The organism is Pseudomonas sp. B2M1-30 (genome assembly GCF_025447575.1).
GTDB lineage: Bacteria > Pseudomonadota > Gammaproteobacteria > Pseudomonadales > Pseudomonadaceae > Aquipseudomonas > Aquipseudomonas botevensis.
The window spans coordinates 572,476-664,581 of the sequence record NZ_JAOEJT010000003.1 but is presented as its reverse complement, the minus strand read 5'-3'; the positions used below and the strand labels follow the sequence as shown (position 1 = coordinate 664,581).

The 92,106-nt window shown below is 62.5% G+C and carries 69 protein-coding genes and 1 tRNA gene (1 of these 70 only partly in view); 57 read left to right on the top strand and 13 right to left on the bottom strand.

Translation table 11 applies throughout. From position 1 onward, the window contains the following. On the bottom strand, positions 1 to 10,202 hold a 10,202-nt coding region (locus N8H74_RS09505), incomplete at its 3' end, for a retention module-containing protein (protein WP_262147096.1). Positions 10,203 to 10,559: 357 nt separating this feature from the next. Here N8H74_RS09505 and N8H74_RS09500 point away from each other — a divergent pair. The 11 genes from N8H74_RS09500 (at position 10,560) to N8H74_RS09450 (ending at position 24,760) form a co-directional block, all read left to right on the top strand. Further along, entirely contained in the window at positions 10,560 to 11,912 is a 1,353-nt protein-coding gene (locus tag N8H74_RS09500; RefSeq protein WP_217833072.1) for a TolC family outer membrane protein, read from the top strand. A 34-nt stretch (positions 11,913 to 11,946) separates the two neighbouring features. Continuing rightward, positions 11,947 to 14,103 (top strand): type I secretion system permease/ATPase, encoded by a 2,157-nt coding sequence (locus N8H74_RS09495; protein ID WP_217833071.1) that lies wholly within the window; start codon positions 11,947 to 11,949, stop codon positions 14,101 to 14,103. Further along, a complete protein-coding gene (locus N8H74_RS09490) occupies positions 14,093 to 15,460 on the top strand; it encodes an HlyD family type I secretion periplasmic adaptor subunit (protein ID WP_217833070.1) in 1,368 nt (455 codons plus the stop codon). Before N8H74_RS09495 ends, N8H74_RS09490 begins: the two co-directional genes overlap by 11 nt. Before the next feature lie 299 nt (positions 15,461 to 15,759). Beyond that, positions 15,760 to 16,656, top strand: a complete 897-nt coding sequence (locus N8H74_RS09485; RefSeq protein WP_262147091.1) for a TauD/TfdA family dioxygenase — start codon at positions 15,760 to 15,762, stop codon at positions 16,654 to 16,656. A gap of 18 nt (positions 16,657 to 16,674) precedes the next feature. Further along, the gene (locus N8H74_RS09480) at positions 16,675 to 17,700 is read left to right on the top strand and encodes an ABC transporter substrate-binding protein (RefSeq protein ID WP_262147089.1); all 1,026 of its coding nucleotides are present in this window, start codon (positions 16,675 to 16,677) and stop codon (positions 17,698 to 17,700) included. A 5-nt stretch (positions 17,701 to 17,705) separates the two neighbouring features. Next, entirely contained in the window at positions 17,706 to 18,566 is an 861-nt protein-coding gene (locus N8H74_RS09475) for an ABC transporter ATP-binding protein (RefSeq protein WP_262147087.1), read from the top strand. 20 nt (positions 18,567 to 18,586) lie between these two features. Then, positions 18,587 to 19,453, top strand: coding sequence for an ABC transporter permease (locus N8H74_RS09470; RefSeq protein ID WP_262147085.1), 867 nt, complete (start codon positions 18,587 to 18,589; stop codon positions 19,451 to 19,453). 93 nt (positions 19,454 to 19,546) lie between these two features. Continuing rightward, the gene (locus N8H74_RS09465; protein ID WP_217833063.1) at positions 19,547 to 20,464 is read left to right on the top strand and encodes a LysR family transcriptional regulator; all 918 of its coding nucleotides are present in this window, start codon (positions 19,547 to 19,549) and stop codon (positions 20,462 to 20,464) included. A gap of 134 nt (positions 20,465 to 20,598) precedes the next feature. After that, the gene (locus tag N8H74_RS09460; protein WP_217833062.1) at positions 20,599 to 22,134 is read left to right on the top strand and encodes an MFS transporter; all 1,536 of its coding nucleotides are present in this window, start codon (positions 20,599 to 20,601) and stop codon (positions 22,132 to 22,134) included. A 26-nt stretch (positions 22,135 to 22,160) separates the two neighbouring features. Continuing rightward, positions 22,161 to 23,231, top strand: a complete 1,071-nt coding sequence (locus N8H74_RS09455) for an HlyD family secretion protein (RefSeq protein WP_262147082.1) — start codon at positions 22,161 to 22,163, stop codon at positions 23,229 to 23,231. After that, positions 23,228 to 24,760 carry an efflux transporter outer membrane subunit gene (locus tag N8H74_RS09450; protein WP_262147081.1) on the top strand — a complete coding sequence of 511 codons (1,533 nt, stop codon included), beginning with the start codon at positions 23,228 to 23,230 and terminating at the stop codon, positions 24,758 to 24,760. Before N8H74_RS09455 ends, N8H74_RS09450 begins: the two co-directional genes overlap by 4 nt. On the opposite strand, the gene N8H74_RS09445 is transcribed toward N8H74_RS09450, so the two are convergent. Then, positions 24,741 to 25,430, bottom strand: coding sequence for an NYN domain-containing protein (locus N8H74_RS09445; RefSeq protein ID WP_262147080.1), 690 nt, complete (start codon positions 25,428 to 25,430; stop codon positions 24,741 to 24,743). The two genes, N8H74_RS09450 and N8H74_RS09445, sit on opposite strands and share 20 nt — an antisense overlap. Before the next feature lie 475 nt (positions 25,431 to 25,905). Between N8H74_RS09445 and N8H74_RS09440 the strand changes: the two genes are divergently transcribed. The 4 genes from N8H74_RS09440 to N8H74_RS09425 are packed head-to-tail and all read left to right on the top strand — an operon-like array spanning position 25,906 to position 30,608. Continuing rightward, positions 25,906 to 26,685 (top strand): efflux RND transporter periplasmic adaptor subunit, encoded by a 780-nt coding sequence (locus tag N8H74_RS09440; protein ID WP_262147079.1) that lies wholly within the window; start codon positions 25,906 to 25,908, stop codon positions 26,683 to 26,685. Then, complete coding sequence (locus tag N8H74_RS09435; protein WP_262147078.1) at positions 26,682 to 28,001, top strand: HlyD family efflux transporter periplasmic adaptor subunit; 1,320 nt, start codon at positions 26,682 to 26,684, stop codon at positions 27,999 to 28,001. The genes N8H74_RS09440 and N8H74_RS09435 overlap by 4 nt, the downstream gene beginning before the upstream one ends. Then, positions 28,002 to 30,098, top strand: a complete 2,097-nt coding sequence (locus N8H74_RS09430) for a biotin/lipoyl-binding protein (RefSeq protein WP_217833055.1) — start codon at positions 28,002 to 28,004, stop codon at positions 30,096 to 30,098. A gap of 12 nt (positions 30,099 to 30,110) precedes the next feature. Then, positions 30,111 to 30,608, top strand: a complete 498-nt coding sequence (locus N8H74_RS09425; RefSeq protein WP_262147075.1) for a GNAT family N-acetyltransferase — start codon at positions 30,111 to 30,113, stop codon at positions 30,606 to 30,608. 47 nt (positions 30,609 to 30,655) lie between these two features. On the opposite strand, the gene N8H74_RS09420 is transcribed toward N8H74_RS09425, so the two are convergent. Both N8H74_RS09420 and N8H74_RS09415 read right to left on the bottom strand, forming a co-directional pair. Continuing rightward, positions 30,656 to 30,967: a hypothetical protein gene (locus N8H74_RS09420; RefSeq protein WP_217833052.1), complete on the bottom strand. Its 312-nt coding sequence runs from the start codon at positions 30,965 to 30,967 to the stop codon at positions 30,656 to 30,658. Between the two features lie 56 nt (positions 30,968 to 31,023). Next, a complete protein-coding gene (locus N8H74_RS09415) occupies positions 31,024 to 31,611 on the bottom strand; it encodes a tail fiber protein (protein ID WP_262147073.1) in 588 nt (195 codons plus the stop codon). Between the two features lie 238 nt (positions 31,612 to 31,849). Here N8H74_RS09415 and N8H74_RS09410 point away from each other — a divergent pair, with 238 nt between their 5' ends. The 6 genes from N8H74_RS09410 to N8H74_RS09385 all read left to right on the top strand — a co-directional run bounded on the left by N8H74_RS09410 (position 31,850) and on the right by N8H74_RS09385 (position 45,097). Then, a complete protein-coding gene (locus N8H74_RS09410; RefSeq protein ID WP_262147071.1) occupies positions 31,850 to 33,436 on the top strand; it encodes a glycosyltransferase family 39 protein in 1,587 nt (528 codons plus the stop codon). Between the two features lie 140 nt (positions 33,437 to 33,576). Continuing rightward, on the top strand, positions 33,577 to 34,422 hold the full coding sequence (locus tag N8H74_RS09405; RefSeq protein WP_217833074.1) for a sulfotransferase: 846 nt from the start codon (positions 33,577 to 33,579) through the stop codon (positions 34,420 to 34,422). A 55-nt stretch (positions 34,423 to 34,477) separates the two neighbouring features. Then, positions 34,478 to 41,782: an Ig-like domain-containing protein gene (locus N8H74_RS09400; RefSeq protein ID WP_262147069.1), complete on the top strand. Its 7,305-nt coding sequence runs from the start codon at positions 34,478 to 34,480 to the stop codon at positions 41,780 to 41,782. A gap of 46 nt (positions 41,783 to 41,828) precedes the next feature. Beyond that, positions 41,829 to 43,343, top strand: coding sequence for a TolC family protein (locus tag N8H74_RS09395; RefSeq protein ID WP_217833047.1), 1,515 nt, complete (start codon positions 41,829 to 41,831; stop codon positions 43,341 to 43,343). A gap of 15 nt (positions 43,344 to 43,358) precedes the next feature. Then, entirely contained in the window at positions 43,359 to 44,144 is a 786-nt protein-coding gene (locus tag N8H74_RS09390) for an aspartyl/asparaginyl beta-hydroxylase domain-containing protein (RefSeq protein WP_262147067.1), read from the top strand. After that, positions 44,132 to 45,097 (top strand): sulfotransferase family protein, encoded by a 966-nt coding sequence (locus tag N8H74_RS09385; protein ID WP_262147065.1) that lies wholly within the window; start codon positions 44,132 to 44,134, stop codon positions 45,095 to 45,097. The genes N8H74_RS09390 and N8H74_RS09385 overlap by 13 nt, the downstream gene beginning before the upstream one ends. On the opposite strand, the gene N8H74_RS09380 is transcribed toward N8H74_RS09385, so the two are convergent. Together N8H74_RS09380 and N8H74_RS09375 are read right to left on the bottom strand one after the other, a co-directional pair. Then, positions 45,080 to 45,838 (bottom strand): slipin family protein, encoded by a 759-nt coding sequence (locus N8H74_RS09380; protein ID WP_262147063.1) that lies wholly within the window; start codon positions 45,836 to 45,838, stop codon positions 45,080 to 45,082. The two genes, N8H74_RS09385 and N8H74_RS09380, sit on opposite strands and share 18 nt — an antisense overlap. 2 nt (positions 45,839 to 45,840) lie before the next feature. Further along, positions 45,841 to 46,371, bottom strand: coding sequence for an NfeD family protein (locus N8H74_RS09375; protein WP_262147061.1), 531 nt, complete (start codon positions 46,369 to 46,371; stop codon positions 45,841 to 45,843). Positions 46,372 to 46,568: 197 nt separating this feature from the next. On the opposite strand from N8H74_RS09375, the gene N8H74_RS09370 reads away from it, so the two are divergent. From N8H74_RS09370 to pgaD, 14 genes are all read left to right on the top strand, one after another. Beyond that, on the top strand, positions 46,569 to 47,030 hold the full coding sequence (locus N8H74_RS09370; RefSeq protein WP_217833040.1) for a YbaK/EbsC family protein: 462 nt from the start codon (positions 46,569 to 46,571) through the stop codon (positions 47,028 to 47,030). Positions 47,031 to 47,146: 116 nt separating this feature from the next. Further along, positions 47,147 to 47,392, top strand: coding sequence for a DUF2789 domain-containing protein (locus N8H74_RS09365; protein WP_262147059.1), 246 nt, complete (start codon positions 47,147 to 47,149; stop codon positions 47,390 to 47,392). 99 nt (positions 47,393 to 47,491) lie between these two features. After that, on the top strand, positions 47,492 to 48,967 hold the full coding sequence (locus N8H74_RS09360; protein ID WP_262147117.1) for a Fic family protein: 1,476 nt from the start codon (positions 47,492 to 47,494) through the stop codon (positions 48,965 to 48,967). A 119-nt stretch (positions 48,968 to 49,086) separates the two neighbouring features. Next, a complete protein-coding gene (locus N8H74_RS09355; RefSeq protein ID WP_217833036.1) occupies positions 49,087 to 49,515 on the top strand; it encodes a MarR family transcriptional regulator in 429 nt (142 codons plus the stop codon). Beyond that, positions 49,512 to 51,584 (top strand): FUSC family protein, encoded by a 2,073-nt coding sequence (locus N8H74_RS09350; protein ID WP_262147056.1) that lies wholly within the window; start codon positions 49,512 to 49,514, stop codon positions 51,582 to 51,584. Before N8H74_RS09355 ends, N8H74_RS09350 begins: the two co-directional genes overlap by 4 nt. Beyond that, on the top strand, positions 51,581 to 51,790 hold the full coding sequence (locus N8H74_RS09345) for a DUF1656 domain-containing protein (RefSeq protein WP_027611129.1): 210 nt from the start codon (positions 51,581 to 51,583) through the stop codon (positions 51,788 to 51,790). Before N8H74_RS09350 ends, N8H74_RS09345 begins: the two co-directional genes overlap by 4 nt. Beyond that, the gene (locus N8H74_RS09340) at positions 51,787 to 52,674 is read left to right on the top strand and encodes an HlyD family secretion protein (RefSeq protein WP_217833034.1); all 888 of its coding nucleotides are present in this window, start codon (positions 51,787 to 51,789) and stop codon (positions 52,672 to 52,674) included. The genes N8H74_RS09345 and N8H74_RS09340 overlap by 4 nt, the downstream gene beginning before the upstream one ends. Next, on the top strand, positions 52,671 to 54,113 hold the full coding sequence (locus N8H74_RS09335; protein WP_262147054.1) for an efflux transporter outer membrane subunit: 1,443 nt from the start codon (positions 52,671 to 52,673) through the stop codon (positions 54,111 to 54,113). The genes N8H74_RS09340 and N8H74_RS09335 overlap by 4 nt, the downstream gene beginning before the upstream one ends. 93 nt (positions 54,114 to 54,206) lie before the next feature. Then, positions 54,207 to 54,842, top strand: coding sequence for an NADH:ubiquinone oxidoreductase subunit N (locus N8H74_RS09330; RefSeq protein WP_141126874.1), 636 nt, complete (start codon positions 54,207 to 54,209; stop codon positions 54,840 to 54,842). 251 nt (positions 54,843 to 55,093) lie between these two features. Continuing rightward, positions 55,094 to 56,611 (top strand): YdgA family protein, encoded by a 1,518-nt coding sequence (locus N8H74_RS09325; protein ID WP_262147051.1) that lies wholly within the window; start codon positions 55,094 to 55,096, stop codon positions 56,609 to 56,611. A 251-nt stretch (positions 56,612 to 56,862) separates the two neighbouring features. Then, on the top strand, positions 56,863 to 59,343 hold the full coding sequence (gene pgaA, locus N8H74_RS09320) for a poly-beta-1,6 N-acetyl-D-glucosamine export porin PgaA (protein WP_262147049.1): 2,481 nt from the start codon (positions 56,863 to 56,865) through the stop codon (positions 59,341 to 59,343). A gap of 12 nt (positions 59,344 to 59,355) precedes the next feature. After that, positions 59,356 to 61,353 (top strand): poly-beta-1,6-N-acetyl-D-glucosamine N-deacetylase PgaB, encoded by a 1,998-nt coding sequence (gene pgaB, locus N8H74_RS09315; RefSeq protein WP_217833030.1) that lies wholly within the window; start codon positions 59,356 to 59,358, stop codon positions 61,351 to 61,353. 1 nt (position 61,354) lies between these two features. Then, positions 61,355 to 62,710, top strand: a complete 1,356-nt coding sequence (pgaC, locus tag N8H74_RS09310; RefSeq protein WP_217833029.1) for a poly-beta-1,6-N-acetyl-D-glucosamine synthase — start codon at positions 61,355 to 61,357, stop codon at positions 62,708 to 62,710. Beyond that, complete coding sequence (gene pgaD / locus N8H74_RS09305; RefSeq protein WP_262147046.1) at positions 62,707 to 63,240, top strand: poly-beta-1,6-N-acetyl-D-glucosamine biosynthesis protein PgaD; 534 nt, start codon at positions 62,707 to 62,709, stop codon at positions 63,238 to 63,240. The genes pgaC and pgaD overlap by 4 nt, the downstream gene beginning before the upstream one ends. Here pgaD and N8H74_RS09300 read toward each other — a convergent pair. Next, positions 63,233 to 64,762, bottom strand: coding sequence for an FAD-dependent oxidoreductase (locus tag N8H74_RS09300; RefSeq protein WP_262147044.1), 1,530 nt, complete (start codon positions 64,760 to 64,762; stop codon positions 63,233 to 63,235). The two genes, pgaD and N8H74_RS09300, sit on opposite strands and share 8 nt — an antisense overlap. A 137-nt stretch (positions 64,763 to 64,899) precedes the next feature. Here N8H74_RS09300 and N8H74_RS09295 point away from each other — a divergent pair, with 137 nt between their 5' ends. The 5 genes from N8H74_RS09295 to N8H74_RS09275 all read left to right on the top strand — a co-directional run bounded on the left by N8H74_RS09295 (position 64,900) and on the right by N8H74_RS09275 (position 68,747). Next, the gene (locus N8H74_RS09295) at positions 64,900 to 65,460 is read left to right on the top strand and encodes a YbhB/YbcL family Raf kinase inhibitor-like protein (protein ID WP_217833026.1); all 561 of its coding nucleotides are present in this window, start codon (positions 64,900 to 64,902) and stop codon (positions 65,458 to 65,460) included. An 87-nt stretch (positions 65,461 to 65,547) separates the two neighbouring features. Further along, positions 65,548 to 67,248 carry a VWA domain-containing protein gene (locus N8H74_RS09290; RefSeq protein ID WP_262147042.1) on the top strand — a complete coding sequence of 567 codons (1,701 nt, stop codon included), beginning with the start codon at positions 65,548 to 65,550 and terminating at the stop codon, positions 67,246 to 67,248. Further along, a complete protein-coding gene (locus N8H74_RS09285; RefSeq protein ID WP_347710402.1) occupies positions 67,248 to 67,859 on the top strand; it encodes an RNA polymerase sigma factor in 612 nt (203 codons plus the stop codon). Before N8H74_RS09290 ends, N8H74_RS09285 begins: the two co-directional genes overlap by 1 nt. Then, a complete protein-coding gene (locus N8H74_RS09280) occupies positions 67,856 to 68,467 on the top strand; it encodes a hypothetical protein (protein WP_262147040.1) in 612 nt (203 codons plus the stop codon). The genes N8H74_RS09285 and N8H74_RS09280 overlap by 4 nt, the downstream gene beginning before the upstream one ends. 19 nt (positions 68,468 to 68,486) lie before the next feature. Beyond that, positions 68,487 to 68,747 carry a hypothetical protein gene (locus N8H74_RS09275; RefSeq protein ID WP_217833023.1) on the top strand — a complete coding sequence of 87 codons (261 nt, stop codon included), beginning with the start codon at positions 68,487 to 68,489 and terminating at the stop codon, positions 68,745 to 68,747. Between the two features lie 80 nt (positions 68,748 to 68,827). Here N8H74_RS09275 and N8H74_RS09270 read toward each other — a convergent pair. Next, positions 68,828 to 68,904 (bottom strand) — tRNA-Arg (locus tag N8H74_RS09270). Positions 68,905 to 69,101: 197 nt separating this feature from the next. On the opposite strand from N8H74_RS09270, the gene N8H74_RS09265 reads away from it, so the two are divergent. The 6 genes from N8H74_RS09265 (at position 69,102) to N8H74_RS09240 (ending at position 74,765) form a co-directional block, all read left to right on the top strand. Then, positions 69,102 to 69,329: a RebB family R body protein gene (locus tag N8H74_RS09265; RefSeq protein WP_217833022.1), complete on the top strand. Its 228-nt coding sequence runs from the start codon at positions 69,102 to 69,104 to the stop codon at positions 69,327 to 69,329. Then, complete coding sequence (locus tag N8H74_RS09260; RefSeq protein ID WP_262147036.1) at positions 69,326 to 69,868, top strand: hypothetical protein; 543 nt, start codon at positions 69,326 to 69,328, stop codon at positions 69,866 to 69,868. The genes N8H74_RS09265 and N8H74_RS09260 overlap by 4 nt, the downstream gene beginning before the upstream one ends. Before the next feature lie 43 nt (positions 69,869 to 69,911). Further along, positions 69,912 to 70,196 (top strand): RebB family R body protein, encoded by a 285-nt coding sequence (locus N8H74_RS09255; protein WP_217833020.1) that lies wholly within the window; start codon positions 69,912 to 69,914, stop codon positions 70,194 to 70,196. A 311-nt stretch (positions 70,197 to 70,507) separates the two neighbouring features. Next, positions 70,508 to 71,950: an NADP-dependent succinate-semialdehyde dehydrogenase gene (gene gabD, locus N8H74_RS09250; protein ID WP_262147033.1), complete on the top strand. Its 1,443-nt coding sequence runs from the start codon at positions 70,508 to 70,510 to the stop codon at positions 71,948 to 71,950. Between the two features lie 185 nt (positions 71,951 to 72,135). After that, the gene (gene gabT, locus N8H74_RS09245; RefSeq protein ID WP_262147031.1) at positions 72,136 to 73,413 is read left to right on the top strand and encodes a 4-aminobutyrate--2-oxoglutarate transaminase; all 1,278 of its coding nucleotides are present in this window, start codon (positions 72,136 to 72,138) and stop codon (positions 73,411 to 73,413) included. Between the two features lie 140 nt (positions 73,414 to 73,553). Beyond that, complete coding sequence (locus N8H74_RS09240) at positions 73,554 to 74,765, top strand: response regulator (protein WP_217833017.1); 1,212 nt, start codon at positions 73,554 to 73,556, stop codon at positions 74,763 to 74,765. Between the two features lie 76 nt (positions 74,766 to 74,841). Here N8H74_RS09240 and N8H74_RS09235 read toward each other — a convergent pair whose 3' ends face one another. Next, positions 74,842 to 75,831, bottom strand: a complete 990-nt coding sequence (locus N8H74_RS09235) for a sensor domain-containing diguanylate cyclase (RefSeq protein WP_217833016.1) — start codon at positions 75,829 to 75,831, stop codon at positions 74,842 to 74,844. A 144-nt stretch (positions 75,832 to 75,975) separates the two neighbouring features. Beyond that, entirely contained in the window at positions 75,976 to 77,160 is a 1,185-nt protein-coding gene (gene desA, locus N8H74_RS09230) for a delta-9 fatty acid desaturase DesA (protein WP_262147028.1), read from the bottom strand. Positions 77,161 to 77,307: 147 nt separating this feature from the next. On the opposite strand from desA, the gene dibA reads away from it, so the two are divergent. The 9 genes from dibA to N8H74_RS09185 all read left to right on the top strand — a co-directional run bounded on the left by dibA (position 77,308) and on the right by N8H74_RS09185 (position 87,850). Next, a complete protein-coding gene (dibA, locus tag N8H74_RS09225) occupies positions 77,308 to 79,227 on the top strand; it encodes a phosphodiesterase DibA (RefSeq protein WP_262147026.1) in 1,920 nt (639 codons plus the stop codon). Between the two features lie 205 nt (positions 79,228 to 79,432). Further along, entirely contained in the window at positions 79,433 to 79,615 is a 183-nt protein-coding gene (gene oscA, locus N8H74_RS09220; protein ID WP_127648463.1) for a sulfur starvation response protein OscA, read from the top strand. Between the two features lie 139 nt (positions 79,616 to 79,754). Next, positions 79,755 to 80,768 carry a sulfate ABC transporter substrate-binding protein gene (locus tag N8H74_RS09215; RefSeq protein ID WP_262147023.1) on the top strand — a complete coding sequence of 338 codons (1,014 nt, stop codon included), beginning with the start codon at positions 79,755 to 79,757 and terminating at the stop codon, positions 80,766 to 80,768. Positions 80,769 to 80,838: 70 nt separating this feature from the next. Further along, positions 80,839 to 81,657 carry a sulfate ABC transporter permease subunit CysT gene (gene cysT / locus N8H74_RS09210; protein WP_007952818.1) on the top strand — a complete coding sequence of 273 codons (819 nt, stop codon included), beginning with the start codon at positions 80,839 to 80,841 and terminating at the stop codon, positions 81,655 to 81,657. A gap of 13 nt (positions 81,658 to 81,670) precedes the next feature. Next, entirely contained in the window at positions 81,671 to 82,543 is an 873-nt protein-coding gene (cysW, locus tag N8H74_RS09205) for a sulfate ABC transporter permease subunit CysW (RefSeq protein ID WP_217833012.1), read from the top strand. A 3-nt stretch (positions 82,544 to 82,546) separates the two neighbouring features. After that, positions 82,547 to 83,536, top strand: a complete 990-nt coding sequence (locus N8H74_RS09200; RefSeq protein WP_217833011.1) for a sulfate ABC transporter ATP-binding protein — start codon at positions 82,547 to 82,549, stop codon at positions 83,534 to 83,536. Positions 83,537 to 83,763: 227 nt separating this feature from the next. After that, positions 83,764 to 85,131: a cytochrome C gene (locus N8H74_RS09195; protein ID WP_262147020.1), complete on the top strand. Its 1,368-nt coding sequence runs from the start codon at positions 83,764 to 83,766 to the stop codon at positions 85,129 to 85,131. After that, the gene (locus tag N8H74_RS09190) at positions 85,128 to 85,643 is read left to right on the top strand and encodes a sorbitol dehydrogenase (RefSeq protein WP_262147019.1); all 516 of its coding nucleotides are present in this window, start codon (positions 85,128 to 85,130) and stop codon (positions 85,641 to 85,643) included. The genes N8H74_RS09195 and N8H74_RS09190 overlap by 4 nt, the downstream gene beginning before the upstream one ends. After that, the gene (locus N8H74_RS09185; RefSeq protein WP_262147018.1) at positions 85,640 to 87,850 is read left to right on the top strand and encodes a GMC family oxidoreductase; all 2,211 of its coding nucleotides are present in this window, start codon (positions 85,640 to 85,642) and stop codon (positions 87,848 to 87,850) included. The genes N8H74_RS09190 and N8H74_RS09185 overlap by 4 nt, the downstream gene beginning before the upstream one ends. 45 nt (positions 87,851 to 87,895) lie before the next feature. Here N8H74_RS09185 and N8H74_RS09180 read toward each other — a convergent pair whose 3' ends face one another. Beyond that, the gene (locus N8H74_RS09180) at positions 87,896 to 88,420 is read right to left on the bottom strand and encodes an Mpo1-like protein (protein ID WP_262147016.1); all 525 of its coding nucleotides are present in this window, start codon (positions 88,418 to 88,420) and stop codon (positions 87,896 to 87,898) included. Positions 88,421 to 88,505: 85 nt separating this feature from the next. Between N8H74_RS09180 and N8H74_RS09175 the strand changes: the two genes are divergently transcribed. Continuing rightward, positions 88,506 to 89,189, top strand: a complete 684-nt coding sequence (locus N8H74_RS09175; RefSeq protein ID WP_262147014.1) for a Crp/Fnr family transcriptional regulator — start codon at positions 88,506 to 88,508, stop codon at positions 89,187 to 89,189. 18 nt (positions 89,190 to 89,207) lie between these two features. Here N8H74_RS09175 and N8H74_RS09170 read toward each other — a convergent pair whose 3' ends face one another. Then, positions 89,208 to 90,212: an AraC family transcriptional regulator gene (locus N8H74_RS09170; protein WP_262147012.1), complete on the bottom strand. Its 1,005-nt coding sequence runs from the start codon at positions 90,210 to 90,212 to the stop codon at positions 89,208 to 89,210. A gap of 100 nt (positions 90,213 to 90,312) precedes the next feature. Between N8H74_RS09170 and N8H74_RS09165 the strand changes: the two genes are divergently transcribed. After that, positions 90,313 to 91,386, top strand: a complete 1,074-nt coding sequence (locus tag N8H74_RS09165) for a fatty acid desaturase (RefSeq protein WP_262147010.1) — start codon at positions 90,313 to 90,315, stop codon at positions 91,384 to 91,386. Positions 91,387 to 91,492: 106 nt separating this feature from the next. On the opposite strand, the gene N8H74_RS09160 is transcribed toward N8H74_RS09165, so the two are convergent. Then, a protein-coding gene (locus N8H74_RS09160) for an arylsulfatase (RefSeq protein ID WP_262147009.1) crosses the window boundary here: on the bottom strand, positions 91,493 to 92,106 show its final stretch. Its footprint extends 997 nt past the window's final position; the window shows 614 of its 1,611 coding nt (coding positions 998-1,611); its start codon lies off the right edge, out of view; its stop codon occupies positions 91,493 to 91,495.

Below are 92,106 nucleotides of genomic sequence, written 5' to 3'. Positions count from 1 at the left end.
ACTGGCGCACCGACAGTCGCGGTGTAGGTGACGGTGCTACCTTCAGCCGCCGACGCGGTCGCCGTCAGCTTCACGGTGGTGGTGTCGATGGTGTCGGTGACCTGAGTCACTGCCGGAACAGTGCTTGGCACCAGGTTTTCGAAATTGCCGCCGGTTGCGGTCGAAATGGTTGCTTCGACTTTGCCGGCGTCTTTATAGACGTCATCAGCGAGAGCCGGAACGGTCACGGTACCGGTGGTTTTACCAGCGTCGATGGTAATGACCGCGCCATTGCTCAGGGTCACGGTGACTGGCGAGCCAGCAGCGTTAGTCAGGGTAGCGGTGTAAACAATCGAACCACCTTCGGCTACGGAACCGGTCGCGCTCAGCGACAGGTTAGTCGTGTCGACGGTGTCAGTAACAGTGGTCGAAACCGGCGTCTTGTCAGCCACCAGGTTTTCGTAGTTACCACCGCTCACATCGGTGATCGCGTTGGTCAGCGGCGCATGACCGGTCAACGCATCGTTTGGCGCCGTAGTCGTTACGGTGCCAGTGGTCTTACCCACTTCGATGGTGATGCTCTGGCCGTTAGCCAGGGTCACGGTCACTGGCGAGCCGGTGACGGGAGCGCCCACGGTCGCGGTGTAAGTGACGGTGCCACCTTCCGCCGCCGACTCTGTCGCGGTCAGTTTGACCGTGGTGGTGTCGATGGTGTCGGTGACCTGGGTCACGGCCGGAACGGTGCTCGGCACCAGATTCTCGAAGTTGCCGCCCGTGGCGGTCGAAATGGTTGCTTCGACTTTGCCAGCGTCTTTGTACACATCGTCAGCAGGAGCCGGAACGGTGACGGTGCCGGTGGTTTTACCGGCGTCGATGGTGATGACTGCACCGTTCGACAAGGTCACGGTCACCGGCGAGCCGGCAGCGTTGGTCAGCGTGGCGGTGTAGATGATCGAACCACCCTCAGCCACGGAGCCGGTCGCGCTGAGCGACAGGTTGGTGGTGTCGACGGTGTCGGTCACAGTGGTCGAAACAGGGGTTTTGTCGGCAACCAGATTTTCGTAGTTACCCCCGCTCACGTCGGTGATCGCATTGGTCAGCGGCGCATGACCAGTCAGCGCATCGTTCGGTGCCGTAGTCGTCACGGTGCCGGTGGTCTTGCCCACTTCGATGGTGATCGACTGACCATTGGACAGGTTCACGGTCACCGGCGAGCCAGTTACCGGCGCGCCGACGGTCGCGGTGTAAGTAACAGTGCCACCTTCTGCCGCCGTTTCGGAAGCGGTCAGCTTCACGGTGGTGGTGTCGATGGTATCGGTGACCTGAGTTACTGCCGGAACAGTGCTTGGCACCAGATTTTCGAAGTTGCCACCGGTAGCGGTCGAAATGGTCGCTTCGACTTTGCCGGCGTCTTTATAGACGTCATCAGCAGGAGCCGGAACGGTGACCGTGCCGGTGGTTTTACCGGCATCGATGGTGATCACGGCCCCGTTCGACAGGGTCACGGTCACTGGCGAACCAGCAGCGTTGGTCAGCGTCGCGGTGTAGACAATCGAACCACCCTCAGCCACGGAACCGGTCGCGCTCAGCGACAGGTTGGTGGTATCGACGGTGTCAGTAACAGTGGTCGAAACCGGCGTCTTGTCGGCAACCAGATTTTCGTAGTTACCACCGCTCACATCGGTGATCGCGTTGGTCAGCGGCGCATGACCAGTCAGCGCATCGTTCGGCGCCGTGGTGGTCACGGTGCCGGTGGTCTTGCCGACTTCGATGGTGATGCTCTGGCCGTTAGCCAGAGTCACGGTCACTGGCGACCCGGTCACTGGAGCGCCGACAGTCGCGGTGTAAGTAACAGTGCCACCCTCAGCCGCCGTTTCGGAAGCGGTCAGCTTCACGGTAGTGGTGTCGATGGTGTCGGTGACCTGAGTTACTGCCGGAACAGTGCTTGGCACCAGATTTTCGAAGTTGCCACCGGTAGCGGTCGAAATGGTCGCTTCGACTTTGCCGGCGTCTTTATAGACGTCATCAGCAGGAGCCGGAACGGTGACCGTGCCGGTGGTTTTACCGGCATCGATGGTGATCACGGCCCCGTTCGACAGGGTCACGGTCACTGGCGAACCAGCAGCGTTGGTCAGCGTCGCGGTGTAGACAATCGAACCACCCTCAGCCACGGAACCGGTCGCGCTCAGCGACAGGTTGGTGGTATCGACGGTGTCAGTAACAGTGGTCGAAACCGGCGTCTTGTCAGCCACCAGGTTTTCGTAGTTACCACCGCTCACATCGGTGATCGCGTTGGTCAGCGGCGCATGACCGGTCAATGCATCGTTCGGCGCCGTGGTGGTCACGGTGCCGGTGGTCTTGCCGACTTCGATGGTGATGCTCTGGCCGTTAGCCAGAGTCACGGTCACTGGCGACCCGGTCACTGGAGCGCCGACAGTCGCGGTGTAAGTAACAGTGCCACCCTCAGCCGCCGTTTCGGAAGCGGTCAGCTTCACGGTAGTGGTGTCGATGGTGTCGGTGACCTGAGTTACTGCCGGAACAGTGCTTGGTACTAGGTTTTCGAAATTGCCACCGGTAGCGGTCGAAATCGTTGCTTCGACTTTGCCGGCGTCTTTATAGACGTCATCAGCAGGAGCCGGAACGGTGACGGTGCCGGTGGTTTTACCGGCGTCGATGGTGATGACTGCACCGTTCGACAAGGTCACGGTCACCGGCGAGCCGGCAGCGTTGGTCAGGGTCGCGGTGTAAACAATCGAACCACCTTCGGCCACGGTGCCGGTTGCACTCAGCGACAGGTTGGTCGTGTCGACGGTATCGGTGACAGTGGTCGAAACCGGCGTCTTATCAGCCACCAGGTTTTCGTAGTTGCCACCGCTCACGTCGGTGATCGCATTGGTCAGCGGCGCATGACCAGTCAGCGCATCGTTCGGCGCCGTGGTGGTCACGGTGCCGGTGGTCTTGCCGACTTCGATGGTGATGCTCTGGCCGTTAGCCAGAGTCACGGTCACTGGCGACCCGGTCACTGGAGCGCCGACAGTCGCGGTGTAAGTAACAGTGCCACCCTCAGCCGCCGTTTCGGAAGCGGTCAGCTTCACGGTGGTGGTGTCGATGGTGTCGGTGATGTTGGTCACCGCCGGAACAGGACTCGACACCAGATTTTCGAAGTTGCCGCCGGTCGCGGTCGAAATGGTCGCTTCGACTTTACCCGCATCCTTGTAGACGTCATCCGCAGGCGCCGGAACGGTCACGGTGCCGGTGGTCTTGCCGGCTTCAATGGTAATGACCGCCCCGTTCGACAGGGTCACAGTCACCGGTGTGCCGGCCGGGTTGGTCAGGGTGGCGGTGTAGACGATCGAACCGCCTTCGGCGACCGAGTCGGTCGCGGTCAGGTTCAGGTTGGTGGTATCGGTGGTGTCCGAAACCGCTGTGTCGGCGGACTTGCCATCGACTTGCAGTTTTTCGTAGTTGCCGCCGGTCGCACCATCAATGGTCACGCTCAGGGAACTGCCGCCGGCCAACGGGCTGTTCGGCGCGACGAAGTTCACGGTGCCGACGGTTTCGCCGACCGCGATGGTGATGGTCTGGCCGTTGGACAGGGTCACGACGACCGGCGAACCGGTCACTGGCGCCGTCACGGTCGCGGTGTAGACCACGGTTTCGCCTTCGGCGACGTTCGCCGTGGCTGTCAGCGACACGGTGGAGGTGTCAATGGTGTCGTGGACCGTCGTCACTGCCGGGGTGTTGCTGGTGACCAGATTTTCGAAGTTGCCACCGGTTGCGCCTTTGATGGTCGCTTCAACGGTGCCGGCGTCCTTGTAGACATCGTCCTTCGGTGCATCGACGGTCACGGTGCCGGTGGTTTTACCGGCGTCGATGGTGATCACGGCGCCGTTGCTCAACGTCACGGTCACCGGAGTGCCAGCAGCGTTGGTCAGGGTCGCGGTGTAAGTAATCTGCCCACCTTCGTTCACCGCATCGGTCGCGCTCAGCGACAGGTTGGTGGTGTCGACGGTGTCGGTGACGGTGGTGCTGACAGGGGTTTTGTCAGCCACCAGATTTTCGTAATTACCACCGCTCACATCGGTGATCGCATTGGTCAGCGGTGCGTGGCCAGTCAGCGCATCGTTTGGCGCCGTGGTGGTCACGGTGCCGGTGGTCTTGCCGACTTCGATGGTGATCGATTGGCCATTGGACAGGGTTACGGTCACTGGCGAACCGGTGACTGGCGCTCCAACAGTGGCGGTGTAAGTGACGGTGCCACCTTCTGCCGCTGACTCGGTTGCGGTCAGCTTCACGGTAGTGGTGTCGATGGTATCCGTGACCTGGGTCACTGCCGGAACAGTGCTTGGCACCAGGTTTTCGAAGTTGCCACCGGTCGCGGTCGAAATGGTCGCTTCGACTTTGCCGGCGTCTTTGTAGACGTCATCGGCCGGTGCCGGAACGGTCACCGTACCAGTGGTTTTACCGGCATCGATGGTGATCACGGCACCGTTGCTCAACGTCACGGTCACCGGAGTGCCAGCAGCGTTGGTCAGCGTGGCGGTGTAGATGATCGAACCACCTTCGGCCACGGAACCGGTCGCGCTCAGCGACAGGTTAGTGGTGTCGACGGTGTCGGTGACGGTGGTGCTGACTGGCGTTTTGTCAGCCACCAGATTTTCGTAATTGCCACCGCTCACATCGGTAATGGCGTTGGTCAGCGGCGCATGACCAGTCAGCGCATCGTTCGGTGCCGTAGTCGTCACGGTGCCAGTAGTTTTGCCGACTTCGATGGTGATCGATTGGCCGTTGGACAGGTTTACGGTCACCGGCGAACCGGTTACTGGCGCACCAACGGTCGCGGTGTAAGTGACGGTGCCACCTTCCGCCGCCGACTCTGTCGCGGTCAGTTTGACCGTGGTGGTGTCGATGGTGTCGGTGACCTGGGTCACGGCCGGAACGGTGCTCGGCACCAGATTCTCGAAGTTGCCGCCCGTGGCGGTCGAAATGGTTGCTTCGACTTTGCCAGCGTCTTTGTACACATCGTCAGCAGGAGCCGGAACGGTGACGGTGCCGGTGGTTTTACCGGCGTCGATGGTGATGACTGCACCGTTCGACAATGTCACGGTCACCGGCGAACCTGCGGCGTTAGTCAGGGTCGCGGTGTAAACAATCGAACCACCTTCGGCCACGGAACCGGTCGCGCTCAGCGACAGGTTGGTGGTGTCGACGGTGTCAGTCACAGTGGTCGAAACCGGCGTCTTGTCAGCCACCAGGTTTTCGTAGTTACCACCGCTCACATCGGTGATCGCGTTGGTCAGCGGCGCATGACCGGTCAACGCATCGTTTGGCGCCGTAGTCGTTACGGTGCCAGTGGTCTTACCCACTTCGATGGTGATGCTCTGGCCGTTAGCCAGGGTCACGGTCACTGGCGAGCCGGTGACGGGAGCGCCCACGGTCGCGGTGTAAGTGACGGTGCCACCTTCCGCCGCCGACTCGGTCGCGGTCAGCTTCACGGTCGTGGTGTCGATGGTGTCGGTGACCTGGGTCACGGCCGGAACGGTGCTCGGCACCAGATTCTCGAAGTTGCCGCCCGTGGCGGTCGAAATGGTTGCTTCGACTTTGCCAGCGTCTTTGTACACATCGTCAGCAGGAGCCGGAACGGTGACGGTGCCGGTGGTTTTACCGGCGTCGATGGTGATGACTGCACCGTTCGACAATGTCACGGTCACTGGCGAACCAGCAGCGTTGGTCAGCGTTGCGGTGTAGACAATCGAACCACCCTCAGCCACGGAGCCGGTCGCGCTGAGCGAGAGGTTGGTGGTGTCGACGGTATCGGTGACTGTGGTCGAAACCGGTGTCTTGTCGGCGACCAGATTTTCGTAGTTGCCCCCGCTCACGTCGGTGATCGCGTTGGTCAGCGGCGCATGACCAGTCAATGCATCGTTCGGCGCAGTGGTGGTCACGGTGCCAGTGGTTTTACCTACTTCGATGGTGATGCTTTGGCCATTAGCCAACGTCACGACGACAGGCGAGCCGGTTACTGGCGCACCGACGGTCGCGGTGTAGGTGACGGTGCCACCCTCAGCTGCCGTTTCGGAAGCAGTGAGCTTCACGGTGGTGGTGTCGATGGTATCGGTGACCTGAGTTACTGCCGGAACAGTGCTTGGTACTAGGTTTTCGAAATTGCCACCGGTAGCGGTCGAAATCGTTGCTTCGACTTTGCCGGCGTCTTTATAGACGTCATCAGCAGGAGCCGGAACGGTGACGGTGCCGGTGGTTTTACCGGCGTCGATGGTGATGACTGCACCGTTCGACAAGGTCACGGTCACCGGCGAGCCGGCAGCGTTGGTCAGGGTCGCGGTGTAAACAATCGAACCACCTTCGGCCACGGTGCCGGTTGCACTCAGCGACAGGTTGGTCGTGTCGACGGTATCGGTGACAGTGGTCGAAACCGGTGTCTTGTCGGCCACCAGATTTTCGTAGTTGCCCCCGCTCACGTCGGTGATCGCGTTGGTCAGCGGCGCATGACCGGTCAGCGCATCATTCGGCGCGGTGGTGGTGACGGTGCCAGTGGTTTTACCTACTTCGATGGTGATCGATTGGCCGTTGGACAGGTTCACGGTCACAGGAGAACCGGTTACTGGCGCACCAACGGTGGCGGTGTAAGTGACGGTGCCACCTTCCGCAGCAGACTCGGTCGCGGTCAGCTTCACGGTCGTGGTGTCGATGGTATCGGTGACCTGGGTCACTGCCGGAACAGTGCTTGGCACCAGGTTTTCGAAGTTGCCACCGGTCGCGGTCGAAATGGTCGCTTCGACTTTGCCGGCGTCCTTGTAGACATCGTCCTTCGGTGCATCGACGGTGACGGTGCCAGTGGTTTTACCGGCATCGATGGTGATCACGGCGCCGTTCGACAAGGTCACGGTGACCGGCGAGCCAGCAGCATTGGTCAGGGTGGCGGTGTAAACAATCGAACCACCCTCAGCCACGGAGCCGGTCGCGCTGAGCGAAAGGTTGGTGGTGTCGACGGTGTCAGTCACAGTGGTCGAAACCGGTGTCTTATCAGCCACCAGGTTTTCGTAGTTACCACCGCTCACATCGGTGATTGCGTTGGTCAGCGGCGCATGACCGGTCAGCGCATCATTCGGCGCGGTGGTGGTGACGGTGCCAGTGGTCTTGCCCACTTCGATGGTGATCGATTGGCCATTAGCCAACGTCACGACGACAGGAGAGCCGGTTACCGGAGCGCCGACAGTAGCGGTGTAGGTAACGGTGCCGCCCTCGGCTACCGAGGTGTCAGCTGTAAGTTTGACGGTCGAAGTATCGATGGTGTCGGTGACTTCGGTGACAGCTGGAACGGTGCTTGGCACCAGGTTCTCGAAGTTGCCGCCGGACGCATCCTTGATCGTTACTTCTACCTTACCGGCGTCCTTGTAGACGTCATCTGCCGGTGCCGGAACGGTCACCGTGCCGGTGGTTTTACCGGCATCGATGGTGATCACCGCCCCGTTCGACAGGGTCACGGTGACTGGCGAGCCGGCAGCGTTGGTCAGCGTGGCGGTGTAGATGATCGAACCACCTTCGGCCACGGAACCGGTCGCGCTCAGCGACAGGTTGGTGGTGTCGACGGTGTCAGTAACAGTGGTCGAAACCGGCGTCTTATCGGCAACCAGGTTTTCGTAGTTGCCACCGCTCACGTCGGTGATCGCATTGGTCAGCGGCGCATGACCAGTCAGCGCATCGTTCGGCGCCGTGGTGGTCACGGTGCCGGTGGTCTTGCCGACTTCGATGGTGATGCTCTGGCCGTTAGCCAGAGTCACGGTCACTGGCGATCCGGTCACTGGAGCGCCCACGGTGGCGGTGTAAGTGACGGTGCCACCTTCCGCAGCAGACTCGGTCGCGGTCAGCTTCACGGTCGTGGTGTCGATGGTGTCGGTGACCTGGGTCACGGCCGGAACGGTGCTCGGCACCAGGTTTTCGAAGTTACCGCCCGTGACGCCCTTGATCGTGGCTTCAACGGTGCCTGCATCCTTGTAAACGTCATCGGCAGGCGCCGGAACGCTCACGGTGCCGGTGGTTTTACCCGCCTCAATGGTGATCACGGCGCCGTTGCTCAGCGTTACGGTCACCGGAGTGCCGGCCGGGTTGGTCAACGTCGCGGTGTAAACGATCGAGCCGCCCTCGGCGACGCTGGATGAAGCCGACAGGCTCAGGTTGGTGGTGTCGATCGAGTCGGTGATGGTGGTCACCGCTGGCGTCGTGTTCGGCACCAGATTCTCGAAGTTACCGCCGGTAGCGCCGGTGATGGTGGTGCTGACGGTGCTGCCGTTGTTGTAGACGTCATTGGCCGCCGTCGGCACGTTGACGGTGCCGGTGGTCTTGCCGGCTTCAATGGTGATGGTCGAACCGTTGGACAGGGTGACGGTCACCGGAGTCTGAGCCGGGTTGGTCAGGGTCGCGGTGTAGGTGATCTGACCACCCTCGACAACGCTGCCAGTGGCCGTGAGGCTTACGCTGGTGGTGTCGATCGAATCGGTAATGGTGGTGGTCGCTGGCGTCGTGTTCGGCACCAGATTCTCGAAGTTACCGCCGGTAGCGCCGGTGATGGTGGTGCTGACGGTGCTGCCGTTGTTGTAGACGTCATTGGCCGCTGTCGGCACGTTGACGGTGCCGGTGGTCTTGCCGGCTTCAATGGTGATGGTCGAACCGTTGGACAGGGTGACGGTGACCGGAGTCTGGGCCGGGTTGGTCAGGGTCGCGGTGTAGGTGATCTGTCCGCCCTCGACAACGCTGCCAGTGGCCGTGAGGCTTACGCTGGTGGTGTCGATCGAATCGGTAATGGTAGTGGTCGCTGGCGTCGTGTTCGGCACCAGACTCTCGAAGTTACCGCCGGTAGCGCCGGTGATGGTGGTGCTGACGGTGCTGCCGTTGTTGTAGACGTCATTGGCCGCCGTCGGCACGTTGACGGTGCCGGTGGTCTGGCCCGCGCCGATGGTGATGGTCGAACCGTTGGACAGGGTGACGGTCACCGGAGTCTGAGCCGGATTGGTCAGGGTCGCGGTGTAGGTGATCTGCCCACCTTCAGTGACGCTGCCGGTGGCGGTCAGGGTCAGGTTGGTGGTGTCGATCGAGTCGGTGATGGTGGTCACCGCTGGCGTCGTGTTCGGCACCAGATTCTCGAAATTACCGCCGGTAGCGCCAGTGATCGTGGTGCTGACGGTGCTGCCATTGTTGTAGACGTCATTGGCCGGGGTCGGCACGTTGACAGTGCCGGTAGTCTGGCCGGCTTCGATGGTGATGGTCGAACCGTTGGACAGGGTGACGGTGACCGGAGTCTGTGCCGGGTTGGTCAGGGTCGCGGTGTAGGTGATCTGTCCACCTTCGGTGACGCTGTTGCCCGCCGTCAGGGTGACGGTGGTGGTGTCGATGGTGTCGGTGACCTGGGTGGTGGCCGGAGTGGTCGGCGGGGTCACGGTGATGCCGTTGCCGCCCGTGGTCCCGGTGACGGTCACGTCGATCTGGGTCGGGTCGTTATAAACGGTGTCGTTCGGCGCCAGGGGCACGTTGACGGTGCCGGTGGTGGAGCCGGCCGGAATCACGATCACCGAGCCGTTGGACAGGGTGATGGTCAGGTCGGTCAGCGGTGCCTGGGTCAGCGTCGCGGTGTACACCAGCACGCCGCCGGCTTCGGTGATGGTCGGCGTGGCGCTGAGGCTCAGGGTCGAATCACGCAGGGCGTTGGTGGTGGTATCGGTGGTCTGCGCGCCCGTGATGTTCTGGGCCGCCTGGCCAGCCGCATTGATGCCTGCGGTCGGGAAACCAATGGTCGGGTCGACGCGGCCGGCGGTGGCATCGAGCATCACGAAGCTGTGACCGCCACCGGCGGCGCCGCCAGTGCCTGCGGCGCTCGGGCCGGCTGCGGTGGCTTCAAGGGCGGTGGTCGGGTCGACACCGGCGGCAATGGCCTGCTGCAGCTCGGCAACGGACGGTGCGGCCTGCGCGGTGGCTTCAGCCAGGTCGGTGCTGGAGTCCGGGGTGCTGGCGCTCCACTGCGTGTCGCGACCCAGATCCAGGGTGCGGCCATCAGCCAGCTCCAGCGACACGGCGCCGGCCGCGCCGGTATCGACCTGATCGCCGGCGAACAGGCGGTCGCCTTCAACGAGTACGCGGCGGATGCCCTCCGGGGACACCACGAATACCTGACCGACAATGCTTTTGACGATGGCAACAACACTGCTCATTGAAGACTCTCCGGGTGTCACGTTCAGTTGACTTCCATAGACCTGATGGCTTTGGGCGCCGATTCAGTCTGGACGTACTTTTAAAATTTGCTAACAAGATTGACGCTAATTTTCGTCAATAATTTGGCTATATTTTTTCGCTATTAACTTTATGCCAAACTATTGACCTTCTGGGTGCCATCCTAAACAATCGCCCCACTAATGTCACATTGATATTTGTGTGGCGACCCTACCCTCAGTGTGTGATCCAGTTCCGGTTTTAAACTTTCCGACATACGGTCATTCCGGTTGCCATCTTCCGACGCAGCACGCTTGTTTGCTGTGATTCAAGACAAGAAGTCCTGGGAAATATTCAACATGCGTTCGCACCTGTTCAAGGCTCTACCCTTCGCTCTCGCCGCCTCTTTCGTACAAGCACAATCCTTACCAGAAGCCATGCAGCAGGCACTGGATGTCCATCCGGAGATCCAGGCAGGCGTGAATAGTCGTTTGGCCGCGGATTATCAGTTAAAGGCGGCGAAAGGTGGATACCTGCCCAAGGTCGATCTGCTGGGCGGTTATGGCCGTGAAGGCACTGACAGTGTCACCACCCGCGCCAACGGCGGCGGCAATCACTGGGAAACGTTGAACCGCAGCGAGTCAAGTTTGCGTCTCTCGCAAATGGTGTTCGACGGTTTTGCGACGTCCAGCGAAGTCGGGCGTCAACAAGCCACCGTCAACTCCCGCGCCTACTCGCTGCTCGGCACTTCCGAGCGCACCGCGCTGACCGTGGCTCAGGTCTATCTGGATGTCCTGACCCGTCGTGAGTTCGTGCGTCTGGCCGACGAAAACCTCAAGAGCCACCAGCGCATCTATGACCAGATCCAGTTGCGCACCCAGCGTGGGGTCGGCAGCGGTGCCGACCTTGACCAGGCCGAAGCGCGGATGGCTCAGGCCCGTAACAACCTGATCACCGAGCAGACCAACCTCGCCGACTCGGAAACCAACTTCCTCAGCGCCGTCGGCCAGATGCCCGATCAACTGGAGCGTCCGGCGCCGTTCATGGCGATGATGCCGGCCAACCTCAACGAAGCGCGTACGCAGATGCTGGAAAACAGCCCGATCCTGCGTTCGGCCGAGTCGGACATCGCCGCCGCCGAGAAACAGTACGAAACCGCCAAGTCGACCTTCTATCCGCGCTTCGATGCCGAGTTGGGTCGTACCGCCGACAATGACCTCGATGGTCAGAACGGCCACAACAACGAATGGCAGGCCATGTTGCGCATGCGCTTCAACCTGTACTCCGGCGGCAGCAACAAGGCTGATCTGGAATCCAAGGCCTATCTGTCGAACCAGGCCCTGGACATCCGCAACAACGCCCTGCGCCAGTTGAACGAAGAACTGGGCCTGGCCTGGAACGCCCTGAACAATGCCAACGCCCAGGTGCCGATCGCCCAGCAGTACGTCGATCACAGCACCGCGGTGCGCACCGCCTACCAGCGCCAGTTCAGTCTGGGCGAGCGAACCCTGCTGGATTTGCTCGACAGTGAAAACGAACTGTTCACCGCTTCGCGGCGTCTGGCCGAGATCAAGAACATTCAGTTATTTACTCAATACCGAATCAAGGCGACCATGGGCGAGTTGCTCAAGAGCCAGGGAGTGGTCGCACCGTTGGCATCCGTTGTGCAGAACGACGTGAAGCCCAAGGTCCAACTGCCTGGGATGAATTGAGTTGTCCCTTTTCAACAGTTAAAGAGTGCCGAGCGTGGAATCAGAAGTCAGTCGAGTTCATCTCAGTCATGATCCACGCGCGTTGCACGACGATCCCTTGCTGGATGGTCTGCTCGCCCTGTGCATGCTGCACCAGAAGCCCGCCAGTGCGGCGATGCTGACCACCGGCCTGCCGCTACCCAAGCAGCGCCTGAGTATCGAGTTGTTGCCCCGCGCGGCGGCTCGCGCCGGCCTGCAAGGGCGGGTGCTGCAGCGCAAGCTGGAAGAGATCCCCGCCATTGCCATGCCGGCGCTGCTGTTGCTCAAGGATGGTCGCAGTGCCGTCCTGCTCGGCTGGCAGGGTGAAACCGAGGCGCGGGTGCTGCTCAGCGAAAGCGATGGCGGCGAGTCGCTGGTCAGTCGCGAACTGCTGGCCGACGATTACACCGGCAAAGTCTTTTTCGCCCAGCCCCAGCACAAATTCGACGTCAACCACGGCACGCTGATCCCCCGCGCGCGCTCGTGGTTCCGTGACACCCTCAAACGCTCGCGCTGGCTGTACGCCGACGCCATCGCCGCCAGCCTGCTGATCAACATCATCGCCATGGCGGCGCCGCTGTTCGTGATGAACGTCTACGACCGCGTAGTGCCGAACCAGGCCGAAGCGACCTTGTGGGTCCTTGCACTGGGCATCACCGGCGCCTACCTTTTCGACCTGATCCTGAAAAGCCTGCGCAGCCTGTGCCTGGATCTGGCCGGCAAGAAAACCGACCTGATCATCTCCGCCACGCTGTTCGAGCGCATCGTCGGCATGGCGATGAAGTACCGTCCGGCGCGGGTCGGCAGCTTTGCCCAGAACATCCACGAGTTTCAGAGCCTGCGCGATTTCCTCGCCTCGCTGACGCTGACCAGCCTGATCGACCTGCCGTTCACTATCCTGATCTTCATCGTGATCGCCATTCTTGGCGGGCATCTGGTGTGGATTCCGGTCTTGGCCTTCCCGATTGCCCTGGCCATCGGCTACGCCTTGCAGAAGCCGCTGGTGGCAACCATGGAGCGCACCATGGCGCTGGGCGCCGAGCGCCAGTCCAGCCTGATCGAAACCCTCGCCGGCCTCGATGCGGTGAAGGTCAACAACGCCGAAAGCGAACGCCAGTACCAGTGGGAACAGACCATCGGCACCCTCAGCCGTCTAGAGCTGCGGGTGAAAATGCTTTCCGGCCTGGCGATGAACATCACCCTGCTGATCCAGCAACTGGCCGGGGTGATCATGATCGTCTTCGGCGTGTACCAGATCATCGCCGGCAACCTGAGCATGGGCGGCCTGATCGCCTGCTACATGCTCAGCGGCCGCGCGCTCAGCCCGCTGGCGTCGCTGTCCGGCCTGCTGACCCGCTACCAGCAGGCACGGGTGACCATGACCTCGGTCGACCAGATGATGGAGCTGCCCCAGGAGCGCAATTTCGAAGAGCGTCCGCTGAGCCGCAAAGTGCTGCAAGGCGCCATCGAGTGCCGCCAGCTCAACTTTACCTACCCGCAGCAACAGAATCCGGCACTGAAGAACATCAACCTGGTCATCCGCCCCGGCGAGAAAATCGGCATCATCGGTCGCAGCGGCTCGGGCAAGAGCTCGCTGGCCAAGCTGCTGGTCGGTCTGTATCAGCCGGACGACGGCGCGCTGCTGGTGGATGGCGTCGACATCCGCCAGATTGACGTCAGCGAGCTGCGCTACAACATCGGTTACGTGCCCCAGGACATCCAGTTGCTGGCCGGCACCCTGCGCGACAACCTGATTTCCGGCGCCCGCTACGTCGAGGACGAGCTGGTGCTGCAAGCCGCCGAACTGGCCGGCGTGCATGAGTTCGCCCGCCTGCACCCGCAGGGTTATGAACTGCAAGTCGGCGAGCGTGGGCAGAACCTGTCCGGCGGTCAGCGGCAGAACGTCGCCCTGGCCCGGGCGCTGTTGCTCAATCCGCCGATCCTGCTGCTGGACGAACCGACCAGCGCCATGGACAACACCGGCGAAGAACGCCTCAAGCAACGCCTTGCGGCGGTGGTTGAAAACAAGACTGTGGTGCTCGTAACGCACCGGGCATCGCTGCTGTCGCTGGTGGATCGCCTGCTGGTGGTCGACCGTGGGCAGATTCTCGCCGATGGCCCGAAAGCCGCCGTGATGGAAGCGTTGAAGAAGGGGCAGATCAGTGTTGCTTAAGTCGGGTGTCAAGGATTCGATCCGTCGCTACTTCAAAGGCTCTGCATCGTTGCAGGGCCAGCCGCTGCCGGAGGTCAACAAGGCGCTGATCGAGGACGCCCCCCGGGTGGTGCGCCTGACGATCTGGGCGATCATTGGCTTTTTCGTCTTCCTCCTGCTGTGGGCCAACTTCGCGGTGATCGACGAAGTGACCAAGGGTGACGGCAAGGCGATTCCGTCGTCGAAGATCCAGAAAATCCAGAACCTGGAGGGCGGCATCGTCTCCGAGCTGTACGTCAAGGAAGGCCAGATCGTCGAGGCCGGCGCGCCACTGGTGCGCCTGGATGACACGCGATTTGCCTCCAACGTTGGCGAAACCGAGGCCGATCGCCTGTCGATGCTGTTGCGAGTGGAGCGCCTGAGCGCCGAGGTCGATGATCGTCCGCTCAACTTCCCCGAAGACGTGCTCAAAGCCGTGCCCGGTCAGGCGAAAAGCGAAGAGTCGCTGTACATCAGCCGCCGTCAGCAACTGCACGATGAGGTGGGCGGCTTGCAGGAGCAGTTGATCCAGCGCCAGCAAGAGCTGCGCGAGTTCACCTCCAAGCAGGCGCAGTACCGTCAGCAACTCGGTCTGCAGCGCCAGGAAATCAACATGTCCGAGCCGCTGGTGGCCCAAGGCGCGGTGTCGCCGGTGGAAGTGCTGCGGCTCAAGCGTGCCGAGGTCGAAACCCGTGGTCAGCTCGACGCCACCACCCTGGCGATTCCGCGTGCCGAATCGGCGATCAAGGAAGTACAACGCAAGATCGACGAGACTCGCGGCAAGTTCCGCAGCGAAGCCCTGACCCAGCTCAACGAAGCGCGCACTGACCTGAACAAGGCCCAGGCCACGGGCAAGGCGCTGGAAGACCGGGTCAGCCGGACGCTGGTTACCTCGCCGGTGCGCGGTATCGTCAACAAGATGCTGGTCAACACCATCGGTGGCGTGATCCAGCCGGGCAGTGATCTGCTGGAAATCGTGCCGCTGGACGACACGCTGCTGGTCGAAGCCAAGATCCGCCCGCAGGACATCGCGTTCCTGCATCCGGGCCAGGAAGCGACGGTGAAATTCACCGCCTATGACTACACCATTTATGGCGGGTTGAAGGCCAAGCTGGAGCAGATCGGCGCCGACACCATCACCGATGAAGACAAGAAAACCACCTACTACGTCATCAAGTTGCGCACCGAGCGCAGCCATCTGGGGACTGACGAGAAGCCGTTGCTGATCATTCCGGGGATGGTGGCGTCGGTGGACATCATCACGGGCAAAAAGACCGTGCTGAGCTATCTGCTCAAGCCGATCATCCGCGCGCGGGCCGAGGCGCTGCACGAGCGGTAGGTCTTCGCTGGTTTCACTGACGCCTTCGCGGGCTTTCCCGCGAAGGCGTTCTGCCAGGCAGCACAATCAGTCAGCAAGTGACAAAAACCGTCACTCACCAGCCGGTCCATTCCTCGCCAATCGCCATATCGTTATTCGTTAACGGTATTTAATTTCCAGTTCTTATATCTATAAAGTCACCCTCCTGCGTACCTGCCGACCAATCGGCGCGCCGCACGACACGAACCAACACGCAGTCCAGCGTGAGTTTCTGATCGACGCGCGCGCCCTTGAGCGCGCCGTGCGTGGGAGATTGATTGATGTCCGCAGCCACTGCTACCCCGAGCGCCGCGACTGTCGCGCCGCAAACTTTCGAGATTCGTCCGTTCAGCGGTGCCGTGGGCGCCGAGATCATTGGTCTGGACCTGGCGCTGCCTGTCAACGATCAGGACTTTGTCCGCATTCACCGCGCGCACCTCGACCACCATGTTGTGGTGTTCCGCGACCAGCGCATCACCCCGCAACAACAGATCGATTTCAGCCGCCGCTTCGGCGTGTTGCAGATCCATGTGCTCAAGCAGTTCCTGTTGGCCGGCCACCCGGAAATCCTCATCGTTTCCAACATCGTCGAGAACGGCCAGAACATCGGCCTGGGCGATGCCGGCAAGTTCTGGCATTCCGATCTCTCCTATAAAGAGCTGCCGAGCCTCGGTTCGATGCTTCACGCCCAGGAACTGCCGTCCGAGGGTGGCGATACCCTGTTCGCCGACATGCACAAGGCCTGGGACAACCTGCCCGAAGCGCTGCGCAAAGCGGTCGAGGGCCGTTCGGCCGCGCACTCCTACACCGCGCGTTACAGCGAAACCAAATTCGAAGGCAACTGGCGCCCGACCCTGACCCCGGAGCAACTGGCCCAGGTCGCCGAAGTGGTTCATCCGGTCGTCCGCACCCATCCGGAAAACGGCCGCAAGGCATTGTTCGTCAGCGAAGGCTTCACCACCCGTATCGTCGGTCTGCCGGAAGACGAGAGCAATCAACTGCTCGCCGAGCTTTACGCGCACAGCGTGCTGCCGCAGAACATCTACCGCCATCAATGGCAGCCCCACGACCTGGTGTTCTGGGATAACCGCTCGCTGATTCATCTGGCCGCCGGTTGCCCCAGCCACCTGCGCCGCAAGCTGTATCGCACCACCATTCAGGGCGACGCGCCTTTCTGATTTGCCGGAGAACCGATCATGTCCAAACGTCTTCCATTCGCGCCGCTGGCCGCTGCCATCGGCCTGGGTTTCAGCCTGATCGCCGGCAGCCTGGTGGCGCCGACCGTGGCCCACGCTGAAGGTGAAATCCGTATCGCCGAGCAGTTCGGCATTGTTTATCTGTTGCTCAATGTGGTGCGCGATCAGGGACTGATCGAGAAGTACGGCAAGCAGGAAGGCCTCGACATCAAGGTCGACTGGACGCAGTTGTCCGGCGGCGCGGCGGTCAACGATGCCTTGCTGTCCGGCTCCATCGACATTGCCGGGGCCGGCGTCGGTCCGCTGCTGACCATCTGGGATCGCACCCATGGCAAGCAGAACGTCAAGGCCGTGGCCTCGCTGGGCAACTTTCCGTACTACCTCGTGAGCAACAATCCCAAGGTCAAGACCATCGCCGACTTCACCGAGAAGGATCGCATTGCCGTGCCGGCGGTCGGGGTGTCGGTGCAGTCACGCTTCCTGCAATACGCGGCGGCCAAGCAGTGGGGCGACAAGGAATTCAATCGCCTGGACAAGTACACGATTGCCGTCCCGCACCCGGATGCCACCGCTGCGTTGATCGCCGGCGGAACCGAACTGACCGGGCACTTCTCCAACCCGCCATTCCAGGATCAGGCGCTGGAAAATCCGAATGTGCATGTGGTGCTCAACTCCTATGACGTGCTCGGCCCGAACTCGCCGACTGTGCTGTTCGCCACCGAGAAGTTCCGCAACGACAACCCCAAGACCTACAAGGCGTTCGTCGAAGCCCTGACGGAAGCGGCGCAGTTCGCGCAGAACGATAAGGGCGCGGCGGCGGACACCTACATCCGCGTGACCAAGGCCAAGATCGACCGCGCCGCGCTGCTGAAAATCATCGATAACCCGCAGTTCGAGTTCAGCGTCACGCCGAAAAACACCTACCCGTTGGCGGAGTTCCTCTACCGGGTCGGCGCGATCAAGAACAAACCGGAGTCGTGGAAGGACTACTTCTTCCAGGATGCCAAACCGCTGCAAGGGAGCTGATCGACATGAACGCCCCTTTGCAAGGCCACGCGGCCAGCAACCCGATCGCCAGCGCCGACGCACTGCTGGCGGTCGATCATGTCAGCCTCGAATACCGCACGGCGCAGCGCGTCGTGCGCGCCACGCACCAGGTCAGTTTCGAGATCGATCCGGCGGACCGCTATGTGCTGCTGGGGCCGTCCGGGTGCGGTAAATCGACCCTGCTCAAAGCCGTCGCCGGGTTCATCGCGCCCAGCGAAGGCGAGATTCGCCTGCAAGGCCAGCGTGTCGATGGGCCGGGGCCGGACCGGATCGTGGTGTTCCAGGAGTTCGACCAACTGCCGCCGTGGAAAACCGTGAAGCAGAACGTGATGTTCCCGCTGCTGGCCTCGCGCACGTTGAAGAAAAAGGAAGCCGAAGCGCGCGCCCTGCATTACCTGGAAAAGGTCGGTCTGGCGGCGTTTGCCGACGCCTACCCGCACACCCTGTCCGGCGGCATGAAGGCACGGGTGGCGATTGCCCGCGCGCTGGCGATGCAACCGAAAATTCTGCTGATGGACGAGCCGTTCGCCGCGCTGGATGCCCTGACCCGGCGCAAGATGCAGGAAGAGCTGCTGTTGCTGTGGGAGGAAGTGCGTTTCACGCTGTTGTTCGTCACCCACTCGATCGAAGAGGCGCTGGTGGTCGGCAATCGCATCCTGCTGTTGTCGCCGCATCCTGGAAGGGTGAGGGCGGAAGTCCACAGCCATCAATACGATTTGCACAGTCTCGGTGGCGCGGAGTTTCAAGCGTCGGCGCGGCATATTCATCGGCTGTTGTTCGACGAAGGCCAGTCGCCGGAAACCGAACGCGAGCTGGATTTCACTGATATCCGTATCGCTTATTGAGCGGCCTGGAGGATTGCCCGATGAGCCATTCATCACCTGTACGTGAAGCGTTCGAAACCGTTCTGGAGCCGCTGACCAGTGTGCCGCTGGAGCGTGAACTGCCGCTGGGCCAGCGCTTGTGGCAACAGGGCTGGCTGCGCAAAAGTCTGATCCTGATTCTGCTGGCGGTGCTCTGGGAGGTGATCGCCCGGGTGCAGAACAACGATCTGCTCTTGCCGAGTTTCGTCCAGACCAGCCACGCGCTGTATGACGGTCTGCTCAGCGGCGAACTGTTGGACAAAGTGTGGATTTCCCTGATGGTGCTGGTCAAGGGTTACCTGATCGGCATTGTCCTGGCGTTTGCCCTGACCACGCTGGCGGTGTCGACCCGGTTCGGCCGGGATCTGCTGAGCACGCTGACCTCGATGTTTAACCCGTTGCCAGCGATTGCCTTGCTGCCGTTGGCGCTGTTGTGGTTCGGTCTGGGGCAGAACAGCCTGATTTTCGTGCTGGTGCATTCGGTGCTGTGGGCGCTGGCGCTGAACACTTACGCTGGATTTCTCGGCGTCTCGGAGACCCTGCGCATGGCCGGGCGCAATTACGGCTTGAAGGGCATGCGTTTTGTGCTGTTCATTCTGATTCCAGCGGCGCTGCCGTCGATTCTGGCCGGCCTGAAGATCGGCTGGGCCTTCGCCTGGCGCACGTTGATTGCCGCTGAACTGGTGTTCGGCGCCACCAGCGGCAAGGGCGGCCTGGGCTGGTACATCTTCCAGAACCGTAACGAGCTGTACACCGACAAGGTGTTTGCCGGGCTGGCGGTGGTGATTCTGATCGGGTTGCTGGTGGAGAACCTGGTGTTTGACAGCCTGGAGCGGGTGACGGTGAAGCGCTGGGGTATGCAGCGCTAACCTTTTCTGTGGTCTGCAATGGCGCCGCAAAATTCAAGGCATGTCTGCTAGCATTGCGTCAGAGTCAATTCTGATCGGCAACGAGTGCTAAAAATGCAACTCCCGGACATGAACCTGCTGGTCGCCCTCGACGCCTTGCTCGACGAGGGCAGTGTGGTCGGCGCCGCGCGGCGGATGAACCTGAGCCCGGCGGCGATGAGCCGGACCCTGACGCGCATCCGCGAAGCCATCGGTGATCCGATCCTGGTGCGCGCTGGCCGAGGTCTGGTGCCGACGCCCAAGGCGCTGGAGTTGCGCGAGCAAGTGCGCGACGTGGTCGAGCAGGCGGCGTTGCTGTTCCGTTCGGCGGATGCGGTGGAGCTGGGCACCCTGCGCCGGCGGTTCAGCATTCGCGCCAACGATTTTTTCGTCGGCGTGTACGGCGGCAAACTGTTCGACACCCTCGACCGTCAGGCGCCGCACTGCGAGCTGCGCTTCGTCCCGGAAGGCGATGGTGATGATGAGGCGCTGCGCGAAGGGCGGATCGACCTGAGCGTGAGCAACACGCGCCCGGTGACGCCGGAAGTGAAGGTGCAGAATCTGTTTTCCACCCACTTCGTCGGCCTGGTACGTGAAGACCATCCGTTGTTCGATCAGGAAATCACCGCCGAGCGTTACGCCGGGTTTTCCCACATCAGCATGTCCCGCCGTGGCATCGCCAGGGGGCCGATCGACACGGCGCTCAACGCGCTGGGCCTGGAGCGGCGGGTGGCGGTGATCGCGCCAAGTTTTCACGCGGCGATGTTCGCCTTGCCGGACTCCGACCTGATTCTGCCGGTGCCCAAGGAAGCGCTGTTGAGCGTGCGGCGACTGGGGCTGAAACTGCGCTCGTTCGACCTGCCGATCCCGCTGCCGACGCTGATGCTGACCCAGGCCTGGCATCCACGCTTCGACAAGGATCCGGCCCACCGCTGGCTGCGGGAAACCCTCAAGACCTGCTGCGATGAAACCTGGCGGGCGGCACAGCCTTGAGCCATAAGCGCCCACAAAACGCTGAACTTTTATTGCTGCGTCAAACGCACTTATAACCTTCCGACAAGTCAATTTTCGTCATTGCCAAGCCCGACTAAGATGCTCCGGTATTTTTCTATCCGGAGTTAGCGTCCATGACATCCCTGACGGTTCCGGCACCGGTGGCCGCAGCCGCTCCGGCGACGGCTTCGCCACCGGTGTTCGGGGCGCGGATCATCATCGGCCTGGTCGGCGTGCTGCTGGCGGTGCTGGTGTCCGGCCTCAACGAGATGGTGACCAAGGTCGCCCTCGCCGACATTCGTGGTGCCCTGGGTATCGGCTACGACGAAGGCACCTGGCTGGTCGCCAGCTACACCGCCACCTCGGTGGCCGCCATGGCATTCGCGCCGTGGTGCTCGGTGACCTTCTCCCTGCGCCGCTTCACCCTCGTTGCCATCAGCGTCTTCACCCTGCTCGGCGTGCTTTGTCCGTTCGCCCCGAACTACGAAAGCCTGCTGTTGATGCGCACCTTGCAGGGGCTGGCCGGCGGCGCGTTGCCGCCGATGCTGATGACGGTGGCTCTGCGCTTCCTGCCGGCGAACATCAAACTGTATGGCCTGGCCGGTTACGCGCTCACCGCCACCTTCGGCCCCGGCCTCGGCACGCCACTGGCGGGGATGTGGACGGAGCATGTCGGCTGGCAGTGGACATTCTGGCAGATCATCGTGCCCTGCCTGATTGCCATGGTCGCCGTGGCGTATGGCTTGCCGCAGGATCCGTTGCGACTCGAACGGCTCAAGTCCTTCAACTGGAAAGGCCTGCTGCTGGGTTTTCCGGCGATCTGCATGTTGGTGATCGGCCTGTTGCAGGGCAATCGTCTGGACTGGTTCGAATCGAACCTGATTTGCGCGCTGCTCGGCGCCGGCTCACTGTTGCTGGTGGCGTTCCTGATCAATGAATGGTCGCAGCCGATTCCGTTCTTCAAGTTGCAGATGCTCGGCATCCGCAACCTGTCGTTCGCCCTGATGACCCTGGCCGGCGTGCTGGTGATTCTGTTGGCGGTGGTGTTGATCCCGTCGAGTTATCTGGCGCAGGTGCAGGGTTATCGCCCGGTGCAGACGGCGCCGATCATGCTGATCGCTGCGCTGCCACAACTGATTGCGCTGCCGCTGGTGGCGGCGTTGTGCAACCTGCGTTGGGTCGATTGCCGCTGGGTGCTGGGGATCGGTCTGAGCATGCTGGCGCTGTCGTGCCTGGGCGGTTCGCAACTGACCTCAGCGTGGATTCGCGATGACTTCTATGTCCTGCAGTGGCTGCAAATCTTCGGTCAGCCGATGGCGGTGCTGCCGCTGCTGATGCTCTCCACCGGCAGCATCACGCCGCTGGACGGGCCGTTCGCTTCGGCCTGGTTCAACACCGTCAAGGGCCTGGCGGCGGTGGTCGCCACCGGGGTGATCGAAGCGCTGACCACCTCGCGCCTGCATTTTCATTCGACGATGCTGGTCGATCGCCTCGGCAACTCGCCGCTGGCCGAATCCGACAGCGCCGGTCTTGCCCATCGTCTGCACGAACAGGCGCTGGTGCTGACGTCCTCCGATCTCTATTTGTGCATGGCGGGCGTCGCGGTGGCGCTGATCCTGTTGATTTTCTGGCTGCCGACGCGGATTTATCCGCCGCGCGCGCCAACCTGATGGCTGTACTGAAACAGAAGGTTTTTATGACGACGCAAGCAAAGAAAAAAATCGCGGTCGCGGTGGCCGCCACGTTGGCTGTCGGGGTGTTGCTGTACCTGGCGATGCCGGGCCTGTTCGGCAAACGCACCCAGCAGAGCACCAACGACGCCTATATTTCCGCCGACTTCACCCTGGTGGTGCCACGGGTGGCGGGCTTCATCAAGCAAGTGCTGGTGGAGGACAACCAGCAGGTCAAGGCCGGACAGTTGCTGGCGCTGATCGATGACCGTGACCTGCGCGCCGCCGCCGAAGCGGCGGATGCGCAAACCCTGGTGGCCCGCGCACAACTGCAAAACGCCAGGGCGACGCTGGAGCGTCAGGCGTCGGTGATCGCTCAGGCGCAGGCTTCGGTGGTCTCGGCTAAAGCACAGATGGCGTTCGCCCAGCAGGAGTTGAATCGCTACAACCACCTCGCGGGCGTCGGTGCGGGCACTGTACAGAACGCGCAACAGGCGCGTACCCGCATCGATCAGGCGACGGCGAGTCTCGACACCGCTACCGCGAAACTGGCGGCGGAGCGCAAGCAGGTCGAGATCCTCACCGCTCAGCGTGATGCCGCCGAAGGGGGCTTGAAGCGTGCACAAGCGGCGCTGGAAATCGCCAGTTTCGAGCTGTCCTACACGCGCATCACCGCACCTCAAGACGGCATGATCGGCGAGCGCGCGGTGCGGGTCGGCGCCTACGTGACGCCGGGCAGCAAACTGCTGGCGGTGGTGCCGCTGCGCCAGGCCTATGTGGTCGCCAACTTCCAGGAAACCCAGCTCACCGACGTACAGCCAGGACAGGACGTGCAAGTGCGGGTCGACAGCCTCGGCGGTGAAGCCCTGAACGGCCGCGTCGAAAGCATCGCCCCGGCTACCGGCGTGACATTCGCAGCGGTGAAACCGGACAACGCCACCGGCAATTTCACCAAAGTCGTGCAGCGTATTCCGGTGAAGATCCTGCTGGAGCCGGGTCAGCCTTTGACCGAGCGGCTGCGGGTGGGGATGTCGGTGGAGGCGAGCATCGACACCGCCAGTTCGGCGACGTCGGCGCGTGAGGTGACTCAGCGATGATTCGTGATGACCGGACTGACGCCTTCGCGGCGGGGCATTTTTTGTGGGAGCAGGCTTGCTCGCGAAGAGGCCGGCTCAAGCAACTCATTGCTGGCGCCCTGCTTGCCGGCAGCCTGACGGCTTGTACCGTCGGCCCTGACTTCCACAAACCCCAGGCCACGCAAATCGCCGACTGGGCCAAGCCCGCCAGATCCGCGCCGGGCCAGGCCGTCAGCGATCCTTTGAACGAACGCTGGTGGGAGGTCTTTCACGACGCACAGCTCTCGGCCCTGACCCAGCGCGCCTTGCGCAGCAACCTGGATCTGCAACTGGCCAGCAGTCGCCTGCAACAAAGCCGCGCCGTGCGCCAGGTGATGACTGCCGATCGTTATCCCAACACCGCCGTCACCGGCAGCTACGGGCGCAAGCGCAACAGCGGCGAGGGCCTGAACGATCCGTCCGGGCACAACGGCGACTCGGCCTTCAACCTGTGGGACGCCGGTTTTTCCGCTTCCTGGGAGCTGGATTTCTGGGGCCGTGTGCGCCGGGAAACCGAAGCCGCCGATGCCACTCTGCAAGTTGCGGAGAACGACCGGCGCGGCGTGCTGCTGGCGGTACTCGCCGACACGGCGCAGAACTACATCCAGCTGCGCGGCGTACAGAACACCCGTGCGGTCACCGAGCAGAACCTTGACGTCGCCCGGCACAGCCTGAAACTCTCGCAGCTGCGTTTGAACGATGGCGTGGCGACGGACCTGGATGTCGCCGAAGCCGCCGCTCAGGTGGCGGCCATCGAGTCGCGCCTGCCGGCGTTGGAGCAGCGTCAGGCGCAATTGATCAACGCCCTCAGCCTGTTGATGGGGGAGCCGCCACAAGCATTGAACCAGGCGCTTTCCACAGACGCGCCGGTGCCGCAGTCGCCACCGCAAGTCGCCATCGGCCTGCCTTCGCAACTGGCCGAACGCCGTCCGGACATTCGCCAGGCCGAGGCGCGTCTGCACGCCGCCACCGCCAATATCGGCGTCGCAAAGGGGGATTTCTATCCGCGCATCACCCTGTCCGGCAACCTCGGTTCGCAGGCCATGCAGCTCAGTGATTTCGGCTCATGGGGTTCGCGCGCCTTCAGTATCGGCCCGCAACTGAGCCTGCCGCTGTTCGACGGTGGACGCCTGCGCGGCGTGCTGCAATTGCGCGAAGCCCAGCAACAGGAAGCGGCCATCGCCTACCAGCAAACCGTCTTGCGCGCCTGGCATGAAATCGACGATCAGCTGACCGCCTACAACGCCAGTCAACGCCGCCGCGACAGCCTCGCCGAAGCCGTGCGCCAGAACCAGATCGCCCTGCGCACCGCGCAACAGCAATACGTCGAAGGTGTGGTCGATTTCGTCAACGTCCTCACCGTGCAGGGCGCGTTGCTCGCGACTCAGGAGCAGTGGGTGGAAAGCTCCACGGGCGTTTCACTGGCGATGGTCGGGTTGTACAAGGCGCTGGGTGGGGGATGGGAGTCGGTGTATCCGGAGGCTTTGGCGGCTACCAGTAATCCGGTTTGATGGCGGGTTTCTTGTGAGTGGGAACCCGGTCCGGGAATTGATGCGACAACAGCTCGTCAGCGGTGATGACGCGCCGTATCCAGTGTGAGTGGTTTTTCAGGGCGCCAGGGGCTGGTCGATCAGAATCCGCGCGATAAGGAAGAATGATCCCGATAATTACATTGGGAAAGTCTGCTCGCACGGCTTTCAGGACAGGTGTCATGTCTGTATCGCCAGATACCAGCACAATCTGTTCAATGCACTCGTGAGCCGCACGTGCTGTCTGTCGGCTCGCCGCGCGGTACATGCTAATGGCGATGTGAACATCGGTTTCTTTTTCTTCCAACTTCCAGATATCGACTTTGTCTTGGCGGGAAGCAGGAGTGTGTCTGCCGACGAACCTTGGAGCTTTGGCGGGTTCGAGCTGATGACGACCAAAATGCACAGTGACATTGCTGGCTCGCAACGCCTTTATATAAGAGTCTTGAGCTTCCTTGGATATTCTTCCAAGCGTTGCCAGTTGGGGCTTGATGGGGGACGTGAAGTAATCAATCGAGCTAATCGAGCTTTTCGGATTTTCGATGTGCGTGATATGCGAAAGCAGGCTCCTGAGATTCAGCCATTTATAAGGTGTACCGGCGAGCAATCCGTAGAACAGGTTGTAGCCATCAACAAAGCAAGCTGTGCGCACAAAAAATCCTCAGAAACGAAAAAACCGGCCTAAGCCGGTTTTTTCATCCCCAACTGCCAGCGAACTGAATCGCTACGTACGGGGCTGAGTAAGGCAATCTTGATTGAGTTCGTCATGCAGGTCAACCGTGGTTTTTCCAACGACTCAATCTGCTGGATTCTAACCAGCGCCGGCCCTCCAGTTTTGGTTACACACTTCAGTGTGGGTCAAGCCATTCATCGTCGTCTGTGTCAGCAGTTGTTGCGATAAAGCAGGAGTACGCCCTCACCTTGTCGTTATCTTCACTTTGTCGAATAGGCTGCGTCTGTGACGCGTGTAGGAAAAAACAACACTCCTACAGGATTGAATCAATTCCGCAGCTAAGTTGATCAAACAGTGGTTTTTGCAACAGGACATTTCCAAGCAGTGATGGCCTTTCGCTTGACGCTAAACCCCGCTGTCGTAGACTCCGCACATCCGACAGGGAGTAGCGGTTATGCGGCGTTTTCGTGGTTGGGCTATCGGATTGACCTTGTTGACCAGTGCTGTTCAGGCGCAAACGCCCGGGCCAGACGATCCGCTGCTGGATAACGGCGCGGCGGCCAATGCGTCGGCGAGCAGTGATGCGCGGGGTGTGTTGCGGGCGCGGGACCAGGCGGTACTCGCCAGTGAGTTGTCCGGGCGGATTGTCGAGTTGCCGTTCAGCGAGGGCGAATCGTTCAAAAAGGGCGATACGCTGGCGCGGTTTGACTGTTCGGCCTATCAGGCCCAGCTCAATGCCGCGCAAGCCGCCAGTCGTGGCGCCGGTGAAGAATTGGCGCACAACAAACAACTGGCCGCGCTCAATTCCGTCGGGCGTTTCGAAGTGGCGCGGGCCGAGGCCAAGGTCAGCGAAACCCAGGCGCAGTCCCAGGTTTATCAGGTTCAGGTCAAGCGCTGCAGCGTGATCGCGCCGTTCGACGGGCAAGTGGTCGAGCGCAAGGTCAAGCGCTACGAGAGCGTGCCGGCCGGGTCGCCGCTACTGGATGTTGTCGACAACCGCACTCTGGAAATTCATCTGCTGGTGCCGTCGCGCTGGATGGCGAAGCTCAAGCCCGGCCAGACGTTCAGCTTCGTCCCCGATGAAACCGGTCAGCCGCTGGACGCCACGGTCAAGCGCCTGGGCGCACGCATCGATGAAGGCAGTCAGACCCTGTTGCTGGTCGCGACCCTGCCGCAAGTCCAGGGCCTGGTGGCCGGTATGAGCGGCACCGCGCATTTCTCGGAGCTTAAATGAACGCCCCGGTGAACGGTGGCGCCGAGCAGGTATTTGCCCGGTTTCTCGACCTTGAACGCCAGACCCGTGCGTCCCGCGATGCCTCGCAACTGGCCTACAGCCTGGTCAACGACGGCCAGTCGCTGTTCGGTTTTCGCCACGCGGCGTTGCTGATCGCCGGCAAGGTGCAGGCGGTGACCGGGGTCAGCGCGGTGGAACCGAATGCGCCGTTCGTGGCCTTCGTCGAGCAGGCCGTGGCGCAACTGTTCAAACAGAATGTGCTGAAGCAGGCGCGAGTGATTGCGCCGGAACTGGTGAACGAATCGATTCAGGCCGACTGGCGCAGTCTGTCGGCGGCGCAAGTCTTCTGGTTGCCGCTGATCGACCGTCAGGGCGAGGTCTTCGGCGGTTTGTGGCTGGCCCGCGATGTGCCGTGGAACCCGTCCGAACAAGTGCTGCTGTCGCAACTGGGTGACACCTACAGTCATGCCTGGCTGGCCTTGCAACCGCGCAAACCGTGGCGCCTGCGCTGGACGCGCAAGCGTCAGGTGGCGTTGGTCGCGGTGTTGTTGCTCGGCTTGTTGATCCCGGTGCGTCAGTCAGTGCTGGCACCGGCCGAAGTGGTGCCTCAGGGTGGCCGCGTGGTCGCTGCGCCGCTGGACGGGGTAATTGCCGAGTTCCTGGTCAAACCCAACCAGTCGGTGAAGACCGGCGACCTGCTGCTGCGCTTCGAAAGCACCACGCTCAAGGCTCAGGCCGATGTCGCCGAACGTGCGTTGGGCGTTGCCGAAGCCGAACTCAAATCCAATTCCCAGCGTTCGTTCGCCGATGCCGAATCCAGCTCCCGGGTGGATCTGCTGGCGGCCCGGGTCGAACAAAAGCGCGCCGAGCGTGATTACGCCCGCGAGCTGCTCAACCGCAGTGAAGTGCGTGCCGAGCGTGACGGGATCGCGGTGTTCGCCGACGCCGAGCGCTGGACCGGCAAACCGGTGCAGACCGGCGAGCGGCTGATGGAAATCGCCGACCCGAGCCAGGCCGAATTGCGTATCGAACTGGCGGTGGGCGATGCGATCGCCCTGGAACCCGGCGCCGAAGTCGCGCTGTTTCTCGACAGCGATCCGCTGCAACGCCATCTCGCTACGCTTGAGCGCTCGGCTTACGAAGCGCAGCCCACCGCTGGCGGGCAACTGGCTTACCGGCTCGACGCCAATTTCGCCGATGCGCCGCCGCGCATCGGCCTGCGCGGCACGGCGAAGATTTTCGGTGACCGCGCGCCGCTGGCGCTGTATCTGCTGCGCCGGCCACTGGCAGGCCTGCGTCAGAGCGTGGGCCTGTAAATGAACCTGCCGAGCCTGCGTGCCGACCTGCAATTGTCGCCCGCGGCGCCGGCATTGGACGGTTCGCCGCGCTGGACTCTTGCTGACCCGGTGCGTGGCCGCTATTTCAAACTCGGCAGCGCCGCGATGCGCCTGTTGCGGCATTGGTCGCTGGGCGACGCGGAGCAGGTACTGCGAGCGGCCAATCGTGAGCCGGGATTGCCGCTGGATGGCAATGAGCTGGCGCATTTGCTGGTGTTTTTGCGCGGCCACGATCTGATCAGCGCCGTCGACGACGAGCAACGCGCCAGCTACCACGTCAAGGCGCTCGCGCAACGGCAGAGCCTGTGGCAGATCCTGCTGCATCAATACCTGTTCTTCCGGATTCCACTGTGGCGCCCGGACGCTTTTCTCAACCGCGTCTGGCCATGGCTTGAGCGTTTCGGCCCGAAACTGCTGCGCTACGGCTTGCCGGCGACACTGGCGCTCGGGGTGTTTCTGGTCTCGCGGGACTGGCAGCGTTTCGTCGGCACTTTTCCGCACCTGTTCAGCCTTGGCGGCGCGATCGCGTTCGGCGTGTCGTTGTTTTTCGCCAAGCTCTGTCACGAATTCGGCCATGCGTTCATGGCCAAGCGCGCCGGGTGTCGGGTGCAGAGCATGGGCGTGGCGTTCATGGTGCTGTTGCCGATGTTCTACACCGACGTCAGCGACGCCTGGCGGGTCAACGACCGGCGCGCGCGCTTGCTGATCGGCGCCGGCGGGGTGATGGCGGAACTGGTGCTGGCGTGTCTGGCCCTGCTGGTCTGGTCGTTCCTGCCCGACGGTCCCGGCCGTACGGCGGCGTTCATGCTCGCCAGTGCGACGTGGATCACCACGCTGGTGGTCAATCTCAATCCGTTCATGCGCTTCGACGGTTACTTTCTGCTCAGCGATTTGTGGGAAGTCGATAACCTTCAGGGCCGGGCCTTTGCCCTGTGTCGCTGGCGGTTGCGGGAATTTCTGTTCGGTTACGGTGCCCCGGCGCCGGAGCCTTGGTCGCCGACGATGCAGCGGCGTTTGCTGATCTGGGGGTATGGCTCGTGGTTATGGCGTGCGGCGTTGTTTTTCGGGATCGCGCTGGCGGTCTATCACCTGTTCTTCAAAGTGTTGGGGATCTTCCTGATGCTGGTGGAACTGGTGTGGTTCATCTTCCTGCCGATCATGAATGAGTGGCGCCAGTGGTGGAGCCGCCGCGAGCAGGCTCACGGCCCACGGGTGCTGCTCAGCAGCCTGGCGGTGCTGGGCCTGTTGCTGGTGCTGATCGTGCCGTGGCGCAGCGCGGTGGAACTGCCGACGATGCTGGAGAGCGGTCGCGCCAGTGCCTTGCATGCCCCGGTATCGGCGCGGGTGAAAGCGGTCAGGGTCGAGGACGGGCAGCAGGTCGTGCAGGGCGAGGTGCTGATCGAACTGGAATCGCCGGATCTCGATTCGCGCCAGGCCATCGTGCGCAAGGAAATCCAGATCCAGCAGTTGCTGATGCGCCGTCAGGCCGGGCGCAGCGAGACCGCCGCCGATGCCGGTATCGTCGAACAACGGCTGGCCGAAGCGGTGGCCGAGTACCGTGGGCTGGCGGCCCAGCGCGAACGCTTGCTGCTGCGTGCGCCGCACGCCGGAACGGTACGCGATCTGCTGCCGAACCTGACAGTCGGTCGCTGGCTGTCGAGCAAGGATGCGCTGGCACGGGTGGTCGAGGATGGCACGCGGCTGCGGGGTTATCTGGCCGAGGCCGAGTTGTGGCGGGTCAAGTCGGGCGCCACCGGGCGCTTCATCGCCGACGATCCGATGCACCCGGCCATCAGCGTGCAACTCAACGAAATCGACACCAATGGCGTGGCCTTTATCGATCAGGAAGCGCTGACCTCCGATCACCACGGGCCGATCGCCGTGCGTCGCGATCAACAGCAACGGGCGGAACCGGTGCAGGCGCAATACGGTGCGCGATTGACTACGCTGGATCAGGCACCCACGCCCGTGCAGCCATTGCGCGGGGTAGTGGTGTTGCAGGGCAGCGGTGAATCGTTGCTCGGCGTGGCCTGGCGTCGAATGGCGGCACTGGGGGTCAGGGAAAGCGGTTTCTAAGGGAGAGCGACGATGGCGGACAACGCAGCGGTGGCGGCAGACGGATTGGTGGTGCGGCCTTCACGGGCCACGGACGCACCCTTCCTGCACAGCCTGTATCAGTCGGCGCGCCCGGATCTGCAATGGATCGACGATGAACAGGAACGGCTGCAACAGGTGGTGGCCCAGCAGTTTCAGGTGCAGGAGCAGGGCATAGGTGACAGCTACCCGAACGCCATGCACTACGTGATCGAAAAGCTCGGTACGGCCATCGGCGCGTTGAGCACCGATTTTGGTGCCAACGAAGTCCGGGTGCTGTATCTCGCTTTCATTCCCCAGGCCCGTGGCAAGGGTTTCGGCCGCACAGTGCTGCAAGGTGTGCAGAAAGCTGCCCAGCAGGTCCGCTGCCCGGTGGCGACGGTGGTCTGGACCAGCAATCCCCATGCGCGTCAGCATTATCTGGCGTTGGGGTTTGCGGTCGAGGAGCGTACGCCGACCGCAGAGCGGCTGGTGTGGTATCCGCAGGGCTGAAAGCCGTGGGAGCGGGCAAGCCCGCTCCACGTTGGAAACTGAGCGGGTCAGTTGAAGGAAATGCAGAAATACCCCAGCTGCGGATCCCGTCCCATGGCTGGCACCCGCGAGACGAAAATGTCCTGCACCAGACCCAGTTCGGGCAATTCCAGCGCGCACAGACCGTCGACGAACTCGGTCGGCACCAGGCTTTTGAATTCGAGGCTGAACGGCATGCGTTCGCTGTAGCGCAGTTTGGCCGAGGGGACTTCTTCGAAGTGTTCGATATGAATCGCCAACGCCGTGCCGTCCGGCAGGTGCAGGGTGGTGGAGTGCCCCGGCAGGCTCTCGAAATGTTGGCTTTGAATCGCTTGCAGCATGGTCTGGCTCCGATGATCTGAAAACGGCCGGGAGCGCGCAGCCCCCGGCCATCGACTCAGTTACGCGACGGGAAGAGGCCGTTCAGGGCAACGCTGAAGTTGAGCACCAGGTAGGGGTTCATGATGCCCATCGGCGTGCTGCCGCCGGCAGGCGAGATGTCCCCGGTGACGGTGGTGCTCACACCTTTGAGCGGTACGGGCGTCGCACCCTGGGCGTCGGAGTAGATATTCGCCGAGCCTGGGCCGCCACCCGATGCGCCGATGTAGCAGTTGGTCGCGGTCGGCAGCGTCGCCGGGTTGCTCGCCGGTACGGCCAGTTGCAGGGCGGTGTTGGCCGTGAGCCCGGTCATGGCGTGGGTATGGTTGGGCATGTTGGCGATGGTCGCGGTCACGTTTTCGGTGCCGGACACTTCGCCGATGGTGCGCGGCGTCAACCCCAGCCCTGTGCCCTGAGCCATCGGGAAGCGGCCTTGCAGGTTGGGCAGGGCGAAGTTGGTCGTGCCGTTACCGCCGTAGTAAGTGCCGAGCAAGGCAAACAAGGCGTTGTATTGCGAGATCGCCAGGATCTGCCCGTTGCACAGCGCCCAGCCACTGGGAGCAAAGTTGAAGGCGAACGGTTGAATCGTACCCATAAAGACTTCCATGGTTCCTCATCCTTCTGTCAGGTGGTCGGCGCGCCGCGCGGTAGCCCTGTTGCCGGGCAGGTCGAAACACGTTGCTGACTCCTTCCCTTTGCGCGGGCAGGTCACGCCATGCCGTAGCGTAGACCCGGATCGACGGACTTGCCGGATGTCGTCGCGCGAGCGCATCGTCTCCGGCACTGGCCTACAGTGAGCGCTGGGCCGCCGGCTGATTTTGATCAAGAACGACAAGGGGAGGTTGATGGAAGCGCGTCGCGAAACACCGCTGGGCGATACTCAGGATCCGTTCGCCGCACCGGGCGCGCATCTGCGGCGCCTGCTGCGCTGGGCGAGCCAGCACGGGTTGATTCCGATCCTGCTGCTGGCGGCGCTGGTGCGGTTTTATGACCTGACGGCGGCGGCGATCTGGGGCGACGAAGCCTCCAGCCTGCTGCTGGCGCGGTATTCGCTGAGTGGCATCTGGAACCATGCCGCGTTCGATGTGCATCCGCCGCTGTACTTCATGCTGTTGCATGGCTGGATGGCGCTGTTCGGTGACGGGATCTTTGCCGTGCGCTGTTTCAGCGCGCTGGCCGGAATTGCCACGGTCGGCCTGGGGGTGTGGCTGGTGGATCGACTGGCTACCCGCCGCGCCGCCGTCATGGCCGGGGTGTTGCTGGCGTTGCTGCCGACGGCAGTGCGCTACAGCCAGGAAGTGCGCATGTACGCGCTGCTCGGGTTGTTGCTGATTGCCGCCACGCTGGCGCTGGTCTACTGGGTCCGGCGCCCGCAACGCAAGGGCTATCTGCTGATCTACGCGCTGCTGATGAGCGCGGCGTTCTACACCCATTACTTTGCCGTGCTGGCGGCGCTCAGCCATTGGTTGTACCTGGGGCTGATCCGCCTGCTGCCCGGTTTTCGCCTGCGGCATATCCAGCGGCGGGACTGGTGGCTGGCGAATCTGGGCATCGTCGTGCTGTATCTGCCGTGGTTGCCGAACCTGGTGGACCTGCTGCAACACATGGAGCAGCTCAAGGTCGGCGGCGACGTGGGCTGGGAAGATCCGGTGACCCTGGCTTCACTGCCGTCGATGATCTGGACCTGGCTGATCCAGGACGATGGCGAGCAACTGCCGCTGCTGGTGTTCGGCGCCGTGCCGCTGGCAGTGCTGGTGCTGGCGGGCGTGGCCGTGGCCCGTGATCGCAGCGTGAACCACGGCAGCGTGCTGCTCGCACTCTACACCGGTGTGCCGCTGCTGCTGGTGTTCGCGGTGTCGTTCGTCACCCCGGTGTTCATCGAGCGTTATCTGACCGCCTACGCGCTGGGCCTGCCAATGCTGGCGGCACTGGCCGTCGACCGTTTGTACGCTCGCGTGCGGGTATTGGCGCTGGGGGTGTTGGTTTCTCTGGTCGCGGTAGAGTTGATCGGGGTGAACAACAACGCCACGGTCGACCGCGACGATCAGTTCAACGTCATGGTCGATTTCGTCAACCGGCACTTCGTCAGCGGCGACCAGATCGTCACCAGCGACATGATGTTTTACCTGAGTTACCTCTACTACGACCGCACCGGTGCCCAGGTGCGCCTGTACACCCCGCCGGCCGCCGATGGTCGCTCGATGCGTCCCAACGAATACGGCTTCGGCACCCTGGTGAACAGCGACGTGTACCTCGATCATCTGGCCGATCTGCCCAAGGGCAGCCATCGGGTCTGGCTGATTGGCGCACTGGATGAGCCGGACGAGTTCGCACCGTTGCCCCAGGGATGGCAGCGCGCCAGCGATGTTCACGGCGGCGACGTCTACGCGCGTCTGTATGTGCAGCCAAATGCCGGGAAACCGGGGGAATAATGCTTAAACGATTCATCCGCCGGGTCATTCTGCCAAAAGGTGTTTTATAGCGATTTAACCTACATTTGATATCAAAACACCACTAGTCGTATGGTCATCCTTGAGCTACGCTTTGTCGGACAAAAGGAATTACCTAGATGGTGAAGGGATTGCAGCAGTTTCACTTTATCTCCGGCTTGCCGCGCTCGGGCTCGACCCTCCTCTCTGCAATCCTTTTGCAGAACCCGCGCTTTCATGCCGGCATGACCAGCCCGGTGGGTTCGCTGTTTTCCGGTGTCCTCGAGCAATGCAGCGCCGGCAGCGAATTCGGCGCCGTCATCGACACCGACATGCGCCGTCGCCTGCTGCGCGGGCTGTTCGATTCCTACTACGCCGACAAGGCTGACAAACCGGTGGTGTTCGACACTAACCGGCAGTGGAGCGCCCGGCTGCCGGCGATCAACGATCTGTTTCCCAAAGCCAAGGTCATCGCCTGTGTGCGCAACGTCGCCTGGGTGATGGACAGCCTGGAGCGGCTGTACCGCGCCAATCCCTATGAAAACACCAAGCTGTTCGGCGATGCCGTCGAGCGCAACACCGTCTACAGCCGCTGCGAAACCCTGGCCCAGCGCAATCGCCTGGTGGGTTTTGCCTGGGCAGCGCTCAAGGAAGCCTATTACGGCGAGCATGCCGATTCGCTGCTGATCATCGATTACGACCTGTTGAGCCAGGCCCCGGAGCGGGTGCTGCGGCTGGTCTACGAGTTCATCGGCGAACCCTGGTTCGAACACGATTTCGAGCGTCTGGCCTACGATGCGCCGGCGTTCGATCAAGCCCTCGGGGTGGCCGGTCTGCACAAGGTCAAACCCAGGGTTGCCCTGGAGTCCCGGCGCACCATCCTGCCGCCGGACCTGTTCAAGCAATACGCCGATTTGTCCTTTTGGCTCGATGGCTCAGCCAGCGCCGCCAATGTCATTCGTATGAAGTCCGACGCCGCGATCAGCTGATCGCGGCGTTTTTCATTGATGCGTCAACAACTGTGTTCGAGTCCGGGTGAGCAGCATGTGGTGGAACAATAAGAAAGCGCGGGTAACCGAAGGCCAACGGACGCTGGCCACGCCGATGATCATGTCGCTGGAGCCGCGCATGCTGTTCGACGGCGCCGTTGCCGCGACGGTGGCCGACACGGCCGCCCAGGCCCAGGCTGACAGTCATTCCACCGCCGACGCCGCCAAGACGCCGACCGCCGATCATCCGGTGGCGAGCAAGGACACCCATGGCCAGGCCGATGCCACACCCGCCGCCAGCCCCGTCGCGGTGCCGGGCCAGAGCGTGGTGTTCGTCGATTCGCGGGTCAAGGATGCCGACAGCCTGCTCCAGGGCATCGCCCCTGGCACCCAGGTGGTCAAGCTGGTGGCCGGCAAGGACGGCTTGCAGCAGATCGCCGACTACCTCGACCAGCACCACGGCGTCAGCTCGGTGCAGATCATTGCTCACGGTAACGCCGGCGATCTTTGGCTGGGCGACAGCTATCTGTCGGCAGACAACGTGGCCCAGCGCAGCGCGGTCCTGGCCGAAATCGGCAAGGACATGAACGCCGGCGGCGACATCCTGATCTACGGCTGCTACACCGCCGAAGGCGAGCGCGGCTTGAGTTTCGTCGACTCGCTCGCACAATTGACCGGTCGCGACGTGGCGGCCTCGAACAACCGTACCGGCGTGGGCGGCGACTGGAATCTGGAAATCGCCACCGGCACCATCGAGAGCGCCAACGTCCTGTCCACCAAGGCCATGAGCGAATACCAGTGGGGCCTGGCGACCTGGACCGCGACCAACAACCTGAACACCGGTGTCGGCTCGCTGCGCGCGGCGCTGGCCTCGGCGCAGAACGGCGACATCGTCACGTTCAGCACCGGCATGACGGTGCAACTGACCTCCGAACTGCTGATCAACAAGAACATCACCGTCGATGGTGACCTGAACAACGACGGTGTCGCCGATGTCACCCTCGATGGTCAGTACCGGACCCGGGTGGTGGAAATCGCCTCCAGCAATACGGTGACGCTTGACGGGCTGGTGATTACCCGGGGCCTGGTGTCGGGTAACGGCGGTAATGGCGGCTATGGTGCGACCGGCGCGTTTGGCGGCGGGATTTTCAACGCCGGCACCCTGACCCTGAACAACGTCACGGTCACCGGTAACGCGGCGGCCGGTGGTGGCGGCGGTGGCGGTGTCACCGGCGCCTTCTACGGCGGCGGTGGCGGTGGCGGTGGCGGACTCGGCGGGCAGGGCGGCGGCCATGGCGGCTCGGCCGGGCCGGGCGTCGGCACGCTGGGTGGCAGTGCCGGCAACGCCGGTGTCGGTGGCTACGGTGGCGGTTACGACGCGACCCACATGGGCGGTCGAGGCGGTTCCAGCACCGGCGGCACCGGTGGCCTGGGCGTCTCCTATTACAGCAACGGCGGCAACGGCGGCACGGCCAGCAACGGCACCATTTCCATTGGTGGCGGCGGTGGCGGCGCGGGCTGGGACAAGGTCGGCGGAGCGGGTGGCAATGCCGCCGGCGGTATCTACAACGCCGCGACCGGCACCCTGAAAATCGTCGGCACCTCGGTCATCAGCAACAACATCGGCGCCGGGGGCGGTGGTGGCGGTGGCGGCGGTCAAAGCAGCAACGCCTCCAACGGTGGTGCTGCCGGACGTGGCGTCGGTGCGATCTGGAACCAGGGCGGCGTCGTATTGATGACCGCCGCCAACTTCGCAGCCATCAGCGGCAACGCCGCCGGCAGCGGTGCCGGTGGTGTTGCGCTGGGCGGAGGGACCACGGGGGCATCGGCGACGGCGTTCGCGGCGATCTTCAACAACGGTGGCGTACTCAACACCGCCTATGTGGAACCGCCGACCGCGACCATCGTGGTCTCCGACACGACCCTGAGCATCGGCGAAACGTCGCTGGTGACCATCACCTTCAGCCGCGCCGTGACCGGTTTCACCAACGCTGACCTGACCATTGCCAACGGCACGCTGACCTCCGTGTCCAGTGCCGATGGCGGCATCACCTGGACGGCGACCTTCACCCCGACCAACGGGATCAGCGACACCACCAACCTCATCACGCTCGACAACACCGGAGTGACGGCGGTATCGGACGGCGCGGCTGGCACGGGCACCACCAACTCCAATAATTATGTAGTCGATACCCAGCGTCCGACGGCGACCATCGTGGTCGCCGACAATGCGCTGAGAGTCGGCGAAACCTCGCTGGTGACGATCACCTTCAACGAGGCCGTCAGTGGTTTCACCAACGCCGACCTGACCATCGCCAACGGTACGTTGAGCGCGGTGAGCAGCAGCGACGGCGGTATCACCTGGACGGCGACCTTCACCCCGACCAACAGCATCACCGATACCACCAACCTGATTACCCTGGACAACACCGGGGTCGTCGACCTGGCCGGCAACGCCGGTACGGGCACCACCGATTCGAACAACTACGCGATCGACACCCAGCGTCCGACCGCGACCATCGTGGTGACCGACACCAACCTGATCGCTGGCGAAACCTCGTTGGTGACCATCACCTTCAGCGAAGCGGTCACGGGCTTCACCAACGCCGACCTGACCATCGCCAACGGTACGTTGAGTGCGGTGAGCAGCAGCGACGGCGGTATCACCTGGACGGCGACGTTCACGCCGACCGCAGGCATCAATGACGCCACGAACCTCATTACCCTGAACAACACCGGTATCGCCGACCTGGCGGGCAACGCCGGTGCGGGCACCACCGATTCGAACAACTACGTGATCGACACCCAGCGTCCGACCGCCACGATTGTGGTGGCCGATAACGCGCTGAAAATCGGTGAAACCTCGCTGGTAACCATCACCTTCAGTGAAGCGGTCACTGGCTTCACCAACGCCGACCTGACCATCGCCAACGGCACGCTGAGCGCGGTGAGCAGCAGCGACGGTGGTATCACCTGGACGGCGACCTTCACCCCGACCAACAGCATCACCGATACCACCAACCTGATCACCCTGGACAACACCGGGGTCGTCGATCTGTCCGGCAATGCCGGCACGGGCACCACCAACTCGAACAACTACGCGATCGATACCCAGCGTCCGACCGCCACCGTGGTGGTCGCGCAAAGCGCCCTGAAAATCGGTGACACCTCGCTGGTGACCATCACCTTCAGCGAAGCGGTCACTGGCTTCACCAACGCCGACCTGACCATTGCCAACGGCACATTGAGCGCGGTGAGCAGCAGCGACGGCGGGATCACTTGGACCGCGACCTTCACCCCGAGCGCCAGCATTACCGACACCACCAACCTCATCACCCTGGACAACACCGGTATCTCCGATCTGGCGGGCAACGCCGGCAGCGGCACCACCGATTCGAACAATTACGCGATCGACACCCAGCGTCCGACCGCGACCATCGTCGTGGCCGACCCGAACCTGAGCGCCGGCGAAACCTCGCTGGTGACCATTACCTTCAGCGAAGCGGTCAGCGGTTTCACCAACGCCGACCTGACGGTGCCCAACGGCACGTTGAGCGCGGTGAGCAGCAGCGACGGCGGCATCACCTGGACCGCAACCTTCACGCCGAACGTCGGGGTCAGCGACTTCACCAATCTGATCACCCTGAGCAACACCGGAGTCGCCGACCTGGCGGGCAACGCCGGTTCCGGCACCACCAACTCCGCCAACTTCACCATCGACACCGTGCTGCCGACCGCCACGATCGTGGTCGCCGACAGCGCGCTGAGAATCGGCGAAACCTCGCTGGTGACCATCACCTTCAGCGAAGCAGTCACTGGCTTCACCAACGCCGACCTGACCATCGCCAACGGTACATTGAGTGCGGTGAGCAGCAGCGACGGTGGCATCACCTGGACGGCGACCTTCACGCCGACCAGCAACATCACCGATGCCACCAACCTGATCACCCTGGACAATAGCGGCGTACAGAACGCGTCCGGCAACGCCGGCAGCGGCACCACGGATTCGAACAACTACGCCATCGACACCCAGCGTCCGACCGCCACTATCGTGGTCGCCGATGCGGCACTGGGCGTCGGTCAGACCTCGTTGGTGACGATCACCTTCAGCGAGGCGGTGACCGGGTTCAGCCTGGCCGATCTGACCGTGGCCAACGGCACGCTGTCCGGGCTGACCACGTCGGACAACATCACCTATACCGCCACTCTCACCCCGACAGCGGGCATCACCGACACCAGCAACCTCATCACCCTGGACAATACCGGCGTTACCGACCTGGCGGGCAACTCGGGCACCGGCACCACCGATTCGAACAACTATGTGATCGACAGTCAGCGTCCGACGGCCACGATTGTCATGTCCGATCCGACCCTGAGCGCCGGTGAGACTTCGCTGGTGACCATCACTTTCAGCGAAGCGGTCAGCGGTTTCACCAACGCCGATCTGAGCGTGCCCAACGGCACCTTGAGCGCGGTCAGCAGCAGTGACGGCGGCATTACCTGGACGGCGACGTTCACGCCGAACGTCGGGGTCAACGATACGACCAACCTGATCGTCCTGAACAACACCGGGATTACCGACCTGGCCGGCAACGCCGGCACCGGCACGACCAACTCCGCCAACTTCACCATCGACACCGTGCTGCCGACCGCCACCATCGTGGTGGCCGACAACGCGCTGAGAATCGGCGAAACCTCGCTGGTGACGATTACCTTCAGTGAGGCGGTGACTGGCTTCACCAATGCCGACCTGACCATCGCCAACGGTACATTGAGCGCAATCAGCAGCAGCGACGGCGGCATCACCTGGACGGCGACGTTCACCCCGACCAGCAACGTGACCGACGCCAGCAACCTGATCACCCTGGACAACAGCGGCGTACAGAACGCATCCGGCAACGCCGGCAGTGGCACCACCGACTCCAACAACTACGCCATCGACACCGAGCGTCCGACCGCGACCATCGTGCTGGCCAACCCGGCATTGGGCGTCGGCCAGACTTCGCTGGTGACCATCACCTTCAGTGAGGCGGTGACCGGTTTCACCAACGCCGACCTGACCATCGCCAACGGTACGTTGAGCGCGGTCAGCAGCAGTGACGGCGGTGTCACCTGGACAGCGACGTTCACGCCAACGGCGGGCATCACCGACACCAGCAACCTGATCACTCTGGACAATACCGGCGTTGCCGACCTGGCGGGCAACTCGGGCAGCGGCACCACCGATTCGAACAACTATGTGATCGACAGCCAGCGGCCGACGGCCACCATTGTCATGAGCGACACCGACCTGCGCCCAGGCGAAACCTCGCTGGTGACCATCACCTTCAGCGAAGCGGTCAGCGGTTTCGACAATTCCGACCTGAGCGTCGCCAACGGCACGCTGAGCAACGTTTCGTCGAGCGATGGCGGTATCACCTGGACGGCGACTTTCACGCCGAACATCGGCGTCAGCGACGCGACCAACCTGATCATCCTCAACAATGCCGGGATCGCCGACCTGGCGGGCAACGCCGGCACCGGCACCACCAGTTCGACCAACTACGGGGTACAGACCCTCGTCCCGACCGCCACCATCGTGGTCGCCGACACGGCGCTCAAGGCCGGTGAAACCTCGCTGGTGACCATCACCTTCAGCGAGGCGGTAAGTGGTTTCGACAACAGCGACCTGAGCATCGCCAACGGCACGTTGAGCGCGGTCAGCAGCAGCGACGGCGGCATCACCTGGACGGCGACGTTCACCCCGACCGGCAACGTGACCGATGCGACCAACCTGATCACCCTGAACAACGCCGGGGTGAGCAACATCTCGGGCAACAGCGGCGTCGGCACCACCGATTCCAATAACTTCGCCATCGATACCGCGCTGCCGACGGCCACCGTCGTGGTCGCCGACAATCGCCTGGGCATCGGTGAAACCACCACCGTGACCATCACGTTCAGTGAAGCGGTGAGCGGCTTCGACCTGTCGGACATCAGCGTCGCCAACGGTGTGCTGTCGAACCTCGCCAGCAGCGACGGCGGTGTCACCTGGACCGCGACCCTGACGCCGACCGCCGGCATCAACGACGCGACCAACCTGATCGTGTTCGACACCAGCGGCGTGCAGGACGCAGCCGGCAATGCTGGCGCGAGCATCGCGATTTCCAACAACTACATCCTCGATGCCACGCGGCCGACTGTGGACATCGTGGTCGCCAATCCACGCCTGGGCATCGGCCAGACCACCACCGTGACCTTCACCTTCAGCGAGGCGGTGAGCAACTTCGATCTGTCCGACCTGAGCGTGACCAATGGCGATCTGAGCAACCTCACCAGCAGCGATGGCGGCAAAACCTGGACGGCGACCTTCACACCGACGGCGAACGTCACCGATCCGAGCAATTTCATCGCGCTCGACACCAGCAATGTCACCGACCTGGCGGGCAACGCCGGCAGCACGGTGGCGGTGTCGAACAACTATGCCCTCGACAGCGAACGGCCGACCGCCACCGTGGTGATCGGCAATCCGAACATCGGCATCGGCCAGACATCGCCTGTGACCATCACCTTCAACGAGGCGGTCAGCGGCTTCGACCTGGCGGACATCAACGTCCCCAACGGCACCTTGTCCAACCTGAGCAGCAGCGACGGCGGCAAGACCTGGACCGCGACCCTGACACCGAACGCCAACGTCAACAGCGCGAGCAATGCGATCAGCGTCAACAGCGCCGGGGTCAGCGATCTGTCCGGCAACAGCGGCAGCGGGGTCAGCAGCTCCAACAACTACGCGATCAACACCGTTCCGGTGGTGGTGCCGCCAACCACGCCAACCGTGGTGGTGACACCGGACCCACTGTTCCGCAGCAGCGACCCGGTGGTGCCGCCACCGGCGCCGTTTGTGCCGTTGCAGCCGATCGTCTTCACGCCGCCTACCGGTGATCTGGGGTCGCCGCTGACCTTCACGCCACTGTTCGAGCAGCGCGTGCTTGGCGACGGTATCCGGCCGCTCGGCGACATTTTCATCAACCACGGCGCACTGAGTCCGAGCTTCATTGCTCAGGTCTTCAGCAGCAGCGACAGCGGGGGTGATGGTTCGGGTCATGGCTTCCTCGGTTTCGGCGGCGGCGATGGCGGAGTGTTCGGCGCCAGTACGCTGTCGAGCCTGTTCAACCAGAACAGCGGCGCCGAGCGTGATTCGCTGAATACCTTCGGCAGCCAGTCGATCAGAGGCAGTGATGTTTCCCAGGGCCTGCGCGGTGTGTTTGGCGCGCCTACACTGGGTCAGCAGTTGCAACAGCTCAAAGACACTGAGCAGCACCGGGTCGACGATCTGGCCGCCGCTCTGAAACAGGTCGGCATCAGCGAAATACCGGCCTGAAAAACACAACAACTCAATCTGTGCGGGACCTAGGGGCGATCCAGGGATGAAAAGAAGTCAGAAGTTGTTCGGCGCCAGCCTGCTGGCGCTGGCGATCAGCGGGTGTGCGGTAACCAGTGAACCGATTGAACGCAGCGTCAGTGAGCAGCGGGCCAGGGCCGACCTGCAAAGCATGTACAAGGATCAGGAGCCGCTGCGTGGCCCGCTGACCCTGCACCAGGCCATGGCCCGGGCGGTGAAATACAACCTCGAAGGCCGCTTGAAGATCATGGAGGAAGCGCTCGCCAAGCGGCAGCTCGACCTCGCCAGTTTCGACATGCTGCCGCGCATGGCGCTGGACGCCGGGTACGTCGGACGTAACAACGTCAACGCCTCCAGCAGCCAGAGTGTGCGCACCGGCACCCAGTCTCTGGAACCGTCGACCTCCCAGGATCGCGACCGCGACGTCGCCGACCTGACCATGGTCTGGAACGTCCTCGACTTTGGCGTCAGCTACATCAGCGCCAAGCAGCAGGGCGATCAGCGGCTGATCGTCCAGGAGCGTCGGCGCAAGGTGATCAACACCATCGTCCAGGACGTGCGCTCGGCGTATTGGCGCGCGATGGCCGCCGAACGCCTGCTCAAGCAGATCGACAGCCTGATGGCGCGGGTCGACACCGCCCGCCGTAACAGCCAGAGCATGAGCGACCAGCGCATCGGCGACCCGGTGCAATCGCTCGGTTATCAGCGTTCGCTGATCGAGGCCACCCGGCAACTGGAAGAACAGCGCCGCGCCCTGTCGCTGGCCAAGACCGAGCTGGCGACCCTGATCAACCTGCCGCTGGGCACCGAACTGACCCTCGCCACCGACGACGGTTATCAGATTCCGGAACTCAAGGTCGATCTGGCGAAACTGGAACAGGAAGCACTGACCAGCCGCCCGGAACTGCGCGAGCAGGATTACCAGACGCGGATCAGCGCCGCCGAAACCCGCAAGGCCATGTTGCGTCTGCTGCCGGGCCTGGAGTTTTCCGCCGGCGGGCATTACGACAGCAACTCGTTCCTGGTCGAACAGGGCTGGGCCGACTATGGCGTCAAAGTCACCTGGAACCTGTTCAACGTGATCTCGGCCCCGGCCGCCATCGACGTTGCCAAGGCCGGCGAAGAAGTCGCCGCTGCCCGTCGTCAGGCGATGTCGATTGCCGTGCTGGCGCAGTTGTACGTCGCCAACGCGAACTATCAGGAAGCGTTGCGCCAGTTCAAGACCAACCAGCAACTGTCGGACATCGACGGGCAAATCGTCGGTCAGTTGCGCAACCGTCATCAGGCGGCGGGCATCGGTGAACTGGATCTGATCCAGGGCGAACTGAACAACCTGCAGGCCGATCTGCGCCGTGACCTGTCCTACGCCGATCTGCGCAATGCCTATGGGCAGATCTTCGCCAGTGCCGGCCTCGATCCGCTGCCGGACCAGGTGCAATCGACCGAAGTCCAGTCGATCGCCACGGCGCTGGCCAGCCGCGAGTCGGCGTGGGCCTCGGGTGATATCTCGGTGCCGGTGGCGCATGCCCCTGCGCGGTGATGTGTCGGTTGACTCATGAACCGGCCGGCGTTTTCGCGCCTGCCGGTGTCGGTGGATCTGCCGCTGTTGTTGCAGGCGCTGGCGGCGATTGACGACGGTGCGTGGCGCAGCCATTTCAACACGGCGTATTTCGCCGGGGACTGGAGTGGCGTGGCGCTGATTTCCGCTGCCGATGCGCTGACCGAGCTGTCGCCCGGACAAGGTCAGCCGTTGCAGCGCGCGCCCTGGTTGCGGGATGCGCGCTGGCAGCAGGCGTTGCGCGTGCTGTCGCTGGAGATCGTCAGTGCGCGGCTGCTGCGTCTTGGCCCGGGTGGGCAGATTCACGAGCATCGTGACTACGATCTCGACGGCCCGGAGGCCGACCTGCGTCTGCACATTCCGCTGCTCAGCCCGCCCGCCGTGGATTTCTGGCTCGACGGTCGGCGCATGCCGATGACGGCGGGGGAGTGCTGGTTTCTCGACCTCGCCCGACCGCATCGGGTGGACAATCGTGACACCTCGGCGCGGATTCATCTGGTACTCGATTGTCGCCCCGGCGCCTGGCTGGCGCAGATGATCGCCGAAGGCTTGCCCGGTACGCCTGAGCCGGACGGCTCGGACAGCACATTGCAGCGCTTCCAGCATCTGGTGGCGGCCGATCAGTCGTTGTCCGCAACCTTGCAGGCGTTGCACGACCCTGAAGCCTTTATCGCCCGCACCCTGGAACTGGCCGCCGAGCGTGGCCTGCCGTTTTCCCGTGAAGAACTGCGTGCGGCGATGCGCCATGGCCGTCGGCAATGGAACGAGCAATGGAACGCCTGAGCTTCGATGGCTGGTTGCCTGCCCGTGTCTACCAAGATGCCGGGCAGTGGCGAGTCGACTGGTGCTGGTTCGGTGACACGCCTTTGCATCAGCCATTCTTTCGCGATGCGGTCGATGATGCGTTGCGCTTGCCGTTCAATCAGGCGTTCCGGCGGCAGACGCCGTTGGCGGCGCTGGGCGAGTGGCAGGCGCAAAGTCCGGGCCTGGCGCCGAGTGCGTTTATCCTGCATGCCTCGCGCTGCGGCTCGACGTTGATCAGCCAGATGCTCGCCCGGCTCGACGATCACATCGTGGTATCGGAACCGCCGCCGCTGGATACCCTGCTGCGCGCTGATTTGCCCGACGGCGAGCGGCGCGCCGCGATCAGCGGCTTGCTCTCGGCCTACGGCCAGCGCCGGCGCGGCATCGAGCAGCGGCTGGTGATCAAGCTCGATGCCTGGAGCATCGGCGAATGGCCGTTGTTGCGCGCGTGCTTCCCCGATACACCGTGGCTGTTCGTCTATCGCGATCCGCTGGAAATCGCCGTCTCCCACCTGCGCCGCCCCGGCCTGCATATGGTGCCGGGAATGCTTGGCGACTGCGTGCTCGATGACGATTTACCGTTCGAAGGCCGCGAGGACTTCATCGCCCGCCGGTTGGGGCGATTGCTCGAAGCGGGCGGGACTCACTGTCGTGACGGCGGCGGGCTGGCGTTGAACTACAGCGAGTTGCCCGAGGCCATGGGCGGGCGCCTGGGGAGGTTTTTCGGCTTGGCTGACGAGCAACGCCGACAGGCACTGGTGGCAACGGCGCAACATTCCAAGCAACTGTCCCAGGCGTTTGTCCCCGATGGCGAGGACAAGCGCCGCGAGGCTTCGGCGCTGTTGCAGTCGCGGGTGCAACACTTTGCGCGGGCACCTTATGAGGCGCTGGAGCAGCACAGAAAATCGCAGCTTTCAGGATTTCTCCGATAAATCCGCCATGCCCTTGAGCAATTCGATCGGCAACGGAAACACGATGGTTGAGCTCTTGTCCCCGGCGATCGAACTCAAGGTCTGCATGTAACGCAACTGCATGGCGCCGGGCTGGCGACCGAGCATTTCAGCGGCCTGCATGAGTTTCTCCGAGGCTTGCAATTCGCCTTCGGCGTGGATCACCTTGGCCCGCCGTTCCCGCTCGGCTTCGGCCTGGCGGGCAATGGCGCGCACCATCGATTCGTTCAAATCCACATGCTTGATTTCGACCGTGGCGACCTTGATTCCCCAGGCATCGGTCTGGGCGTCGAGCACTTGCTGGATGTCGATGTTCAGTTGTTCGCGTTCGGCCAGCAGCTCATCCAGCTCATGTTTACCGAGTACTGCACGCAGGGTGGTCTGGGCCAGTTGACTGGTGGCGGCGAGAAAGTCCTCGACCTGAATGATCGCTTTCTGCGGATCGAGCACCCGGAAATACAGCACCGCGTTGACCTTCACCGAGACGTTGTCACGGGTGATCACGTCCTGCGGCGGGACGTCGAGAACGATGGTGCGCAGATCGACACGAACCATTTGCTGCACCACGGGAATCAGCAGGATCAGTCCCGGCCCCTTGACCTGCCAGAAGCGCCCGAGCTGAAACACCACGCCGCGCTCGTATTCACGCAGGATGCGGAACGTCGACCCGGCGAGGGCGATCAGCAACAGCAGCAGCGCGACAAAACCGATTTGCAGACCCATGATCACTCTCCGAGCGGCGCCGCGTCAGTCGCGGCCACTTGCAGCAACAAGCCTTTGCGGCCCACCACCCGCACCGGTTGCCCGGTGTGCAGCGGCGTGGCGCTCAGCACTTGCCAGCGTTCTCCCTGCAATTGCACCCAGCCGTTGCGGGCATCGTCCGGTTGTACGGTGGTGACCGCCGTCACGCTGCCGAGCAGGCCGGCATCGCCGCTGACCGGATGACGCGGTCGGGTCTTCAAGGCTCGGATCAGTAGCGCGATCAGGATCAGGGCGCTGATCAGGCCGAGGCCGATCATCATCGGCACCGGCAGCTCGGTATTGCTCAGGATCAGCGCGCCGATCACGAACATGACAATCCCGCCCAGACCGATCACTCCGTAATTGGGCAGCGCGGCTTCGGCGATCAGAAACGCGATGCCCAGCGTGATCAGCCACAGGCCGACCGGATTGACCGCCGTCAGCGTGGTGTCGGCGGCGAGGGCCGATCCACTGAGCAGCAGGAGCAAGGCACACGTACAGCAACGGATGTTCACGTGACCCTCCGGGAGAGTCAGGGGGTTCTTCTTACAGTCTAGTTCAGCCTGTCATTGGTCGAATTCTGATCAGCTTTTGCCAGGCGCCAGTGAGCGGATTTCCCGGCGCGGATGGCTCGCGGGTCTAGACTTTCAAGGACGGCAACAGCGTTTCATTGCCGCCCGCCGCGCAATGGCGGCGGGCACCGAGGTGCATCATGCGTATGGCAAGAAAGGTGCAAAGCAGCCTGACCCGGGCGCATTGCGAATATGACATCGTCGCCCACCCGCACTCGTCCAGCAGCCTGGAAACGGCGCGGGTTTCCGGGATTCCGGCGGAACGGGTGGCCAAATCGGTGATCCTCGACGACCACCATGGTCACTATCTGATGGCCGTGCTGCCCGCCAGCCGCCATCTGGACCTGAGCAAGGTGCGCAGCAGCGGCGAGTGGCAGATCACCCGCGAAAGCACGCTGGCACATCTGTTCGACGACTGCGAACGCGGGGCGGTGCCGCCGCTGGGCGATTCCTATGGCCTGGATGTGGTCATCGATCCGCTCGTCACCCGGCAGAAAGATATTTATCTGGAGGCCGGCAACCACAACAACCTGCTGCATATGGACATGTCCGAGTACCTGAGAATGGTGCCCCATGCTCAGGTGCGGGAGTTGACCGATTAGGTCGGCGGCGTTTGAGCTGACGCTTTCGCGGGCAGGCCGTCGCCCACAGGGCATCGTGTCCTGTGAGCGACGGCTTGCCTGCACTTCACCCGACACTTTCCTGAAGGAGTCCGATCATGGAAAACCCGACCCACAGCCTGCCCGCCCTGTTCAAGCAACTCGGCCTGGCGAGTGATGCCTTGAGCATCGACCAATTCATCGCCAGCCATTCCCCGCTCAAACCGGAACTGCACCTGGCCGATGCGTTTTTCTGGACGACGAGCCAGGCGGATTTCCTGCGTGGGGAAATTCTGGAGGATGCGGATTGGGCGGAGGTGGTGGATCAGTTGGATGTGATGTTGCGCAAGGGTAGGAATGTGTAAAAAAATCTGTAGGAAATTGCTGAAATGTAAAAAAAACCTGTGTCCAGTAAAAAAATCTGGGCTTTAATCGTCCCAGTTGAAGTTTTTTTGGACGCAGCCATGACGAATGTTGGATACGCCTACTTGTGCGATGCGCTGAACCTCAAGGCGTTTGCCCCCAAGCGCACCGCGATGATCAAACCGGTCACCCGGATCACTCTGATCGGTGAATGTCTGGCTGTGCCACCAGCGGTCGCACCTGCTCAAGGATCGGTGCTTGAGCACATCCTGTTCGCCTTGAAGCATGAGGGCACCAACCTTTGTATCCTTGCTCAGGCGCTGGAGCACGTCGACGCGACTGCATTGCTCGGTGAGTTGGGAAAATCGCCGAATGGGGTGTTCATACGCAAGGCGTGTTTCCTGTGGGAAAACTTCACCGGTAAACAGCTGGAGTATGGCGTGCCGGTCAGGGGCGGTGCAGTTGGCCTGTTCGATGAGAAGCGTTATGTCACCGGCCCCGCCATCCGCAACAGCCGCTGGCGGGTGGATTTCAATGGCCTGGGATCGCTGCGCTACTGCGCCACGGTCGAGCGAACCGATGAGCTGCAAGCGCTGCTTGACCTCGACATCATCGGCCGGGCTCAAGCGTTCATGGCCACCTTGCCACCTGAAATGATGGATCGTGCGATCAACTGGGCGTATCTGCACGAAACCCGCGATTCCTTTGCGATCGAGAAAGAGGAGCCCAGTGAAGAAAAATCCCGTCGCTTTGTTCAGTTGCTCCGCCAGGCCCATCAAGGGAGAGCGTTGAGCGAGGAATACCTGGTCGAGTTGCAGAACAGTACGGTTTCCAATCCATTCGACAAGGCAACGTTGTTTCGTCATGAGCAAAACCATCTGCATAACGGTTTGAGGGGGGCCGCCGGGGTCAGCTACGTCCCGCCTGTACCGGATCTGTGCCGTGAGTTGATGGAAGAGCTGATGAGCTTTTCCAATCAGTCGGCACGACATGTTGATCCTCTGGTTGCGGCAGCGGTGGTGGCCTTCGGTTTTGTATTCCTCCACCCGTTCATGGATGGCAATGGCCGTCTTTCACGTTTTCTCATTCACCAGACGCTGTGCCATGCCGAAGCATTGCAAAATGGCTTGCTGTTGCCCGTTTCCGTGGCGATGAAGCACGAAGAGTCAAATTATCTGGAAGCACTCAAAGGCTTCTCGAAGCCTGCCCGCGACTTTTGGAACGTTACCTGGCTGGATGCCGATCAGATGGCCTTCGAATTTGTCGGACACTCCTCCATCTATCGGTTCTGGGATGCGACCCAATCCGCCGAGTTCACATTGCGGATGGCCCGACGGGCGCTGGAAGTGGAGTTACGCGAGGAAACCGAGTTTCTCGAGGCATATGACCATCTGGTCAAAGCGGTGAATGAGCGTTTTGACGTGCGCGGAAGTGATTTGTCGAAATTGGTGATGATGTGCCTGGACAACGGTGGGAAAGTCTCAAAGCACCGACGCAAGCAATTCCAGTACAGCGTGCCAGAAGCGGTTTTTGAGTTCATCGAGCAGAGGGCCAGTGAGCTTGCGGCAGGTGACTGAGCGCTCATCGCCAATTTGTTTCAAAACTTGACTGAATTTCCCCGTCAATGCGATATTGATAGTTAGCAAACTAACAGTGTGTGCATTGTCCCGTGCCGAACTCTCTCGACGCTCTCCAGATGAACATCAGCAGTGCCATGGTGGTAGCCGCCCGGCATTGGCGGAAAATCTGCCAGACCACGCTGGTCAACTATGGGATTTCCGAGGCCTGCGCCGTCCCGTTGTTGATGATCGGGCGCCTGGGCGAGGGTGTGCGTCAGGTGCAGGTGGCGCAGGCGGCGGGGATGGAAAGTCCTTCGCTGGTGCGCCTGCTCGATCAGTTGTGCCACGCCGGCTACGTCTGCCGCACCGAAGATGCCCAGGATCGTCGGGCCAAGTGCCTGAGCCTGACCGACGCCGGCCGCGAGCTGGTGCAGGCGGTGGAGATCGAACTGGTGCGCCTGCGCCATGAAGTGCTGGAAGGCATCGACCAGAGTGATCTGGAAGCTACGCTTCGGGTACTGAAGGCTTTTGAGGCGGCCAGCCCGCCAGCGGTGGTCAACCCTTGAACGGTTTTTTCTCCGGCATGCCTCCGGCCCGGGACTGGTTCTACGGGATCCGTACCTTTGCGGCGTCGATGATCGCGCTGTACATCGCCTTGCTCATGCAAATGCCGCGTCCGTACTGGGCGATGGCGACGGTGTACATCGTTTCCAGCCCGTTTCTCGGGCCGACCAGTTCGAAAGCCTTGTACCGGGCGGCGGGGACGTTTCTCGGGGCCGCGGCGGCGGTGCTGTTCGTGCCGATGTTCGTCCAGAGCCCCTACGTGCTGGTGGTGGTCGTCGCCCTGTGGACGGGGATTCTGCTGTTCCTGTCCCTGCACCTGCGCACCGCCAACAACTACGCGCTGATGCTTGCCGGCTACACCTTGCCGCTGATTGCCTTGCCGGTGGTGGACAACCCGCTGGCGGTGTGGGATGTGGCCGAGGCGCGGACCGAAGAGATTTTTCTCGGCATTGCAGTGGCGGCGGTGGTTGGCGCGATGTTCTGGCCGCGTCGTCTGGCGCCGGTGTTCAACGACGCCGTGGGCAAGTGGTTCAGCGATGCGTCGACCTACAGTCTGCGTTTCCTCAATCGCGACGTGCGCCCCGAAGAAGTCACGGCCTTGCGCATGGCCATGGTCGGCAGTTTCAACAGTCTGGAATTGATGATCGGCCAGTTGCCCCACGAAGGCGCGCGGCCGCAAACGGTGCGCAATACCAAGGAACTGCGCGGGCGGATGATTCACTTGCTGCCGGTGATCGACGCCCTCGACGATGCCCTCTACGCGCTGGAGCGGCGTACCCCGGAGCTGGTGGACAAGTTCGTGCCACTGCTCGCCGCGACCAGCGATTGGCTCGGCCACAAAGACGCCGACCCGGATCGCTGGCAAGCCTTGAAAGACCGCCTCGAAGCCCTGCAACCGAGCTTCGAGGCACTGGAAGAGCGCAAGCAATTGCTGTTCTCCAACGCGCTGTATCGCCTCGGTGAGTTCATCGATCTGTGGCAGGACTGCCGCAGTCTGCAGGACGCGATTCTCTGCGAACGCCAGGACAGTTGGCGCGCGGTGTATCGCCACTGGCGCCTCGGCCGCCTGACGCCGTTTCTCGACCGTGGCCTGATGGCCTACTCGGTGGCCTCGACCATTCTGGCGATCATCGTCGCCTCGGTGCTGTGGATTCTGCTCGGCTGGACCGACGGCGGCAGCGCGGTGATTCTGGCGGCGGTGGCGTGCAGTTTCTTCGCTTCGATGGACGACCCGGCGCCGCAGATTTACCGGTTCTTTTTCTGGACCGGGATGTCGGTGCTGTTCGCCAGCCTCTATCTGTTTCTGGTGCTGCCGAACCTGCATGACTTCCCGATGCTGGTGCTGGCGTTTGCCGTGCCGTTCATCTGCGTCGGCACGCTGACCGTGCAGCCGCGTTTCTACCTCGGGATGCTGCTGACGCTGGTCAACACCTCGTCGTTCATCAGCATTTCGGGTGCCTACGACGCGGACTTCTTTGCCTTCGTCAACTCGAACCTGGCCGGTCCCATGGGACTGCTGTTCGCGTTTATCTGGACCCTGGTCGCCCGGCCGTTCGGCGCCGAACTGGCGGCCAAGCGCCTGACCCGTTTCAGCTGGAAGGACATCGTCGAACTCAGCGAACCGGCGACCCTGGCCGAACACCGGCAACTCGGCGTGCAGGTCCTCGACCGCTTGATGCAGCACTTGCCGCGCCTGGCCCTGACCGGCCAGGACACCGGCATCGCCCTGCGCGAAGTGCGGGTGGCGCTGAACCTGCTCGACCTGCTGGCCTACACCCCGCGTGTGCAGGGCGTGCCGCAAGCCTTGCTGCGTCAGGTGGTGGCCGAGGTCGGGGATTATTTCCGCGCGTGCCTCAAGGCCGGCGAACGCCTGCCTGCCCCGAGTCCGCTGTTGATGACCATGGATCGCACCCGCCGCGCGCTGCATGGCCACGGCGATGACGAAACCCGTCTGCACCTGCTGCACGCGTTGAGCGGCTTGCGTCTGGCGTTGCTGCCCGGCGTCGAGTTTCTCGGCAACGCCGAACCCGAAGAACCGCTGCCCCATGGCATTGATGGAGCGCCCCTATGATCGGTGATCTGGACATCAGCGGGATCTTCCTGCCGACCCTGCTGGTGTTGATGGGCATCACTTATGTGCTGTTTCTGCTGGTGCACGGCGTGCTCACGCGGCTGCACTTTTACCGTCTGGTCTGGCACCGGGCATTGTTCAACGTGGCTCTCTACGCTGTGCTGCTGTACGGCGTGGACTCACTCAGTCGATACCTGATGACATGAAAAAACCGTTTTTGACCCTTGGTCGCGTGGTGCTGACTCTGCTGATCGTGACTTTCGCCGTCGTCATGGTCTGGCGCATGGTGATGTATTACATGTTTGCGCCCTGGACCCGCGACGGCCACATCCGTGCCGACATCGTACAGATCGCCCCGGACGTGTCGGGGCTGATCCAGCAAGTCGAGGTGAAGGACAACCAGCCGGTCAAGCGCGGCCAGGTGCTGTTCAGCATCGACCAGGATCGCTTCAAGCTCGCCCTGCGCCAGGCCAAAGCCGCCGTCGCCGACCGCGAAGAGACCCTGGCCCAGGCGCAACGCGAAGCCAAGCGTAACCGTGGCCTGGGCAATCTGGTGCCGGCCGAACAGCTGGAAGAAAGCCAGTCGAAGGTGGCCCGTGCGCAGTCGGCGCTGGCCGAGGCGCTGGTGACCGTGGACAGCGCCCAGCTCAACCTCGATCGCTCGGTGATCCGCAGCCCGGTGGACGGCTACGTCAACGACCGTGCGCCGCGCTCCCAGGAGTTCGTCACGGCCGGGCGTCCGGTGTTGTCGGTGGTCGACAGCAACTCGTTTCACATCGACGGCTATTTCGAAGAAACCAAACTCGACGGCATCCGTGTCGGCCAGGCGGTGGACATCCGCGTGATCGGCGACCGCGCACGCTTGCGCGGCCATGTCGAAAGCATCGTCGCCGGTATCGAAGACCGTGACCGCACCAGCGGCAGCAACCTGCTGCCCAACGTCAACCCGGCGTTCAGTTGGGTGCGCCTGGCCCAGCGGATCCCGGTGCGCATCGCGTTTGACGAGGTGCCGGAAGATTTCCGCATGATCGCCGGACGTACCGCCACCGTCTCGATCATCGAAGACGGGCAGCAGGAGCCCCGGCCATGAGCAGGGCGCTGATGATCGCCGGTCTGGGCGTGATGCTCTCGGCCTGTCAGGTGGTCGGGCCGGATTATCACCTGCCTGACGAAGCGGCCGTTCACCGTGAAGACCTGCAAGGCGAACTGGCGGTGAATGGCAAACCGGTGGTCTCGGCGCCGGTGCCGGCGGACTGGTGGCGGCTGTATCAGGACCCGCGCCTGGATCAACTGGTGCAGCAGGCCATGGCGTCCAACACCGATCTGCGCGTGGCGGCGGCGAACCTGTCGCGCGCTCGGGCGCAAGTGGAAGAAGCCGAGGCGGCGGGTGGCTGGAGCGCCGGCGTGAAGATGGGCGCCCAGCGCTTGCAGGAGTCCGGCGAGGCGTTTCTGCTGCCGGAAAAAGTGCCGGTGGACAACATCGGCGACATTGGCATCAGTGCGTCCTACCAATTCGACCTGTTCGGCAAGTTGCAGCGCGGCATCGAAGCGGCCAAGGCCAGCGCCGATGCGACCCAGGCTGCCGCCGACACTGCGCGCATCACGCTGGTGGCGGACGTGGTCCGCGCCTACACCCAGGTGTGTGCGGCCAATGAAGAGCGCGAGATCGCCCAGCACTCCCTCGACTTGCAGGACCAAAGCACCTTGCTCGTGCAGCGCCTGCGTGACGCCGGCCGGGGCGACGAAACCCAGGTGACGCGCTCGCAGACCCAGCAAAAATCCCTGCGCGCCGATCTGCCACGCTATGAAGCGGCACGCCAGGCCGGTTTGTATCGCTTGTCGATGCTGTTGGCGAAACCGGTCGATCAACTTCCGGCCGGCACCGCGCAATGTGCCGAACTGCCGAAAATCAGCCAATTGGTCCCAGTGGGCGACGGCGCCGCGCTGCTCAAGCGCCGCCCCGATGTGCGTCAGGCCGAGCGCCATCTGGCGGCCGCGACGGCGGGCATTGGCATCGCTACCGGCGAGTTGTATCCGGACATCAGCTTCGGCGCGACGATCGGCACGGTCGGTCTGCTGGACGATCTTGGCAAGCCTTCCACCAACCGCTGGGGCTTCGGCCCGTCGCTGAGCTGGAAGGTTCCGACCAACGGCTCCCGTGCGCGTATTCGTGAAGCGGAGGCCACCACTCAGGGCGCGCTGGCGCATTTCGACGGCGTGGTGCTGAACGCCATTCGTGAGGCGCAGACCGGTCTGTCCCAGTACGGCGCGCTGCTGCAACGCCGCGACGCACTGGCCGATGCCGAGCAATCGGCGCAACGGGCGGCGGATCAGACCCACCGCTTCTTCCAGGCCGGCCGCGAGTCGTTCCTCGCCGACCTGCAAGCCACCCGCACCTACACCGATGTGCGGGCGCAACTGGCTGCCGCCAACACCCAGGTTGCCATGAGCCAGATCGATTTGTTCCTTGCCCTCGGTGGCGGTTGGGAAAGCGGACGAACGCAAGCGTCGAGCGCGAGCAAACCCTGAGGCCGTAGCTATGCTTTGAAGTGTTGGAGGGGCGCCCCGTGCAAAGCGTCCCTGCAACGCTTCAGGCATGCGCAGGTCAGGGGGAAACCAATAATGAAAAACCCTTATGCTCTCGGCTTCTGGTGCGCCCTCGCAGCCTTGGTGCTGCTGTCGGCCACCTACTTCTACGGCATCATGCTGGCTCACCAGATCGACAAGGCGATGGTGTTCCTCGACAGCGCGACCGCGCTGATCGCGGTCATGGCCATCGTGGTGGTGGCCTGGGCATCGGTGCAGGTGCAGCGGGTCAAAAAAAGACAGCTCGAACAGGGCCGGACCCTGGTGCTGATCTGGGACACCAAAGTCGCCCTGCGCCGGGTCGAAACCGTATTCGACCGCTACTTCTGGGGCAGCTACTGGCAACCGGGGCGCACCTTCGCCGAAGTCATGGGCGAACTCACCGGCACGCCGCTGGAAAAAAGCCTCGAAGCCCTGAAAAAACAATGCCTGGAACTGGACAAACAGATCGCCGACGAAGGCTGGCACTGGCTCAACAACGCCCGTGAACTGTCCGACGTCGCCACGGCCATGGCCCGCGAACGCTATCAACTGGATTTCTGCGACCCCCGTGCCGACGGGCCGGGCGGGGCGGTGATCGATCGGGATTTCGAGGTGCTGGTGTATACCTGGACCGCGCGGCTGAAAAGTTTCGATCATCAGCTGGATGAGATCGAGGTTCAGTATTCCTGATTCTCTGTTACATCAACCAGCCGTTTTCGTGGGCGGGTTCCCTCGCGAGAGCGGCTGCAAAAACCTGCAACATTTGCCGCCTGCTGATTTTTCGCACACCCCATAGACACTCTTTAACCTTTAAACATTGGGCCGCATTGCCTGCCCGGTGCTAATCTCCACCGCTAATTTCAGCGGAGTCGAGCCGCGACCCGGTCACGGGTTCAGGGAAGACGACCACACTTTCAGCCACGGAATCGATCAGGTCATTCATGAATAAATCAGCAGGCGTGCTTCTCGGAATTGTTGTTGCCATTGGTGCCATCAGCGCGGGCGGGGCCTGGTACACCGGCACCAAGATCGAAGGTGTGCTCAACAACGCCGTCGTCAACGCGAACAAAGAACTGCAGACCGCCATGGCCGGCTCCAACGGCAGCGCGACCCTGGAACTGGTGTCGCTGGAGCGCAACACGTTCAGCAGCATCGCGCATTATCGCCTGAAGGGCGAAGGCGAAATGTTCGGTGATGCGCCGGTCGAGCTGGAGTTCGAAGACCATATCGAACACGGCCCGCTGCCGTTCTCGCGTCTGGTTTCGCTGAAGTGGCTGCCGGTCATGGCCACCAGTCACTACGCGCTGAAAAAGACCCCGGTCACTGAAAAATGGTTCGCCGCCACCAAGGACGCTGCGCCGCTCAAAGGTGTGGTCAACATCGGCTACGACGAATCGACCACCGGCAACCTCGAATTGCTGCCGCTGGAAACCGCGCTGGACGACAAGTCGAGCCTGAAATTCTCCGGCCTGAACATGGACATCTCCGCCAGCGCCCAGGCGCAGAAGGTCAAGGCTGATGGCTATATGGACAGCCTGCACCTGGTCACCGTCGCCGAAGACCGGAGCCCGGTACAGATCGAGCTCAATGGTCTGACCCTGGCCAGCAATCTCGCCAAGAGCAGCTACGGCTACTACACCGGCGAAAACGTGCTCAAGCTGACCAGCAGCAAGACCACCTTCGGCGCCAAACAATCGGTGTTGGGCGTGAAGAACTTCGAAATGAAGAACCAGACCGAGGAAACCGGCACCAACGCCTCCGGCCGTGCGGACTACTCGATCAGTGAAGTGACACTGAACGACAAGAAAATCGGCTCCGCGCAAATGGTCATGAGCCTGAAAAACCTCGACATTCCGTCGACCATGTCGCTGATGCAGATCTACCAGACCAAGTTGCAGCCCTACGAGAAAGCGGCCGCCGAAGCCACTGCCGCCGGCCTGCCGGCGCCGGAGCTGAACCTGACCGAAGCCGAGTCGGCACAGGTCAAGGCTGACCTGCAGAAACTGCTGGCCGCCGGCCCGCAATTGGCGCTGGAAAACCTGTCGCTGAAAACCGCCAACGGCGAAAGTCGCGCCAACCTGGTGCTCGACCTGACCAAACCGGCCTCGATGGACCTGCCGCCGGATCAACTGGGCAAACAGTTGATCGCGCTGCTGGACCTGAATGTGCTGGTGTCCAAACCGATGCTGATCGACCTGCTCAGCGTGCAGGCGCAGGTTGACGGTCAGACCGATGCCAAGGCCATCGTCGATCAGGCCAGCGCCGCCGCCGACATGTTTGCCGGCATGGCCGTCGGCTCGCAAATGGCGACGCTGGATGGCGCCAACGTTGTCACCAAACTGCATTACGCCGCCAATCAGGTGGAATTCAACGGCCAGAAGATGACCGTTGAGCAGTTCGTCGGTTTCCTGATGAGCAAATTCGCGGGCATCACCGTGACCCAGGATCCCGATCAGTAACACTTCACGCTCCAAAGCAACGCCCGGCCTTTGCACCACGCAAACGCCGGGCGTTTTGCTGTCCGGCATCCGGATTGGCGGTCCATTCGGGAAAATTCGTCACGAATCTGAACAATTATTGTGTTCTGGATATTGGTCTACGCTTGCGTGCAAGACTGCCTGACTGAAATTGGCCGTGAGCTGTTCGGCCACTGTTACGAATGGGCAAGGAGGGCATTGCGACCCGGCTGGCCATGTAAGGATGCTGACAAATGCCGCGTATTGATGTCCCCGTATTACATCGTGGTTTACGCCCTTTGTTTCGAGTCGCGCTGTGCAGCCAGTTGCTCTGGCCGGCCATCGCGTTCGCCGATACGGCCTACGATCAGATGGTGCTCGACGCTCGGGCAGGGCATTACACGCCTGCGCTGACGGTGCTGCGCCAGGTGCCGCCCGGTCAGTCGACCAACGGGCAAGTCAGCGATCACTTGCAGATCGCCAGTTGGGCCGGACTCGATGCCGAAGTGGTCAAGGTCTATGAAACCGAGGGCCGCGACCGCGCGCTGCCGGTTCAGGCGCTGACCGCCACCGCGCGGGCCTATCGCAACCTCAAGCGCTGGGATCAAGCGACGCAGGTCTACAACAAGGCCCTGGCGCAGGACCCGGACAATGCCGATCTGCAACTCGGCCTGGCCCTGACCCAGGCGGACTCGGGCAAGCCCGACGAGGCGGTGATCCGCGCCCGGGCACTGGTGGCGGCCAAACCCGATGATCCTGCCCGTCGCCTCGCCCTGGGTTATGCCCTGACCCGCGCTGGCAAGCAGTACGACGCCTTGTTCGAATACGATCAGGCCTTCATCCGCGCCGGCAGCAAGCCGGAAGTCGCCCGCGAATACGTGGTCGCCCTGCAAAAGGCGCGTCTGCCGGAACCGGCCCTGCGTCTGGTCAGGCAACGACCGGGGCTGATCGATCCGGTGACCCAGCGCCGTCTCGAAGGCGATCTGGCCGCCGAACGCGTGCGCCTCGCCGAACTCGCCACCCGCAGCGAAAAAGAACGCTACGTCATCGCCGACCGGGCGCTGGCGGACTACGACCAACTGCTCGCCACCTGGACCCCGGACGCCACCGCCCACGACGACGTGACGCGCTGGCGCATCGACCGCATGGGCGCGCTCAAGGCCCGGGCGCGCACCGCCGAAGTCATCAGCGAGTATCAGAAGCTGCAAGCCGAAGGCGTGCAGATTCCGACCTATGCCCTGCGCTGGGTGGCGGCCTCGTACCTCGACCAGCGCCAACCGGAAATCTCTACCGATCTCTATCGTCAGGTACTCGCGGCACCGGACGCCGATGTCGGCGACCGCCTGGAAGACACCACGGCGCTGTACTACTCGCTGCTGGAAAGCGACCGCGCCGCTGAGGCCCGCAAGGTCGCCGAAGACCTGGCCAAATCCCAGCGCCCGCGCATCGAACTCAAGGGTTTGCCGATCGGCAACCCCAACGACGAATGGATGGACGCCCAGCAACTCGCGGCGCAGGCCGGCACCTACGGTTCCGATTTGCCCCACGGCGAGGAGCGTTTGCAGGCGCTGGTCGATCAGGCGCCGGGCAATGTCGGCCTGCGTCTGGCCCAGGCTGACCTGTACCTGGCCCGCAACTGGCCGCGCCGCGCCGAAAACCAGCTCAAGGAAACCGAGAGCATGGTGCCGCGCGACATGGGCCTGGAGATCGCTCAGGCGCGGACGGCCATGGACTTGCAGGAATGGCGGCAGATGGATGCGCTGACCGATGACGTGGTCGCGCGTTTCCCCGACAACCGTCAGGTGCAGCGTCTGGCCCGCGAGCGCGAAGTGCATGACATGTCCGAACTGCGCGTCGAAGCCTACGGTGGCAAGGCCAATGGCGGCGGCAATGGCAATGCCGGTGCGGTCAGTGGCAGTCGGGACTTTGGAATTCAGAGCACCCTCTACAGTCCGCCGATCGATGAAGACTGGCGGGTATTCGCCGGTGTCGGTTATGCCACCGGCGACTTCGCCGAAGGCACCGGCAATCATCGTTTCCAGCGGGTCGGTCTGGAGCGTCGCACCCGCGACATGACCCTCGAAGCCGAAATCTCCAACCATTCCTACGGCTTCGGCGACAAGCAGGGCGCACGTCTGGCGATCGCCCGCGACATCAATGACCACTGGCAATACGGCGGCAGCCTCGAATACCTGTCCGAGCAAACCCCGCTGCGGGCGCTCAACAGCGACATCAAGGCCAACGGCGGCAGCGGCTTCATCCGCTGGCGCGCCAACGAGAGCCGTGAGTGGAAACTGTCCGTCAGCCCGTCGCACTTCAGCGACGGCAACAACCGCGTCGAAGCCTTGCTCACCGGGCGGGAAGGGATCTACAGCGCGCCGAACATTCAGGTCGACGCCGGCCTGGAAGTCGGCACCAGCCACAACTCCAAATCCGATGATGTGCCGTACTTCAACCCGAAGTCGGACTTGAGCGTGATGCCGCTGCTGAACGTCAACCACGTGCTCTATCACCGCTATGAAACGGCGTGGAGCCAGCAGTTCCAGGCCGGCGCCGGTACGTACAGCCAGCGCGACCACGGCACTGGCGGCATGGCCTTGCTCGGCTACGGCCAGCGCTACGCCTGGAACGACGTGTTCGAGGTGGGCGGTCTGTTCAGCGTGATCAACCGGCCCTACGACGGTGACCGGGAAACCGATCTGCGCCTGCTCGTCGACCTCACTTTCCGCTTCTAGAAGAGTTTGAAGATGCCTTTGATTTCGCGTTTCATCCTTCTGCTGGGAGTGCTGCTGGTCAGCGCCTGCGCCCAGCAAGCCCCGGCCTTCGCGCCGCCGTCCGAGCGCCCGCTGGCGGCCAATGAAAAGCCCTGGCCGAAAAACCATGTCCTGGGCATTGCCTACCACGACGTCGAGGATCGCGATCCCGATCAGGCGGTGGTGGCAGTGCGCACCGAGCGTCTGATCGAGCAGCTCGCGTGGCTGCGGGAAAACAATTACAAACCGGTGACCGTCGACCAGATCATGGCGGCGCGCAAGGGTGGGCCGGAATTGCCGCCCAAAGCCATCCTGTTGAGCTTCGACGACGGTTACTCAAGCTTCTACACCCGCGTGCTGCCGGTGCTGCGCGCCTACAACTGGCATGCGCTGCTGGCGCCGGTCGGCACCTGGATCGATACCCCGCTGAATCAGCCGGTGGACTTCGCCGGCACCCCGCGTTCGCGCGCCGACTTCCTGACCTGGGACCAGGTGCGGGAAATCTCGCAATCGGGGCTGGTGGAAATCGCCGCGCACACCGATGCCAACCACAAGGGCATCCTCGCCAACCCGCAGGGCAACATGCAGCCGGCCGCCGCCACCCGACGTTACGATCCGGTGAGCAAGCGCTATGAATCCGAAGCGGATTTCCAGGCACGGATTCGTACCGACGTGGCGACCATTTCGGAAAAAATCCGCAAGGTCACCGGAAAAAAACCAAGGATCTGGGTCTGGCCGTACGGTACGGCGGACGGCACGTCGCTGACCGTGGTGGGCGAAGAGGGCTACGAAATGGCCCTGACCCTCGATGACGGTCTCGATGCCCTCGACAACCTGATGAGCAGCCCGCGTTTCCTCGTCGCATCCGACCCTGACGGCGAGCACTTCGCCAACAGTGTCGTCGGCGTGCAATCGGACTTCACCATGCGCGTGGTGCATGTGGATCTGGACAACGTCTATGACCCGGATCCGGCGCAACAGGAAATCAACCTCGGCAAACTGATCCAGCGCATGGCCGACATGGGCGCCAACACCGTGTTCCTGCAAGCCTTCGCTGATCCGCAGGGCGATGGCCTGGTGCATTCGCTGTATTTCCCCAACCGCCACCTGCCGGTGCGCGCCGACCTGTTCGACCGGGTGGCGTGGCAACTGCGTACCCGTGCCCATGTGAAAGTCTTTGCCTGGATGCCGGTGCTGAGTTTCGCCCTGGATTCGAAGCTGCCACGGGTGACACGCTGGGACCCGCAGACCGGTGCCACGTCCGTCGACCCGGATCAGTACAAGCGCCTGTCGCCGTTCGATCCGCAAGTCCGGCAGGTCATCGGCGAAATCTACGAAGACCTGGCGCGCCTGACGTCGGTCGACGGCGTCCTCTACCACGACGACGCGGTGCTCTCGGATTTCGAAGACGCCGGCCCCGAGGCGCTGAAAACCTACGCCGCCAACGGCTTGCCAGGCTCGATTGCCGCCCTGCGCGCCGATCCGGCGGCGATGCAGCGCTGGACGCGGTTCAAGAGCCGTTACCTGATCGACTTCACCAAGGAGTTGACCGCCAAGGTCCGCGCCATCCGTGGCCCGCAGGTGGAAACCGCACGCAACATCTTTGCCGAGCCGATGCTCAATCCGCACAGCGAGGCGTGGTTCGCGCAGAACCTCGACGACTTCCTCGTGACCTACGACTGGACCGCGCCGATGGCCATGCCGCTGATGGAAAAACAGCCGCTGGCGCGATCCGGCGAGTGGCTGGAGTCGCTGGTGGCGACGGTCAAGGCACGCCCCGGTGCGCTTGATCGCACCGTATTTGAATTGCAGGCCCGGGACTGGACGAAAAAGGATCAGAACGAAATCGACGGTGCCCAACTGGCCGACTGGATGAACCGTCTCAAGCGCCAGGGCGCGGCGAGTTTCGGTTACTACCCGGACAACTTTCTCGAGAACCTGCCGGACCTGAAAAACGTGCGGCCTGCGCTCTCCAACAAATGGAATCCATAACATGCTGGATAGACTGTTAGCCCTGCTTGTTCTGGCGCTCGTCCTCGGCGTGCCGCTGGGCCTGATCTTCCTGGTCACCGGGCAGTTCCTGATGGACTTCGTGTTCTTCTACCCGCTGTTCATGTCCGGGCTGTGGATTTCCGGTGGCTTGTATTTCTGGCTGCACTGGGAGCGGCACTGGCCGTGGAAGGACGATACGTTGCCGCCGCCGCTGGAAGGCGAGCCGCTGATTTCGATCCTGATTCCTTGCTACAACGAAGGCGACAATGCGGCCGATACCATCCACGCGGCGTTGGCCCAGCATTACCCGAACATCGAAGTGATCGCGATCAACGACGGCTCCAAGGACAACACCGCCGAAGTGCTGGACGCGCTGGCCCGGGAAGACTCGCGTCTGCGCGTGCTGCACCTGGCGGAAAACCAGGGCAAGGCCGTGGCCCTGCGCATGGGCGCGATTGCCGCGCGCAGCGAATATCTGGTGTGCATCGACGGCGACGCGCTGCTGGCACCGAACACCGCCGCCTATCTGGTCGCACCGATGCTCGACAACGCACGCCTCGGCGCCGTGACCGGCAACCCGCGTATCCGCACCCGTTCGACACTGGTCGGGCGCGTGCAGGTTGGTGAGTTCTCTTCGATCATCGGGCTGATCAAGCGTACTCAGCGGGTATTCGGCCGGATCTTCACCGTGTCCGGGGTGATCGTCGCGTTCCGCCGCACGGCGCTGAACCGGGTCGGCTACTGGAGCCCGGACATGATCACCGAAGACATCGACATCAGCTGGAAGCTGCAACTGGATCACTGGAGCATCTTCTACGAGCCTCGCGCCCTGTGCTGGATCCTGATGCCGGAAACCCTGCGCGGCTTGTGGAAGCAACGCCTGCGCTGGGCCCAGGGTGGTGCCGAAGTGCTGTTCAAGAACATTCGCGGTATCTGGCAATACCGCCACCGTTACCTGTGGCCGCTGCTGTTCGAATACTGCCTGTCCACCGGTTGGGCATTCACCTTCCTGTTGTCGGTGATCTTCTGGGCGGTGGGCAAATTCGTGGTCATGCCCGAAGCGATCGCCGTCCATCACCTGATGCCGCCGGCGTTCACCGGGCTGCTGTTGGCGTTCGTCTGCCTGGTGCAGTTCGCGGTCAGCATCATCATCGACCGGCGTTACGAACCGGGCCTGGGCAAAACCATGTTCTGGGTGGTCTGGTATCCGATCGCATTCTGGTTTGTCAGCCTGCTGACCACGCTGGTCAGCTTTCCCAAGGTGCTGTTCGGTCAGCATCAGAAGCGTGCGCGCTGGGTCAGTCCTGACCGGGGCATCAAGCCGATCGGGGACGACGAAGAGGAGGTCATCAAATGAAAATCATCCGGACCCGTCAACGACCCTTCATGGTCGTGGTCGATGTGATCCTCACCGTAATAGCCTGGATCGGCCTGCTGTTTCTGCTGGTGCGCGGGCTATGGCCGCTGATCGAGACGCATGCCGGCGGGCCGCGCATCGACAATTCAGCGTTCGAAGCCCTCGGCACGTTGCAGATTTACCTGTGGGTGGCGCTGGTCAACGCGGTCATTCTGATTTCCTGGGCGCGTTACCAGCAGCGCAAAAGCAAGAGTTTCTCCCAGCGTCGTCTGGCGGCGCCGATGGTCGACGACGAAGGGCTGACCAAGAGCTTCAAACTGTGCGATGAACGTTTGCAGAAGTTGCGCAGCCCCGGCGTGATCACCATTCACAACAATCAGGACGGTGATGTCAGCCATGTGGTGCCGCACTTCTGGCCCGTGGAACCGTCGGAAGTCCCGCCGCCCCTGGCGCCGCTGGAGCACCCGCGAGTGATCTTTCTGCACGCCGAGGACGACGACAATCGCGAGCCGGTCAACCGCATTACCTGACTTCGCGAATCAACCGCCATGCCTGCTCCATCGGCAGCGGCTGTTTCATCCGCTCCGCCAACAGCGCCATGGCCCGCTCTTCTTCGCAGGCCACGGCGGCCACCACCACGCCGTTTCGGCCAAACAGGCCAATGAACGGCGGCTGCTCTGGCGCGCCGCTGAATTCGACTTCGTCCCACTGCCCGGCGTGGCCGAGGTAGTCGTAGCTCTTGCCGAAATGCCAGGTCCAGAAGAACGGCACGTCGAGGTAGTGTTCCTCGCCGCCGAGCATATTGGCGGCGGCGATGCGCGCATGCTGTTGGGCCAGGCGCCAGTGTTCGATGCGCTGCGGCTGGCCGTTCAACGGAAACGTGGCGATATCGCCAATCGCCCACAAGCCATCGGTCACGCGCATGCCGTCATCGACCCGCAGCGAGCGGTCTTTTTCCCGAGGCAAGCTGGAAAACGCCTCGGTGGCGGGATGCACGCCGATCCCCGCCAGCACCAGATCCGCTGAAAGACGCAGACCGTTGTCCAGCAGCACCGCCTCGACCTTGCCGTCGCCGGTGATCTCTTTTGCTTCATGGCCGTTGATGAATTTCACCCCGTTGGCTTCGTGCAGCGCGCGGATCGCGCGGCCCACGGCTTCGCCGAACTGGGCGGCGAACGGGATGGCGTGGCGTGCAAGCACCGTCACGTCGAGGCCATGCTGGCGCAGGGCCGAGGCGCATTCGAGGGCGATGAAGCTGTCGCCGATGATCACCGCCCGTTGATCCGCTTTGGCCACGCTCATGATCCGCTCGGCCTGGGCCTTCGAACGCAGAACGAAGACGTGCGGCAAATCGGCGCCGGGCAGCTCCAACGGATTGGGTTCGCCCCCGGTCGCCAGCACCGCTGCATCATAAGCGAGGGTTTGGCCGTTGTTCAGGTGAAGGGTTTTGGCCTGGGCGTCCAGCGAGGTGATTTCACCTTGCAGGCGCTCGATGCGCTGCTCCTTATAGAAGCCGTCGTCGCGCAGCGCCGGGGTTTCCTGCGATGGCATTTCACCGGCGAGGACAAATTTGCTCAGCACCGTGCGGTCGTAACCGGCGTCGGGCTCGCGGTCGATCATCAGGATCCGGCCACCAAAGCCCTTTTCCCGCAGCGCCGCCGCACACGCCGTCCCGGCGGCTCCGGCACCGGCAATCACGAAGGTGCGCGAGTCGTCGGCAGGCGGCCTATGCGGATCGGGCAATGGCTGGTCGTCGACCCAGACTTCATCGCCGCGCAATTCCAGCGGGTAACGCTTCAGGCTGTCGAGGGCCGGGGGCTCGCACAACGCACCGTCCTCCACCCGGAACGCGGCTTTGTGCCATGGGCAGATCAGTCGTCCGTGACACAGCGCACCGTCAGCCAAGGGCGCGCCGGCATGCGGGCATTCGCCCTGAAACGCGCGCAGCTGGCCGGCGGCACGCAGAAGGACGATCTTGCAATCGCCAATCTGCACGGGCAGGCCACGGTCTTCAGGGACATCGGCGAAACGGGCGACACGGTGCAGGGACATGATCTGGCTCCTCGCGGGCATTTCTCTTACGAGTTTGCGCCGCAATACGAGGTTCATCCAATTGCTACTGCCACGGCATGAACGGTACGGCTATAGTTTGCAGGCCGACGACGGCCCAACTGCACAAGGTGCCCGGAATGACCCGATTGACCTCTCTCAACCCTTGGCTGGCGGCCGTTGCCGTCGCCCTTTGCGTGCAGTTCCCCGCGCAGGCCCAGGAGCGCTTCACCCTCAACATCCCTGGTGTTTCCGATAACCGTCTGTTCACCTCGGCGGCGGCCAGCGATGCGGCCGGTTGCGGCGGCAAGAACCAGTCGCCGGCCTTGAGCTGGAATGCCGGCCCGACCGGCACCCAAAGCTACGCCATCGTCATGCACGACCCGGACGGCCAGAAAGGCCTGGGCGTCGATCACTGGATTCATTACGGCATCAAGTCCACGACCCGGCAGATTCCGGCGGGCGTCGGCGCCAAATCCGCGCTCGAAGGTGTCGGCGGCACCAACAGCAAGGGCAACACCCATTACATGGGGCCGTGCCCGCCGGTTGGCGACAGCGCACACCACTACATCATTCAGATCTACGCCCTCGACCTGGCTCCGGACGCCTTGCCCGCCGGTCTGACCCGTGCCGAACTGATGGAAAAAATCAAAGGTCATGTGCTGCGCAACAGCAGTGCGGTGCGGCGTTATCACCGCTGAAAAAATTTTCAGCGGTGTTTAACCCGAACCGAAAGGGCTGACCGTCTCAGAGGATGAATGGATCAATTTCCTCTGAGGTCAGCCCCCATGTCCTTTCCTTCTGTCTTGCTGCGACCGGTTGCCGTCGGCGTGCTGCTGGTCATCGCCGGCTGCGGTGTTCCCTCCAACCCGCAATCCGCCGTTGTGCCGCCTGTACCCTCCGCCTCACAGCCTGAACCCAAATCCGAGGTCATGCAGGAAGCCGTCATGGCCGACAGCGTGATGGCCAAGCGCAGCCTGCGCCCGGCTCCCATCGCAAGTGTCGCCCCGATGCCTGCCGGAGAAAGTTATCCACAGGGCTACCGCGATGCGCAGCGCGAGCAATACCAGACCCTGACCGACAATCCGATCCACAGCGTTGCCGAGGCGCCGGTCTCGACCTTCAGCGCCGACGTCGACACGGGCGCCTACGCCAACGTCCGGCGGCTGCTCAATCAGGGCCGAATGCCGCCGGACGGCGCGGTGCGGCTGGAGGAGATGGTCAATTACTTTCCCTACGACTATGCGTTGCCCAGCGACGGCTCGCCCTTCGGTGTGACCACCGAACTGGCTGCCTCGCCGTGGAACCCGCACACACGCCTGCTGCGCATCGGCATCAAGGCTTCCGACCGCGCGGTGGCTGAACTGGCCCCGGCGAATCTGGTGTTTCTGGTGGATGTGTCCGGCTCGATGGACCGTCGCGAAGGTCTGCCACTGGTCAAAAGCACGCTGAAACTGCTGGTCGATCAGTTGCGCGAACAGGATCGGGTGTCGCTGGTGGTGTATGCCGGCGAATCACGGGTGGTCCTCGAACCCACATCCGGACGGGAAAAGGCGAAAATTCGCACAGCCATCGAGCAGCTGACGGCGGGCGGTTCCACCGCCGGAGCTTCCGGCATCGAACTGGCCTACCAGATGGCCCAACAGGCGTTCATCCCGAAAGGCATCAACCGCATCCTGCTGGCCACCGACGGTGACTTCAATGTCGGCATCAGCGACTTCGACAGCCTCAAGCAAATGGCTGTGGATAAACGCAAGACCGGGATTTCTCTGACCACCCTGGGTTTTGGTGTGGATAACTACAATGAACATCTGATGGAACAACTGGCCGATGCCGGCGACGGCAACTATGCCTACATCGACAACCTGCGCGAGGCACGCAAGGTACTGGTGGATCAACTCGGTTCGACCCTTGCCGTGGTGGCGAAAAACGTCAAATTGCAGGTGGAGTTCAACCCGGCGCAGGTCAGCGAATACCGCCTGCTCGGCTACGAGAACCGCGCGTTGCAGCGTGAGGACTTCAGCAATGACAAGGTCGATGCCGGGGAAGTAGGCGCAGGACATACGGTGACGGCGCTGTATGAAATTGTTCCGGCGGGGGAGAAGGGGTGGCTGGAGCCGCTGCGCTATGGCAAGTCGGGCGCGGTCGTTTCCGAAAAGAACGGAGAATTGGCGATGCTGCGTGTGCGTTATCAACAGCCCGAAGGTGGGAAAAGTCTTCTGATTGAGCGCCCGATCGCCAATCAGGTCGCAACGGCCAGCGAGGATCTGCGCTTTGCCGCCGCCGTGGCCGCATTTGCCCAGCAACTCAAGGACGGCCGCTACACCGGCGACTTCAGCCTCAAGGACACCGCAACCCTGGCCCGTGGTGCCCGTGGCGATGACCGCTTCGGCCTGCGCAACGAGTTCGTGCAACTGGTGGAACTGGCGCAGAGCCTGCGCACGACAACCGCATCGAACGGGATGCCCACTGACCGACGGATTGAATAGTGAGCCGCTTGAAGGGCTTTATCAGTCAGCTGTTTGCGCCTGCAAGCAGCCTTGAGGCCAGCAGCGATGAGTCGTTGCTGGCCCGTTATCGCGAGGGTGACGGCGCGGCGTTCGAGATGCTCTACGCCCGCCATCGCCAGAGTCTGTACCGGTTTCTGCTCGGGTTGAGCGGCAAACCGGAACTGACCGATGAGGTCTTTCAGGAAACCTGGCTGAGCCTGATCCGCAGCGGCAGTCAGCCACAAGGTCGGGCGACTTTTCGTACCTGGCTGTTCCAGATTGCCCGCAATCGGTTGATCGATCACTGGCGCAAGCACGGTGCCCACCAGCCCTTGCACGATAGCTACGATGAGCAAACCCATGCGGTCAGCGACGAAGCGACCGATCCTGAACAACTGCTGAGTCTCAGCCGCGACAATCAGCGCCTGGAAAGCGCTCTGCAAACCTTGCCCGCCGATCAGCGCGAAGTGTTCCTGCTGCGCGCCCATGGCGACCTCGACCTGGCGCAAATCGCCAGCCTCACCGAAACACCGCTGGAAACCGTCAAGAGCCGCTTGCGCTACGCCCAGCAAAAACTGCGTCGGCTGCTGGCCGAGGAGGTACTGACATGACTGACGCCCGCCAGACACCCGAGGCGCAAGTGCTCAAGCACTTCCGCGAACAACAGAACGGCGAACCGCCGGCGCATCTCGACGCGCTCATCCTCGACGCTGCTCGCCGCGAAACCCCGGCACCGAAACCCGGTCTGTGGCAGCGTTGGCTTCAGGCTTGTCAGAAACCGCGCTGGCAAGTCGCCTTCGCCAGCCTGATCGGCGTGGCGCTGATGCTGTCGCTGGTGCAACGCGCACCGGAACCGGTGGCTCAATACGACTTTGCCCCGGCCGCCAAGCCCGCCGAACCGCTGGCGCGCAAGCAAGCCGCCGAACCGCACGCCCTCGCCGCGCCGTCCGCCGCCATGCCTGCTCCCGCACCGATGGCAGAGATGGCCGCGCCGATGCAAAGCGAATCGATCAGCGCCGACATGGCTGACGAAGCCAAATCCAGCAAACGCGCCCCGGCTCCTGCCTCGGTCAACGGCCTCGACGAGCAATTGCGCGAAGTCCTGCGCCTGCGCGAAAACGGCCAGCCGCAAGCCGCCGATGCGCTGTTCAACAACCTGCACAAGCGCTACCCGAACATAAACCTCGACCTGCGCCTCGAACAAATCCGCCAGAACTGACCGCACAACCTCCAGCCATTTGGCATTGCCCCGCAAAAACGCGCACTATCGGGGCATTGCCGATGCGCTGGAGAACACCGTGGCACCAAAAATCGACCGCATCGCCCAACTCCTCAACTGTCCGGAAAAGGGCGAAGAGATGCGGCGAGCGATTACCGAGACGCGTAAGGAGTTTCTGCTGAATCAGCCGGAAGAAGACGTTGTTGATGAGGACGACGTGTTCGAGGAGGTTGAGGACGAGGATGATGAATACGATGAGTTTGACTGGACGACGGAGTGAGCCGTAGCGGTTCAGTGTTGAATTGCCATCCACAAAAAAGCCCCGGACCTTTCGATCCGGGGCTTTCTCGTTTCTGTTCATGGCGCACCAGGCGGGATTCGAACCCACGACCCCTGCCTTCGGAGGGCAGTACTCTATCCAGCTGAGCTACTGGTGCAGCGGGCGACATCATACCTAGGTCGGCTCGGGGCGTCCATGCCGGTTTTCGCTGGCTAATTGTCAGTGGTCGTGTCCGCGAGGGTGCATTCCAAAAGGCGGTAACGTCCTGCAAAACGCTCTCGTGGCAGTTTGGCGAGGCTGATCTATTGTTTTCCTGCGGCGGGTTCCTCGATCGCCTTCCTTCAGGAGAAATGCATGAGCGTCGTCAATCCTCAGATCACCGATTCCGTTACCCAATCGAGCGTGCAGGTGGTCGGTTCCGCGCCCGCCACGGCCATCGCCACGCTGACGCAGGTCACCAGCCATGCGATCAGTCTGGCGTTGGAGAATGCGGTCAGCCAGCAACAGGCGCTGAACATTATCGGCAACGCCACCGTGGCCGCTGCGGTGCAACAGATTCTGGCGGTGGGAGGGCGGTCATGACGGCGAAGGATCAGGCCCAGACCGATAATACTGAGCAGCCGGCCGTCGATCCCGCCGCCGCAGCGGCCGCTTTGCTGGCCTCGCTCAACGAGCAGTTGCTCACGCAGACCGCCCAGGGCGTGGGCGCCGACGCCTTGAACCGGCAGATCGTCGAGGCGGTCAATCTGATCAACACCCAACTGGCTGCCCATGCACCCACCCTGGCGTCTTTGGGGCCGGAGCTGCTGATTCGTCAGGCCAGCGGGTTGGTGGCGCAGTCGGCGGCGAGTTATTTCGACGGTGTCACCAAACTGGCCCTGGCCTCGCAAGGCGTTTTGCTGCGACAGATGACCGAAAGCATTATCAAGGACGACCTCGACGCCGCCACCGAAAGTGCGCTCGGGGCGCTGAACACACACCTATTGGTGGGCGGTGCTGCGGCGGTGGCTGCCGCCAGCGGCGTGCTGGATGCCGAGGGGGTGAATCAGGCGCTGGAGCGAATCAACCAGAGCATTGCCCAGTTCAGCGCCAGTCAACCTGAACGTACACCCACCGCCTGAGCAGTATTTGCAACACCCACCATCCCGTGAAAGGAGTCAGAACATGGCAACCGTGAATGATCAGATCACCGATGCAGTCACCCAGACCAGCGTGAAGGTTGTGGCCGAAGCGCCGGCCCTGGCGATGGGCTCGCTTTATCAAAGCATGGCGCACTCGACAGGCCTCATGTTCGAGAATGCCGTCAACGCCCAGCAGCAACAAAACGTGCTGGCGCAGGCTGCAACCAATCAGGGCGTGATGCAGATCTACAGCGTCGATACCGCAGCCGAGGCCGTCGCGGCCCAGAAAATCCTCGAGGATTCTGCCGCCAAGACAGCGAAGTCCTGACACTCCCCGCAACGGGCAGCCCCGTGAGTCTGGCGGGGCTTGTTGCTCGTTGATCTGAAAGTCTGTGCAAATGCGGCGTTTTTGTTCTTTTTTTTGAACAGACTATTGTCCTTTAACCCCCTTTGAACCTAGGATTCGTTTGAGATTTCAAACGCTCCTTGTCTGGGTGCTGAGCCGCACGGGTTTCGAATCGTGCGCTATTTATGTGTTTCACCCGGTAAATGATTTCCCTGACGGCAGCCTTGCGAGGCGCCTTTCTACAATCATAATTTGCTCCGCTTCAGTAAGCGGTGCTGTTAAGGAAAGCCGACATGCAGCTTAAAGACACCCTGTTGTTCCGCCAGCAAGCCTTTATCGATGGCGCTTGGGTCGATGCGGACAACGGTCAGACGATCAAGGTCAACAACCCGGCAACGGGCGAAATTCTGGGCACCGTGCCGAAGATGGGCACTGCCGAAACCCGCCGCGCCATCGAAGCCGCCGACAAGGCGCTGCCGGCCTGGCGTGCACTGACCGCCAAAGAGCGTGCGAACAAGCTGCGTCGCTGGTTCGAACTGATGATCGAGAACCAGGACGACCTCGCTCGCCTGATGACCCTCGAACAAGGCAAGCCGCTGGCCGAAGCCAAGGGCGAAATCGCCTACGCTGCCTCCTTCCTGGAGTGGTTCGCCGAAGAAGCCAAGCGCATCTACGGTGACGTGATTCCGGGCCACCAGCCGGACAAGCGCCTGATCGTGATGAAACAGCCGATCGGCGTGACTGCCGCCATTACCCCGTGGAACTTCCCGGCGGCGATGATCACCCGTAAAGCCGGCCCGGCCCTGGCCGCCGGTTGCACCATGGTGCTCAAGCCTGCCTCGCAAACGCCTTTCTCCGCGTTCGCCCTGGCCGAACTGGCCCAGCGCGCCGGCATTCCAAAAGGTGTGTTCAGCGTGGTCACCGGCAGTGCCGGCGACATCGGCAGCGAGCTGACCGGCAACCCGATCGTGCGCAAACTGTCCTTCACCGGTTCGACCGAAATCGGTCGCCAACTGATGTCGGAATGCGCCAAGGACATCAAGAAAGTTTCCCTGGAACTGGGCGGTAACGCACCGTTCATCGTGTTCGACGACGCGGACCTGGATAAGGCCGTCGAAGGCGCGATCATTTCCAAATACCGCAACAACGGCCAGACCTGTGTCTGCGCCAACCGTCTGTACATTCAGGACGGTGTGTACGACGCATTCGCCGAGAAGCTGAAAGCGGCGGTTGCCAAACTGAAGATCGGCAACGGTCTGGAAGACGGCACCACCACCGGTCCGCTGATCGACGAGAAGGCCGTGGCCAAGGTGCAGGAGCATATCGCCGACGCCGTGGGTAAAGGCGCAACCTTGCTGGCCGGTGGCAAGCCGATGGAAGGCAACTTCTTCGAACCGACCATCCTGACCAACGTGCCGAACAACGCGGCTGTTGCCAAGGAAGAAACCTTCGGCCCGCTGGCGCCACTGTTCCGCTTCAAAGACGAAGCCGACGTGATCGCGATGTCCAACGACACCGAGTTCGGCCTGGCCTCGTACTTCTACGCTCGCGACCTGGGCCGTGTGTTCCGTGTGGCTGAAGCCTTGGAATACGGCATGGTTGGCGTCAACACCGGTCTGATCTCCAACGAAGTCGCGCCGTTCGGCGGTATCAAGGCTTCGGGCCTGGGCCGTGAAGGCTCCAAGTACGGCATCGAGGATTACCTGGAAATCAAATACCTCTGCCTGGGCATCTAAGCCCGGCCAGGGAGTGCTTCAAACGCAAAGGGCACGAGAGCGCTGTCCCTTTGCGTCGCTTCAAAACGGAATTTTCTCTGCGGCCGGGAACGCTGTGGCAGTCGATCATCGCATGCTGCCGTAGTTGCTCCCCGCCGCGTAATCCTTGAACCACGCCGACCGATGAGCGGCGAATGAGGAATGTAATGAGCAAGACTAACGCTGATTTGATGGCCCGCCGTGTAGCCGCTGTTCCACGTGGTGTTGGCCAGATCCACCCGATCTTCGCCGAGTCCGCGAAGAACGCTACCGTGACCGACGTTGAAGGTCGCGAGTTCATCGACTTCGCCGGCGGTATCGCCGTGCTGAACACCGGCCACGTGCATCCGAAAATCATCGCCGCCGTGACCGAGCAACTGAACAAGCTGACCCACACCTGCTTCCAGGTACTGGCCTACGAGCCGTACGTGGAACTGTGCGAGAAAGTGAACGCCAAGGTGCCGGGTGATTTCGCCAAGAAAACCCTGCTGGTGACCACCGGTTCCGAAGCTGTTGAAAACGCCGTGAAGATCGCCCGTGCCGCCACTGGCCGCGCCGGCGTGATCGCCTTCACCGGCGCTTACCACGGCCGCACCATGATGACCCTGGGCCTGACCGGTAAAGTCGTGCCTTACTCGGCCGGCATGGGCCTGATGCCAGGCGGCATCTTCCGCGCGCTGTACCCGAACGAACTGCATGGCGTGAGCATCGACGATTCGATCGCCAGCATCGAACGCATCTTCAAGAACGACGCCGAGCCGAAAGACATCGCTGCGATCATCATCGAGCCTGTGCAGGGTGAAGGTGGTTTCTATGTCGCGCCGAAAGAATTCATGAAGCGCCTGCGTGCCCTGTGCGACCAGCACGGCATCCTGCTGATCGCTGACGAAGTGCAGACTGGCGCCGGCCGTACCGGCACCTTCTTCGCCATGGAACAGATGGGCGTTGCCGCCGACCTGACCACCTTCGCCAAATCCATCGCTGGCGGCTTCCCGCTGGCCGGTGTCTGCGGCAAGGCTGAATACATGGACGCCATCGCCCCAGGCGGTCTGGGCGGCACCTACGCCGGTAGCCCGATCGCTTGCGCCGCTGCCCTGGCAGTGATGGAAGTGTTCGAAGAAGAGCACCTGCTGGATCGCTGCAAAGCGGTCGGCGAGCGTCTGGTGACTGGCCTGAAGGCTATCCAGGCCAAATACCCGGTGATCGGTGAAGTGCGTGCCCTGGGCGCGATGATCGCGGTCGAGCTGTTCGAAAACGGCGACAGCCACAAGCCTAACCCGACTGCCGTTGCAGCCGTGGTTGCCAAGGCTCGCGACAAGGGCCTGATCCTGCTGTCCTGCGGCACTTACGGCAACGTGTTGCGCGTTCTGGTCCCGCTGACCTCGCCGGACGAGCAACTGGACAAAGGCCTGGCGATCATCGAAGAGTGCTTCGCGGAGCTGTAAGCCCGGGCGCTGTGTGATCGGATCGACAAAAAACCCGCTTCGGCGGGTTTTTTCATACCCTCGAAACACTTCCGGGGCTTTTGCGCTGTATCGAATGGCCAGCATTGGCTAAGGTTCAGGGATTGCAAGGGAGAGCGCGCATGACTGCCGTTGAATTACCCGCCGTACCCCGGGTGCTGATTGCCGAGGCCGACCCCTGGTCTCGCGATCTGCTCAAACAGGTGCTGTTGAACGTACGCTGCGATGCGCGGCTGGATCTGTGCTCCGACGGCCAGCACGCGCTGTCGCTGCTCAGCGAAGTACCGTATGACCTGGCCATCGTTGACTGGGAGTTGCCCGGCGTCGATGGCCTGAACGTGTTGCGCAGTGTTCGCCAGCGCAAACGCAATCCGCCGCTGCCGTTCATTTTGATGAGCAGTCGCAATGACAGCGCCAGCGTGCGCGAAGCCCTGCCGCTGGCGCCGACGGCCTATCTGGCCAAACCCCTGAACATGGAAAGCCTGACCCAGCGGTTGCAGGATCTGCTGCTTCATGCGGGCGAAGAAGTGTTTTGCGAAGTGCCGTCGCTGGCGCCGGGCATGACCCTCGCGGTGTTTCTCGAACGACGCCGTGAGCAGGCCGATGGCGCGCCGCTGATGACCGACGTGCAAGTCGCGGTCAAACGCAGCCTCAATCCGAACGGCCTCGATCTGAAATTGCTGGAAGACGAAATCCGCACCGACCCGCAGATCACCGCAGTGTTGATCGCTGCCGCCAACAGCGCCGCGCAGCATCACGGCGCGCCGGTGCAGACACTGGGCCAGGCGTTGCACCGGTTGGGCACCGGGCAGAGCATGAACCTGATCCTCGGTCTGGCACTCAAGCGCAGCGCCAAACTCAGCGACCCGTGCCTGGCGGATTACGCCGAGCGTTATTGGGGCCTGTCGCTGCACACCGCCGAATATGCGCGGACATTGGCGCGGTTGCTCGATCTGGATCAGGAGCGCTGTTATTGCGCGGGCATGCTGCATCGTCTTGGCGACCTGGCGTTGCTGCGTTGCTTGCAGGAATGGCAGCAGGCGGGCGGCGAGCTTGACGATCAAGAGGAAGTGGGCGAGGCGCTGGTGGAGTTCGGCGCGGCCTATGGTTCAGCCCTGCGTACCCGCTGGCGTCTGCCGCTGGAACTGCGCGAGTTGATCGCGGCGGTCTATCAGCTTGGGGGCGGGGTGTATTCCCGCGAGGCGCTGGTGATGAACATGGCGGCGCAGATGGCGCGCCTGACCGAGCATGAGGGCATCGAAGAACTGGCGAAGAGCCGCACGGCGCGGCTGCTCAAGATCGGGTTGCCGGAACTGATGCGGATGCGCAAATAGTCGGCGCTGCCAAAAGCCATGAGAGCCGGATTGGCCCGGCTCCCACCTTGGTTTTGGGTCTGTCCAGCAAGCTGTGTCAGCCGGAAATGATCCGGTTCTTGCCCTGGCGCTTGGCCTCGTACATCGCCGTGTCGGCGCGGGCGAACAGGCTGTCGAGGTTTTCGTCTTCCGGGGTCAGGCTGGTCAGGCCCTGGCTGACGGTGACGCTGAATGTCTGCCCTTCATGGCTGAAGCTCAACCGCTGAATCTCCCGTTGCAGCCGCTCGGCCACTTGCATCGCCATGTCCGGCGCGCAGCCGGGGAACACCGCAGCGAACTCCTCGCCACCAATGCGCCCGAACAGATCTCCACGACGCAATGAGGCCCGCCCGCACTCGGCGATCCGTTGCAGGACGGTGTCGCCTTCCGGATGGCCGTAGGTGTCGTTGATCACCTTGAAGTCATCGATATCCAGCAGCAGAAACGCCAACGGCGCGCCTTGCAGGCGGGCCTGTTCGAATTCCTGGTTGGCGCATTCGAAGAAGTGGCGGCGGTTGCTGCTTTGGGTCAGCACATCGGTGGTGGCCAGGCGCTGCAACTCGGTTTCCAGTTGCTTCTTTTCGGTGATGTCTTCGGCGATGCCGACGATGATCACCGGCTGTCCCGGTTCTTCCAGGCGATTGATGAAGCATTTGTCGCTGAGCCAGCGCACCTGACCGTCGGCATCGATGATCCGGTATTCGCGATCTTCCACGGCACCCTTGTGCAGCACTTCGGCGAGGCTGCGTTCGGCGTATTCCAGATCGTCGGGGTAGATGCTGTCGCGCCACTGGTTGTAGTCGGCCAGCAGCAATCCGGCGGAGCGGCCGAAGATCCTTTCGTAGGCCGGGCTGACGTACAGCACCTGGCGGGTTTCCCAGTTGAACGCCCAGAGCACGGCGTTGACGCTGACCAGCAGCGAACTGAACAGCTGTTCGCGTTCGCTCAGGCGCGCGACCTCACCCTGGGCGTGCATCAGCGCCATCAGGGTTTGCGCGGCTTCGGGCCACTGCGGGGGGGATGAGTCTTTTTGGTTGTTATTGACCATCGGCACATATCTCAAAGGGCGTGCCGCGATTCGACAGCGGCCACAGTACAGCCCGCCGGGGATGGCGAAGTGTCATTGAGATAGGGGATCGGGGGTGAAGTTCCGAAGGGCGCGCCCGGGAACCGGGCGCGCCGATCAACGGCATCAGGCGGCGGCAGGACGCAGCGAGTAGGTCTTCAACTGGTCGGCGAAGTCGCGCAGGGACTGAATGCCACTGGCTTCGGCCTCGTGGACCCATTCCTTGATGGCCGCGAGCATGTCGTGGCCATTTGCGCTGGTCTTGACCCAGATCTGCTGCAAGGCCAGACGTTTCTCGTAAATTACCTTCAGCGCCTGGCTGTGCTCGAGCATGTTCTGGATGCGCACGTGATGACGATCCTCCAGCAGGCTGGTTTCCCGCGAGAGCAAGCGCTTGGCCCGATGGAACTGGTGACGCACCGAATGATCGACCTTCGCCAGCTCCTGCTTGACCAGCGGCCCGATCACCAGTTTTCGATACTGGGCCATGATCTGGAAGCGGTTGTTGAGGATCGCCATGGCGGTGTCCATGTCCAGGCTGCCCTTGCCTTCGACGCGGTGGGCAATCGGCGCGACCCGCTGCACCTTGGCCAGGCGCAGGAAACTGAAGACTTTGATCCACGCCCAGCCGAGGTCGAACTCCCATTTCCTGACCGACAGCTTGGCCGAGTTGGGGTAGGTGTGATGGTTGTTGTGCAGTTCTTCACCGCCGATCAGGATGCCCCACGGCACCAGATTGGTCGCGGCATCGCGGCATTCGAAGTTGCGGTAGCCGACGGCATGGCCGAGGCCGTTGACCACGCCGGCGGCCCAAACCGGGATCCACATCATCTGGATGGCCCAGATGGTGATGCCGATGGTGCCGAACAGCAGCAGGTCGATGACCGCCATGATCGCCACGCCGAGCAGGCGATAGCGGCTGTAGAGGTTGCGCTCGATCCAGTCTTCGGGGCAGTTCTTGCCGTAAATGCGCAGGGTCTCGGGGTTCTGGGCCTCTTCGCGGTACAGCTCGGCGCCTTTGCGCAGCACGGTGGACAGACCCTTGATGACCGGACTGTGCGGGTCATCCTCGGTTTCGCATTTGGCGTGGTGCTTGCGGTGGATGGCGGTCCACTCGCGAGTGTTCTGCGCCGTGGTCAGCCACAGCCAGAAACGGAAAAAATGCTTCAGCCCGGCATTCAGCTCAAGGGAGCGATGGGCCGAGTAGCGGTGCAAGTAGACCGTGACGCTGACGATCGTCACGTGGGTCATCAGCAGGGTCACGGCGACCAGTGACCAGGCCGACAAGCCAAGAAAACCTTCGTACCACATAGGCTATGGGGCCCTCGATAAATAAAAAAACAGCCGCTGCATTATCACCAAGCACACAGATAAAACCAGTCGGCCTTTCAGATAAGAGTTGGCTGGATGTTTCTTGACCTATAATCCCGACATTTTTGTAGGGACATGGACGGCCGAATGTCTGCCACTTATCGCGATGCCTTGCGTGCAGCGCTGCTTTATCTGGTTCTTGCAGTGGTCTGGCTGCAGGGCACTGGTTACTTATTGAACAGTTTCTTCGATAGCTCCGGGGATCTGCTGCGTTGGCAACTGATCAACGGTTATGCATTTGTGGCGCTCAGCGCCGGTCTGATCTTTCTCGCCCGGGCACGATTGTTCGAATGTTTGGGGATCGGTGCCCGTCTGCGTGAGCGTCAGGCCGATCGCGAACGCCTGCGCCAGGCTGCGGCGGTGTTCGACTGCACCCGTGAAGGCGTGCTGGTCACCGATCGCCAGGGGCTGATTGTTCACGTCAACCGCGCCTTCATGGAAATCACCGGTTATCAGGGCGAGGAAGTCCTCGGACGCCAGCCAAGCCTGTTCAAGTCGGGCCATCATCCGCCGGGCTTCTATCAGGCGATGTTCGCGCAACTGGGGGCGAGCGGAGAATGGAGCGGGGAAATCTGGAACCGACGCAAAAGCGGCGAGATCTATCCACAATGGCAGACGATCCGCGTCATTCACGACGATGACGGCCGTCTCAGCCATTACGTGGCGGTGTTTTCCGACATCAGCGCGATCAAGGACTCCGAGTACGAACTCAAGCACCTGGCCCATCACGATCCCCTGACCGACCTGCCCAACCGCCTGCTGTTCAGTGATCGCGCCGAGCAGGCGCTGGCTTCGGCGCAGATCCACAAACGCGGTTGCGCGTTGCTGATGATCGATCTGGATCACTTCAAGTTGATCAACGACAGCCTCGGTCACAACGTCGGTGACCGCTTGCTGAAGGCGGTGGCCGCGCGTTTGCAGGACTTGTTCGGGCCGGGAATCACCCTGGCGCGGCTGGGCGGCGATGAGTTCGCCGTGCTGGCGGAGAGTTGTCCCCAACTGGTGCAGGCGGCCGCGCTGGCGCAACGGATTCTCGACGGACTCAAGGAGCCGTTCTGCCTGGACGGCCACGAACTGTTCATCGACGCCAGCATCGGCATCAGCCTGTTCCCCAGCGATGCCCTGAGTGCCGAACAACTGTTGCGCAACGCCGACGCGGCGTTGTTCAAGGCCAAGAGCAGCGGGCGCAATGGCTACGCGCTGTACACCGAAGAACTTACCGCCCACGCCCAGCAACGGGTCGAAATCGCTTTCGAACTGCGCCGCGCGCTGGAGCAGCAGGAACTGCGGGTTTATTACCAGCCGGTGCATGACCTCAAAAGCAGTCGCCTGATCGGTGTCGAGGCGCTGGTGCGCTGGGAGCATCCGCAGCGTGGACTGGTCTCGCCGGCGGAGTTCATCCCGATTGCCGAGCGCACCGGGATGATTGCCGAGATCGACGCCTGGGTCATGCAGCAGGCCTGTCGGCAGATGTGCCAATGGCAGCAGGCCGGGGTGGTGCTGTCGTTTGTCGCGGTGAATGTCTCGTCGCGGCTGTTCGCCCGCCGCGAGTTGTATCAGCAGGTGGCGCAGGTGCTGCACGACACCGGACTGGATCCGGCCTGTCTGGAACTGGAAGTCACCGAAAGCGCGGTAATGGACGACCCGGAAGTGGCGCTGGAGCAGATGCATCGCCTGCGTGAGTTGGGCATTCGTCTGGCGATCGACGATTTCGGCACCGGGTATTCGTCGCTGCTGCGGCTCAAGCGCCTGCCGGTGCAGAAGCTGAAGATCGACCAGGGTTTTGTCGCCGGGCTGCCGTGGGATGAGGATGACGCGGCAATCGTCCGGGTCATCATTGCGCTGGCGCGCAGCATGGGCATGCAGGTACACGCCGAAGGCATCGAGCAGGGCGAGCAGGCGGCGTTTCTGCTGGCGCAGGAATGTGATCTGGGCCAGGGCTACTGGTTCGGGCGGCCGGTGCCAGCGGCGCAACTGGACTGGATGAATGCGCCGGTGATTGGCTGAATCCCCGGCTTTTGGTGCCGGCTCTCAAGGCGTGTTCTTGCGCCTGTGCGAAGCGCAAACCCTTGTCCCGCCAGATAATGTTTTCTGGTTATATAAACATTCTTAAATAGTCTTTTTAAGAATATCCAAGGCTCTTTTATATTGCATCCACGCCGAACGCAGTGCCGCCCACTGCCAGGCATATCCCATACAAAGGAGCAGCACCATGAGCGCATCCCTGCGTAGCGTTGACGGTCAGGACGAAACCACCATCTTGCGCGAAATCCAGAGCGCCTTGCGCGACCTGCGTTTCGGTGCGGTGGAAATCACTGTGCATAACGCCCAAGTGGTCCAGATCGAGCGTAAAGAGAAATTCCGCTTGCAGCAGCCGGGCAACAAGCCGGGCTGAAATCAAAAGATCGCAGCCTGCGGCAGTTTCCGCAGGGGATGAATGCGGGAGCTGCCGCAGGCGGCGATCTTTGAATGAGCAACCGATTCCAGCAGCACATAAGAAAAAGCCACCACCAAGAATTCCAGGAGCTTTCACCATGTCGTCGATTCGCCGTTACGCTTTGGCCGCCCTGGCCAGCGCTGTGTTTGCCGGTTCTGCGGTTGCCAAGGATTACGAACTGCTCAACGTGTCGTACGACCCGACCCGTGAGCTGTATCAGGATTACAACGCCGAGTTCATCAAGTTCTGGCAGAAGGATCATGCCGGCGACACCGTGAAGATCCAGCAATCCCACGGTGGCTCGGGCAAGCAGGGCCGTGCGGTGATCGATGGCCTGCGCGCCGACGTCGTGACCCTGGCCCTGGCGGGCGACATCGACGAAATCGCCAAGCTCGGCAAGACCCTGCCGGTCGACTGGCAGAAGCGTCTGCCGGAAGCCAGCACGCCGTACACTTCGACCATCGTGTTCCTGGTGCGCAAGGGCAACCCGAAAGGCATCAAGGACTGGGGCGACCTGGTCAAGAACGACGTCTCGGTGATCACCCCGAACCCGAAAACCTCCGGTGGTGCCCGCTGGAACTTCCTCGCGGCATGGGCCTACGGCCTGAAAGCCAACGGCGGCAACGAAGAGAAGGCCAAGGAATACGTGCAGACCCTGTTCAAGCACGTTCCGGTGCTGGACACCGGCGCCCGTGGCTCGACCATCACCTTCGTCAACAACGGTCAGGGTGACGTGTTGCTGGCCTGGGAGAACGAAGCGTTCCTGGCGCTGAAAGAAGATGGCGGCGCCGACAAGTTCGACATCGTCGTGCCTTCCCTGTCGATCCTCGCCGAACCGCCGGTGGCCGTGGTCGACAAGAACGCCGAGAAGAAAGGCAACGAGCAGATCGCCGAAGCCTACCTCAAGCACCTGTACAGCCCGGCCGGCCAGGAAATCGCGGCGAAGAATTTCTACCGTCCGCGTGACAAGGACGTTGCTGCCAAGTACGCCCAGCAGTTCCCGAAACTGGAGCTGGTGACCATCGACAAGGACTTCGGCGGCTGGAAAACCGCGCAACCGAAATTCTTCAATGACGGTGGCGTGTTCGACCAGATCTATCAGGCGCAGTAAGTATCAATAGCCTAAAACGAGCCCCGGATTTATGTTCGGGGCTTTGCGCGTTCTCAAACCAGGGACTTTTATGTCGCGTCGTATCTCCCCCGTCATACCCGGCTTCGGGCTGACGCTGGGCTACACCTTGGTGTACCTCAGCCTGATTGTGCTAATCCCGCTGGCGGCGATGTTCGTCCACGCCGCCCAACTCACCTGGGATCAGTTCTGGACGATCATCTCCGCGCCACGGGTGCTGGCGGCATTGAAGCTGAGCTTCGGCACCGCGCTGTGTGCCGCGATCATCAACGGCATCATCGGCACGCTGCTGGCCTGGGTGCTGGTGCGCTACACCTTCCCGGGTCGCAAGGTCATCGACGCAATGATCGACCTGCCGTTCGCTCTGCCGACAGCGGTGGCCGGTATCGCCCTGACGGCGCTGTACACGCCGACCGGGCTGGTCGGGCAGTTCGCCGCCGACCTCGGTTTCAAGATCGCCTACACCCCGTTGGGGATTACCCTTGCCCTGACCTTCGTGACCCTGCCGTTCGTGGTGCGCACGGTGCAGCCGGTGCTCGCCGATATTCCCCGTGAAGTCGAAGAAGCGGCCGCTTGCCTGGGGGCAAAACCGTTGCAGGTGTTCCGCCACATTCTGCTGCCGGCGCTGCTGCCGGCGTGGCTGACCGGGTTTGCCCTGGCGTTCGCCCGGGGCGTCGGCGAGTACGGTTCGGTGATCTTCATCGCCGGCAACATGCCGATGAAAACCGAGATCCTGCCGCTGCTGATCATGGTCAAGCTCGACCAGTACGACTACACCGGCGCCACCTCCATCGGCGTGCTGATGCTGGTGGTTTCCTTCGTCCTGTTGCTGCTGATCAACCTGTTGCAGCGGCGCATCGAAACCCCATAAGGAGGCGCGAACCATGTCCCAATCGTCTATTGCGGCCGCGTCCTCGGCCAACGCCGCGCGCCGTGGCAGCGCCACGTCGCGCAGAGTCCTGATCGGCCTTGGCTGGCTGATCTTCGCCCTGTTCCTGTTGCTGCCGCTGTTCATCGTGGTGTCCCAGGGTCTGAAGAACGGCATCGGTGAATTTTTCACCGCGATCCTTGAACCTGATGCCTTGTCGGCGCTGAAACTCACGGTGATCGCCGTGCTGATTTCGGTGCCGCTGAACCTGGTGTTCGGTGTCAGCGCCGCGTGGTGCGTGAGCAAATACTCGTTCCGTGGCAAGAGCATCCTGGTGACGCTGATCGACCTGCCGTTCTCGGTGTCGCCGGTGATCGCCGGTCTGGTCTACGTGCTGATGTTCGGCGCTCAAGGCCTGTTCGGGCCGTGGTTGCAGGATCACGACATCCAGATCGTCTTCGCCCTGCCGGGCATCGTGCTGGCGACGATCTTCGTCACCGTGCCGTTCGTGGCCCGTGAGCTGATCCCGCTGATGCAGGAGCAAGGCACTCAGGAAGAGGAAGCCGCGCGTCTGCTCGGCGCCAATGGCTGGCAGATGTTCTGGCACGTCACCGTACCCAATATCAAATGGGGCCTGATCTATGGCGTGGTGCTGTGTACCGCGCGGGCCATGGGTGAGTTCGGTGCGGTGTCGGTGGTTTCCGGGCACATTCGCGGGGTGACGAACACCTTGCCGCTGCACGTCGAGATCCTCTACAACGAATACAACCATGTGGCCGCGTTCGCCGTGGCGAGCCTGTTGCTGATCCTGGCGCTCTTCATCCTGCTGCTCAAGCAGTGGAGCGAAAACCGTATCAACCGCCTGCGCGCCAGCGCCGCGGAGGAATAATTCATGTCGATCGAAGTGCGTAACGTCAGCAAGAATTTCAACGCGTTCAAGGCGCTGAACGATATCAGCCTGGACATTCGCAGCGGTGAGCTGGTGGCGCTGCTCGGCCCGTCCGGCTGCGGCAAGACCACCCTGTTGCGGATCATCGCCGGTCTGGAAACCCCGGATCAGGGCAACATCGTGTTCCACGGCGAAGACGTTTCCGGCCATGACGTGCGTGATCGCAACGTCGGTTTCGTGTTCCAGCACTACGCCTTGTTCCGCCACATGACGGTGTTCGACAACGTCGCGTTCGGCCTGCGGATGAAGCCGAAAAACCAGCGCCCGAACGAAAGCCAGATCGCTGCCAAGGTGCACGAACTGCTGAACATGGTGCAACTGGACTGGCTGTCGGATCGCTATCCGGAACAACTGTCCGGTGGCCAGCGTCAGCGTATCGCCCTGGCCCGCGCCCTGGCGGTGGAGCCGAAAGTGCTGCTGCTCGACGAGCCGTTCGGCGCCCTCGATGCCAAGGTGCGCAAGGAGCTGCGCCGCTGGCTGGCACGGCTGCACGAAGACATCAACCTGACCTCGGTGTTCGTGACCCACGACCAGGAAGAAGCGATGGAAGTCGCCGACCGCATCGTGGTGATGAACAAGGGCGTGATTGAGCAGATCGGTTCACCGGGCGACGTCTACGAAAACCCGGCCAGCGATTTCGTCTATCACTTCCTCGGCGATTCGAACCGCCTGCATCTGGGCGATGACAATCATGTGCTGTTCCGCCCCCACGAAGTGTCGCTGTCGCGGCATGAACTGGCGGATCACCATGCGGCCGAAGTGCGCGATATCCGGCCGCTGGGCGCCACCACACGGGTGACGCTGAAGGTCGAAGGGCAGGCCGATCTGATCGAGGCCGAAGTGGTCAAGGATCACGACAGCCTGACGGGGCTGGCGAAGGGCGAGACGCTGTTCTTCAAGCCGAAGGTCTGGCAGAAAGTCGCCAATCTCTGAGATCAAAAGCTTCGCGGGCAAACCCGCTCCCACGGGTGGACGGTGTACACCGATCCACTGTGGGAGCGCCGTTGCTGATGCAGTTATTACTGTTAGCGCGATTCGATCTAACCGCCTGCCAACCCGGACTTATTCCTTACCTAATCTCCAGTCTGTGCCAGGAGGCGCAGTGAAGAGTCCATGACGGACCGGCGTATCTCCTGGACCCTGATGCCAAGGAGATGACGATGAGAATGGAAGTCCACAGGCACCGGCCGTGGCTGGGGTGTGCGTTGTTTGGCGCAATCCTCAGTCCCCTGGCCTATGCCGATCCCACGCTGTCCATGCAAATACCCTTCGATGTCACGGCCACACCACCGTTTTCCCTGACCAGCCTGCAACAGAACTTCGATGAAATGTCATGGCAGACGTTCATCGCGCTGAACTGGCCGGCGCTGGATAACGGCGATCCGAACAGCGGCACCCAGATCGGCCAGCAGGACGCCGCGACGGTCTGGGAAAGCTGGAAAGAGAGTTATCAGATCTTCCTGCCCAACGGCCAGAAACCGGCGTCCTGGAGCGCGCCGGCAAATGTTCCCAAGGCGTGCGAGGGGCTCGGAGAAGGGCGCCTTCTGCAACAGATGGGCAAGGTGCCGGATGTCCTCGACGAATTCATCCAGCCCTTCCAGAGCGGACCGCTGGTGGATCAGGCCGGCGTCTACACGCGCAACGAAATCGTGGTCAACCAGCCGATGTTCAACGACATCGTCAATAACGGCCTGTACAGCGTCGAGGGGCAGCAGGCGTTTTTCAAGGCCAGTTCGAGCAATACCGTGGCGTTCAGTTGCGGCGATCCGAAAACCAGTGAAGTCGGTTCGCTGATGGTCAAGGCGTCGTGGAAAGTCCTCGACGGCAATGACAAACGCGAGAACTTCCACACCGTCGATGCGCTGGTCTACACGCCGGGCAACAGCGACCCGAGCAAAGGGCCGGTGGTGCCGGAGTCCTGCAAGGCCGAACCGGTCGGGCTGGTGGGGCTGCACATCGTACACAAGACCAGCAGCGCGCCGCAGTGGGTCTGGTCGACCTTCGAACACGTCGATAACGTGCCGGAAAAAACCACGCCCGAGGCCGAACGCAAAGGCCCGTACCTGTTCTACAACGCCAGCAGTAAGGCCGAAGTCAATCAGCCACCGCCCCGGCCATGGAACTCGGCGGTGAAGGCCACGCCTTCGCAGATCGTTCGTGAAGAACCGCTGACCGCTGCTACCAAGACCCTCAACAGCACTTACCAGACGCTGCTGCGCACGGTGAATCCGAAGAGCGTGTGGGCCAACTATCAATTGATCAGCACCCAGTGGCCGACGCTGACGCCGCAGCCGCCGTGTCAGATCTCCAAAACCGAACCGCTGGGCCGGCCGGCACCTTCGTTCCTCGCCAACGCCACCCTGGAAACCTACATCCAGGGCACCGTGCCGCAGGCGTCCTCCAGCTGCATCGCCTGTCACGGCAACGCCGCCACCCATGTCACCGAGTCGCCGCGCACCAGCTTCGCGGACTTCACCTACCTGCTCGAACGCGCGCAATCCACGGGCGCGACAAGGAGTCAGCCATGAGCACCGATCTGGACAATTTCGCCGGTCTGTCATCGGCCCTGACCGGCATCCCGCAATCGTTCATTGCGCCGCAGGTCGACCCGGTCGGGTTGCCGACCCAGTTCCTGGCCTTCGTCACGCCGCGCATCACCTCCAGCGTCTTGCAGGCCTTGTTGACCCAGTACGCGACACTGGCGGCGGACAAGGTGCCGCCGGATCAGATCGCCCAGGCCATTTTGATGAACGGCACGCAGCCGGCCACCACGCAAGCGGCCCAGGCCGCCCGCGCGATCATGAAGCTCTGGCTGCTGGGTGTCTGGTATCAGCCTTATGACGTGGACAAGGTCGCCAAAACGGGCGATCAGACCGTGGTCTCCGATCAGGCCTACACCAACAGTTGGGCATGGAAAATCGCCCAGGCCCATCCGATGGGTTACAGCGAGTTTTTCTTCGGTTACTGGAACAGCGAGCCGCCGAGCCTTGAAGACTTCACCGGGGTTCCGGCCAGCGGACAACAGGGAGCGTCGTCATGAGTACCGAACAAGCAGATGTGGTGATCGTCGGCGCGGGCCTCGCAGGCAGCATCATTGCCTATCAGTTGGGCCTGGCCGGGGTGAAAGTGCTGGTGCTGGAGTCGGGGCCTGAGGTTCCGGCCAATCGCAATCAATATCTGGAGCGCTTCTACACCGCGACCCTGAAGACGCCGGAGTCACCTTATCCACCGGTCAGTACCCTGGACACGCCACGGGACCCGGCCAAGGAAAACGCCCCCCGGGCCACCATCGCCGATCTGATTCTCGGCTGGGACAACCCCGAGGTCAGTTATCTGGTGCAGAAAGGTCCGCTGGCCTTCACCAGCACCTATGAGCGGGTCGGCGGCGGCACCACCTGGCACTGGGTAGCGACCTGTCTGCGCATGGTGCCCAACGATTTTCGCCTGAAGTCGCTGTACGGCGTGGGGGTGGACTGGCCGATCAGCTACAACGATCTGCAAAGCGCCTACTGCCGTGCCGAAGCGGAAATCGGCGTGGCGGCCAATGTCGCCGATCAGGCCTATCTGGGCATGACGTTTCCCACCGGCTACCAATTCCCGATGACCAGCATTCCGTTGTCGCTGGTCGACGGCAGTTTTGTCGCGGCGGTCCAGGGGCAGTCGTTCGACGGTTTGCCGCTGGTGGTCAGCCCGACACCGGCGGGGCGCAACTCGCAGCCGTACGCCGGCCGCCGGGTGTGTGCAGGCAACACCAACTGCACGCCGATCTGCCCGATCCAGGCCAAATACGATGCCACGGTCACCCTGAACAATGCGTTGAACACCGGCAATGTGCGGGTGCTCTACAAAACCGTGGCGAGCAAGGTCACGGTGGCGGCGGACAAGTCCATCAGCGGCATCGAGTTCATCCAGTACCAGTTGGGCGATGGCCCGCCTACCGGCACCGGCGTTGCGATCGGCCAGCGTTACGTGATCGCCGCCCATGCCATTGAAACACCGAAACTGCTGCTCAACTCCGCCAGCCCGGCGTGGCCCAAAGGTGTGGCGAACAGCAGTGGCCAGGTCGGGCGCAGCCTGTCTGATCACCCGATTTATCTGGCCTGGGGTCTGATGCCGGAAGGCAAGCAGGTGTTCCCGTATCGTGGGCCAGTGTCCACGGCCGGCATCGAAAGCCTGCGCGACGGCCAATTCCGTAGCCAGCGCGCGGCATGGCGGATCGAAATCGGCAATGAAGGCTTCAACTGGCCGGTGGGCGATCCGTATGTCACCGTCGCGGACCTGATCGATGGCGCCAACAACAGCGCCACCAACCCGCTGCCTCCCGCCTCGGGGCCACAGCAGGTGCTGTACGGCACGGCGTTGGTGCAGAAGCTCAACGACCTGCTGATCCGTCAATTCCGCATCGGCTTTCTGGTGGAGCAGGTGGAGGACGATCCGGACAATGCCGATTGCTACATCGTGCCGTCGACGCAGTACAAGGATCGGCTGGGCATCCCTCGGCCGGAGATCCACTACGACTTGTCCGACTACACCAAGGAAGGCTTCCGGCAGGCGAAGATTCTCGCCACCCACATCATCACCGAACTGCTGGGCGCCACCGAGTTGACCAAGCCGCTGCCGCCGGGGCTGTTCACCTACAAGGGGGAGAATTACAGCTTCCAGGGCGCCGGACACTTGATGGGCACGTACCGCATGGGCGATGACCCGGGCAAGTCGGTGGTCGACAAGGACCAGCGCAGCTGGGATCACAAAAACCTGTTCCTGGTGGGCGATGGTGTATTCCCCAGCACCGGCACGTCGAACCCGAGCCTGACCATCGCCGCGTTGTCGATTCAGGCCGGCGACACCCTGGCCAATGATCTGAAGGCCGCGACGGTGCAGGTCCAGGCCAATCAGCCGTGGCAAGGCACCGGGGTGCAGATCAACGGGCCGAGTCCGCGTCTGGTGCGTTATGTCAGCGGTCTGTGGTTTGCCAGTCCGGCCGGCGGCAGGGTCGATGGCAATGGCAGTCCGGGACTGATCGCCAAACCCGGCTACACCTTGCCGGGGGCCAGTGAAGGGGCGTTGATCGGGCGGATCGGCAGTTCCGGCCAGCCATTTCTGATCGGTGATCTGGCGCAGATTCCTGCCGGCCAGCAAGGCGAGTTGCAGCTGTGTATCAACGATGATCTGGAGGGGCGCTACGGTGTCGGGCTTGCCGACAATCAGGGGGCGCTGACGGTGCAGGTGACCTTCGGCGCGTTGTGAAACAGGCCGGGCGACGTGCGTTGGAATGCGCGTCGCCCGGTTCTCTCAATGGACGGTCCTGTGCTCGCGAAGCATCACCGGACCGACGCGCTCTTCAATGGTGTGTTTGAGTTCGTGGCGCATGCCAAGCATGAACGCCAGTTCCGCCACGACAAACAGCGGGCCGACGATCAGCCCGGTGAGGTCATCGACGAACGCCGGTTTGCGCCCTTCGTAGTGATGGCCGACAAACTGGATCGCCCAACCGATCACGAACATCCCCAGGCCGCTGCTCAGCCAGACCAGGGTGCTCTGTTGCGCCAGCGTGTGCCCGGCCCAGACCGACAGCCCCATCAGCACGGTCATCAATACCCCGAGCCGCAGTTCCAGGCGCAGGTAAAACCATGCCGAGGCCAGTGCGACCACAACGGCCGGCGATAACCACAACCCGCCCACCGCCCATTCCGGACGCGACAACAACACCGCCACGGCCACCACAATCAGCGGAATGCCGATAAAGTGGCTGGCAATGTTGCGCGGGTCACGGTGGTAGGCGGCGTATTGACTCAAATGATCGACGAGGCTTTTCATTGTTGTTCCTCCTGTAGGGTGATCGAATCATGCGCCGGGTTTATGGTTCGCTCTGTCAGGCAGGCGACAATCTTCAGGAGAGTGCATGGAAAAGGTCTGGCGCGAACGCCTGATGACCGGGCAATGGTTCAGTCATCTGCCGTTGTCCTTTCAGGATAGTCTGCTGGCGAACGCCCGCGAGCGGCGGCTGGCGGCGGGGCAGCGGCTGTTCCAGCGCGGCGATCCGCCCTGCGGGCTGTACGCCGTGCTGGATGGCGCGGTGCGCATCGGCGCGGTCAGCGAGCAGGGCAAGGAGGCGCTGTTGAGCCTGGTCGAAGCGCCGCACTGGTTCGGCGAAATCTGCCTGTTCGACGGCCAGCCCCGCACCCACGACGCCTATGCCGTCGGCCCGTGCACCCTCATCAATATCCCGCAGTCCACGTTGCTCAAACTGCTCGAGGAACACCCGGTGTACTGGCGGCACCTGGCGCTGCTGATGAGCCACAAATTGCGCCTGACCTTCATCAACCTCGAACAACTGAGCCTGCTGCCGGCCCCGGCCCGCCTCGCTCACCGATTGCTGATGATCGCCGAAGGCTACGGCGAACTCGATCCACCACGCCGGGTTCTGCAACTGCCTCAGGAGCAGCTGGCGTCGATGCTGTCGTTGTCGCGCCAGACCACCAATCAGATTCTCAAGGAGCTGCAGGGGCAGGGGATTATCGGACTGGCTTACGGCGAGATCGTGATTCTGGATGCGCAGCGGTTGCGGGCGTTGGCGACCATTTGATCAATCATGCAAAACCTGTCAGCGCAACTGATCCCGAAACTGCCCCGGCGTCATACCCGTCCAGCGCTTGAACGCGCGACTGAAGCTGCTGGTGTCGGCAAACCCGAGCAGATAACTGATTTCGCTCAGCGAGCATTGCGGATCACGCAGGTGCAGCAGCGCCAGGTTCTCGCGGCTTTCGTTGAGCAGCGTGTCGAAGCGGCAGCCCTCGTCCGCCAGGTGCCGTTGCAGGCTGCGCAGGCTCAGGTGCAGGGCCTCGGCGATCCGTTCGGCTGAAGGTTCGCCGTCCGGCAGTTGTTCTTCGATCGCATCGCGCACCTTGCGCTCCCAGGTCAGTGGCTTGAGCTGGGCCATGGTGCGTTTGAGTACCGCCTCGTTGTGTTCGGCCAGTTCCGGGTTGGCGTCGTCGAGGTGGCTGTCGAAGTCAGCAAGGGCGAATTCCAGGCGATCCTCGGCGGCGCCAAAATGCACCGGGGCGCGGAAGACTTTGTGCCACGGGTGATCATCCTCGGGCACCGGGCGGCGCAGGTACACCGCTAGCGGCGCGTAGTCGCGGCCCAGGCGATTGCGGCAGGTGCGCACGTAGATCGCGGCGAACGCATCGATGGCCTCAAAGGCTGGCGCGGGATTGCCGGAGGGGATTTTCAGGCGGAACAGGTAACGGTCATCGTTGCGGCTCAATTCCAGTTCGAGGGCATCGCTGACGACCGGGTGATAACGCACGATCCGCTCGAACACCTCACGCAGGCTGCCACTGGCGACCAGCGCGTAACCCAGCGCATGAAACGTGGTCGGGCTGACGAACCGCGACACCCGCAAACCGATGGCCGGATCGCCGCTGACCTGCACCGCGATCTGCCACAGGCGGGTGGTGCCGGACAGCGGATAGCGCGCGTTCGGGTCGTCCATCAATTGCGGATCGAGGCCGGCCTGCTGACAGAGGGCAATGCTGTCCAGCCCCAGCGCGTCGAGTTGCTTGCGCAGGGCACGGGTCCAGCTGGCGAGAGAAGTGGGTTCCTTCATGCTGATTGGCGCTTCCGGTCAACAGGTTGGCGTTCTCGGCTACCGCGTTCAGAACCTTTGCAAGGCAGGATGCGAACATCGATAACCAGAGGATGGAAGCATGGACCGTACTTCTGCAAGTCCCCAGCGACACAATGCTGCGCAGCGATCAGCGCATATTCGCCAAGTGGTGCTGGCCAAAGGCGTCGAATTGCGTGAGCGCTACCCGATTCTCAAGCACCAGGACGCGCTCGGAGCGGGGATCCTGGCCTTTGCCCTGGCCGGGATGATCGGTTCGGCGGCGCTGTACATCAGCGGCCACATGGCGTGGTGGGCGTGCCTGCTGCTCAACGCCTTTTGCGCTTCTCTGACCCATGAGCTGGAGCATGACCTGATCCACAGCATGTATTTCCGCAAGCAGCGCGTGCCGCACAACCTGATGATGGGCCTGGTGTGGCTGGCGCGGCCGAGCACCATCAATCCGTGGATCCGCCGCCACTTGCACCTGAATCACCACAAGGTTTCCGGCACCGAGACCGACATGGAAGAACGGGCGATCACCAACGGCGAGCCCTGGGGGTTTGCACGCTTGCTGATGGTCGGGGACAACGTGATGTCGGCGTTCATCCGCATGCTTCGGGCCAAGACCTGGGTGCACAAGATCAACATCCTCAAGCGTTCGCTGAAGGTCTACGCGCCGCTGGCGCTGCTGCATTGGGGCGCGTGGTACGTGTTCCTCGGTTTCCATGGGGCCAATGGCGTTGCCTGGCTGATGGGCTCGTCGATCGAATGGTCGGCGACCACGCTGTCGGTGATGCAGGTGATCGACATCGCGGCGGTCGTCATCATCGGCCCGAATGTGCTGCGCACGTTCTGCCTGCACTTCATCAGCTCGAACATGCATTACTACGGCGATGTCGAGCCGGGCAATGTGCTGCAGCAATGCCAGGTGTTGAACCCATGGTGGTTGTGGCCGCTACAGGCGTTCTGCTTCAACTTCGGCAGCAGCCACGGGATTCACCATTTTGTGGTGAAGGAGCCGTTCTACATTCGCCAGATGACCGTGCCGGTGGCGCATAAAGTGATGCGTGAGATGGGGGTACGGTTCAATGATTTCGGGACGTTCGGGCGGGCGAACCGGTTTGTTCGGAAGGCTGACGTGGTGAGTGAAGAGGTGCGTACAGCCCGGGCTTGATGGTTGACTGCAAAGGCCTAATCGCTGGCAGGGCCAGCTCCCACATTTGGAATGCATTCCCCCTGTGGGAGCCAACCTGCCAGCGATAGCTGTTTCTCAAGCACCCTCAATCCGGCTGAAACGGCGAGGCACTCAAAATCACCCCGGTCTCTTCGACATACTGCTGCCAATGCCCGATCAAGGTGCTGAGTCTGTCAGGCTGACTCAGCGCCAGGTCATGAATCTCCCCCGGATCACTACGCAAATCATAAAGCTGCCACGTCGCCGGCCCCACCGGTCCGGGGATGTACACCGCTTTCCATTGTCCTTGCCGGATCGCCCGCCGACCGAACAATTCCCAACCTGTGACGGTGTGTTCGTCATGCACCTGCGGCGTCTCGCCGGACAGGAATCCCAGCCAGGATTTACCCCGCAGCGGCGCCACCGGTTTGCCGCGCCATTGCTTGCCCGGATGACGCACGCCGGCCAGGTCGAGGATGGTCGGGGTGATGTCCATCACCGTGCCGAAGCCGTGGCTGATCTGGCCCTTGAGCGGCAGTTGCGGATAGTGCAGCAGCGCCGGCACGCGGATCCCGCCTTCGGTGGTGAAGGCCTTGAACAGGCGTGACGGCGCGGTCGCCACCTGCGCCCAGCTCGGCCCGTACCAGACGTAGGAATTGCCACGGCCGATGTTGTCGAGGCTGTTGTCGTAATGCTGGTTCAGATAGGTGAGCAGCTCCG

Coding starts and splice junctions, on each gene's coding strand:
- N8H74_RS09500 (WP_217833072.1), top strand. CDS start 10,560: ATGCGTTCGCACCTGTTCAAGGCTCTACCCTTCGCTCTCGCCGCCTCT.
- N8H74_RS09485 (WP_262147091.1), top strand. CDS start 15,760: ATGTCCGCAGCCACTGCTACCCCGAGCGCCGCGACTGTCGCGCCGCAA.
- N8H74_RS09480 (WP_262147089.1), top strand. CDS start 16,675: ATGTCCAAACGTCTTCCATTCGCGCCGCTGGCCGCTGCCATCGGCCTG.
- N8H74_RS09475 (WP_262147087.1), top strand. CDS start 17,706: ATGAACGCCCCTTTGCAAGGCCACGCGGCCAGCAACCCGATCGCCAGC.
- N8H74_RS09470 (WP_262147085.1), top strand. CDS start 18,587: ATGAGCCATTCATCACCTGTACGTGAAGCGTTCGAAACCGTTCTGGAG.
- N8H74_RS09465 (WP_217833063.1), top strand. CDS start 19,547: ATGCAACTCCCGGACATGAACCTGCTGGTCGCCCTCGACGCCTTGCTC.
- N8H74_RS09460 (WP_217833062.1), top strand. CDS start 20,599: ATGACATCCCTGACGGTTCCGGCACCGGTGGCCGCAGCCGCTCCGGCG.
- N8H74_RS09455 (WP_262147082.1), top strand. CDS start 22,161: ATGACGACGCAAGCAAAGAAAAAAATCGCGGTCGCGGTGGCCGCCACG.
- N8H74_RS09450 (WP_262147081.1), top strand. CDS start 23,228: ATGATTCGTGATGACCGGACTGACGCCTTCGCGGCGGGGCATTTTTTG.
- N8H74_RS09440 (WP_262147079.1), top strand. CDS start 25,906: ATGCGGCGTTTTCGTGGTTGGGCTATCGGATTGACCTTGTTGACCAGT.
- N8H74_RS09435 (WP_262147078.1), top strand. CDS start 26,682: ATGAACGCCCCGGTGAACGGTGGCGCCGAGCAGGTATTTGCCCGGTTT.
- N8H74_RS09430 (WP_217833055.1), top strand. CDS start 28,002: ATGAACCTGCCGAGCCTGCGTGCCGACCTGCAATTGTCGCCCGCGGCG.
- N8H74_RS09425 (WP_262147075.1), top strand. CDS start 30,111: ATGGCGGACAACGCAGCGGTGGCGGCAGACGGATTGGTGGTGCGGCCT.
- N8H74_RS09420 (WP_217833052.1), bottom strand. CDS start 30,967: ATGCTGCAAGCGATTCAAAGCCAACATTTCGAGAGCCTGCCGGGGCAC.
- N8H74_RS09415 (WP_262147073.1), bottom strand. CDS start 31,611: ATGGAAGTCTTTATGGGTACGATTCAACCGTTCGCCTTCAACTTTGCT.
- N8H74_RS09410 (WP_262147071.1), top strand. CDS start 31,850: ATGGAAGCGCGTCGCGAAACACCGCTGGGCGATACTCAGGATCCGTTC.
- N8H74_RS09400 (WP_262147069.1), top strand. CDS start 34,478: ATGTGGTGGAACAATAAGAAAGCGCGGGTAACCGAAGGCCAACGGACG.
- N8H74_RS09395 (WP_217833047.1), top strand. CDS start 41,829: ATGAAAAGAAGTCAGAAGTTGTTCGGCGCCAGCCTGCTGGCGCTGGCG.
- N8H74_RS09390 (WP_262147067.1), top strand. CDS start 43,359: ATGAACCGGCCGGCGTTTTCGCGCCTGCCGGTGTCGGTGGATCTGCCG.
- N8H74_RS09385 (WP_262147065.1), top strand. CDS start 44,132: ATGGAACGCCTGAGCTTCGATGGCTGGTTGCCTGCCCGTGTCTACCAA.
- N8H74_RS09380 (WP_262147063.1), bottom strand. CDS start 45,838: ATGGGTCTGCAAATCGGTTTTGTCGCGCTGCTGCTGTTGCTGATCGCC.
- N8H74_RS09370 (WP_217833040.1), top strand. CDS start 46,569: ATGCGTATGGCAAGAAAGGTGCAAAGCAGCCTGACCCGGGCGCATTGC.
- N8H74_RS09365 (WP_262147059.1), top strand. CDS start 47,147: ATGGAAAACCCGACCCACAGCCTGCCCGCCCTGTTCAAGCAACTCGGC.
- N8H74_RS09360 (WP_262147117.1), top strand. CDS start 47,492: ATGACGAATGTTGGATACGCCTACTTGTGCGATGCGCTGAACCTCAAG.
- N8H74_RS09355 (WP_217833036.1), top strand. CDS start 49,087: ATGAACATCAGCAGTGCCATGGTGGTAGCCGCCCGGCATTGGCGGAAA.
- N8H74_RS09345 (WP_027611129.1), top strand. CDS start 51,581: ATGATCGGTGATCTGGACATCAGCGGGATCTTCCTGCCGACCCTGCTG.
- N8H74_RS09340 (WP_217833034.1), top strand. CDS start 51,787: ATGAAAAAACCGTTTTTGACCCTTGGTCGCGTGGTGCTGACTCTGCTG.
- N8H74_RS09335 (WP_262147054.1), top strand. CDS start 52,671: ATGAGCAGGGCGCTGATGATCGCCGGTCTGGGCGTGATGCTCTCGGCC.
- N8H74_RS09330 (WP_141126874.1), top strand. CDS start 54,207: ATGAAAAACCCTTATGCTCTCGGCTTCTGGTGCGCCCTCGCAGCCTTG.
- N8H74_RS09325 (WP_262147051.1), top strand. CDS start 55,094: ATGAATAAATCAGCAGGCGTGCTTCTCGGAATTGTTGTTGCCATTGGT.
- pgaA (WP_262147049.1), top strand. CDS start 56,863: ATGCCGCGTATTGATGTCCCCGTATTACATCGTGGTTTACGCCCTTTG.
- pgaB (WP_217833030.1), top strand. CDS start 59,356: ATGCCTTTGATTTCGCGTTTCATCCTTCTGCTGGGAGTGCTGCTGGTC.
- pgaC (WP_217833029.1), top strand. CDS start 61,355: ATGCTGGATAGACTGTTAGCCCTGCTTGTTCTGGCGCTCGTCCTCGGC.
- pgaD (WP_262147046.1), top strand. CDS start 62,707: ATGAAAATCATCCGGACCCGTCAACGACCCTTCATGGTCGTGGTCGAT.
- N8H74_RS09300 (WP_262147044.1), bottom strand. CDS start 64,762: ATGTCCCTGCACCGTGTCGCCCGTTTCGCCGATGTCCCTGAAGACCGT.
- N8H74_RS09295 (WP_217833026.1), top strand. CDS start 64,900: ATGACCCGATTGACCTCTCTCAACCCTTGGCTGGCGGCCGTTGCCGTC.
- N8H74_RS09290 (WP_262147042.1), top strand. CDS start 65,548: ATGTCCTTTCCTTCTGTCTTGCTGCGACCGGTTGCCGTCGGCGTGCTG.
- N8H74_RS09280 (WP_262147040.1), top strand. CDS start 67,856: ATGACTGACGCCCGCCAGACACCCGAGGCGCAAGTGCTCAAGCACTTC.
- N8H74_RS09265 (WP_217833022.1), top strand. CDS start 69,102: ATGAGCGTCGTCAATCCTCAGATCACCGATTCCGTTACCCAATCGAGC.
- N8H74_RS09260 (WP_262147036.1), top strand. CDS start 69,326: ATGACGGCGAAGGATCAGGCCCAGACCGATAATACTGAGCAGCCGGCC.
- N8H74_RS09255 (WP_217833020.1), top strand. CDS start 69,912: ATGGCAACCGTGAATGATCAGATCACCGATGCAGTCACCCAGACCAGC.
- gabD (WP_262147033.1), top strand. CDS start 70,508: ATGCAGCTTAAAGACACCCTGTTGTTCCGCCAGCAAGCCTTTATCGAT.
- gabT (WP_262147031.1), top strand. CDS start 72,136: ATGAGCAAGACTAACGCTGATTTGATGGCCCGCCGTGTAGCCGCTGTT.
- N8H74_RS09240 (WP_217833017.1), top strand. CDS start 73,554: ATGACTGCCGTTGAATTACCCGCCGTACCCCGGGTGCTGATTGCCGAG.
- N8H74_RS09235 (WP_217833016.1), bottom strand. CDS start 75,831: ATGGTCAATAACAACCAAAAAGACTCATCCCCCCCGCAGTGGCCCGAA.
- desA (WP_262147028.1), bottom strand. CDS start 77,160: ATGTGGTACGAAGGTTTTCTTGGCTTGTCGGCCTGGTCACTGGTCGCC.
- dibA (WP_262147026.1), top strand. CDS start 77,308: ATGTCTGCCACTTATCGCGATGCCTTGCGTGCAGCGCTGCTTTATCTG.
- oscA (WP_127648463.1), top strand. CDS start 79,433: ATGAGCGCATCCCTGCGTAGCGTTGACGGTCAGGACGAAACCACCATC.
- N8H74_RS09215 (WP_262147023.1), top strand. CDS start 79,755: ATGTCGTCGATTCGCCGTTACGCTTTGGCCGCCCTGGCCAGCGCTGTG.
- cysT (WP_007952818.1), top strand. CDS start 80,839: ATGTCGCGTCGTATCTCCCCCGTCATACCCGGCTTCGGGCTGACGCTG.
- cysW (WP_217833012.1), top strand. CDS start 81,671: ATGTCCCAATCGTCTATTGCGGCCGCGTCCTCGGCCAACGCCGCGCGC.
- N8H74_RS09200 (WP_217833011.1), top strand. CDS start 82,547: ATGTCGATCGAAGTGCGTAACGTCAGCAAGAATTTCAACGCGTTCAAG.
- N8H74_RS09195 (WP_262147020.1), top strand. CDS start 83,764: ATGAGAATGGAAGTCCACAGGCACCGGCCGTGGCTGGGGTGTGCGTTG.
- N8H74_RS09190 (WP_262147019.1), top strand. CDS start 85,128: ATGAGCACCGATCTGGACAATTTCGCCGGTCTGTCATCGGCCCTGACC.
- N8H74_RS09185 (WP_262147018.1), top strand. CDS start 85,640: ATGAGTACCGAACAAGCAGATGTGGTGATCGTCGGCGCGGGCCTCGCA.
- N8H74_RS09180 (WP_262147016.1), bottom strand. CDS start 88,420: ATGAAAAGCCTCGTCGATCATTTGAGTCAATACGCCGCCTACCACCGT.
- N8H74_RS09175 (WP_262147014.1), top strand. CDS start 88,506: ATGGAAAAGGTCTGGCGCGAACGCCTGATGACCGGGCAATGGTTCAGT.
- N8H74_RS09170 (WP_262147012.1), bottom strand. CDS start 90,212: ATGAAGGAACCCACTTCTCTCGCCAGCTGGACCCGTGCCCTGCGCAAG.
- N8H74_RS09165 (WP_262147010.1), top strand. CDS start 90,313: ATGGACCGTACTTCTGCAAGTCCCCAGCGACACAATGCTGCGCAGCGA.